This window comes from Pseudomonas argentinensis, from assembly GCF_001839655.2.
Taxonomy (GTDB): Bacteria; Pseudomonadota; Gammaproteobacteria; order Pseudomonadales; family Pseudomonadaceae; genus Aquipseudomonas; species Aquipseudomonas argentinensis_B.
Map to the genome: position 1 here is coordinate 57,672 of NZ_CP056087.1, position 112,027 is coordinate 169,698.

General features: G+C 65.1%; 104 protein-coding genes, 1 other RNA gene and 3 pseudogenes (2 of these 108 only partly in view). 55 read left to right on the forward strand and 53 right to left on the reverse strand.

The genetic code is table 11. The features are described 5' to 3' along the window. From SA190iCDA_RS00260 to SA190iCDA_RS00295, 8 genes and pseudogenes are all read right to left on the reverse strand, one after another. Window positions 1–1,552, reverse strand: partial view of an ABC transporter permease gene (locus SA190iCDA_RS00260; RefSeq protein ID WP_070886033.1) — the 5' portion only. 65 nt of this gene lie to the left of the window's left edge; 1,552 of the gene's 1,617 nt are visible here — the first part of the coding sequence; the start codon lies at window positions 1,550–1,552; its stop codon lies beyond the left edge, outside the window. A 64-nt stretch (window positions 1,553–1,616) separates the two neighbouring features. Continuing rightward, on the reverse strand, window positions 1,617–2,294 hold the full coding sequence (locus SA190iCDA_RS00265) for a hypothetical protein (RefSeq protein ID WP_139159487.1): 678 nt from the start codon (window positions 2,292–2,294) through the stop codon (window positions 1,617–1,619). Window positions 2,295–2,308: 14 nt separating this feature from the next. Then, window positions 2,309–3,310: an extracellular solute-binding protein gene (locus SA190iCDA_RS00270; protein ID WP_070886031.1), complete on the reverse strand. Its 1,002-nt coding sequence runs from the start codon at window positions 3,308–3,310 to the stop codon at window positions 2,309–2,311. 94 nt (window positions 3,311–3,404) lie between these two features. Continuing rightward, a pseudogene (locus SA190iCDA_RS00275) lies at window positions 3,405–4,621 on the reverse strand (2-octaprenyl-3-methyl-6-methoxy-1,4-benzoquinol hydroxylase). Between the two features lie 13 nt (window positions 4,622–4,634). Further along, window positions 4,635–5,117 carry a DUF4442 domain-containing protein gene (locus SA190iCDA_RS00280; protein ID WP_070886030.1) on the reverse strand — a complete coding sequence of 161 codons (483 nt, stop codon included), beginning with the start codon at window positions 5,115–5,117 and terminating at the stop codon, window positions 4,635–4,637. Then, window positions 5,114–6,304: a 2-octaprenyl-6-methoxyphenyl hydroxylase gene (gene ubiH, locus SA190iCDA_RS00285; RefSeq protein ID WP_070886029.1), complete on the reverse strand. Its 1,191-nt coding sequence runs from the start codon at window positions 6,302–6,304 to the stop codon at window positions 5,114–5,116. The genes SA190iCDA_RS00280 and ubiH overlap by 4 nt, the downstream gene beginning before the upstream one ends. Window positions 6,305–6,308: 4 nt before the next feature. Then, a complete protein-coding gene (pepP, locus tag SA190iCDA_RS00290) occupies window positions 6,309–7,643 on the reverse strand; it encodes a Xaa-Pro aminopeptidase (protein ID WP_070886028.1) in 1,335 nt (444 codons plus the stop codon). Between the two features lie 34 nt (window positions 7,644–7,677). Continuing rightward, complete coding sequence (locus SA190iCDA_RS00295) at window positions 7,678–8,232, reverse strand: YecA family protein (protein WP_070886027.1); 555 nt, start codon at window positions 8,230–8,232, stop codon at window positions 7,678–7,680. A gap of 144 nt (window positions 8,233–8,376) precedes the next feature. On the opposite strand from SA190iCDA_RS00295, the gene SA190iCDA_RS00300 reads away from it, so the two are divergent. From SA190iCDA_RS00300 to SA190iCDA_RS00320, 5 genes are all read left to right on the forward strand, one after another. Beyond that, complete coding sequence (locus SA190iCDA_RS00300) at window positions 8,377–8,586, forward strand: TIGR02449 family protein (protein WP_013789617.1); 210 nt, start codon at window positions 8,377–8,379, stop codon at window positions 8,584–8,586. After that, the gene (locus tag SA190iCDA_RS00305) at window positions 8,583–8,897 is read left to right on the forward strand and encodes a cell division protein ZapA (RefSeq protein WP_070886026.1); all 315 of its coding nucleotides are present in this window, start codon (window positions 8,583–8,585) and stop codon (window positions 8,895–8,897) included. Before SA190iCDA_RS00300 ends, SA190iCDA_RS00305 begins: the two co-directional genes overlap by 4 nt. Window positions 8,898–8,930: 33 nt before the next feature. Beyond that, window positions 8,931–9,110, forward strand: a non-coding RNA gene (gene ssrS, locus SA190iCDA_RS00310) — 6S RNA. Window positions 9,111–9,221: 111 nt separating this feature from the next. Continuing rightward, a complete protein-coding gene (locus tag SA190iCDA_RS00315) occupies window positions 9,222–9,818 on the forward strand; it encodes a 5-formyltetrahydrofolate cyclo-ligase (protein ID WP_070886025.1) in 597 nt (198 codons plus the stop codon). Window positions 9,819–10,028: 210 nt separating this feature from the next. Then, window positions 10,029–10,478 (forward strand): EVE domain-containing protein, encoded by a 450-nt coding sequence (locus tag SA190iCDA_RS00320; protein ID WP_070886024.1) that lies wholly within the window; start codon window positions 10,029–10,031, stop codon window positions 10,476–10,478. Here the strand turns inward: SA190iCDA_RS00320 and SA190iCDA_RS00325 are convergent, their stop codons facing one another. Next, window positions 10,479–10,898: a flagellar basal body-associated protein FliL gene (locus SA190iCDA_RS00325; protein WP_070886023.1), complete on the reverse strand. Its 420-nt coding sequence runs from the start codon at window positions 10,896–10,898 to the stop codon at window positions 10,479–10,481. A 150-nt stretch (window positions 10,899–11,048) separates the two neighbouring features. On the opposite strand from SA190iCDA_RS00325, the gene SA190iCDA_RS00330 reads away from it, so the two are divergent. Then, entirely contained in the window at window positions 11,049–12,029 is a 981-nt protein-coding gene (locus tag SA190iCDA_RS00330; protein ID WP_070886022.1) for an NADPH:quinone oxidoreductase family protein, read from the forward strand. Between the two features lie 53 nt (window positions 12,030–12,082). Here the strand turns inward: SA190iCDA_RS00330 and SA190iCDA_RS00335 are convergent, their stop codons facing one another. From SA190iCDA_RS00335 to trxA, 4 genes are all read right to left on the reverse strand, one after another. Continuing rightward, a complete protein-coding gene (locus SA190iCDA_RS00335; protein ID WP_070886021.1) occupies window positions 12,083–13,051 on the reverse strand; it encodes a CDP-6-deoxy-delta-3,4-glucoseen reductase in 969 nt (322 codons plus the stop codon). Beyond that, a complete protein-coding gene (gene ubiD, locus SA190iCDA_RS00340) occupies window positions 13,051–14,517 on the reverse strand; it encodes a 4-hydroxy-3-polyprenylbenzoate decarboxylase (protein ID WP_070886020.1) in 1,467 nt (488 codons plus the stop codon). Before ubiD ends, SA190iCDA_RS00335 begins: the two co-directional genes overlap by 1 nt. A gap of 193 nt (window positions 14,518–14,710) precedes the next feature. After that, the gene (rho, locus tag SA190iCDA_RS00345) at window positions 14,711–15,970 is read right to left on the reverse strand and encodes a transcription termination factor Rho (protein ID WP_013789609.1); all 1,260 of its coding nucleotides are present in this window, start codon (window positions 15,968–15,970) and stop codon (window positions 14,711–14,713) included. A gap of 240 nt (window positions 15,971–16,210) precedes the next feature. Beyond that, window positions 16,211–16,537, reverse strand: coding sequence for a thioredoxin TrxA (trxA, locus tag SA190iCDA_RS00350; RefSeq protein ID WP_013789608.1), 327 nt, complete (start codon window positions 16,535–16,537; stop codon window positions 16,211–16,213). 253 nt (window positions 16,538–16,790) lie between these two features. Here trxA and ppx point away from each other — a divergent pair, with 253 nt between their 5' ends. Then, window positions 16,791–18,296, forward strand: a complete 1,506-nt coding sequence (gene ppx / locus SA190iCDA_RS00355; RefSeq protein WP_070886019.1) for an exopolyphosphatase — start codon at window positions 16,791–16,793, stop codon at window positions 18,294–18,296. A gap of 14 nt (window positions 18,297–18,310) precedes the next feature. Here ppx and SA190iCDA_RS00360 read toward each other — a convergent pair whose 3' ends face one another. Next, the gene (locus SA190iCDA_RS00360; RefSeq protein ID WP_070886018.1) at window positions 18,311–18,601 is read right to left on the reverse strand and encodes a DUF2218 domain-containing protein; all 291 of its coding nucleotides are present in this window, start codon (window positions 18,599–18,601) and stop codon (window positions 18,311–18,313) included. Window positions 18,602–18,677: 76 nt separating this feature from the next. Then, window positions 18,678–20,900, reverse strand: coding sequence for a TonB-dependent siderophore receptor (locus SA190iCDA_RS00365; protein ID WP_070886017.1), 2,223 nt, complete (start codon window positions 20,898–20,900; stop codon window positions 18,678–18,680). A 346-nt stretch (window positions 20,901–21,246) separates the two neighbouring features. On the opposite strand from SA190iCDA_RS00365, the gene SA190iCDA_RS00370 reads away from it, so the two are divergent. The 5 genes from SA190iCDA_RS00370 (at window position 21,247) to SA190iCDA_RS00390 (ending at window position 29,477) form a co-directional block, all read left to right on the forward strand. Beyond that, window positions 21,247–22,218, forward strand: a complete 972-nt coding sequence (locus SA190iCDA_RS00370; RefSeq protein ID WP_070886016.1) for a helix-turn-helix transcriptional regulator — start codon at window positions 21,247–21,249, stop codon at window positions 22,216–22,218. Between the two features lie 96 nt (window positions 22,219–22,314). Then, window positions 22,315–24,066, forward strand: a complete 1,752-nt coding sequence (locus SA190iCDA_RS00375; protein WP_419203825.1) for a potassium/proton antiporter — start codon at window positions 22,315–22,317, stop codon at window positions 24,064–24,066. A gap of 136 nt (window positions 24,067–24,202) precedes the next feature. Continuing rightward, window positions 24,203–27,550, forward strand: coding sequence for a mechanosensitive channel MscK (gene mscK, locus SA190iCDA_RS00380; RefSeq protein WP_236100966.1), 3,348 nt, complete (start codon window positions 24,203–24,205; stop codon window positions 27,548–27,550). Further along, window positions 27,547–29,010, forward strand: coding sequence for a protein adenylyltransferase SelO (gene selO / locus SA190iCDA_RS00385; protein WP_070886013.1), 1,464 nt, complete (start codon window positions 27,547–27,549; stop codon window positions 29,008–29,010). The genes mscK and selO overlap by 4 nt, the downstream gene beginning before the upstream one ends. Window positions 29,011–29,057: 47 nt before the next feature. Next, complete coding sequence (locus tag SA190iCDA_RS00390; RefSeq protein ID WP_070886198.1) at window positions 29,058–29,477, forward strand: GFA family protein; 420 nt, start codon at window positions 29,058–29,060, stop codon at window positions 29,475–29,477. Window positions 29,478–29,594: 117 nt separating this feature from the next. Here the strand turns inward: SA190iCDA_RS00390 and SA190iCDA_RS00395 are convergent, their stop codons facing one another. Together SA190iCDA_RS00395 and SA190iCDA_RS00400 are read right to left on the reverse strand one after the other, a co-directional pair. Beyond that, on the reverse strand, window positions 29,595–29,912 hold the full coding sequence (locus SA190iCDA_RS00395) for a CcdB family protein (protein ID WP_070886012.1): 318 nt from the start codon (window positions 29,910–29,912) through the stop codon (window positions 29,595–29,597). Beyond that, window positions 29,912–30,153, reverse strand: a pseudogene (locus tag SA190iCDA_RS00400) (type II toxin-antitoxin system CcdA family antitoxin). Before SA190iCDA_RS00400 ends, SA190iCDA_RS00395 begins: the two are co-directional and overlap by 1 nt. Before the next feature lie 177 nt (window positions 30,154–30,330). Here SA190iCDA_RS00400 and SA190iCDA_RS00405 point away from each other — a divergent pair. Both SA190iCDA_RS00405 and SA190iCDA_RS00410 read left to right on the forward strand, forming a co-directional pair. Beyond that, window positions 30,331–32,532 carry an OsmC domain/YcaO domain-containing protein gene (locus tag SA190iCDA_RS00405; RefSeq protein WP_070886011.1) on the forward strand — a complete coding sequence of 734 codons (2,202 nt, stop codon included), beginning with the start codon at window positions 30,331–30,333 and terminating at the stop codon, window positions 32,530–32,532. 231 nt (window positions 32,533–32,763) lie between these two features. After that, window positions 32,764–34,503: a BCCT family transporter gene (locus SA190iCDA_RS00410; protein WP_070886010.1), complete on the forward strand. Its 1,740-nt coding sequence runs from the start codon at window positions 32,764–32,766 to the stop codon at window positions 34,501–34,503. 156 nt (window positions 34,504–34,659) lie between these two features. Here SA190iCDA_RS00410 and SA190iCDA_RS00415 read toward each other — a convergent pair whose 3' ends face one another. Beyond that, window positions 34,660–36,114: an alpha/beta hydrolase gene (locus tag SA190iCDA_RS00415; RefSeq protein ID WP_070886009.1), complete on the reverse strand. Its 1,455-nt coding sequence runs from the start codon at window positions 36,112–36,114 to the stop codon at window positions 34,660–34,662. Between the two features lie 165 nt (window positions 36,115–36,279). Here SA190iCDA_RS00415 and trxC point away from each other — a divergent pair, with 165 nt between their 5' ends. Then, window positions 36,280–36,714: a thioredoxin TrxC gene (trxC, locus tag SA190iCDA_RS00420; RefSeq protein WP_070886008.1), complete on the forward strand. Its 435-nt coding sequence runs from the start codon at window positions 36,280–36,282 to the stop codon at window positions 36,712–36,714. A gap of 229 nt (window positions 36,715–36,943) precedes the next feature. Here the strand turns inward: trxC and SA190iCDA_RS00425 are convergent, their stop codons facing one another. Next, window positions 36,944–37,714, reverse strand: a complete 771-nt coding sequence (locus SA190iCDA_RS00425; RefSeq protein ID WP_070886007.1) for a ParA family protein — start codon at window positions 37,712–37,714, stop codon at window positions 36,944–36,946. Between the two features lie 232 nt (window positions 37,715–37,946). Between SA190iCDA_RS00425 and SA190iCDA_RS00430 the strand changes: the two genes are divergently transcribed. From SA190iCDA_RS00430 to SA190iCDA_RS00535, 22 genes are all read left to right on the forward strand, one after another. Next, the gene (locus tag SA190iCDA_RS00430) at window positions 37,947–38,660 is read left to right on the forward strand and encodes a beta-ketoacyl synthase chain length factor (RefSeq protein ID WP_070886006.1); all 714 of its coding nucleotides are present in this window, start codon (window positions 37,947–37,949) and stop codon (window positions 38,658–38,660) included. Beyond that, a complete protein-coding gene (locus SA190iCDA_RS00435; protein WP_170833947.1) occupies window positions 38,633–39,442 on the forward strand; it encodes a lysophospholipid acyltransferase family protein in 810 nt (269 codons plus the stop codon). The genes SA190iCDA_RS00430 and SA190iCDA_RS00435 overlap by 28 nt, the downstream gene beginning before the upstream one ends. Next, entirely contained in the window at window positions 39,423–39,683 is a 261-nt protein-coding gene (locus SA190iCDA_RS00440) for a phosphopantetheine-binding protein (protein ID WP_070886005.1), read from the forward strand. The genes SA190iCDA_RS00435 and SA190iCDA_RS00440 overlap by 20 nt, the downstream gene beginning before the upstream one ends. A gap of 11 nt (window positions 39,684–39,694) precedes the next feature. Next, window positions 39,695–39,952: an acyl carrier protein gene (locus SA190iCDA_RS00445; protein ID WP_070886196.1), complete on the forward strand. Its 258-nt coding sequence runs from the start codon at window positions 39,695–39,697 to the stop codon at window positions 39,950–39,952. After that, window positions 39,949–40,494 carry a hypothetical protein gene (locus tag SA190iCDA_RS00450; protein WP_070886004.1) on the forward strand — a complete coding sequence of 182 codons (546 nt, stop codon included), beginning with the start codon at window positions 39,949–39,951 and terminating at the stop codon, window positions 40,492–40,494. The genes SA190iCDA_RS00445 and SA190iCDA_RS00450 overlap by 4 nt, the downstream gene beginning before the upstream one ends. Next, window positions 40,491–42,149, forward strand: a complete 1,659-nt coding sequence (locus tag SA190iCDA_RS00455) for an acyl-CoA synthetase family protein (RefSeq protein ID WP_070886003.1) — start codon at window positions 40,491–40,493, stop codon at window positions 42,147–42,149. Before SA190iCDA_RS00450 ends, SA190iCDA_RS00455 begins: the two co-directional genes overlap by 4 nt. Then, window positions 42,146–42,889 carry a glycosyltransferase family 2 protein gene (locus SA190iCDA_RS00460; RefSeq protein WP_070886002.1) on the forward strand — a complete coding sequence of 248 codons (744 nt, stop codon included), beginning with the start codon at window positions 42,146–42,148 and terminating at the stop codon, window positions 42,887–42,889. The genes SA190iCDA_RS00455 and SA190iCDA_RS00460 overlap by 4 nt, the downstream gene beginning before the upstream one ends. Next, window positions 42,889–43,824: a glycosyl transferase gene (locus SA190iCDA_RS00465; RefSeq protein ID WP_070886001.1), complete on the forward strand. Its 936-nt coding sequence runs from the start codon at window positions 42,889–42,891 to the stop codon at window positions 43,822–43,824. The genes SA190iCDA_RS00460 and SA190iCDA_RS00465 overlap by 1 nt, the downstream gene beginning before the upstream one ends. Continuing rightward, window positions 43,805–45,346, forward strand: coding sequence for an HAL/PAL/TAL family ammonia-lyase (locus tag SA190iCDA_RS00470; RefSeq protein WP_070886000.1), 1,542 nt, complete (start codon window positions 43,805–43,807; stop codon window positions 45,344–45,346). Before SA190iCDA_RS00465 ends, SA190iCDA_RS00470 begins: the two co-directional genes overlap by 20 nt. A gap of 101 nt (window positions 45,347–45,447) precedes the next feature. Beyond that, window positions 45,448–45,873 (forward strand): acyl-CoA thioesterase, encoded by a 426-nt coding sequence (locus tag SA190iCDA_RS00475; protein WP_027903862.1) that lies wholly within the window; start codon window positions 45,448–45,450, stop codon window positions 45,871–45,873. Further along, window positions 45,870–46,478: an outer membrane lipoprotein carrier protein LolA gene (locus SA190iCDA_RS00480; protein WP_070885999.1), complete on the forward strand. Its 609-nt coding sequence runs from the start codon at window positions 45,870–45,872 to the stop codon at window positions 46,476–46,478. The genes SA190iCDA_RS00475 and SA190iCDA_RS00480 overlap by 4 nt, the downstream gene beginning before the upstream one ends. After that, entirely contained in the window at window positions 46,468–48,807 is a 2,340-nt protein-coding gene (locus tag SA190iCDA_RS00485) for an MMPL family transporter (protein ID WP_070885998.1), read from the forward strand. The genes SA190iCDA_RS00480 and SA190iCDA_RS00485 overlap by 11 nt, the downstream gene beginning before the upstream one ends. Beyond that, window positions 48,804–49,952: a sodium:proton antiporter gene (locus SA190iCDA_RS00490; RefSeq protein WP_070885997.1), complete on the forward strand. Its 1,149-nt coding sequence runs from the start codon at window positions 48,804–48,806 to the stop codon at window positions 49,950–49,952. The genes SA190iCDA_RS00485 and SA190iCDA_RS00490 overlap by 4 nt, the downstream gene beginning before the upstream one ends. Next, window positions 49,939–51,183, forward strand: coding sequence for an NAD(P)/FAD-dependent oxidoreductase (locus SA190iCDA_RS00495; RefSeq protein WP_070885996.1), 1,245 nt, complete (start codon window positions 49,939–49,941; stop codon window positions 51,181–51,183). The genes SA190iCDA_RS00490 and SA190iCDA_RS00495 overlap by 14 nt, the downstream gene beginning before the upstream one ends. Before the next feature lie 10 nt (window positions 51,184–51,193). After that, window positions 51,194–51,916: a class I SAM-dependent methyltransferase gene (locus SA190iCDA_RS00500; protein WP_070885995.1), complete on the forward strand. Its 723-nt coding sequence runs from the start codon at window positions 51,194–51,196 to the stop codon at window positions 51,914–51,916. Further along, entirely contained in the window at window positions 51,913–52,392 is a 480-nt protein-coding gene (locus SA190iCDA_RS00505) for a DUF3261 domain-containing protein (RefSeq protein WP_070885994.1), read from the forward strand. The genes SA190iCDA_RS00500 and SA190iCDA_RS00505 overlap by 4 nt, the downstream gene beginning before the upstream one ends. Beyond that, on the forward strand, window positions 52,389–53,582 hold the full coding sequence (locus tag SA190iCDA_RS00510) for a beta-ketoacyl-[acyl-carrier-protein] synthase family protein (protein ID WP_070885993.1): 1,194 nt from the start codon (window positions 52,389–52,391) through the stop codon (window positions 53,580–53,582). Before SA190iCDA_RS00505 ends, SA190iCDA_RS00510 begins: the two co-directional genes overlap by 4 nt. A gap of 41 nt (window positions 53,583–53,623) precedes the next feature. Beyond that, window positions 53,624–54,043, forward strand: coding sequence for a hotdog family protein (locus tag SA190iCDA_RS00515; protein ID WP_070886195.1), 420 nt, complete (start codon window positions 53,624–53,626; stop codon window positions 54,041–54,043). Then, complete coding sequence (gene fabG / locus SA190iCDA_RS00520) at window positions 54,043–54,771, forward strand: 3-oxoacyl-ACP reductase FabG (protein WP_070885992.1); 729 nt, start codon at window positions 54,043–54,045, stop codon at window positions 54,769–54,771. Before SA190iCDA_RS00515 ends, fabG begins: the two co-directional genes overlap by 1 nt. A gap of 16 nt (window positions 54,772–54,787) precedes the next feature. Continuing rightward, a complete protein-coding gene (locus SA190iCDA_RS00525; RefSeq protein ID WP_070885991.1) occupies window positions 54,788–56,014 on the forward strand; it encodes a beta-ketoacyl-ACP synthase in 1,227 nt (408 codons plus the stop codon). A gap of 24 nt (window positions 56,015–56,038) precedes the next feature. After that, a complete protein-coding gene (locus SA190iCDA_RS00530; RefSeq protein ID WP_170833946.1) occupies window positions 56,039–56,440 on the forward strand; it encodes a hypothetical protein in 402 nt (133 codons plus the stop codon). 18 nt (window positions 56,441–56,458) lie between these two features. Next, complete coding sequence (locus tag SA190iCDA_RS00535) at window positions 56,459–56,899, forward strand: excinuclease (protein ID WP_070885989.1); 441 nt, start codon at window positions 56,459–56,461, stop codon at window positions 56,897–56,899. Between the two features lie 41 nt (window positions 56,900–56,940). Here the strand turns inward: SA190iCDA_RS00535 and SA190iCDA_RS00540 are convergent, their stop codons facing one another. Beyond that, complete coding sequence (locus SA190iCDA_RS00540) at window positions 56,941–57,495, reverse strand: methyltransferase family protein (RefSeq protein WP_070885988.1); 555 nt, start codon at window positions 57,493–57,495, stop codon at window positions 56,941–56,943. Window positions 57,496–57,553: 58 nt separating this feature from the next. Here SA190iCDA_RS00540 and SA190iCDA_RS00545 point away from each other — a divergent pair, with 58 nt between their 5' ends. From SA190iCDA_RS00545 to SA190iCDA_RS00570, 6 genes are read left to right on the forward strand one after another with little or no spacing between them, the layout of a single operon-like run. Continuing rightward, window positions 57,554–57,961 (forward strand): beta-hydroxyacyl-ACP dehydratase, encoded by a 408-nt coding sequence (locus SA190iCDA_RS00545; protein ID WP_070885987.1) that lies wholly within the window; start codon window positions 57,554–57,556, stop codon window positions 57,959–57,961. Next, window positions 57,954–58,838, forward strand: coding sequence for an ABC transporter ATP-binding protein (locus SA190iCDA_RS00550; protein WP_070885986.1), 885 nt, complete (start codon window positions 57,954–57,956; stop codon window positions 58,836–58,838). Before SA190iCDA_RS00545 ends, SA190iCDA_RS00550 begins: the two co-directional genes overlap by 8 nt. Beyond that, window positions 58,835–60,022 carry an ABC transporter permease gene (locus tag SA190iCDA_RS00555; protein WP_070885985.1) on the forward strand — a complete coding sequence of 396 codons (1,188 nt, stop codon included), beginning with the start codon at window positions 58,835–58,837 and terminating at the stop codon, window positions 60,020–60,022. The genes SA190iCDA_RS00550 and SA190iCDA_RS00555 overlap by 4 nt, the downstream gene beginning before the upstream one ends. Beyond that, the gene (locus tag SA190iCDA_RS00560) at window positions 60,004–60,270 is read left to right on the forward strand and encodes a hypothetical protein (protein WP_070885984.1); all 267 of its coding nucleotides are present in this window, start codon (window positions 60,004–60,006) and stop codon (window positions 60,268–60,270) included. Before SA190iCDA_RS00555 ends, SA190iCDA_RS00560 begins: the two co-directional genes overlap by 19 nt. Next, on the forward strand, window positions 60,267–61,373 hold the full coding sequence (locus SA190iCDA_RS00565; RefSeq protein WP_070885983.1) for a beta-ketoacyl synthase N-terminal-like domain-containing protein: 1,107 nt from the start codon (window positions 60,267–60,269) through the stop codon (window positions 61,371–61,373). Before SA190iCDA_RS00560 ends, SA190iCDA_RS00565 begins: the two co-directional genes overlap by 4 nt. After that, window positions 61,370–61,921 (forward strand): hypothetical protein, encoded by a 552-nt coding sequence (locus tag SA190iCDA_RS00570; protein ID WP_070885982.1) that lies wholly within the window; start codon window positions 61,370–61,372, stop codon window positions 61,919–61,921. The genes SA190iCDA_RS00565 and SA190iCDA_RS00570 overlap by 4 nt, the downstream gene beginning before the upstream one ends. A gap of 429 nt (window positions 61,922–62,350) precedes the next feature. On the opposite strand, the gene SA190iCDA_RS00575 is transcribed toward SA190iCDA_RS00570, so the two are convergent. The 5 genes from SA190iCDA_RS00575 to SA190iCDA_RS00590 are packed head-to-tail and all read right to left on the reverse strand — an operon-like array spanning window position 62,351 to window position 65,840. Continuing rightward, on the reverse strand, window positions 62,351–63,352 hold the full coding sequence (locus tag SA190iCDA_RS00575; protein WP_070885981.1) for a BtrH N-terminal domain-containing protein: 1,002 nt from the start codon (window positions 63,350–63,352) through the stop codon (window positions 62,351–62,353). Continuing rightward, window positions 63,349–63,756, reverse strand: a complete 408-nt coding sequence (locus tag SA190iCDA_RS00580) for a hypothetical protein (RefSeq protein ID WP_070885980.1) — start codon at window positions 63,754–63,756, stop codon at window positions 63,349–63,351. Before SA190iCDA_RS00580 ends, SA190iCDA_RS00575 begins: the two co-directional genes overlap by 4 nt. Continuing rightward, window positions 63,746–64,225, reverse strand: a complete 480-nt coding sequence (locus tag SA190iCDA_RS23200) for a 3-oxoacyl-[acyl-carrier-protein] synthase III C-terminal domain-containing protein (protein WP_329610174.1) — start codon at window positions 64,223–64,225, stop codon at window positions 63,746–63,748. The genes SA190iCDA_RS00580 and SA190iCDA_RS23200 overlap by 11 nt, the downstream gene beginning before the upstream one ends. 4 nt (window positions 64,226–64,229) lie before the next feature. Further along, window positions 64,230–64,904: a hypothetical protein gene (locus SA190iCDA_RS23205; protein ID WP_329610175.1), complete on the reverse strand. Its 675-nt coding sequence runs from the start codon at window positions 64,902–64,904 to the stop codon at window positions 64,230–64,232. 18 nt (window positions 64,905–64,922) lie between these two features. Further along, window positions 64,923–65,840 carry a hypothetical protein gene (locus SA190iCDA_RS00590; RefSeq protein ID WP_070885979.1) on the reverse strand — a complete coding sequence of 306 codons (918 nt, stop codon included), beginning with the start codon at window positions 65,838–65,840 and terminating at the stop codon, window positions 64,923–64,925. A gap of 84 nt (window positions 65,841–65,924) precedes the next feature. Between SA190iCDA_RS00590 and SA190iCDA_RS00595 the strand changes: the two genes are divergently transcribed. Then, window positions 65,925–66,326, forward strand: coding sequence for a DUF2141 domain-containing protein (locus tag SA190iCDA_RS00595; protein WP_070886194.1), 402 nt, complete (start codon window positions 65,925–65,927; stop codon window positions 66,324–66,326). Between the two features lie 6 nt (window positions 66,327–66,332). Here the strand turns inward: SA190iCDA_RS00595 and hemE are convergent, their stop codons facing one another. The 11 genes from hemE to SA190iCDA_RS00650 form a co-directional block, all read right to left on the reverse strand. Continuing rightward, a complete protein-coding gene (hemE, locus tag SA190iCDA_RS00600; protein ID WP_070885978.1) occupies window positions 66,333–67,400 on the reverse strand; it encodes a uroporphyrinogen decarboxylase in 1,068 nt (355 codons plus the stop codon). 132 nt (window positions 67,401–67,532) lie between these two features. After that, entirely contained in the window at window positions 67,533–68,951 is a 1,419-nt protein-coding gene (locus tag SA190iCDA_RS00605) for an FAD-dependent oxidoreductase (protein WP_070885977.1), read from the reverse strand. Between the two features lie 117 nt (window positions 68,952–69,068). Beyond that, window positions 69,069–73,517 (reverse strand): glutamate synthase large subunit, encoded by a 4,449-nt coding sequence (gltB, locus tag SA190iCDA_RS00610; RefSeq protein WP_070885976.1) that lies wholly within the window; start codon window positions 73,515–73,517, stop codon window positions 69,069–69,071. 204 nt (window positions 73,518–73,721) lie between these two features. Beyond that, window positions 73,722–75,344, reverse strand: a complete 1,623-nt coding sequence (locus tag SA190iCDA_RS00615) for an AAA family ATPase (RefSeq protein ID WP_070885975.1) — start codon at window positions 75,342–75,344, stop codon at window positions 73,722–73,724. Between the two features lie 7 nt (window positions 75,345–75,351). Then, window positions 75,352–76,458, reverse strand: coding sequence for a 3-dehydroquinate synthase (gene aroB, locus SA190iCDA_RS00620; RefSeq protein ID WP_070885974.1), 1,107 nt, complete (start codon window positions 76,456–76,458; stop codon window positions 75,352–75,354). A 51-nt stretch (window positions 76,459–76,509) separates the two neighbouring features. Next, window positions 76,510–77,028, reverse strand: coding sequence for a shikimate kinase AroK (gene aroK / locus SA190iCDA_RS00625; RefSeq protein ID WP_027903890.1), 519 nt, complete (start codon window positions 77,026–77,028; stop codon window positions 76,510–76,512). Window positions 77,029–77,031: 3 nt separating this feature from the next. Beyond that, window positions 77,032–79,203: a type IV pilus secretin PilQ gene (pilQ, locus tag SA190iCDA_RS00630; RefSeq protein ID WP_070885973.1), complete on the reverse strand. Its 2,172-nt coding sequence runs from the start codon at window positions 79,201–79,203 to the stop codon at window positions 77,032–77,034. 54 nt (window positions 79,204–79,257) lie between these two features. Continuing rightward, complete coding sequence (pilP, locus tag SA190iCDA_RS00635; RefSeq protein WP_070885972.1) at window positions 79,258–79,776, reverse strand: type 4a pilus biogenesis lipoprotein PilP; 519 nt, start codon at window positions 79,774–79,776, stop codon at window positions 79,258–79,260. Next, the gene (gene pilO / locus SA190iCDA_RS00640) at window positions 79,773–80,396 is read right to left on the reverse strand and encodes a type 4a pilus biogenesis protein PilO (protein WP_070885971.1); all 624 of its coding nucleotides are present in this window, start codon (window positions 80,394–80,396) and stop codon (window positions 79,773–79,775) included. Before pilO ends, pilP begins: the two co-directional genes overlap by 4 nt. Next, entirely contained in the window at window positions 80,393–80,965 is a 573-nt protein-coding gene (locus tag SA190iCDA_RS00645) for a PilN domain-containing protein (protein ID WP_070885970.1), read from the reverse strand. Before SA190iCDA_RS00645 ends, pilO begins: the two co-directional genes overlap by 4 nt. Beyond that, window positions 80,965–82,029 (reverse strand): pilus assembly protein PilM, encoded by a 1,065-nt coding sequence (locus SA190iCDA_RS00650; RefSeq protein WP_070885969.1) that lies wholly within the window; start codon window positions 82,027–82,029, stop codon window positions 80,965–80,967. The genes SA190iCDA_RS00645 and SA190iCDA_RS00650 overlap by 1 nt, the downstream gene beginning before the upstream one ends. 184 nt (window positions 82,030–82,213) lie before the next feature. Here SA190iCDA_RS00650 and SA190iCDA_RS00655 point away from each other — a divergent pair, with 184 nt between their 5' ends. Beyond that, window positions 82,214–84,649: a penicillin-binding protein 1A gene (locus tag SA190iCDA_RS00655; protein WP_419203826.1), complete on the forward strand. Its 2,436-nt coding sequence runs from the start codon at window positions 82,214–82,216 to the stop codon at window positions 84,647–84,649. A 126-nt stretch (window positions 84,650–84,775) separates the two neighbouring features. Here the strand turns inward: SA190iCDA_RS00655 and SA190iCDA_RS00660 are convergent, their stop codons facing one another. The 4 genes from SA190iCDA_RS00660 to rpmE form a co-directional block, all read right to left on the reverse strand. After that, on the reverse strand, window positions 84,776–86,044 hold the full coding sequence (locus tag SA190iCDA_RS00660; protein WP_070885967.1) for a malic enzyme-like NAD(P)-binding protein: 1,269 nt from the start codon (window positions 86,042–86,044) through the stop codon (window positions 84,776–84,778). 102 nt (window positions 86,045–86,146) lie between these two features. After that, a complete protein-coding gene (locus tag SA190iCDA_RS00665) occupies window positions 86,147–87,580 on the reverse strand; it encodes a M48 family metalloprotease (protein ID WP_070885966.1) in 1,434 nt (477 codons plus the stop codon). Beyond that, entirely contained in the window at window positions 87,577–88,374 is a 798-nt protein-coding gene (locus SA190iCDA_RS00670; protein WP_070885965.1) for a thermonuclease family protein, read from the reverse strand. Before SA190iCDA_RS00670 ends, SA190iCDA_RS00665 begins: the two co-directional genes overlap by 4 nt. Window positions 88,375–88,400: 26 nt before the next feature. Further along, window positions 88,401–88,613 carry a 50S ribosomal protein L31 gene (gene rpmE, locus SA190iCDA_RS00675; RefSeq protein WP_070885964.1) on the reverse strand — a complete coding sequence of 71 codons (213 nt, stop codon included), beginning with the start codon at window positions 88,611–88,613 and terminating at the stop codon, window positions 88,401–88,403. Between the two features lie 165 nt (window positions 88,614–88,778). Between rpmE and SA190iCDA_RS00680 the strand changes: the two are divergent. The 6 genes and pseudogenes from SA190iCDA_RS00680 to SA190iCDA_RS00705 all read left to right on the forward strand — a co-directional run bounded on the left by SA190iCDA_RS00680 (window position 88,779) and on the right by SA190iCDA_RS00705 (window position 96,166). Further along, window positions 88,779–90,997 (forward strand): annotated as a pseudogene (locus tag SA190iCDA_RS00680) (primosomal protein N'). Window positions 90,998–91,121: 124 nt separating this feature from the next. Continuing rightward, window positions 91,122–92,861: an arginine--tRNA ligase gene (gene argS / locus SA190iCDA_RS00685; RefSeq protein ID WP_070885962.1), complete on the forward strand. Its 1,740-nt coding sequence runs from the start codon at window positions 91,122–91,124 to the stop codon at window positions 92,859–92,861. Continuing rightward, complete coding sequence (locus SA190iCDA_RS00690; RefSeq protein ID WP_070885961.1) at window positions 92,862–93,563, forward strand: SPOR domain-containing protein; 702 nt, start codon at window positions 92,862–92,864, stop codon at window positions 93,561–93,563. Window positions 93,564–93,799: 236 nt separating this feature from the next. Beyond that, window positions 93,800–94,336, forward strand: a complete 537-nt coding sequence (hslV, locus tag SA190iCDA_RS00695; RefSeq protein WP_070885960.1) for an ATP-dependent protease subunit HslV — start codon at window positions 93,800–93,802, stop codon at window positions 94,334–94,336. Window positions 94,337–94,360: 24 nt separating this feature from the next. Next, a complete protein-coding gene (gene hslU / locus SA190iCDA_RS00700) occupies window positions 94,361–95,701 on the forward strand; it encodes an HslU--HslV peptidase ATPase subunit (protein ID WP_070885959.1) in 1,341 nt (446 codons plus the stop codon). 93 nt (window positions 95,702–95,794) lie between these two features. Then, window positions 95,795–96,166 carry a gamma-butyrobetaine hydroxylase-like domain-containing protein gene (locus SA190iCDA_RS00705; RefSeq protein WP_070885958.1) on the forward strand — a complete coding sequence of 124 codons (372 nt, stop codon included), beginning with the start codon at window positions 95,795–95,797 and terminating at the stop codon, window positions 96,164–96,166. A gap of 108 nt (window positions 96,167–96,274) precedes the next feature. Here SA190iCDA_RS00705 and SA190iCDA_RS00710 read toward each other — a convergent pair whose 3' ends face one another. The 9 genes from SA190iCDA_RS00710 to SA190iCDA_RS00750 all read right to left on the reverse strand — a co-directional run bounded on the left by SA190iCDA_RS00710 (window position 96,275) and on the right by SA190iCDA_RS00750 (window position 105,913). Next, complete coding sequence (locus SA190iCDA_RS00710) at window positions 96,275–97,060, reverse strand: phasin family protein (protein ID WP_070885957.1); 786 nt, start codon at window positions 97,058–97,060, stop codon at window positions 96,275–96,277. A 618-nt stretch (window positions 97,061–97,678) separates the two neighbouring features. After that, window positions 97,679–98,719 carry an AlgP family protein gene (locus SA190iCDA_RS00715; protein WP_070885956.1) on the reverse strand — a complete coding sequence of 347 codons (1,041 nt, stop codon included), beginning with the start codon at window positions 98,717–98,719 and terminating at the stop codon, window positions 97,679–97,681. A gap of 139 nt (window positions 98,720–98,858) precedes the next feature. Further along, window positions 98,859–99,320: an Rsd/AlgQ family anti-sigma factor gene (locus SA190iCDA_RS00720; RefSeq protein ID WP_070885955.1), complete on the reverse strand. Its 462-nt coding sequence runs from the start codon at window positions 99,318–99,320 to the stop codon at window positions 98,859–98,861. A 312-nt stretch (window positions 99,321–99,632) separates the two neighbouring features. Continuing rightward, window positions 99,633–100,910, reverse strand: a complete 1,278-nt coding sequence (locus SA190iCDA_RS00725) for a heme biosynthesis HemY N-terminal domain-containing protein (RefSeq protein WP_070885954.1) — start codon at window positions 100,908–100,910, stop codon at window positions 99,633–99,635. Next, window positions 100,907–102,046: a uroporphyrinogen-III C-methyltransferase gene (locus SA190iCDA_RS00730; RefSeq protein WP_419203870.1), complete on the reverse strand. Its 1,140-nt coding sequence runs from the start codon at window positions 102,044–102,046 to the stop codon at window positions 100,907–100,909. Before SA190iCDA_RS00730 ends, SA190iCDA_RS00725 begins: the two co-directional genes overlap by 4 nt. Before the next feature lie 12 nt (window positions 102,047–102,058). Continuing rightward, window positions 102,059–102,832: a uroporphyrinogen-III synthase gene (locus tag SA190iCDA_RS00735; protein ID WP_070885952.1), complete on the reverse strand. Its 774-nt coding sequence runs from the start codon at window positions 102,830–102,832 to the stop codon at window positions 102,059–102,061. Continuing rightward, window positions 102,829–103,767, reverse strand: coding sequence for a hydroxymethylbilane synthase (gene hemC, locus SA190iCDA_RS00740; RefSeq protein ID WP_070885951.1), 939 nt, complete (start codon window positions 103,765–103,767; stop codon window positions 102,829–102,831). The genes SA190iCDA_RS00735 and hemC overlap by 4 nt, the downstream gene beginning before the upstream one ends. 326 nt (window positions 103,768–104,093) lie before the next feature. Further along, complete coding sequence (locus tag SA190iCDA_RS00745) at window positions 104,094–104,840, reverse strand: LytR/AlgR family response regulator transcription factor (protein ID WP_070885950.1); 747 nt, start codon at window positions 104,838–104,840, stop codon at window positions 104,094–104,096. After that, window positions 104,837–105,913, reverse strand: a complete 1,077-nt coding sequence (locus tag SA190iCDA_RS00750; protein ID WP_070885949.1) for a sensor histidine kinase — start codon at window positions 105,911–105,913, stop codon at window positions 104,837–104,839. The genes SA190iCDA_RS00745 and SA190iCDA_RS00750 overlap by 4 nt, the downstream gene beginning before the upstream one ends. A 220-nt stretch (window positions 105,914–106,133) precedes the next feature. Here SA190iCDA_RS00750 and argH point away from each other — a divergent pair, with 220 nt between their 5' ends. The 3 genes from argH to SA190iCDA_RS00765 are packed head-to-tail and all read left to right on the forward strand — an operon-like array spanning window position 106,134 to window position 108,304. Continuing rightward, window positions 106,134–107,528: an argininosuccinate lyase gene (argH, locus tag SA190iCDA_RS00755; protein ID WP_070886193.1), complete on the forward strand. Its 1,395-nt coding sequence runs from the start codon at window positions 106,134–106,136 to the stop codon at window positions 107,526–107,528. A gap of 34 nt (window positions 107,529–107,562) precedes the next feature. Further along, the gene (locus SA190iCDA_RS00760) at window positions 107,563–107,805 is read left to right on the forward strand and encodes a hypothetical protein (RefSeq protein ID WP_070885948.1); all 243 of its coding nucleotides are present in this window, start codon (window positions 107,563–107,565) and stop codon (window positions 107,803–107,805) included. 19 nt (window positions 107,806–107,824) lie between these two features. After that, window positions 107,825–108,304 carry a GNAT family N-acetyltransferase gene (locus SA190iCDA_RS00765; RefSeq protein WP_070885947.1) on the forward strand — a complete coding sequence of 160 codons (480 nt, stop codon included), beginning with the start codon at window positions 107,825–107,827 and terminating at the stop codon, window positions 108,302–108,304. On the opposite strand, the gene SA190iCDA_RS00770 is transcribed toward SA190iCDA_RS00765, so the two are convergent. Next, window positions 108,305–108,970 (reverse strand): glutathione S-transferase family protein, encoded by a 666-nt coding sequence (locus tag SA190iCDA_RS00770; protein ID WP_070885946.1) that lies wholly within the window; start codon window positions 108,968–108,970, stop codon window positions 108,305–108,307. It lies immediately after the preceding gene. A gap of 201 nt (window positions 108,971–109,171) precedes the next feature. Between SA190iCDA_RS00770 and SA190iCDA_RS00775 the strand changes: the two genes are divergently transcribed. Beyond that, the gene (locus SA190iCDA_RS00775; protein ID WP_070885945.1) at window positions 109,172–109,414 is read left to right on the forward strand and encodes a DUF4282 domain-containing protein; all 243 of its coding nucleotides are present in this window, start codon (window positions 109,172–109,174) and stop codon (window positions 109,412–109,414) included. Between the two features lie 40 nt (window positions 109,415–109,454). Here the strand turns inward: SA190iCDA_RS00775 and SA190iCDA_RS00780 are convergent, their stop codons facing one another. The 3 genes in view from SA190iCDA_RS00780 to SA190iCDA_RS00790 are tightly spaced (each overlapping or abutting the next) and all read right to left on the reverse strand, a layout consistent with a single transcriptional unit that may run on beyond the window. Continuing rightward, window positions 109,455–109,895 carry a GlcG/HbpS family heme-binding protein gene (locus SA190iCDA_RS00780; RefSeq protein ID WP_070885944.1) on the reverse strand — a complete coding sequence of 147 codons (441 nt, stop codon included), beginning with the start codon at window positions 109,893–109,895 and terminating at the stop codon, window positions 109,455–109,457. Beyond that, window positions 109,892–110,671 (reverse strand): SDR family NAD(P)-dependent oxidoreductase, encoded by a 780-nt coding sequence (locus tag SA190iCDA_RS00785; protein WP_070885943.1) that lies wholly within the window; start codon window positions 110,669–110,671, stop codon window positions 109,892–109,894. The genes SA190iCDA_RS00780 and SA190iCDA_RS00785 overlap by 4 nt, the downstream gene beginning before the upstream one ends. After that, on the reverse strand, window positions 110,668–112,027 hold the 3' portion of the coding sequence (locus SA190iCDA_RS00790) for a tripartite tricarboxylate transporter permease (protein WP_070885942.1). It continues 152 nt past the right edge of the window; only the last 1,360 of its 1,512 coding nucleotides appear in the window; its start codon lies off the right edge, out of view — the gene reads right to left on this strand; the stop codon is at window positions 110,668–110,670. The genes SA190iCDA_RS00785 and SA190iCDA_RS00790 overlap by 4 nt, the downstream gene beginning before the upstream one ends.

Here is a 112,027-nt window from a genome sequence, read left to right on the forward strand (position 1 = left end):
GGGTCAGCGCCGGCAGCGCGGCGCGCGCCCACTCGCCTTCGCTGGTCATCTCGAAGATGCGCACCGCCAGGGTGTCCCAGCCGAAGGGGCGCATCAGCAGCGTGGCCGGCATTTCCTTGAGCACGTCGACGAAGACCAGCAGGGCCGCCGACAACACGCCGGGCATCAGCAGCGGCAGGTACAGACGCCCGAACAATGGCACGCCGCCGACCCCCAGGCTGCGCGACGCCTGGGCCAGCGACGGGCGAATGCGCGCCAGGCTGGTTTCCAGGGGCCCATGGGCCACCGCCAGAAAGCGGATCAGGTAGGCCAGCAGCAGCGCGCCCAGGCTGCCCAGCAACAGCGCCTTGCCGGCGCCACCGAGCCATGTCGACAGCGGGATGACCAGGCCGTTGTCCAGGGTGCTGAAGGCCAGCATGATGGCCACCGCCAGCATCGAGCCCGGCAGTGCGTAGCCGAGGTTGGCCAGGCCGACGGTGGCGCCCATCAGGCGGGTTGGTGCCTGGCGCCGGGCGAAGGCCAGCAGCAAGGCGACCGCCACGGTGATCAGCGCCGCCAGGGCGCCCAGGTACAGGGTATGGAGGATCAGCGCCAGGTAGCGCTCGTCGAGATCGAAGCGCCCGCGCTGCCAGAACCACACCAGCAATTGCAGCATCGGGATCACGAAAGCGCAGGCGAATACCAGCAGGCACCAGGCGCTGGCCGCCAGCGCGCGCAGGCCGCTCAGGCGATACAGCGCGCCGCTGCGCGGCCGCTCGACGGCGGGCCGTACGGCGCCACGGGCACGGCGCTCGCCATAGAGCACCAGCATCACCGCGAACAGCAGCAGGCAGGCCAGTTGCGCCGCACTGCCGAGGCTGTAGAAGCCGTACCAGGTCTTGTAGATGGCAGTGGCAAAGGTGTCGAAGTTGAATACCGAGACCGCGCCGAAATCGGCCAGGGTCTCCATCAGTGCCAGCGCCAGGCCGGCGCCGATCGCCGGCCAGGCCACCGGCAAGGCCACTCGCCAGAATGCCTGCCATGGCGTGTGGCCGAGCGTGCGCGCCGCCTCCAGCAGCCCCTTGCCCTGGGCCAGGAAGGCATTGCGCGCCAGCAGGTAGACGTAGGGGTAGAACACCAGCACCAGGACGATGATCACTCCGGCGGTGGAACGCACCCTGGGAAAACGCACCCCGCTGCCCAGCCATTCGCGCATTGCGCTTTGCACAGGCCCGGCGAAATCCAGCAGGCCGACGAACACGAAAGCCAGCACGTAGGCGGGAATGGCGAAGGGCAGCATCAGCGCCCAGTCCAGCCAGCGCCGGCCGGGGAACTCGCAGAGGCTGGTCAGCCAGGCCAGGCTCACGCCCAGCAGCGTCACTCCGATACCGACGCCGAGCACCAGCGTCACCGTGTTGCCGATCAGCCGCGGCAGCTGGGTCTGCCACAGGTGCGACCAGATCTGCCGGTCGACCTCGTGCCAGCTCGCCAGCAGTACCAGCAACGGCATAAGCACCAGCAGCGCGACAGCGAAGGCGATGGGGTACCAGCGACGCTGGGCGGGATGGGCCAAGCAAACTCCTCAAGAAACAACGCGCGACGCCCCGGCAGCGGCAAGGGCGTCGGCTTTACCGCGGTTAAATGCCATCCACGCTGCGCAGCGTTCGCTCAGCTTTGTCGGCAACGCTCTTGTTCTGCCATTTGGGCAGGTAATCGAGCTTGCGGGCGCGGATACTCTCGATGTTGTCCTGATACCAGCTGCGCGCCTTGGGACCGATAACCATCCACTTGGTGGATTCGTTCCAATCGCGGAACTGCTTGGACTGCAGGCCATCCTTGGCACTGGCATCATTACGGATCGGCAGCAGGGAAAAACGCGCTCTCCACACTCCCATCCGCGGGGCGACGAGCACGTAATAACGTTTGCCGGCTTCCAGATTGGCGGCGAGGAAATCGGCATTTTCGGACACCACCATGAAGAGGTGCTCACCGGGCTCGGCCAGGTAGGCGACCTTGCTTTTCGACGATACGACGCCGGCGAAGACGTCATTGCCCTCGGCGCGGGTGTCATAAACAGAGGATTGCACCGCACCACCGAGTGACGAGGGGCGCATGAAAACTACCAGCGCCTTGTCAGCCGTGGCTTGCGGTTCGGCATCGGCACTCGGCGCGACCATCAGGGCCGACTGGCAACCACCCAGCATCAGCAATACGAAGAGCATTCCCAGCAAGCGGGAAAATGTAGAGAGCAGCATGGCAACTTCCTTGTGACTGAAATGAAAAGCCGCGGCAACTGCGCCGCGGCTGGCATTCAAGCAAATTGCCGTGGTTAATTCCAGCCGGCGCGATCCATCAGACGGATGGCTTCGGCCTGGCGCTTGCCGGCCACTTCCACGGTAATGCTGTCGGCCTTGAACTCACCCCAGGAGGCGACTTCGGCCGAAGGCTTCACCTTCGGGTTGGCCGGGAATTCCTTGTTGGCGTCGGCGAAGATGTTCTGCGCCTCGGCGCTGGTCATCCATTCGACGAGCTTCTGGGCAGCCTCCGGGTTTGGCGCGTGCTTGGTCAGGCCAACGCCCGAGAGGTTGACGTGCACGCCGCGGTCCTGCTGGTTCGGCCAGAACAGCTTGGCCTTCAGGTCCGGATTCTGCTCGTGCAGGCGGCCGAAGTAGTAGGTGTTGACGAGACCGACATCGCACTGACCAGCGGCCACGGCGTTGATCACCGAGTTGTCGTCCGGGAACACGTCGGTGGCCAGGTTATTCACCCAGCCCTTGATGATCGCTTCGGTCTTGGCTTCGCCGTGGGTTTCGATCAGCGTCGCGGTGAGCGACTGGTTGTAGACCTTCTTGCTGGTGCGCAGGCACAGGCGGCCTTCCCAGTTCTTGTCGGCCAGGGCTTCATAGGTGGTCAGCTCGCCGTCCTTCACCCGCTCCGGCGAGTAGACGAGGGTGCGGGCGCGCAGCGACAGGCCGGTCCAGGCGCCACTGGCGGCGCGGTACTGGGCGGGAATGTTGGCCTCGACAACGCTGGATTTCAGCGGCTGCAGAATGCCCATCTGCTCGGCCTGCCAGAGGTTGCCGGCGTCGACGGTGATCAGCAGATCCGCCGGGGTGTTCTCGCCTTCGGCCTTGATGCGCGCCATCAACGGCGCTTCCTTGTCGGTGATGAACTTCACCGCCACACCACTCTTGGCGGTGTAGGCGTCGAACACCGGCTTGATCAGCTCGTCGATACGCGAGGAATAGACCACGACTTCGTCAGCAGCCTGTACCGCACCGGCCAGGGTACCGAGGGTGAAAACGGCGAGAAGCGTACGACGTACCGACATGTCAGGATCCTTGTGAGCGATAAGGGAGCCAGGATGATAGTGACTCGCATCTGCACCGCACACCGGGAGGTCATTGCCAGATATTACAGCGCCATCATGCCCTGGCCAGCCCTGGCAGGTCGCCGCTCAGACCCAGGGCCTGGCGCACGAACAATGCCTTGGCGTCTTCCAGGCCATTGACCAGATCCAGGCCGGCGTTGCGCGCCAGGCGCAGCGCCAGTGAATCGCTCTGGAAGAGCCGCTGGAAGCCTTCCATGGCCGCCATCATCGCCAGGTTGTGGGGCATGCGGCGGCGCTCGTAGCGGCTCAGCACGCGTTCATCGGCAAGCCGCTCCCCCGGGCAGCGGCTTGTGCCAGCACCTCGGCCAATACCGCGGCATCCAGGAAACCGAGGTTGACGCCCTGCCCGGCCAGCGGGTGGATGGTGTGGGCGGCATCGCCGATCAGCGCCAGTCCGGGCTCCACGTAACGCTTGGCATGGCGCTGGCGCAGCGGAATGCACAGCCGGCGATCCACCTGCAGCACCTGGCCCAGGCGGTATTCGAATGCCTGGCCAAGGGCCGTGGAAAAGCTTTGGTTATCCAGCGCCATCAGCCCGGAAGCCTGCTCCGGCGTGGTCGACCAGACGATCGAACACCAGTGTTCGCCATCGCGCTCGCCCAACGGCAGGAAGGCCAGCGGACCTTCGTCGGTGAAGCGTTGCCAGGCCGTCGCCTGGTGAGCCTCGGCGCAGCGCACGCTGGTGACGATGGCATGGTGCAGGTAATCCCATTCGCGGGTTTCACAGCCCGTCAGGCGGCGCACCGCCGAGTTGGCGCCGTCCGCGGCGATCACCAGCGGCGTGCGCAATTCGCGGCCGTCGGCCAGGCTCAGCAACCAGTCATCGCCGGAGTGGCGCATGCGCTCCAGGCGCGCATCGGCCAACAGGCCCACGTCGCTGGCATGCAGGCGCTCGACAAGGGCGTCCTGCACCACACGGTTCTCGACGATATGGCCCAGGGTCAGTGCATGCACGCTGGCGGCGCTGAAATGGATATGGCCGGTGCCGCTGCCGTCCCACACGTGCATTTCGCTGTAGGGGCAGCTGCGCCGCGCCAGCACGCCGGGCCAGGCGCCGAGGCGCTCGAGAATGCGCTGGCTGGCCATCGACAGGGCGCTGACCCGCGGCTCGTAAGGCGCAGTGGGGTCGAACGGCTCCACAGTCATCGGCCCGCCGTCGAGCACCAGGCACATCAGCCCTTGCTCGCGCAAAGCCAGTGCCAGGGCGCTGCCGACCATGCCGGCGCCCACGATGATCAGGTCTGCACGCATCTCGTTCATATCCTCAGGCTGCCTGTCCCAGGCGCGGCTTGAGCCGCACGTAAAGCGTCTTGTTGACCCGCGCCACCGGGGCGCCGCTGCCATCACGCACCTCGACCGGCAACTCGGGCAGGTACTTGTCGCCGCCAGCGGTGCGCTCGCGTACCTGATCGATGAAGGCCTGGTCGATGGCGAAGGAGGCGAATGCCGGGCCGTGGCCGGGCGCGATGAAATCGATGCTGGCGGTCTTGTCCCAGACCACGTAATCGCGGCCGAGGTTCTCCATCAGCATCAACAGGTAGAAGGGATCGTTCATCGAATACAGGCTGCCGCCGAACTGGGTACCCACGTAATTACGGTTGTAAGAGCGCAGCGCCATCCGTACCTCGACCTGGCGAAAGCCCGGGGCAATGCGGCATATCCACACACCAGCGCCCAGGTAGGGCCGGAAGCGGTTCATGATCCAGCGCAGCACACGGGCCTTGCGCGCCAGCTGGCGCGCAGTCATTGCGGGTTACCGCGGCTACCCATGCCCATGGCCTGCCGGGCGAACCAGCGCTTGGCCGGCGGCAGCAGTTCCAAGCCGAGCAGGCCCAGGTTGCGGCCGGCGGCGAGCAGCGGCTGATCGGTGCTGAACAGCCGGGTGACCTGGTCGGAAAACGCCACGGTACGCGCCTGATCACCGGCCTGGATGCCGGCGTAGCGCTTCAACGTGGCCAGATCGCCCAGCGGCGCGCTGCTGGTCAGCAGCGTATCGGCCAGGGCCCGCACGTCACGCAGCGACAGGTTGAAGCCCTGCCCGGCAATCGGGTGCAGGCTGTGGGCGGCATTGCCGAGCACCACCAGGTTGGCGCGCACCTGCTCGGCGGCCTCGATCAGCACCAGCGGGTAAGGCACCCGCGCACCGACCTGGCGCAGGGCCCCAAGGCGGTAGCCGAAGGCATGCTGCAGCTCGGCCAGGAAGGTACGCTCGTCGAGCTTGAGCAGCCGCTCGATCTGGCGGCTGGGGTGCGTCCACACCAGCGCGCAGCGGTTGTCGGAAAGCGGCAGCAGCGCCAGCGGGCCGGACTCGGTAAAGCGCTCGAACGCCTCGCCGCCATGGGCCCGTTCCGGGGTGATATTGGCGATCAGGGCGGTCTGGTCGTACGGCCGCTGGTTGACGGCGATGCCCAACTGCTCGCGCAGCGACGAACGCCCGCCATCGGCAAGAATGGCCAGCGAACAGTCGATCAGAGTTTCGTCGTCCAGGGTCAGGCGATAGCCCTCGGCGGTGGGCTCCATGCGTTCGACCTGGGCCGGGCAGCGCCATTGGATCACCTCGGCGTCCAGCGCCTGCCACAGGCAGTGACCGAGCCAGGCGTTTTCCACCACGTAGCCCAGCGCCGGCACGTTTTCCTGATCGGCACTTAGCCGGGCGGCCGCAAAGCGGCCTCGATCGGAAACGTGAATGCGTTCGATGGCGGTGGCCTGCTCGGCGATGGCGGGCCACAGGCCAAGGCCCTCGTAGATCAGCCGCGAGCCGTAGGACAGCGCCGTGGAGCGGGCGTCGTAACTGGGCTGGTAGCCGTCGCCGGGGGCGAACGGCTCGATCAGCGCGATGCGCCAGCCGCGCCTGCGCGCCTCGCCCTGCAGGGCCAGCGCCAGGCTGGCGCCGACCAGCCCGCCACCGATGATCGCCACATCCACGCGCAGCATGGCCTCAGGCTACCTGAGCGCGGGCGGCAGCCATCAGGGCCTCGATCTCGTCGACGGCCTTGGGCACGTCGTTGGTGAGAATCTCGCAGCCGCTCTTGGTCACCACCACGTCATCCTCGATGCGTACGCCGATGCCGCGCCATTTCTTGGCGACGTTCTGGTTATCCACCGCGATGTAGATGCCCGGCTCGACGGTCATCGCCATGCCCACTTCGAGTACGCGCCATTCGCCGCCGACCTTGTATTCGCCGACATCGTGCACGTCCATGCCCAGCCAGTGCCCGGCGCGGTGCATGTAGAAGGGCTTGTAGGCCTCGGCGGCGATCAGCTCGTCGACATCGCCCTGCAGCAGGCCCAGCTCCACCAGGCCCCTGGTAATGACCCGCACCGTGGCCTCGTGGGCCTCGTTCCAGTGGCGGCCCGGGGCGATGAACTTGAAGGCTTCCCTGTTCGCGGCCAGCACGATCTCGTAGATGGCCTTCTGCTCGGGCGAGAATTTGCCGCTGACCGGGAAGGTGCGGGTGATGTCGCTGGCGTAGCAGTCGATCTCGCAACCGGCGTCGATCAGCACCAGGTCGCCATCCTTGAGCAGCGCGTCGTTCTCGCGGTAATGCAGGATGCAGGCGTTCCTGCCGGCGGCGACGATGGAGCCGTAGGCCGGCATCTTCGCGCCGCCCTTGCGGAATTCGTAATCCAGTTCGGCTTCCAGGTGGTACTCGTAGAGCCCGGCACGGCTGGCCTGCATGGCCTTGATATGGGCACGGGCGGAAATCTGCGCCGCTTCGCGCATCACTTTCACCTCACCGGCCGACTTGTACAGGCGCAGGTCGTGCAGGAAATGGTTCAGCGCAACGAATTCCTTGGGCGGCGAGGCGCCCTGACGGGCCTTGGAGCGGATCACGTTGACCCACTCCATCAGGTGCCGGTCGAACTCGGGGTTGGTGCCCACGGCGTAGTAAACGCGCTCACGCCCCTCGATCAGGCCCGGCAGGATGTCGTCGATATCGCCGATGGGAAAGGCATCATCCGCGCCGTACTGGCTGATCGCCCCCTCCTGGCCGGCGCGCAGGCCGTCCCACAGTTCGCGCTCGGGATCACGCTCGCGACAGAAGAGCACATACTCGCCATGCTCGCGGCCGGGGATCAGGGCGATCACCGCCTCGGGCTCGGGAAAGCCGGATAGGTACTGGAAGTCGCTGTCCTGGCGGTAGATATGCTCGACGTCGCGGTTGCGAATGAACACCGGCGCCGCCGGCAGGATGGCGATGCTGTTGGGTTCCATCTGCGCCATCAGCGCCTTGCGACGGCGGGCGTATTCCGCTTTGGAGATGCTGGTCATGGGCAGGCTCGATTCCGGTCGGTGAAGGGCGCGATCAGTGCAGCGAAGGCTTGGGCGCCGGAGCAGCCGGCTTGGCGCACTCGCTGAACAGCAGCAGCGGCGCGACGCGCAGGTACTCCATGACCTCCATGTAATCGTTCTCGCCGTCCTCGGATTCGTCCAGCGCGTTCTGCACCTGGGCGATAGCGGACAAATCCTGCAGCACTTCCATGGCTTCGGCGCTCAGCGCGGCATCGCCGACGGTCAGCCCGAAACCGCCGAGAAAGCCCTGGCACCACTGGCCCAGCGCCGCGGCGCGCTCGGCCAGCGGCGCGTCGTCGGAGGGCAGCAGCAGGACCACGGTGACGTCGTCACCGGTCAGCTCGCCGCGCACCATTTCCTGCAGGCCGATCAGCGCCTGGCGCACGTTTTCAGGCGCCTCGACGCCGAGCAGCTCGGTGGCGTCGACCAGCCAGGGGTCGGCTTCGAAGCCCGCGCCGGCACAGCTACGGCCCAGCAACAGGCCATGCAGTTCGGCAGGCGAAACGGAGGAACCACCACTGGCGAGCAGGGCAGCGAATGCAGCGTAGGGAGAACTGGAAGTCGGCATCGATCACTAGGCGCCAGGGGGCGCAATCACTAGAATGGAGGCTTTCTATCCTAGCATCGGCAGGCGCGCCAAGACCATCGGCCGGTTTGCACTGGCGAGCCGCTGGATCTATACACTGCGCACATTCTGCCAAAGCGAGAGCCAATGGAAGACGCCGACCTACACGCCCTGACGGCGAAGCTGGAATTGCTGATCCAGCGCGTCGAGCGACTCAAGGCACAAAATCGCCTCTTGCTGGAAAGCGAGCAGGCGTGGCGCGAAGAACGCGCTCATCTGATCGAAAAGAACGAAATGGCTCGGCACAAGGTCGAATCGATGATTTCGCGCCTCAAAGCCCTGGAGCAGGACTCATGACCCAATCGAATACCGTTACCGTTCAGATTCTGGACAAAGAATACTGCATCGCCTGCCCCGCCGATGAGCGTAGCAACCTGCAGAACGCTGCCCGCTACCTGGACGGCAAGATGCGGGAGATCCGCAGCGGCGGCAAGGTCATCGGCGCCGACCGGGTCGCGGTGATGGCCGCCCTGAACATCACCCACGATCTGCTGCACAAGCAACAGCACCTCGACAAGCAGGCCACGGTCACCCGCGATCACGTGCGCGACCTGCTCGGCCGGGTCGACCATGCCCTGCAGGACGACAACGATGGCCGCGGCGCCTGACCAACGGTCGACCTTTTTTGTTATACTGGCCGCAGCTCCCTGGAGTGTGCGCCAGTTGGTTGATGTCCCTGAGCCGATACGCACAACCCCGGGGGTTGTCAGTTGAGGCCGGTGTGCATGTCCGCTTGACGGAAAGCCTTAAGGTTTCCTGCAACCTCCACCTTGAACTTTCGGGTTCAAGGGCTAAATCGACAGCGGCATGCTGGGGAGTCATAAAATTGCAGCCCGCTGCTGGCCCAGGCCAGCAGCGGGCTTTTTATTGGCTGCATGCCGGCCAGCGCTGCAGAATACAGGGCTCAGCAAGAAGAGACGAAGGATCGGCCGATGATCGAAGCCAGCAACCTGACCCGCGCCCAGCTGCGCCGCGCGCTGCGCAAAACCCGTCGTGAGCTGCCAAGGGCTGCGCAACGCCAGGCGGCCGTGGCGCTGTATCGCCAACTGGCCCAGCATCCCATCTTCCGCCGTGCGCGTAGCGTCGCCCTGTACCTGGCCAATGATGGTGAGATCGACCCGCACCTGCTGTTCAAAGCCGCCCATGCGCGCGGCAAGCAGGTGTACCTGCCGGTACTGAAATCCTGGCCGCGCACCAGCATGGTGTTCCAACGTCTCGATGTGCACGAAAAACTGGCGGCCAATCGCTTCGGTATTCCCGAACCGCGCCGCCACGCCAAGCGCCAGCGCAAGATCTGGACCCTGGACCTGATTCTCTTGCCCCTGGTGGGCTTCGATCAGCACGGCGGTCGGCTCGGTATGGGCGGCGGCTTCTACGATCGCAGCCTGGCCTATCGCGCACGGCGCAAAAATTGGCACAAACCGACACTGCTCGGACTGGCCCACCGCTGCCAGCAGGTGGGCAGACTGGCCATGGCCAGCTGGGACGTACCGCTGGATGCCACCGTGACCGATGGCGGCTGGTACTAGCGCCGCCGCGTCAACGCCCGGCTCGAATGTCCTCGGCAGGCGGTTTATTCTGCTGCCACAGGCTTTGCGTATAGCCCGTGGTCACCATGCCAAGGCTGAATATCAGCACTAGCATCCACAGCAAATCAGGCTTGCGCCGCATACCTCCACCTCCAACCGAATGACCCGTCACGCAGCCCCTGCAGCGCACCGACTCCGAGAGCAAAGTTCATGCCCTTTTGGCTGATGAAATCCGAACCCGACGAACTGTCCATCCATGACCTGCAGCGCCTGGGCAAGACCCGCTGGGATGGCGTGCGCAATTACCAGGCGCGCAACTTCATCCGCAGCATGCAGGCCGGCGATCAGTTCCTGTTCTATCACTCCAGCTGCCCGCAGCCTGGCGTGGCCGGCATCGCCCATATCGAAAGCGAGCCCTACCCGGATCCCGCCGCGCTGGACCCACAAAGTCATTACTTCGACGCCAAGGCCAGCGCCGACAAGAACCCGTGGACGGCCATCGACGTGAGCTTCGTGGAGGCGTTCAGGCAGGTCATCCCCCTAGCCGAACTGAAGGCGCAAACGGCGCTGGCAGACCTGGCACTGGTGCACAAAGGCAGTCGCCTGTCGGTGATGCCGGTTACCGAAGCGCAGTGGACGGCGATCCTGCTGCTGAAGTGATCAGCCCTGCAGGATCAGGTTGTTGAACAGCAGGTCCTCGACCAGCGGCTGGCCTTCCTCCTCGGTCAGCACCTGCTGCACCTGCTTGAGGGCTTCCTGGCGCAGTTTTTCCTTGGCATCCGGGGTGGCCAGATTCTCTTCGGTCTGCTGGGAAAACAGCATCACCAGCTGATTGCGGATCAGCGGCTCATGGTGAGTGACCTTGGCCTCGGCGTCGGCACCGGTGACGCGCAATGCCACGTCGGCCTTGTAGTACTTGAGCTTGGGCCCGGCACCAAAGTTGCCGACCAGCGCAGGCGTCAGGCTGTGGTAGATCACCTGGGGCACGGCGCCCTCACCTTCGCCTTCCTTCTTTTCTTCGTTGGCGAACGCCGGGATCGACAGTGCGCAGGCAAGCAGAAGCGTGATGAGGGTTTTCACGGGGGCAATCTCCATTGGGTCGCTGGCAAGCATAGCAACGCGCGGCGCAGACCCCAATGCTTATGGCGGGTTATCAGACGGGGCCATGCTCGTTGACCGGCCATCCGCCCCACCTAAACTGCAGGCCTACTCCGCTCGAGGTATACCGCGATGAAAGCACTGCTCTGCAAAGCCTTCGGCCCCGCCGCAACGCTGGTACTGGAGGATGTCGACAGCCCCCGCCTGAAAGGCAACGAGGTGCTGATCGAGGTGCAGGCCGCCGGGGTGAATTTCCCGGACACGCTGATCATCGAAGGCAAGTACCAGTTCAAACCGCCCTTCCCGTTCTCGCCCGGCGGCGAAGTCGCCGGCGTCGTCAGCGCCGTGGGCGACAAGGTCGTCCACCTGAAGACGGGCGACCGGGTGATGGCCCTGACGGGCTGGGGCGGCTTCGCCGAGCAGGTCGCCGCGCCGGCCTACAACGTGCTGCCGGTGCCCGAGAGCATGGAGCTGAACATCGCCGCCGCATTCGGCATGACCTACGGCACCTCGATGCATGCACTGCACCAGCGCGCCAACCTGCAGCCCGGCGAAACCTTGCTGGTGCTCGGCGCAGCGGGCGGCGTGGGCCTGGCGGCGGTAGAAATCGGCAAGGCCATGGGCGCCCGGGTGATCGCCGCCGCCAGCAGCGCCGAAAAGCTGGAAGTGGCGCGCACTGCCGGCGCCGACGCGCTGATCAACTACAGCGAGCAAAGCCTCAAGGACGAGGTGAAAAGACTCACCAATGGTCAGGGCGTCGACGTGATCTACGATCCAGTCGGTGGGCCGCTGTTCGAGGAGGCGTTTCGCTGCATGGCCTGGAACGGCCGTTTCCTGGTCGTCGGCTTCGCCGCTGGCGGCGGCATTCCGGCGCTGCCGGCCAACCTGCCGCTGCTCAAGGGCGCCGCCCTGGTCGGCGTGTTCTGGGGCTCGTTCGCCGGGCGCCAACCGGCAGACAATGCCGACAACTTCCGCCAGCTGTTCGCCTGGCATGCCGAGGGCAAGCTCAAGCCGCTGGTATCGCAGACCTTCCCGCTGGAGCGTGGTGGCGAGGCAATCGCTGCCCTCGGCCAGCGCAAGGCCGTCGGCAAGCTGGTGGTGACCGTTCGCTGACGAGGGCGCGCCAACGCCTGAAAACAGCAAGCCGCCCGAGGGCGGCTTTTCGTTCAACCCCGCGGCGCGTAGGCGAATACGTCGGCACGCATCTGGTGGGCGTCCATCCCCGCGCCCACCAGCGCATCCAGCGTTGCATAGACCATGCTCGGTGAACCGCTGGCGTAGACGTGCAGCGCACGCAGCTCCGCGAAGTCTTCACGAACGGCCTCGTGCAACAGGCCGCAGCGGCCCTGCCAACCGCACTGGTCGCTGACCACCCGATGCAGAGACAGGTTGGGAAGCGCCTGCCACTCGTCCCAATGGGGCAATTGGTAGAAGTCTTCAGGACGCCGCGCGCCCCAGTACAGATGCACCGGGTGCTGGAAACCCCGCGAGCGGCATTCCTCGATCAGGCTGTGCATCTGCGCCATGCCGGTACCCGCGGCGATCAGCACCAAGGGCCCGTCTGGCAGCTCGGCCAGGTGGGCATCGCCGAACGGCAGCTGCACACGCGCCGTGCCCTGCTCGCGCAGCTGCTGCAGCAGGTTTAGCGCACTCGCTTCGCGCCCCAGAATGTGCAGCTCTAGATCACGGCCCTGCTGCGGTGCCGAGGCCAGGGAAAAGGCCGACTTCTCGCCATCCTGACGCTCGATTAGCAGGTACTGGCCGGCGTGGTAGCGTGGCGGCTTGCCGGCCGGCGCACGCAGCAGCACACGCCACACGTCGCCACCGGCCTCGATGCAATCCAGCACTTGGCAACCCAGGCTGCGCACCGGCAGTTCGCCGGGCAGCAGCACGCCGTCCCAGTGCAGCACGCAGTCTTCCAGCGGCTCGGCGATGCAGGTGTACAGCTCGCCATGGTCCAGCTCGGCGCCGTTCTGGCGCACGCGGCCCTCCACCAGCAGCGCGGCGCAGACATGGCAATTGCCGTTGCGACAGCTTTGCGGACAGCTGTAGCCCAGGCGTCGGGCGGCATCCAGGATGGCCTCGCCGGCGTCGACATCGAGCACTGCGCCGGAGGGTTGCAGGGTGACCTTCATCAATCGATTCCCAACTCGCTCCAGATTTCATCGACCCGCCTGGTGACCGCTTCGTCCTTGACGATGGCGCGGCCCCACTCGCGACTGGTCTCCCCCGGCCACTTGTGTGTGGCATCCAGGCCCATCTTCGAGCCCAGGCCGGAGATCGGCGAGGCGAAATCCAGGTAGTCGATCGGCGTATTCTCGATCATCACCGTGTCGCGCTTGGGATCCATGCGCGTGGTGATGGCCCAGATCACGTCGTTCCAGTCGCGGGCATCGATGTCGTCATCGGTGACGATAACGAACTTGGTGTACATGAACTGTCGCAGGAACGACCACACACCGAGCATCACGCGCTTGGCGTGGCCCGGGTACTGCTTCTTCATGGTCACCACCGCCATGCGGTAGGAACAGCCTTCCGGCGGCAGGTAGAAGTCGGTGATCTCGGGGAACTGCTTCTGCAGAATCGGCACGAACACTTCGTTCAGCGCCACCCCGAGAATCGCCGGTTCATCTGGTGGCCGGCCGGTGTAGGTGCTGTGGTAGATCGGCTCGCGACGGCGGGTGATGCGCTCGACGGTGAACACCGGGAAGGTGTCGACCTCGTTGTAGTAACCGGTATGGTCGCCATAGGGGCCTTCCGGCGCAGTCTCGCCGGGGTGGATCACGCCCTCGAGGACGATCTCGGCACTGGCCGGCACCTGCAGGTCGCTGCCGATGGCCTTGACCAGCTCGGTGCGATGGCCGCGCAACAGACCGGCGAAGGCGTATTCGGAGAGGGTATCGGGTACCGGCGTGACGGCACCAAGGATGGTCGCCGGGTCCGCGCCCAGGGCCACGCACACCGGATAGGGTTTGCCCGGATGTTTCTGGCACCATTCGCGATAATCCAGCGCACCGCCGCGGTGGCTGAGCCAGCGCATGATCACCTTGTTGCGGCCGATCACCTGCTGACGGTAGATACCGAGGTTCTGGCGCTCCTTGTTGGGCCCCTTGGTGATGGTCAGGCCCCAGGTGATCAGCGGCGCCACGTCGCCCGGCCAGCAATGCTGGATCGGCAATTTGGCCAGATCGACATCGTCGCCCTCCTCGATTACTTCATGGCAGGGCGCATCCTTGAGCACCTTGGGCGCCATGCTGATGACCTTCTTGAAGATCGGCAGCTTGTTCCAGGCATCCTTGAGGCCCTTCGGCGGCTCGGGCTCCTTGAGAAAGGCCAGCAGCTTGCCGATTTCGCGCAGCTCGGAAACGTCCTCGGCGCCCATGCCCAGCGCCACGCGCTTGGGCGTGCCGAACAGATTGCCGAGTACCGGAACGCTGTGGCCGGTGGGGTTCTCGAACAGCAGTGCCGGGCCGCCCTTGCGCAGGGTACGGTCGCACACTTCGGTCATTTCCAGGATCGGCGATACCGGCGCCGTGATGCGCTTGAGCTCGCCGCGCGCTTCCAGGCCGCGGATAAAGTCGCGCAGATCGCGATACTGCATGCTGGAACCTCACTCGAATCGGGGCGCAAAGTTTAGCGCCGAAGTCGGACTTGCAGAACAATGTCGATACTACAGACAAACAAAAGCCGGGTTTCCCCGGCTTTTTGTGCCACCAGTAAGTGCTGGATCCTAGCGAACGAAGGTCAGGCGAGCCGGTTTTCAACGGCACTTGGCATTCGCGCGGCAGATCCGCTTACTTGCGCTTCATGGACATGAAGAACTCGTCGTTGGTCTTGGTAGCCTTGAGCTTGTCGATCAGGAACTCGATGGCGGCGATTTCGTCCATCGGGTGCAGCAACTTGCGCAGGATCCACATGCGCTGCAGTTCGTCTTCGGCGGTCAGCAACTCTTCGCGGCGGGTACCGGCGCGGTTGATGTTGATGGCCGGAAATACGCGTTTTTCGGCAATACGACGATCCAGGGGCAGCTCCATGTTGCCGGTACCCTTGAATTCTTCGTAGATCACTTCGTCCATCTTCGAGCCGGTTTCCACCAGCGCGGTGGCGATGATGGTCAGCGAGCCGCCTTCCTCGATGTTACGCGCGGCGCCGAAGAAGCGTTTCGGCTTCTCCAGGGCATGGGCGTCGACACCACCGGTCAGCACCTTGCCGGAGCTCGGGATCACGGTGTTGTAGGCGCGGGCCAGACGGGTGATGGAGTCGAGCAGGATGACCACGTCCTTCTTGTGCTCGACCAGGCGCTTGGCCTTCTCGATGACCATCTCGGCAACCTGCACGTGGCGGGTCGGCGGCTCGTCGAAGGTGGAGGCAACCACTTCGCCGCGCACGGTGCGCTGCATCTCGGTCACTTCTTCCGGGCGCTCGTCGATCAGCAGAACGATCAGGTGGCACTCGGGGTTGTTACGGGTGATGTTCGAGGCGATGTTCTGCAGCATGATGGTCTTGCCCGCTTTCGGCGGGGCGACGATCAGGCCGCGCTGGCCCTTGCCGATCGGCGCGCAGAGGTCGATCACGCGGCCGGTGATGTCCTCGGTGGAGCCATTGCCAGCTTCCATGGTCAGGCGCTGGTTCGGGAACAGGGGCGTCAGGTTCTCGAACAGGATCTTGTTTTTGGCGTTTTCCGGACGGTCGAAGTTGATGCTGTCGACCTTGAGCAGGGCGAAGTAACGCTCGCCTTCCTTCGGCGGGCGGATCTTGCCGACGATGGTGTCACCGGTACGCAGGTTGAAGCGGCGGATCTGGCTCGGCGAGACGTAGATGTCATCGGGGCCGGCGAGATAGGAAGCGTCTGCGCTGCGCAAGAAGCCGAAGCCGTCCTGGAGGATCTCCAGCACGCCGTCACCGGAAATTTCTTCACCGCCTTTGGCGTGTTTTTTCAACAGCGAGAAGATCACGTCCTGCTTGCGCGAGCGGGCCATGTTCTCGATGCCCATCTGCTCGGCCATTTCCAGCAGTTCGGTAATCGGCTTTTGCTTGAGTTCAGTCAGATTCATATAGGAATGACGTATTTATAAGAGGAGGGAATGGTAAGCATTGAGCTTGAGAGGCCGCACCGCGAGGAGGCGACAGGCGCCCGCTTTATTGTCGAATGTTCGATTAGGAATGCGTCGGCAGCGGCGTGCAGGGGGTCACTTAGGAAAAGCGACGGCCCCGAATGTAACATCGGCTTTGCGAAGGCGTCTAGCCTTCAGGCAGAAAAAAGCCCCGTTGTCTACGGGGCTTTTCGGCGACGCTTACAGGTTGGCGTCGATGAAGGCAGCCAGCTGCGACTTGGACAGGGCGCCGACCTTGGTGGCTTCGACGCTGCCGTTCTTGAACAGCATCAGGGTCGGGATGCCGCGCACGCCATACTTGGGCGGCGTGTCCTGGTTTTCGTCGATGTTCAGTTTGCAGACCTTCAGCTTGCCCTGGTACTCCTTGGAGATTTCATCCAGCACCGGGGCGATCATCTTGCACGGGCCGCACCACTCGGCCCAGTAGTCGACCAGTACCGGCCCGTCTGCCTGGATGACGTCCTGGTCGAAGCTGGCATCGCTTACATTGGTGATGAATTCACTCATGGGAAGTCTCCGTGTTGGCACGCATAACGATAAAAGTGGCGGCCATGATAGCCCGGCTCGCGTGACACAGGAAGGCGCCCGCCATTGAGCTTAGCCATAGAGGCTATCGATACGGCCAATGGGCGAGGCCGCGCAGATTGCGTAAGGGAGGCGGCCCGATGGCAGCTGGCGCAGTGCCTGCGCGCGCGTATCCGTTGGCGTGCGCGGCCTATCGTGGCACGATGGCGGGGTTCTGCATCGAGATTGACTGATCATGCCGCAAACCCATTCCGAGTCCTTTCCCCTGGTCGCCGCCATCGACCTGGGCTCCAACAGCTTTCACATGGTGTTGGCCAAGGCCGACCATGGCGAGATCCGTATCCTCGAACGGCTCGGTGACAAGGTACAGCTGGCGGCGGGCATCGACGAACAGCGCCAGCTCAGCGAAGAGGCCATGCAACGCGGCCTCGATTGCCTGAGCCGCTTCGCCCAACTGACCAACAGCCTGCCCCAGGGCGCGGTGCGCATCGTCGGCACCAACGCCCTGCGCGAGGCGCGCAACCGCGCCGAATTCATCCGCCGTGCCGAGGCGCTGTTGGGTCACCAGGTGGAAGTCATCTCCGGGCGCGAGGAAGCGCGCCTCATCTATCTGGGCGTCTCCCATTCGATCGCCGATACCCCGGGTAAGCGCCTGGTCGCCGATATCGGCGGCGGCAGTACCGAATTCATCATCGGCCAGCGCTTCGAGCCGTTGCTGCGCGAAAGCCTGCAGATGGGCTGCGTCAGCTACACGCAGCGTTATTTCAAGGATGGCAAGATCACCCCGGCTCGCTACGCCCAGGCCTATACGGCGGCGCGTCTGGAGATCATGGGCATCGAACACGGTCTGACCCGCCTCGGCTGGCAGGACGCGGTGGGCGCCTCGGGCACCATCAAGGCCATCGGCCTGGCGATCCAGTCCGCGGGGCTGAGCAACAACGGCGAAGTCACCGCCGAAGGCCTGGCCTGGCTCAAGCGCAAGGCGTTCAAGTGCGGCGATGTCGAGCGCCTTGACCTCGATGGTCTGAAACCCGACCGCCGGCCGATCTTCCCGGCCGGGCTGGCGATTCTGGAAGCCATCTTCGACGCCTGCGAACTGAACCGCATGAGCCACTCCGAAGGCGCATTGCGCGAAGGCGTGCTCTACGACCTGCTCGGCCGTCATCAACACGAAGACGTGCGCGAGCGCACCCTGTCGGCGTTCATGGAGCGCTACCATGTCGACCAGGAACAGGCGGCGCGGGTGGAAGCCAAGGCGCTGTCGGCCCTGGACAAGGTCGCCAAGGATTGGGAGCTGACCGACGACTGGCACCGCGAACTGCTCAGCTGGGCTGCCAAGGTGCACGAAGTCGGCCTGGACATCGCCCACTATCAGTACCACAAGCACGGCGCCTACCTGATCGAGCACTCCGACCTGGCCGGCTTCTCGCGCCAGGATCAGCAGATGCTCGCCCTGCTGGTGCGTGGCCACCGCCGCAACATCCCCCGGGAAAAGCTCACCGAGTTCGGCGCCGAGGGCGTCAAGCTGGTGCGCCTGTGCGTACTGCTGCGCTTCGCCATCCTGTTCCACCACATTCGTGGCAGCCAGAACATGCCCAGCGTGCGCCTGAAGGTCGGCCCGTCCAGCCTGGCCATCGAGTTTCCCCAGGGCTGGCTGGCGGCCAACCCGCTGACCCAGGCGGATTTCGAAAGCGAAGCCGAATGGCTCAAGCGCATCGACATGACCCTGACCGTCAGCTGACGGGGGCGCCTGGATCAGGCGCCTGAGGGCTCCCACTCGATAACCAGACCTTCCTGGCGGGCGAACCGTGGCAGGTGATCGTCGAGCACCGCGCGGATGCGCGCCGCGGCGCCTTCATCCGGCGCCTCGCAGGCGAAACGTAGCCCCTGCGCATCGGCGTACATCCGGCACAGCCCGAACGGAAAATCGGCTCTGGCCTGGTGCTCATCGAACTCGACAGCGATCTTGTGACGAAAATGCTTGCACAGCTTGGTCATGTACAGCGTGGCCGAAGCGGTGGCCACGGCGCCTTGAAATCGCATCATGCAGGGCTCTCACGGTCTGGTTTCTTATGGGGGGCGCAATGGGCGGCGCGGGCGACGTCCTCCTGCGCCGCCTGGCTCAGAAGGCGTAGCTCAGGCTGGTGTAGAAGGTCCGCCCCGGCTCGTTGTAGGTGTAGGCGCCCGCCTGTACGGCATTGCCTTCGCGGTACAGGCGCTTGTCGAAAAGGTTGTTGACGCCTGCGCCGACGCTCCAGCCGTCGCCCAGCCGATAACTGCCGCCGAGCCCGGCCAGGGCATAGGGTGATATCTCCCGGCGCGCGTCGCCGCTCAGCAGGTTGCCCTGGTAGTCGTACTTGCCGGGGGTCTGCCGGCCGTACCAGGTTACCGTCGCCTGCAGGACCAGGGGCTCGCTGACCTGCCAGTCGAGCGTCGAGTTGACGGTGAACTCGGGAATGATCGACAGCGGCTCGCCGGTTTGCTTGTTGGTCGACTGCAGCATGTAGGTGAAATTGGTGCTCCAGTCCAGCGCCGGGCCGAGCGGCACCTTGAGGGTGCCTTCCAGGCCCTCGACGACCGCCCGGGGCACGTTTTCCCAGCGGAAGATGTCGGCGTTGGCATAGCCGGCGTTGCTTCCGCCGGTGGCGCTGCCGACCGCCGTTCTGCCGGCCTCGATCTTGTTGCGGTAGTCGTTGCGGAACCAGGTGATACCGGCCACCCAGCCATCACGCTTGAACTCGATGCCCAGCTCCTTGTTGATGCTGGTTTCGGCGTCCAGGCTGTCGTTGCCCTGCAGGTAGCAGCTGCCGCCGGCGCCCCAGCAGCCCTGCCCGCGGCTGTAGAGCAGGTAATTGGGGTTGAGCTGGAACAGGTTGGGGGCCTTGTAGGCGCGGGCGATACCCGCCTTGACCACCAGTTCGTCCGTAAGCTCGTGGGACAGGTTGAGCGACGGGCTCCAGTTGCCGCCCACCACGCTGTGACGGTCGAAACGCAGGCCCGGCGTCAGGGTGGTGCCTGGCCGTAGTTCGATGTTGTCCTCGATGAACACCGAGGCGATGCGCGCCGACGAATCGGTGGGTCGCGAGCTGCCACTGATGCCCGGCACCGAGCCCGCTTCGCTGGTGGTCTGGGTGTTGGAGAACGGGTCATCCATGCGCTGCTCGCTCCACTCGGCGCCGAGCGTCAGCACCTGCTCCAGCGCACCGGAAAGCGGCAGGCTGACCTCGCTATGGGCGGTGGTGCTCTGCAGCTCGATGGTGCCGAACAGGCTGCCGTTGATATTACCTTCCGGCCCGCCGGCCAGGCCTTCCTGCAAGCGACGGTTGCGGGTCTTCTCGTACTGCAGGTAGTTCAGGGTGGTGCCGAATGCCCAGTCACCGTGGTGGGTGATGGCGTAGTTCTCGCGGTAGACCACGTTGGTTTCCCGGCCCAGCCAGGGCGAACGGAAGCCGGCCAGCGCCGCCGAGGCGCTGTTGTTCATGCTGTCGCCGGCGTAGATGTTGCCCTGGCGGCTGAAACCGGCCTCGAGATCGAGGCTCTGCTGGTCGTTCAGGCGCCAGGACAAGAGGCTGTTGATGTCCTTGTTGCGCACGCCTTCGCGGCCCGCTGTGGAACGCGCGGTCGGGTCGATGGTATGGCCGCTGTTGATGTCCTCGTCGTCGGCATCGGTCTTGTTCAGGTTGCCATAGACGCGGTACGACAGGTTCTCCGCCAGCGGCCCGCTGAGGCCGAAGTTGAAGCGCCGCGTGGTGCCCTCCTCGCTGTGTTGCGGCGCGTTGGCGTACAGGCTGAGGTTGCCGTGGTGCTCGAGGTCGGCCTGCCTGGTGATGATGTTGATCACCCCGCCTGCCGCGCCGTTGCCATAACGCGCCGCCGCCGGGCCGCGCAGCACCTCGATGCGCTCGACCTGCTCGGCCGGCACCCAGTTGGTGTCGCCGCGGCTGTCACGGTCACCGCGCCAGCCATAGCGCACCGCGTTGCGCGAACTGATCGGTTTGCCGTCGACCAGGATCAGGGTGTTTTCCGGGCCCATGCCGCGGATGTCGATCTGCCGGTTGTTGCCACGCGCACCGGAGCCGCTGTTGCCGGTCAGGTTGACGCCGGGCTGCTTGCGGATGATATCGGCCAGGTCATTGGCCGGCGGCGCCTTGCGGATGTCCTCGGCACTGATCAGCGAAACCCCTGGCGCCTGCTTGAGCTCCTCCTGGGCCGTGGCCATGACCCGGGTCTCCTCCAGCTCGACGGCCTGATCGACCGGCTCCTGAGCCAGCGCAACCGATCCGCCCGCCAGCAGCATCGCCAGTGCCAGACGATTGAGCGCCCAAACCCCGTGACCTGTGTTCATCAACTGCCTCCTCCCCAAGATAAATACGCAACCGATTCGTATTTGCATGGGGAGATTTTCCCATGGCAAAACAGCCAAAAGGTTTGCGCAAACAACGATGATGTTTGCGCCAGATCAACCCGTCAGGCATTTACGCTTAGGAATCATTTGCATTTAAGCTTCTGGCAGCGTTAGGCTTCCCGGGCGTTTCCGATCAGGGTGCAGGCGAATCCATCCATGGTTCGCGGCCGGCACCTGGCCCGCCACAAGCGGGTACTCGGACTCGCGCCAGCCCTCCTTCATCCGGCTGCTACCGCGCGCCGAATCAGCCCAGGTCAGCCGTCATGCCAGCCGCGAGGCCTCGATCATGAACACCGTCCTCCATCCGCAGGAACTGATCCGCCAGATCGGTCCTGAGCTGGGCCCGCAGTTGCGCCTGCTCGACAGCGAATCCTCACAGGCCAACCTGTTTCGCGGCAAGTTGCGCTGGCTGCACCTGCGCTCGGGCCTGTCGCTGCATTGCAGCGACTGCCATGAGCTGAGCACCTTCAGCACGCAGCTGCAGATCGAGCCGCGCCTGAACTTCGTGCTGTTTCTCGACGGCCACAGCGACGTGCGCTACGACGACCGCGCGGCACGCTTCGGCAGCGAGCGCGGGCGGGGTGAAGGCATCGCGGTGGCGCTGGCCGAACCGGTGCTGTTCTCCCGCCAGGCGCGGCGCGGTAGCCATATCCGCAAGCTGGTGATCAGCCTGTCGCCGCAGTGGTTGGACGCCGGCGGCCTGGACGGCCAGAACCAATGTGCGGCGATCGAACGCTTCAGCCGCCAGCACCTGGCCATGCTGCGCTGGCAACCCTCGGCGCGGCTGCGCACCCTGGCTGAGCAGATTCTCAACCCGCCGGGCTATAACCCGCTGCTGGAAAACCTCTACCTGGAAAGCCGCAGCCTGGAAATCACCGGCGAGGCCCTGGCGATGATCAGCCAGCAAGGCACGCAGCCGTTGCAGGGCCTGCGCCCCCACGAACACCAGCGCATCCGCCGCGTGCTGGAACTGCTCGACAGTGGCCAGGCCGACCAGTGGAACACCGACGCCATCGCCCGCGAAGCCGGCATCAACATCAACAGCCTGCAACGCCAGTTTCAGGCCAGCCAGGGCATGACGCTGTTCGAGTACCAGCGCGTGCGCAAGCTCAAACAGGCTCGCGAAGCCCTCGAACGCGACGGTATCAGCGTGACCGAAGCCGCCTGGCGGGCGGGCTATGGCAGTGCGGCCAACTTCGCAACGGCGTTCAAGCGCCAGTTCGGCCTGACGCCCAGGCAGGTGCGCTCGCTGCTGTAGTTCCCCCCTGGTAACGCCGCGCAACGAGCTATTTTTGACAGCTTCAATAACCATCAGGATAGAATCCGGGCTGGCCTTAAAACCTTACCAAGAGTGATGACGTTGGATAGCACCACAGTTAACAGCCTGTTTCTGATTGGCGCCTTAATGGTGGGTGCAAGCATCGCCGTCAGCTCTCTCTCCACACGCCTTGGTGTACCCATTCTGGTCATTTTCCTTGGCGTGGGCATGCTGGCAGGTGTGGATGGTATCGGCGGCATCGCTTTCAATGATTATTCGCTCGCCTACTTGATCAGCAACCTGGCCCTGGCCGTGATCCTGCTCGACGGCGGCATGCGCACCCGCAAGGCGACCTTCCGGGTGGCGCTGTGGCCGGCACTCTCGCTGGCCACCGTCGGCGTAGCCATCACCGCCGGGCTTACCGGCCTGGCGGCGGCCTGGCTGTTCAACCTGACGATTCTCGAGGGTTTGCTGATCGGCGCCATCGTCGGCTCAACCGACGCCGCCGTGGTGTTCAATCTGCTCAACGGTAAGGACCTCAACGAACGCGTCGGCTCTACCCTGGAAATCGAGTCAGGCAGCAACGACCCGATGGCGATGTTCCTGACCGTCTCGCTGATTGCCATGCTGGCCAGCGGGCAGACCAGCTTCAGCTGGTCGCTATTGACCGATCTGGCCTGGCAGTTCGGGGTCGGCATCGCCCTGGGCGCCGCCGGCGGCTGGCTGCTGCTGCAGTTGATCAATCGCCTGACCATCGCCGACGGTCTGTACCCACTGCTGGCGGTCAGCGGGGGTATCTTCATCTATGCGCTATCCGGCACCCTGGGCGGCAGCGGCATTCTCGCCGTCTATGTCTGTGGGCTGCTGATGGGCAACCAGCCCATCCAGAACCGCAACGGCATCCTGCACATGTTCGATGGCCTGGCCTGGCTGAGCCAGATCGGCATGTTCCTGGTGCTTGGCCTGCTGCTCACCCCCAGCGAGCTGCTGCCCATCGCCGTACCGGCGCTGGCATTGTCGCTGTGGATGATCCTCTTCGCACGACCGCTGTCAGTGTTCATCGGGCTGCTGCCGTTCAAGATGTTCCACCTGCGCGAGCGGCTCTTCATCTCGTGGATCGGCCTGCGCGGCGCCGTGCCGGTGATTCTCGCGGTATTCCCGCTGATGGCCGGCCTGGACAATGCCCAGCTGTTCTTCAATGTCGCCTTCTTCATCGTGCTGGTTTCCCTGCTCGTGCAGGGTACCTCGCTGGGCTGGGCGGCACGCAAGGCCAAGGTGGAGATCCCGCCATCGCCCTCACCGATTTCCCGTAGCGGCCTGATGATTCACCGCACCAGCCAGTGGGAAATGTTCATCTACCGCCTGGGGGCCGAAAAATGGTGCATCGGCGCGCCGCTGCGGGAACTGAACATGCCCAAGGATACCCGGGTCGCCGCGCTGTTTCGCAACAACGAGCTGCTGCACCCCTCCGGCAGCACCAAGCTGGAAGCTGGCGACCTGCTGTGCGTCATCGGCCATGAGCACGACCTGCCCGCGCTGGGCAAGCTGTTTATCCAGCCGCCGAAGAAATCCCAGGACCTGCGCTTCTTTGGCGACTTCGTGCTCGAAGGCGACGCCCAGCTCGACGCGGTGGCAGCACTTTACGGGCTGCACGTGGAGCCGGAAAACGTCGGGCAATCGCTGGGGCACTTCATCAGCCACCTGATCGACGGCGAAACCGTGGTGGGCGACCAGATCGAATGGCAGGGCATGACCTGGACGGTTGCCGAGATGGACGGGAACAAGATCCGCAAGGTCGGCGTCAGATTCCCCGAAGGCGTCCGCCCGGGCCCGGGTCTGTCGTTCTGACAACCGCCCACCAGCCCGCCTGTCAGCGCCCTGCCGAGCCGGCGGGGCTGGTGGGCGGCAGCGTATGACAGATCGCCGCGCGGGACTTCTCACCAGCCTGTAGACTCAGCAGGACTCCACCCCCGCGATCATGACCATGCACTTTTTCCGTCGTTTGCTTGCCGTTTTCCTGCTGGGCCTGTGCCTGGCCAATTCGCCCGCCTGGGCCGACGCCAACCCGACCGCTGCCGACGTGCAGCGCAGCCTGGACACCCTGGCCGACCGCAAGCTGGTCGAGCCCGAGCAGAGCCTGGTGCGCCAGACGCTGGAAAAGACCCTGGATGCGCTCAAGGCCCAGGCCGATAGCCAGCAGAAGCTGGCCGCGCTGGAGAAACAGCTGGCCCAGGCGCCCCGGCAGACCCAGGACGCCCACCGCGAACTGGAAAAGCTCAAGGCCACCAAGGTGGTGCCCGTGGCCCAGCGCTACGCCACCACCAGCGTCGCCCAGCTGGAGCAGATTCTCAGCGAGCGCAGCGCCCAGCTCAGCGACTGGCAGAAGCAGCTCAACGATGCCAACACCCTGATCATCACTGCACAGACACGCCCCGAGCGTGCCCAGGCCGAGATCAGCGGCAACCAGACCCGTGCCCAGCAGATCAACACCCTGCTCAAGAACGGCCGCGAGGACGGCAAGGCGCTGAGCGCCGAGCGCGTCGCCCAGCTCAAAGCCGAGCTGGCCCAACTGAGCGCCCTGACCCAGCTGCGCCGCCAAGAGATGGCCGGCAACAGTGTGCTGCAGGACCTGGGCAGCGCCCAACGCGACCTGCTCGACGAGCGCATCAAGCGCCTGGACGTGGAGCTGCAGGACCTGCAGAACCTGATCAATGAAAAGCGCCGCGACCAGTCCGAACGTACCGTCGCCGAGCAGTCCATGGAAGCGCAGAAGGTCGGCGGCTCCGATACCCTGCTGTCACGCGAGAGCGCGCTGAACCTCAAGCTGTCCGACTACCTGCTGCGCGGCACCGACCGTCTCAACGAGTTGACCCAGCTCAACCTGCGCACCCAGCAGCAGCTCGACACCCTGAACCAGACCGACCAGGCCCTCGACGAGCAGATCAGCGTGCTGCAGGGCAGCCTGCTGCTGTCCAAGATCCTCTACAAGCAGAAGCAGGCGCTGCCCAAGCTCAAGCTCGATACCGGGCTGGCCGACGAGATCGCCGATATCCGCCTCTACCAGTTCGAGCTCAACCAGCAGCGCGAGCAGATTTCCAACCCCGGCGCCTACGTCGACAAGCAGCTGGCCGCCCAGCCGCCGGAAAGCGTGACGCCGGAACTGCGCCAATCCCTGCTGGATCTGATCGACACCCGCCGCGTGCTGCATGACCAGCTCAATCGCGAGCTCAATGCGCTGCTCAACGAATCGATCACCCTGCAGCTCAACCAGAAACAGCTGCAGGACACCGCCACGGCCCTGCGCGCCACCCTCGACGAGCAGATGTTCTGGATCCCCAGTAACAACCCGCTCAACCTCGACTGGTTCAAAGGCGCCCCAGCCCAGCTGCAGCGGCAGATTTCCGACCTGCCCTGGCTCGACAACATCAGCCAGCTCGGCGCCGGCCTGATCGAGCGTCCGCTGCTGTTCCTGCCGCTGCTGCTGGTGATGGGCCTGCTGCTGTTCAAGCGTCGCTACCTGAGCCAGAAACTCACCGACCTGCACAAGGACATCGGCCACTTCAAGCGTGACAGCCAGCTGCACACCCCGGTGGCGATTCTCCTCAACGTGCTGCTGGCCCTGCCCGGCACGCTGTTCCTGGCGCTGTGCGGCTTCGCCCTGCAGATGGACGCCCGCGGCCTGAACGTCAACCTGGGTTCGGCCTTTCTCGGCATGGCCCAGGCCTGGCTGGTGTTCTACACCGTGTACCGCATTTTCACCCCGGGCGGCGTGGCCGAGCTGCACTTCCACTGGGCCCGCGCCCATGTGGCCTACCTGCACCGGCAGATCCGCTGGCTGGGCGTGGTGGTGATGGCGCTGGTGGCAGTGGTCACCGTCGCCGAGCACCAGCCGTCGAGCCTGTCCGACGACGTCATCGGCATCGCCGTGGTACTGACCTGCTACGGCCTGATGATCTGGCTGCTGCAGAAACTGCTGCTGCGTGGCCCGGCCCGGGAGAACGCCTCGACCTTCCGCATGTTCATCGGCGTGCTGTTCAGCATGCTGCCGCTGGGCCTGTTCCTGGCGGTGTGCTTCGGCTACTACTACACCGCCCTGAAGCTCAGCGACCGGTTGATCGACACCCTCTACCTGCTGTTGATCTGGCTGGTGGTCGAGGCGGTGTTCGTGCGCGGCCTGGCGGTGGCCGCACGGCGCCTGGCCTATCAGCGCGCCACCGCGAAACGTGAAGCGCAGACCACCGAGGACAGCGAGGGCACCGAGATCCAGCTGGAGACCCCGCGCCTGGACATCGAACAGGTCAACCAGCAGTCCCTGCGCCTGATCCGCCTGACCCTGCTGGGCAGCTTCATCGCCGCCATGTACTGGGTGTGGGCCGACCTGATCTCGGTATTCGCCTACCTCGACAACATCACCCTCTACGAATACAACAGCAGTACCGTGGCCGGCAGCGCCGCCTCGCTGGTTCCGATCAGCCTGCTCGATGCCCTGTACGCGCTGATCATCGCCGCCATCACCCTGGCCCTGGGCCGCAACCTGCCGGGGCTTTTGGAAGTGCTGGTGCTGTCGCGCCTACGCCTGGCCCAGGGCAGCGCCTACGCCACCACCACGCTGCTGTCGTACGTGATCTTCGGCACCGGTATCGTGGTCACCCTGTCGACTCTGGGGGTCAGCTGGAACAAGCTGCAGTGGCTGGTCGCCGCGCTGTCGGTGGGCATTGGCTTCGGCATGCAGGAGATCTTCGCCAACTTCATCTCCGGGCTGATCATCCTCTTCGAGCGGCCCATGCGCATCGGCGACCTGGTGACCATCGGCGGCGTGACAGGCACGGTGAAACGCATTCACATCCGCGCCACCCACATCATCGACAGCGATCGCAAGGAAGTGATAGTGCCGAACAAGACGTTCGTCACCAGCCAGTTGATCAACTGGACCCTGACCGATACCGTGACCCGCATCGTGCTGACCTTCAAGGTCAACCGCGGCGCCGACCTGGAGAAGGTGCGCACCCTGCTGCTGCAGGCCGCCCAGGAAAATTCCCGGGTCATGCGCGACCCGGCACCGACCGCCCAGCTCAGCCTGTATTCGCCCGACGGCCTGACCCACGAGCTGAAGTTCTACGTCAAGGAACTGGGCGATCGCGGTACCGCAACCGATGAACTCAACCGCCGTATCGACCAGCTGTTCGCCGACAACGACATCAACCTGTCCAGTACGCCGAAGATGGACATCGTGCTCAGCCGCTCGACAGCGCCCCACGACACGCTCAAGCTCGATGACGAGCAACTGGCGAGCGCCGAGAAAACCGAGAAAAAAGACGAGGCCAAACCATGAAAACCCTCGACACCCTGACCTTCGACAATCGCTTCGCCGGCCTGGGTGATGGGTTTTCAACACATATATTGCCCGAGCCCATCGCCGAGCCGCGCCTGGTGGTGGTCAGCGACAGTGCCCTGGCCCTGCTCGACCTCGACCCGCGCGAAGCGCAGCGCGAGGTGTTCGCCGAACTGTTCTCAGGCAACCAACTGTGGAGCGACGCCGAGCCGCGCGCCATGGTCTACTCCGGGCACCAGTTCGGCGGCTACTCGCCACGCCTGGGCGATGGCCGCGGCCTGCTGCTCGGCGAAGTGCTCAACGACGCCGGCGAACACTGGGACCTGCACCTCAAGGGTGCCGGCATGACGCCCTACTCGCGCATGGGCGACGGCCGCGCCGTGCTGCGCAGCTCGATCCGCGAATTTCTCGCCAGCGAAGCGCTGCACGCGATGGGCATTCCCAGTTCGCGGGCGTTGTGCGTGACCGGCTCGAGCACGCCGGTATGGCGCGAGAAACAGGAAACCGCCGCCATGCTGGTGCGCCTGGCCCCCAGCCACGTGCGCTTCGGCCACTTCGAGTACTTCTACTACACGCGCCAGCACGAGCAGCTCAAGCAACTGGCCGATTACGTCATTGAGCATCATTACCCGGCCTGCCTGGAGCAGCCGCAGCCCTATGCCGCGCTGCTCAAGGCGGTGCTGGAACGCACCGCGGAAATGATCGCCTGGTGGCAGGCCTATGGTTTCTGCCATGGGGTGATGAACACCGACAACATGTCGATCCTCGGCATCACCTTCGACTTCGGCCCCTACGCCTTTCTCGACGACTTCGACGCCAAGCATATCTGCAACCACTCCGACGACACCGGCCGCTACAGCTTCAGCAATCAGGTGCCCATCGCCCACTGGAACCTCTCGGCCCTGGCCCAGGCGCTGACGCCCTTGGTGGACGTCGACAGCCTGCGCGCAATCCTCGACCTGTTCCTGCCGATCTACCAGGCCCACTACCACGACCTGATGCGCAAACGCCTGGGCTTCACCAGCGCCGAAGAGGGCGATGAAGAACTGATCCAGCGCCTGCTGACCCTGATGCAGGCCGGCAAGGCCACGGACTACTCGCTGTTCTTCCGCCACCTCGGCGACCAGGCCCCGGCCGAGGCGCTGAAGGTGGTGCGCAACGACTTCGTCGACCTCAACGGCTTCGACGCCTGGGGCGCCGACTACCTGGTTCGCGTTGAACGCGAAGGCTATGAACAAAGCGAACGCCAGGCGCGTATGCACGCCGTCAACCCGCTCTACGTGCTACGCAACTACCTCGCCCAAGAAGCCATCGCCGCCGCCGAAGCAGGCGACTACGACCCGGTGCGCGAACTGCACGAAGTACTGACCCGACCCTTCGAGGAACAGCCGGGCAAGCAACATTACGCACAACGGCCGCCGGACTGGGGCAAGCATCTGTCGATCAGTTGCTCGTCCTGAACACGACTGAAGCGCCGGCGAAGGCCATCAGCCCACAGGTGAACACCATGAAAGTCCACGGTAGCTGCCACTGCGAGGCCATTGCCTTCGTCGCGGAAACGGACCCGCAACTCACCAGCGTGTGCCATTGCCACGACTGCCAGAAACTCACCGGCACGGCGTTTCGGGTGTCCACGCCGGCGCTTCCCGGCACGTTTTCGCTGCTGCGCGGCACGCCCAAGGTTTACGTCAAGGTGGCAGAGAGCGGTTCGCGGCGGGCCCAGGCTTTTTGCGGCGACTGTGGCTCCCAGCTGTTCACCTACGACGCCGACAATCCAACCGCCTATGGCCTGCGCGTCGGCGTGCTGGCCGAGTCGCAGCAGCTGCGGCCGACCTGGCAGAAGTGGTGCGAGGCCGCACTGCCCTGGGTGCAGGATCTGCCGGCGCTGGAGAAGGCACCGCGCAACGACCGTCAACGCGGCAGGTAAATGATCGAGCCGTGCGGTCAGGGTGACGAGCTAAGACGGAAGTAATCCGTGGCTGGACAAGCCGAAGGCGTAACTCGTCGTCTACCGTGAACCGCTTAGCCGATTCGATTCGTCTGCTCAAATATCGGTTATGAGCAGATCAAGCGCCGCGATGATTTCATCACGCTGCGCAGCTAAATCCGCAACCATGGCTCCCAGCTGTTTGTTGGCGATACCGGCCATCTGCGGCGTCATCATCACGTAGGTCTCACCCTCAATTTCAAATCGTGCCGTGAGGGTTTTCAGCATTTTCCCCTGCAGGGTGCTCGCCGCGTAGAGCGGCACGACAACCCGCGTAGCGAGTTCCGCGAGCAAGTCGCTCTGTACATTGAGTAGCAAGGGCACGGCGGCCCTGGTGGCAGGATTGATATTTCTGCAGACGCCAAACTGCGCCATCAGAAGCTCCGCAATTCGTCGCTGAACACGCCACTGGACTCTACATGCTCATTGTAAGCAGTGATGGCCTGACGGTTGTCTGCCAACCATTGCTCAGCTGCTTTTCCCTTAGCGCCTGAGCCAATGCTTTCTCCAGCGTGGCAGAGAGGTTGATGTCGAGAGACTTGGCCCTGTTGAGCAGATCCTCGTTGACGCGAAGGTTGGCAGCTCGTTTCGGGGCATTCAGACCGTACGAAGGCATGAGAATTTCCTTGCCGGATAATGCGCACAATTTATGCGCAAAAATCTCAGTAAAGCGGTTTTCCGACGCATCCGGTCCACTGGGCACCGCTCAGCCGACACCCCATCCCCCACACGAGACTTCCCCGCGAAAACCCGGATAATGCCGGCCATTCGTTTTGCTTGCCGGTGCCGCTCCATGGAAATCAAGGTCAACTTTCTCGACAACCTTCGCCTCGAAGCCAAGTTCGACGACTTCACGGTGATCGCCGATCAGCCGATCCGCTACAAGGGCGACGGCTCGGCGCCGGGGCCGTTCGACTACTTCCTGGCCTCTTCGGCCCTGTGCGCGGCCTACTTCGTCAAGCTGTACTGCCAGACCCGCGGCATTCCCACCGAGAACATCCGCCTGTCCCAGAACAACATCGTCGACCCGGAGAACCGCTACGCGCAGATCTTCAAGATTCAGGTCGAGCTGCCAGCGGATATCTCCGAGAAGGATCGCCTGGGGATTCTCCGTTCCATCGACCGCTGCACGGTGAAGAAGGTGGTGCAGCAGGGCCCCGAGTTCATCATCGAGGAAGTGGAAAACCTCGACGCCGATGCCCAGGCGCTGCTGATGCCGGTGTCCGATACCACCACCTACATCCCAGGCAAGGACCTGCCGCTGGAGCAGACCATCGCCAGCATGTCGGGCATCCTCGCGGATCTCGGGATGAAGATCGAGATCGCCTCCTGGCGCAATATCGTGCCCAACGTCTGGTCGCTGCACATCCGCGATGCGCAGTCGAACCTGTGCTTCACCAACGGCAAGGGTGCAACCAAGGAAAGTGCCCTGGCCTCGGCCCTGGGCGAGTTCATCGAACGGCTGAACTGCAACTTCTTCTACAACGACCAGTTCTGGGGCGAGGACGTCGCCGCTGCCGAGTTCGTCCACTACCCCAACGAGCGCTGGTTCAAGCCGGGCCCGAAGGATGCGCTGCCCGCAGAAATCCTCGACGCGCACTGCCTGGCCATCTACAACCCGGACGGCGAACTGCGCGGCTCGCACCTGTACGACACAAACTCGGGCAACACGCTGCGCGGCATCTGTTCGCTGCCCTTCGTGCGCCGCAGCGATGGCGAGACGGTGTATTTCCCCTCCAACCTGATCGAGAACCTGTACCTGTCCAACGGCATGAGCGCCGGCAATACCCTGGCCGAAGCCCAGGTGCAGTGCCTGTCGGAAATCTTCGAGCGGGCGGTGAAACGCGAAATCCTCGAAGGCGAGCTGTGCCTGCCGGACGTGCCGCAGGACGTGCTGGCCAAGTACCCGGGCATCGTCGCCGGCATCCAGGGCCTGGAGGAGCAAGGCTTTCCGGTGCTGGTCAAGGATGCCTCGCTCGGCGGTGAATTCCCGGTGATGTGCGTGACCCTGATGAACCCGCGCACCGGCGGCGTGTTCGCCTCGTTCGGCGCCCACCCGAGCCTGCAAGTGGCGCTGGAGCGCAGCCTTACCGAGCTGCTCCAGGGCCGTAGCTTCGAGGGCCTCAACGACCTGCCGCAGCCGACCTTCGACAGCCTGGCGCTGACCGAGCCGAACAACTTCGTCGAGCACTTCATCGACTCCAGCGGTGTGGTGTCGTGGCGCTTCTTCGGCGCCAAGGCCGACTTTGACTTCGTCGAGTGGGATTTCTCCGGCGAAGGCGCCGACTCCAACGAGCAGGAAGCCGCGACCCTGTTCGGCATCCTCGAAGACCTCGGCAAGGAAGTCTACGTGGCCACCTATGACGACCTCGGCGCCAACGCCTGCCGCATCCTGGTGCCGGGCTACTCGGAAATCTATCCGGTCGAGGACCTGGTCTGGGACAACACCAACAAGGCCCTGCTGTTTCGCAAGGACATCCTCAACCTGCACAGCTTGAGCGACCGGGAGCTCAAGTCGCTGCTGCGCAACCTCAACAACGCCGAAGTCGACGACTACACCGACATCAGCACGCTGATCGGCATCGAGTTCGACGACAACACGGTGTGGGGCCAGCTGACCATTCTCGAGCTGAAGCTCTTGATCAACCTGGCGCTGAACAAGCACGACGACGCCAAGGAGCTGGTCGAGGCCTTCCTGCAGTACAACGACAACACCGTCGAGCGCGGCCTGTTCTACCAGGCGGTCAACGCGGTGCTGGAAATCCAGCTGGACGACGAGCTGGAGCTGGCCAACTTCGAGCACAACCTGCGGCGCATGTTCGGCAGCGAACGCATCGCTGCCGCGATCGGCTCGGTGCACGGCAGCGTGCGCTTCGCTGGCCTGACGCCCACCAGCATGAAGCTGGAGGGCCTGGACAAGCATCTGCGCCTGATCGACAGCTACAGGAAACTGCACGCGGCGCGCGCCAGGGCGGCAGGCCTTGCCGGCCAATAGGCCAGCCAAATGCGCCAGCGAGAAAGCACCTTCGGGTGCTTTCTGCGTTTTTGCGACCCTCAAAGGTCGCTACGAGAACGGCGCGGGGCGTTAACAGACAGGGCCAGCGGATGGTGGGTACGCATCATCGTTCACGCGAACTCGCGCGCACCGTGCAAGCGCGACAGGCCAGGGCATGCCTCAACATGCGTGACGAGACCAACAAGAACCCATAGAGGGCACCCAGCAGCCATGGCAATGCAAGGCAATGTTGAAACACCGGAGCTTGGTATCACCGACCCGTCGCAGACGGAAGAGGCCAGGCGCGACCGTTATCTGGAAGGCAAGCTGGACTGGATCGTATTCGGCTTCACCAGCCTGCTGGCCCTGGCCTTCGTGGCCTGGGGCGTTCTCAACCAGGCCAGCCTGGCGAGCAGCGCCGCCACGGCGCAGTCCTGGGTGATCGTCAATTTTGGCTGGTTCTTCGTGCTCACCTCGACGATCTTCGTGGTCTTCGTGCTGTGGCTGGCGGCCAGTCGCTACGGCAAGATTCCCCTCGGCAAGGACGGCGAGGAGCCGGAATTTCGCACCACGTCATGGATCGCCATGATGTTCAGCGCCGGCATGGGCATCGGCTTGATGTTCTTTGGCGTGGCCGAGCCGCTGTCGCACTACGTGAGCCCGCCGCCGGGCACCGCCGAGGCGCAGACCAACCCGGCGATGCAGATCGCCATGGCCACCACGCTGTTTCACTGGAGCCTGCATCCCTGGGCGATGTACGCCATCGTCGGCCTGGCGATCGCCTATGGCACCTTTCGCCGCGGCCGCTCGCAGCTGATTTCCGCGGCCTTCCGGCCACTGATGGGCGAGCACGCCAACGGCCCCATCGGCCGCGCCATCGACATGATGGCGATCTTCGCCACGCTGTTCGGCTCGGCCGCCTCGCTGGGCCTCGGCGCGCTACAGATCGCCGGTGGGCTGGAGTACAACGGCTGGGTCGAGCAGCCCGGCAAGCTGTTCTATATCGGCTTGATCAGCGTGCTGACCGTTGCCTTCGTGGCCTCGGCGGTGTCCGGCATCGACAAGGGCATCCAGTGGCTGTCCAACATCAACATGGCGCTGGCCTTGCTGCTGGCCGCCTTCGTGTTCGTCGTCGGCCCGACCCTGTTAATGCTCAACCTGTTGCCGACCACCCTGGGCGACTACATCAACCTGCTGCCGGAAATGATGGCGCGCACCAATGCCAGCGGCGACGAAAACATGGACAACTGGCTGTCCAGCTGGACGGTGTTCTACTGGGCCTGGTGGATTTCCTGGACGCCCTTCGTGGGCATGTTCATCGCCCGCATCAGCCGTGGCCGCACCATTCGCCAGTTCGTCACCGGCGTACTGCTGGTGCCGAGCCTGGTCAGCCTGGCGTGGTTCGTGGTTTTCGGTGGCGCCGGCATCGACGCACTGCGCGACGGCGTCTTCACCCTGAACAACGGCGTGGTAGACAGCAACATCGCCCTCTACGAACTGCTGGAAAGTTACCCATTCACCTCCATCAGTTCGGTGCTGGTGATGGTGCTGGTGGGCATCTTCTTCGTTTCCGGCGCTGATGCGGCGTCCCTGGTGATGGGCACATTGTCCGAACACGGCACCACCGAGCCGTCGCGCGGCACCATGATCTTCTGGGGCTCGCTGACCGGCGCGGTGGCCGCGATCATGCTGGTCATCGGCGACCCACGCGATCCGGGGGCCGCATTGACCGGCCTGCAGAACCTGACCATCGTGGTGGCGCTGCCCTTCGTGGTGGTGATGGCCCTGCTGTGCATCGCCCTGTACCGCGACCTGCGCAAGGACCCGATGATGCTGCGCGACCTGCGCGGCAGCGAACTGATCGAGAAGGCGGTGCTCTACGGTGCGGTGAAGCACGGCGAAGAGTTCTACTTCGTGGTCAAGGAAAAGAAGGACAAGGGCGAAGCGGCTGGAGGCAAGCCAAGTGCCTGATGGAGCGGCTGCAAACATTGGATCAGCAGCCATTTGTGGGAGCGCGCCATGCGCGCGAATTCGCGGGCATGGACTGGGCGCCCCCGCCCGCTCCCACATTTAATCTGCTGCCTCAGTTTCCGTAACGTCGGCAGCCGCCCAGCCTTCAGGGCTTAGCTACTCACCTCGCAACCCGCCATGCTCCCGCAGCCGCTTGATCATGTAGGGGTAGAACGGGTTCGACGTCACCCGCTGCAGCGCGTCCATGCTCACCAGCAGCACGCCGCGCTCGCCACGCACCGACAGCGCACCAAGGTGCACCCCATAATCCTCCGGCTCATCGGGCTGTAGCCCATAAAGCGAATCATTCATTGGAAACGGCAAGGCGACGTGGGACAGCGAGAAGACCTCCCGGGGAAAGGCCAGCCCGATGGGCGTGAGCTGCTCCTCGGTGGCGCCGGCCGCAAGGGTGCGCGCGGCGGCGTCCAGGGTTGCGGGCGACAGGTTGCCGATCAGCGTGCTGCGGTAACGGCGTGGCGCGGCGGGTAGCAGGTCATCTGGCGACTTGGCGTGGGCGCCGAGCAGCGGCCCGTAGTCGACGAAACGGTTGAGGTCGAACAGCACCAGCTCGCTGCCGTTGTCTGGCAGGTGGCGGTACAGGGCATCGACCACGGCCGGGGTGCTCACGGTGTAATCGACCAACGACTGGAAGGTGAGCACCGGCGCCAGCCCTCCCAGGGCATTGCGCCCCGCCAGCACGGCGATCTGTTCCTGCAGGGCGCTGGTGAACAGGTAGGACTGGCGCGCCGCATTGAGGGCGAAGGAGTTGTACTTGAACGGGTTGTACTCGGGCAGCACATCCAGCCAGGCGGCCTTGGCGAACGCCGGGAACACCGCCGGCAACCCGGCCAGACCGGCGAAGCGGGCGTAGCCGGCCACGCCGATCATCGGCGAGATCAGGGTCAGGCGCGTCGGCCGGGCCAGGTGATCGTTGCCCAGTGCGTCCAGGGCATATTTGAGCGCCAGGCCGCCGCCAGCGGAATAGCCGACCAGTTGCAGCTCATCGCCCGGCTCGATCAGCCGCTGAGCCTCGCGCACCGCCATACGGGTGGCGGCCAGCCACTGCTGCCAGGTCACCCTGGTCAGCGCGCCAGGCGTGGTGCCATGCCCAGGCAGGCGCAGGCCGACCACCACGAAGCCGGCATCGCGATACAGCCTGGCGATATGCCGCAGGCTGTAGGGCGAGTCGGTCAGGCCATGCAGCATCACCGCGGCGCCTTTCGGCTTGCCCTCGGGCTCTAGCACGTAGGAGCGGTTCCAGTCCCACTCGAAGCGCGAGGCGTTCAGCGGGCTGTCGGCGAAATAGCGGTTGTCCGGGACGCGCTCGGCATCGCCCAGGCGCTGGTAGACCTTGCCGGGCAGCGCCGCGAACAGCGCCTGTTCGGCCAGCAGGTAGTCCTGCCAACTGGCGGCGTCAAGCTCATCGGCGCTCAGCTCCCGGGGCACGAAGGTGTGCCAGGGGCCAAGATCGGGCTTGTTATGGGCGTCGTAGAGGCGCAGGGCGAAAAAGGTCAGCGCGATCACCGCTATCACCAGGCCGCCCAGGCGAATCCCTTTTTTCAGCGCCTTCATGCTCGCCCCTCCGCGACCATCACAAACGACTCATCATAACGTTTCGCCCGACAAAAGCGCTGGTGCCGTCCCGGGTGCTGAACCTGGCGCTACTGCGCGCGCCTTGCGATGGCGCGCCACAGCCCATAGGCTCCGGGTCGATATCCTTCGGTTTGGAGCCCGACAATGTGTGACTCAGCGATCATCCCCTGCCCCCGTTGCAGCAGCCGCAATCGCATTCCCCGTGCACGCCTGGGCGAGGCGCCGCGCTGTGGCCATTGCAAGGCCGAGGTGCTGCCGGGCACGCCGTTCGACCTCGACCAGGGCAGCTTCGCCAGCCAGCTCAAGGGCGACCTGCCCTTGCTGGTGGATATCTGGGCCGCCTGGTGCGGCCCGTGCCGCAGCTTCGCGCCGACCTTCGCCCAGGCGGCAGGCGAACTGCGTACGCGCTGCCGCCTGGGCAAGCTGGACAGCGAGGCCAACCAGCAGCTGGCTGCGCAACTGGGCATCCGTTCGATCCCCAGCCTGATCCTGTTTCAGGACGGCCAGCAGGTCGCCCGGCAAAGCGGCGCCCTGCCCCTGCCGCAGCTGCTCGCCTGGCTGAACGCCCAGGGCGTCTGAAGGCGCGCGCCACGCCAGCGACACCTGACCTTGCCAGTGGCCCAAAAGCCAATTGAATTCATGGAAGGATCATTGCGGCGAAAGCCCGATGGCAGCACGGCGGGAGGCGCCATGTTCAAGCCTGATCGCCCACGACCTGCGTGGCACCGCCGAGCCGGCGCTACGCCGGGCCGAGTGCGCTAGGTTGCACCTGGGTATCGCTACGCTCAACCCAGGCCAGGGCGGGTGGTCAGCTGCGCTGCAGCAGGTCGTGCAGTTCGACGTACTGCTGGGTCAGCTTGTGCCGCGGGTCGAGGTAGATCAGCGGCATGCAGGCCTGGTGGGACTCGCGCATCTTCACCGAGCTCATCAGGTTGACCGGCAGTACCGGCAGGCCCTCGGCCACCAGCTCGTCGAGCAGTTGTTGCGGCAGCGAGGCGCGGGGCTGGAACTGATTGACCACTATACCCTCGACCTGCAGGTCCTCGTTGTGGTCTTCCTTCAGTTCCTCGATCTCGCCCAGCAGGCCGTACAGGGCATTGCGCGAAAAGGTGTCGCAGTCGAAGGGAATCAGTACGCGATCAGCGGCAATCAATGCGGAAACCGTGTAGAAATTCAGCGCCGGCGGGGTATCCAGGTAGATCTGCTCGTAATCCTCGGCCAATTCCTCGAGCAGTTTGCGCAGCTTGTTGATCTTGTGCTTCTGCTCCAGCTTGGGTTGCAGATCCGCCAGCTCGGCGGTGGCGGTGATCACGTGCAGGTTGTCAAAGGGCGTTTCGTAGATATCCACCTTGCCCTTCTTGGCAAACGGCCCGCTGGACAGCGTCTGCTTGAAGAAATCGGCGATACCCATGGGAATGTCGTCGCCGGTCAATCCGGTCAGGTAATGGGACGAATTGGCCTGGGCATCGAGATCGACCAGCAGCGTTCGGTATCCTTGCGACGCACTGACCGCGGCCAGATTGCAGGCAATGCTGGATTTGCCCACGCCGCCTTTCTGATTGAAAATCACCCGCCTCATCCAAACCTCCGTATTCAACTAGTACATTGATACTAGGCAAAACCTCATGACAGTCGCGAGTGGCAAGCGAAACGGGTCACCCATCAGAAAATCGCTACTTAATGTTTGCGGCCCCTTGCCATCACCCGGATAATGCCGGCGTAGCACCGCTCCCCATCGACAAGGCTCTTGTCGCACAGGACAGTCGTACAGACAAGGAAATGCCCGGCGGGCCAAGCAGAGTTTCATCTAGATGCATTTCAGGATCGATCAATGGCGTGCCTGGGCTCCCGGCCTGGACAGTACGGATGACTGGCTCGCCTGGAGCAAGGCACCCGACCGCCTGCTCGATGGCGGTGAGCAGCCCGATGTCGGTTTTCTCCCCGCCTTGCAGCGCCGCCGCCTGAGCCGCCTGGCGCGCATGGTGTTCCAGGTCTCCTGGCCATTGGCCGAAGGCCACCTGGCACTGCCCCTGGTGTTCGTTTCGCGGCATGGCGAGACCCCGCGCAACCTGGCCATCCTCAAGGATCTTGCAGTTAGAGAACCGCTGTCGCCGACACAGTTCAGCCTTTCTGTGCACAACGCGATCATCGGCCAATGGTCGATCATGCGTGGCGATACCAGCGAGATGACCGCCCTGGCCGGCGAAGCCGACGGTTTGGAAATGGCCATGCTCGAAGCCCTGACCTTTCTCGCCGAGGGCGCGCCAGCCGTGCTGCTGGTGATCGGTGAGGACGCCCAGCCGCAGCCTTATGCGCCGTTCATCGACGATGTGCCGTTCCCCTATGCGCTGGCCCTGCTGCTGACGCCCGGCGATGACTGGAACCTGGCCCTGCACCACGCGCCAGGCCCGCGAGCTGCCTGGCCGCACCCGCTGAGCCTGATCCAGAGCCTGTGCCTGCACAGCGCCGTCCTCCAACATACCTGGAAAGAGCGTCAATGGACCTGGTCACGCAAAAGCCTGTGAAACGCTACAGCCCGCCCTACTGGTGGCGGCTGATCGCCACGGCGGCCAGCTTCACGCTGTTCGGTATCGGCGGCGTGCTGCTGCGCATCCTGGTATTTCCGGTGCTGTCGCTGCTGCCTGGCGACGCCGCCGCCCATCAGCGCCGCGCTCGGCGCGTGGTCAGCCTGACCTTTCGCACCTTCGTCGAATTCATGTACCGCAGCGGGGTGCTCACCTACGAAGTGGAAGGCGCCGAGCGCCTCGGTCGCCCGGGGCAGATGATCATCGCCAACCACCCCTCGCTGATCGACGTGGTGGTGACCATCGCCTTCACCCGCGATACCAACTGCGTGGTCAAACAGAGCCTGTGGAACAACCCCTGCATGCGCGGGCCGATCCGTTCGGCGGGCTACATTAGCAACAGTGGCAGCATGGACATGCTCGACGAGGCCGCCGGCGCGCTGCAGCAGGGCCAGACCCTGGTGATATTCCCGGAAGGCACGCGCACCACGCCCGGCCAGCCGCCGGAGTTTCACCGCGGCGCGGCGGCCATTGCCCTGCGCGGCGCGCGGGTGATCACCCCCGTGGTGATCAGCGTGTCGCCCACCACCCTGACCAAGGCCGAGCCCTGGTACCGCATTCCCGCGCGGCGCTTCCATATCCGCCTGCGCGTCGGCGACGACATCGACCCGGCGCACTTCGCCGCCATGGGCGCGGCGCCGGTCGCGTCGCGCAAACTCAACGATCATCTGCATCAGCATTTCATACAGGAGCTCGCCAAAGATGAGCGCTCTACAGCTTGAGATCAAAAACCTGATCATCGACTCCCTGGGCCTCGAGGACGTCACCGCTCAGGACATCGACGACGACCTGACCCTGTTCGGCGAGGGCCTGGGCCTGGACTCGGTCGATGCCCTGGAGCTCGGCCTGGCGATCCAGAAACGTTTCGGCATCAAGATCGACGCCGAAGCCAAGGACACCCGCACCCATTTCGCCAACGTGGCCAGCCTCGCTGCCTTCGTTGCCAGCCGCCAGGCAGCCTGAGGACGATGACCATGCAAACCCGTGAGGAAATCTTCGCCACCTTGCGCGACGCCCTGGTTGAGCTGTTCGAGCTGAGCCCCGAGCGCATCAGCCTGGACGCCAACCTCTACGAAGACCTGGAAATCGACAGCATCGACGCCGTCGACCTGATCGACCATATCAAGCGCCAGACCGGCAAGAAGATTGCCGCCGAAGCGTTCAAAACGGTGCGTACCGTGGGCGACGTGGTCGAAGCGGTGTACCAGATGGTCAACGCGCAACCGCTATGAGCCGTCTGTTCGGCCTGCTGGTCGCGCTGGTCAGCGTAGCCTACCCGTTCGCCGTGTACTTCGGCGCCGGCCACCTGTCGCCAACGCTGTTCGCCGCCCTGCTCGGCGGCCTGTGGCTGGCGCGGTTGCTCAGCAACCCGGGTGATCGCAACAGCCGGCACATGACTGGCGCCGTGCTGGTGTTCTGCCTGCTGCTGGTACTGGCCGACGAGCCGGCGCTGCTGCGCTGGTACCCGGTGCTGGTCAGCCTGCTGCTGGGCCTGCTGTTCGCCAGCAGCCTGAAGATCGGCCTGCCGATGGCCGAACGCCTGGCCCGCCTGCGCGAGCCCGAGCTGCCCCCGGTGGCGGTGCGCTACACCCGCCGGGTCACCGAAGTGTGGGCCGTCTTCATGCTCACCAACGGCCTGCTGGTGGTGGCACTGAACCTGTGGGCGCCGCTGTCCTGGTGGGCGCTGTACACCGGGCTGATTTCCTACCTCCTGATGGGCCTGCTATTCGCCGGCGAATGGTTGGTGCGCCAACGTGTAAGGAGAACCGCATGAGCTGGCTGAACCTCGAAGACCTGCTGCTGGCCCCTGATGCCAGCCGCCAGGTGACGCCCGAGCTCGACCATGCCGAGTTCTGCCAACGAGCCCTGAGCCTGGCCGCCCACTGGCAGGCAGCCGGTGTGCAGCGCGTCGCCCTGCACCTGCAGGATGCCGCCGAGCTGGCCATCGCCCTGCTCGCCGCCTGGCAGGCGGACATTCAGGTGCTGCTGCCTGCCGATGCGCAGCCGCAGACCCGCCAGCGCCTGGGTGCCCAGGTCGACCTGTGGATCGAGCAGCTCGACGATTCGATCACCACCCCACCGCTGACCACCAAGCGGCTGGACCGCGAGCGCTGCCGCCTGACCCTGTGCACCTCCGGCTCCAGCGGCGAGCCCAAGCTGATCGACAAGCGCCTCGGCCAACTGGCCAATGAGGTGCAGGCGCTGGAAGCGCTGTGGGGCGAGCGCCTCGGCGATGCGCTGATCATCGGCAGCGTGGCCGCGCAACACATCTACGGCCTGCTGTTCCGCGTGCTGTGGCCACTGTGCGCCGGCCGCGTGTTCCTGCCCAAGGCCCAGCCGTTCCCCGAAGACCTGCAGCTGGCCAGCCTGCCACACCCGGGCTTTGCCTGGATCACCAGCCCGGCGCTGCTCAAGCGCATGGGCGACAACCTCGACTGGGCGGCCCTGAGCCGCGTGCGCCAGGTATTCTCCTCCGGCGGCGCGCTGCCGGCCGCCGCCGCCGCCTCGGTGCAACAGCGCCTGGGCCAGTGGCCGACGGAAATCTACGGCAGCTCGGAAACCGGTGGCATCGGCTGGCGCCAGGGCGGCCAGCACTGGCAGCCGTTCCAGGGTGTTCGGCTCGACGCCAACGAGGAAGGCGCCCTGCGCCTGAGCTCGCCCTACTTGCCAGCCGAGCACTGGGAGCAGATGGCCGACGCCGTGCAGATCGACGCCGATGGCCGCTTCACCCTCGGCGCGCGCCTGGATCGCATCGTCAAACTGGAAGAGAAACGTATTTCCCTGCCCCTGCTCGAACAGGCCCTGGCCCAGCACGCCTGGGTCAACGAGGCGCGCCTGGGCGTGCTGCAACAGGGCCGCGCCTTTCTTGGCGCGCTGGTCGCATTGTCCCCGGAAGGCCTGCACACGCTACGTAACCAGGGTCGTCGGCACCTGACCGAAGGCCTGCGCCAGCACCTGGCCGGCCACTGCGAAGCCATCGCCCTGCCGCGCCGCTGGCGTCTGCTGCCACACCTGCCGTACAGCAGCCAGGGCAAGCTGGGCCAGGCCCAGATCAACGACCTGCTGGCTGCCGCCCGCCCAACCCGCGTCGAGCCGGCCAGCATCAGGGAAGACAATGGCGAGTGGCACCTGGAACTGGACGTGCCCCTGGACCTGGCGCACTTCAGCGGCCATTTTCCCGGCACCCCGGTGCTGCCAGGCGTGGTGCAGATCGACTGGGCCCAGCAACTGGCCCGAGCCCTGATCAAGGGCCTGCCGCCGCTGTTCGGCGGCATGGAAGTGCTCAAGTTCCAGCAACTGGTGCGCCCCGGCGACCGCCTGCAGCTGGCCCTGCGTTTCGATGCCGAGCGCAACAAACTGTACTTCACCTTTCGCAGCGGCGAAGCCAATTGCTCGTCCGGGCGCATCCTGCTCAAGGCCGCGCCATGACTGCGGTGCAGCATCGCCTCTGTGCACTGATTCCGGTGTACGACCACGAAGGGCCACTGCCCGGCGTGGTCGCCAGCCTGCTGGCCGCCGGCCTGCCGTGCCTGCTGGTCGACGACGCCTCCGGCCCGGCCTGCGCCGCGGTGATCGACCGGCTCGCCGGCGAGGCCGACACCCACCTGCTGCGCCTGGCCGAGAATCAGGGCAAGGGCGGCGCGGTGATGGCCGGTCTACGCCAGGCAAAACGCCTTGGCTTCACCCATGCCCTGCAGGTGGACGCCGACGGCCAGCACGACCTGCAGGCGGTACGCGCCTTTCTCGATGAATCTCGCGCCCATCCCGAGGCCATCGTCTGCGGCTATCCGCAGTACGATGCCAGCGTCCCCAAGGGTCGCCTGTACGCGCGCTACCTGACCCATGTGTGGGTGTGGATCAACAGCCTGTCGCTCGAGATCCGCGACTCGATGTGCGGCTTCCGTGTTTACCCGCTGGCCGCCAGCGTGGCGCTGATCGACTCGGCGAGTCTCGGCAAACGCATGGACTTCGATTCGGAAATCCTCGTGCGCCTGTCCTGGCGTGGGCAGCCGATGCGTTGGCTGCCAACCCGCGTGCACTACCCCGAGGATGGCGTCTCGCACTTTCGCCTCTGGCAGGACAACCTGCTGATCTCGAAAATGCACGCCCGGCTGTTCTTCGGCATGCTCTGCCGCGCGCCGTGGCTCCTGTACCGGCGGTGGCGCTGATGGATCGCTCCCGCCACTGGGCCGGCCAGCGCGAGCGTGGCAGCTTCGCCCTGATGAAGCTCACCGCCCTGGCCGCCCGTCACCTGGGCCGCCGGGCGCTGAGCCCGCTGCTGTACCTGATCGTTGCCTACTTCTTCCTGTTCGGCGCCAAGGCGCGGCGCAGCATCCATCAGTACCAGCACAACCTGGCGAGCTGGAGCGCGCGCGCCGAGCTGCGCCCGACCCGTCGATCGGTGTTCGTCCAGTTCATGGCCTTCGCCGACAGCCTGCTCGACAAGCTCGACGTGTGGAGCGGACGCCTCAAGCTGAGCGATGTCGAACTGGTCGACCCCCATGGTCTGCATAACCAGATGAGCGGCAGCCGCGGGCAGCTGCTGGTCGGTGCCCACCTGGGCAACCTCGAGGTGTGCCGCGCCCTGGCCGAGCTGAGCGCCGAGGTGCGCATGAACGTGCTGGTGCACACCCGCCACGCCGAGCAGTTCAACCGCCTGCTCAAGGAAAGCGGCGCGAGCAACCTGCGGCTGATCCAGGTCAGCGAGCTGGACCCGGCGGTGATGATGCGCCTGGCCGAGCACCTGGAGCGTGGCGAGTGGCTGGCGATTGCCGGCGACCGCGTGCCGCTGCATGGCGAGCGTACCGTAGACGTGGATTTTCTCGGCCACTCGGCGCCGCTGCCGCAAGGCCCCTGGCTGCTCGCCGGGCTGCTGCAATGCCCGGTCAACCTGATCGACTGCCTGAAGGTCGACGGCCGCTATCAGGTCATGTTGCAACCCTTCAGCGCTGCCGTGCAGTGGAAGCGCAGCGAGCGCGACGCGGTGATTCAGGGCTGGGCACAACGCTACGCCGATCATCTGGCACAACGCTGCCTGCAAGCCCCGCAGCAGTGGTTCAACTTCTATCCGTTCTGGAACGACCATGACAACACAGCAGCCTGAAACCGTGACCTTCGGCGCGCAGCCGCTGCGTCTCGAGCAGATCGTCAGCCTGGCCCAGCGCAGCGTGCGCGGCGTGCTGGACGAGGGCCCCGCCTGGCGTGAGCGCATCGGCCGCGGCGCGCGCTTCGTCGACAGCCTGCTCGACCGCGAAGGCATGATCTATGGCATCACCACCGGCTACGGCGACTCCTGTGTGGTGGCCGTGCCGCTGCATCAGGTCGAGGCGCTGCCGCGTCACCTGTACACCTTCCACGGCTGCGGCCTGGGCAAGCTGCTCGACGAGCAGGCCACCCGCGCGGTGCTGGCCGCACGTTTGCAGTCGCTGTGCCAGGGCATGTCCGGGGTGCGCCTGGAGCTGCTGGAGCGCCTGCAGGCGTTTCTCGACCATGACGTGCTGCCGCTGATCCCGGAAGAAGGCTCGGTGGGCGCCAGCGGCGACCTGACGCCGCTGTCCTACATCGCCGCGACCCTGTGCGGGGAGCGCGAGGTGATATATCGCGGCGAGCGCCGCAGCGCCGCCGAGGTGCACACCGAACTGGGCTGGACGCCCCTGGTGCTGCGCCCCAAGGAAGCCCTGGCGCTGATGAACGGCACCGCGGTGATGACCGCTCTGGCCTGCCAGGCCTATTGCCGTGCCGATTACCTGCTCAAGCTGGCCACGCGCATCACCGCGCTCAACGTCATCGCCCTGCAGGGCAACCCGGAGCACTTCGACGAGCGCCTGTTCGCCGCCAAGCCGCATCCGGGCCAGAACCAGGTGGCCGCGTGGATCCGCCAGGACCTGGCCATCGACGCGCCGACCGCGCCGCTGCATCGTTTGCAGGACCGCTACTCCATCCGCTGCGCGCCCCACGTGCTGGGCGTACTGGCCGACAGCCTGGGCCTGCTGCGCCAGTTCATCGAAACCGAGCTGAACAGCGCCAACGACAACCCGCTGATCGACCCCGATAAAGAGCGCGTGTTGCACGGCGGGCATTTCTACGGCGGGCATATCGCCTTCGCCATGGACAGCCTGAAGAACCTGATCGGCAACCTCGCCGACCTGCTCGACCGCCAGCTCGCCCTGCTGGTCGACACGCGCTACAACCATGGCCTGCCGAGCAACCTGTCGGGCGCCCCGGTAGAGACCGCGATGATCAACCACGGCTTCAAGGCCGTGCAGATCGGCGCCAGCGCCTGGACCGCCGAGGCCCTGAAAAACACCCTGCCGGCCAGCGTGTTCTCGCGCTCCACCGAGTGCCACAACCAGGACAAGGTGAGCATGGGCACCATCGCCGCCCGTGACGCCCTGCGCAGCCTGGAGCTGGCCGAGCAGGTCGCGGCCGCCACGCTGCTGGCCGCCAACCAGGGCGTGTGGCTGCGCCGGCGCGCCGAAGCCACCGTGCTCCCGGCCGCCCTGGCCGAGATGCACGGACAGCTGGGCGAAGACTTCCCGCCGCTGATCGAGGATCGCGCCCTGGAAGGCGAGCTGCGCCTGTGCCTGCAACGCATCCGCGCTCAACACTGGAGCCTGTATGCGTAATTCTCCCCATGCCGACGAACCTGTGGGAGCGGGCCATGCCCGCGATTCGCGCGCGTGGCGCGCTCCCACCTCCAACGCCATGACAGGGGAGCTCATCGCCCATGCGCGCTAAAGGCGTTCTGCAGGCCGAGGTGGAAATACTCGTGCCGTTCTTCGACGTGGACATGATGGAGATCGTCTGGCACGGCCATTACGTCAAATACTTCGAGCAGGCGCGCTGCGCCCTGCTCGACAAGCTCGATCACGGCTACCCGCAGATGCGCGACAGCGGCTATGCCTGGCCGGTGATCGACCTGCAGCTGCGCTACATCCGCGGCGCCACCTTCGGCCAGCGCATCACGGTGTGCGCCGATCTGGTGGAATGGGAAAACCGCCTGAAGATCCACTACCTGATCAGCGACACCGCCACCGGCGAGCGCATGACCCGCGGCAGCAGCGTGCAGGTGGCGGTGGAAATCGCCAGCCGCGAGATGCAGTTGGCCTCGCCCAAGGTGTTTATCGATGCCGTGCAGCGGGTGATCGGATGAAAGCCCTGGCGCGTTTCTCCCTGCTGATCGGCCTGCTGCTCACCGCCTTGAGCAGCCAGGCCGAGCAACTGACCCTGGATCAACTGAGCCAGCAACTGTCGCAACACCCCGTGGTGCGTGGCCCGTTCGTGCAGGAAAAACACCTGCGTGCCCTGCCACAACCGCTGACCAGCAGCGGCACCCTCGTGCTGGCGGCTGACGCCGGCCTGTTGTGGAAGCTGGAAAAACCGCTCGAGCAGGATTACCGCATCGACGCCAACGGCATCGCCAAGCGCACCGCCGATGGCTGGCAGATGCAGCCCGGGCGCGACGTGGCAGCCCAGCAGAGCAAGCTGTTTCTCGACGTGCTCAAGGGCAACCACAGCGGCCTGGCGCGCAACTTCGAGCTACAGCTCGGTGGCGACGCCAAGGCCTGGACCCTAACCCTGACGCCGACCTCACTGCTGCTCAAGCAGGTGTTCAGCCGCATCGACATCGGCGGTGGCGAGCTGGTCGAGCGTATCGAATTGCACGAAACCCAGGGCGACCGCACATTGCTGCGCATGCCTGCCAGCATCGCCGGCGAGGCCCTGAGCGAGCAGGAGCGCAGCGATTTTGCGTCCTGAACAGACCGGCCTGATCGAACGCCGCCTGCCGCGGCTGTTCGCCGTGCTGCTGTTGGCGCTGCTGGCGCTGACCGCCTGGCAATGGCGCAACGGCCCGCCAGTGGCGGCGAGCATCCTCGCCCTGCTGCCCAGCGGCGCCGGTGATGCACGCCTGCAGCAGGCCGAGGCGCGCATGCAGGAGCCGATTCAGCACGACCTGCTGGTGCTGGTCGGCCATCCGCAGCGCGAGCGCGCGGTCGCCCTGGCGGGCGAGTTGGGCCGGCAATGGCAGGCCAGCGGGCATTTCGGCCAGGTGCGCTGGCAGCTAGACAGCGATCTCGACGCCCTGCGCCAGCACCTGCGCGAAAGCCGCCTGAACCTGTTGCCAGCCGCCGACCGCCAGTTGCTGATCGAGCAACCGGAGGCCTTTGTCGAGCAACGCGCCGCAGCGCTGTTCGACCCCTTCGCCTCGTTCAGCCTGCTGCCGCCGGAGCAGGACTGGTTCGGCCTCGGCGCCCGCGCCCAGCAGGCGCTGAATTTCGGCGGCCGGGTGCAGCCGGACCTGGCCAGTGGCACCCTGCTGGTGGGCGAGCCCGACATGAGCTGGGCCGTGCTGCACCTGCGTAGCCGTGGCGACGCCTTCGACATGCAGGCGCCACTGGTCATCGCCCAGGGCATCGGTGCGGCTCGCCAGCGCGTCGAGGCCGATGGCGGCCAGTTGCTCGCCACCGGTGGCGCGCTGTACGCCGCCGCCGGCCAGAACAAGGCGATCAGCGAGATGACCCTGATCGGCGGCGCGGCCAGCCTCGGCACCCTGCTGCTATTGCTGATCGGCTTCCGCCGCCCGCGGGTGCTGCTCAGCCTGCTGCCCATCGGCGTGGCGCTGGTGGCCGGCTGCGCCGCCTGCGTGCTGATCTTCGGGCAGATCAACGCCCTGACCCTGGTGCTCGGCGCCAGCCTGATCGGCGTGGCCGCCGACTACCCGCTGCATTACCTGAGCAAGAGCTGGGGGCATGCCGAGTGGCGCAGCTGGAGCGCCCTGCGCAGCACGCTGCCGGGCCTGAGCCTGAGCCTGGGCACCAACCTGATCGGCTACCTGGCGCTGGCCTTCACGCCGTTTCCGGCGCTGACCCAGATCGCCGCGTTCTCCGCCGCCGGGCTGATCGGCGCCTACCTGTGCTCGGTGTGCCTGCTGCCCGCCTGGCTGAACGGCATGCGCCTGCGCCCGGCACCACGCCTGCTGGCCATCGCGACCCGGACGATGAGCTGGCACGGTCGCCTGCGCCAGGGGACTGGCACCTACTGGCTGCTGGCGCTGTTCCTGGCGTTCTGCGCCGGCGGCATCTGGCAGCTGCACAGCCAGAACGACCTGCGCCAGTGGCTGGGCAAGGACCCGGCGCTGTTCGCCCAGTCCCAGCGCATCGTCGAACTCACCGGCCAGCAACCCACCAGCCAGTTCTTCCTGGTGCGCGCCCGCGACGAAGCGCAGTTGCTGCAGCGCCAGCAGGCGCTCGGCGCGCGCCTCGACGCCCTGGTCGGCAACGGCCAGCTGCGCAGCTACCTGTCGCTCAACGGGCTGCTCGCCCCAACCGAGCAAGTGCAGGCCACCCGCGCAGCGCTGCGCGTGCTGCCGGCGCACTGGCAACCGCTGCTGGATCTGGGCATTCCCGCCGATGCCTTGCAGGCCGAGCTGCAGCAACTGCTGGAGCAGCCGCAGGCCAACCTGGAGCAGGCCCTCGCCAGCCCACTGGCCGAACCCTGGCGGGCGCTGTGGCTGGGCCGCGACGAGCAGGGCGTGGCCGCCATCGTCAGCCTGCAGGGGCAGACCGCCAGCGCCGTGCTGCAAGGCGCCGCCGATGGCCTGGACGGCGTGCAGCTGGTCGACCGCCTCGGCGAGCTGAACCGTCTGTTCGCCGCCACCCAGGTCAGTGCCGCCGAGCTCAAGCTGGTTTCCTGCCTGGCCATCGTCGTGCTGCTGTGCATTCCATTCGGCCTTGGCGGCGCACTGCGGGTGGTCTGCCTGCCGCTGCTGGCGGCCCTCGCCGCCCTGGCCTGCCTGGGTTGGCTGGGCCAGCCGCTGACCCTGTTCAGCCTGTTCGGCCTGCTGTTGATTACCGCCATCGGCGTCGATTACGCCATCCTGATGCGCGAGAACATCGGCGGCTCGGCGGTCAGCCTGCTCGGCACGCTGCTGTCGGCGGTGTCCAGCTGGCTGTCGTTCGGCCTGTTGCTGATCAGCCAGACGCCGGCCATCGCCAATTTCGGCCTGGCCATCAGCCTGGGCCTGATGTTCTGCTTCCTGCTCTCGCCCTGGGCGGCGCCGCGCCAGAGCGCGGAGGCCCACCCATGAGCGTGATCGGTTTCTGGCTGCTGGCGCTGGCGCTCTTTGCCCTGGTCGGCATACTTGGCGGCCGTCTGCTGATTCCCATCGTCGGCCAGTTGCTAGTCGCCAGCCTGGCGATTCCCGCCCTGCTGCTCGGCTGGGCGGAGCCCTACCTGCAGCTCACGGCCGCTGACCTGCTGGCGCCGGCCTGGGTCGAGCCGGCCTATGGGCTGAGTTTCGCCCTGCTGCTGGGTTACATCCTCAGCGACGTGATCGATCTGGAGCTGAGCCCGGCGTGCCTGAAGATCGCCCTGCCGAGCTTCCTGATCCCGCTGCTGGCCGGCCTGGCCTGCGCCCTGTGGGTATTGCCAGGCGACTACGGCTGGCTGAGCGCCGTGGGCATCGGCCTGCTGTTCTCGATCACCGCGATTCCGGTGCTCTACCTGTTCCTGCAGAGCATCGACTACCCGCCAGTGGCAACCAAACGCCTGCTGCACGCGGCGATCCTCATGGACTTCATGTGCTGGAGCCTGTTCGGCCTGGCCCAGGGCAGCAGCCACCCGGCCAGCCTGCTGTGGCCGCTGCTGGCCGCCACCCTGCCGCTGATGTTCAGTCTGCTCAGGCTGCGCCACCCGCTGCTCTACAGCCTGCCGTTCTTCGCCCTGATGGTGCTGCTGCACAGCCTCGCACTCAACGCCCTGGTGTTCGGCATCGCCTACATGCTGTGCCTGGCGGCGATTCGCATGCCGTTCCAGCTGCCCTTGCCGCAGCGCCAGTGGAAGCTGTTGATGAATGGCCTGGCGGTGCCGCTGATCCTCACCTGCGGCGTGCTGCGCGTGGATTTCCATGGCATCGGCGCGGCCGACTCCTGGTTCGCCGTCGGCGTGCTGCTGGTGGTGCCGGTGCTCAGCAAGGTGCTCGGCAGCTGGCTGGGCCTGCACTGGGCCGAGCCGCAGGCGTCGGCGCGAATCAAGTGGCAGGAAAGCCTGCTGCTGAACATCCGCGGGCTGACCGAAATCGTTTTCCTCAATTTGCTCCTGCACCTGCAGCTGATCGACGCCATGCTGTACTTCGGTCTGCTGCTGATGAGCCTGTTCTCCACCCTGCTGCCCGCCGTGATGGGTCGGCGCGCTTACCCGAGCGAGGCGAAAAGCCGTTATGAAATCTCCTGAAGTCCAACAGCATCAGATCGTCGTAGCCGGTGCCGGCCCGGCCGGCGCCATTGCCGCCGCCATCCTCAAGCGCAAGGGCCACGAGGTGCTGATCCTCGAGCGCCAGCGCTTCCCGCGCTTCTCCATCGGCGAGAGCCTGCTGTCGCACTGCCTGGACTTCGTCGAGGAAGCCGGGATGATCGACGCGGTGCGCGCCGCGGGCTTCCAGACCAAGCACGGCGCTGCCTTCGCCTGGGGTGACCGTTACACCGACTTCGACTTTCGCGAGACGTTCACAGAGAGCTTTGGCTCGACCTATCAGGTGCAGCGCGCCGATTTCGACAAGGTGCTGGCCGACGACGCCGAGCGCCAGGGGGTGACCATCCGCTACGAAGAGGAAATCGTCGCCGTGGACTTCAGCGGCGAGCAGCCGCTGCTGTCGGTACGTCGCCTTAGCGACGGCCACGAGTACCAGGTGCGCTGCACCTTCGTCCTCGACGCCAGCGGCTACGGCCGCCTGCTACCGCGCCTGCTGGACCTGGAGCTGCCGTCCAACCTGCCGATGCGCAAGGCGCTGTTCACCCATATCGAAGACCGCATCGACCATCCGGGCTTCGATCGCGAGAAGATCCTCATCACCACCCACGCCAGCCTGCGTGACCTGTGGTTCTGGACCATTCCGTTCAGCAACGGCCGCTGCTCCCTGGGCGTGGTCGGCCTGGCCGAGCGCTTCGACGGTTACCCCGAGGACATGGACGCCGCCCTCAAGCAGTTCGTCGCCGAAACCCCGAGCCTGGCCAAGGTGCTTGGCAATGCCGTGTGGGACACCCCGGTGCGCGAGATCAAGGGTTACTCGGCCAGCGTCAAGGCGCTGCACGGCAAGGGCTTCGCCCTGCTGGGCAACGCTGCCGAGTTCCTCGACCCGGTGTTCAGCTCCGGCGTGACCATCGCCATGCGCTCGGCGAGCATGGCCGCCAACCTGCTGCACCGCCAGCTGAGCGGCGAGAGCGTGGACTGGGAGCAGGACTTCGCCATCCCGCTCAAGCGCGGCGTCGACACCTTCCGCGTGTACGTCGAAGGCTGGTACGGCGGCAGCTTCCAGGACGTCATCTACTACCCCAAGGCCTCCCCCGAGATCCGCGCCATGATCAGCTCGATTCTCGCCGGCTACGCCTGGGATCAGCGCAACCCCTATGTGGCCGAGCCCAAGCGTCGCCTGCGGGTGCTCGCCGAGTTGTGCGCCAGTGCCTGAGGAGATTGCGATGGATCGCGCCGCGACCACCTACGTCGAGGAAACCGGCTTCGGTTTCTGGTTCCTGCGTAGCCATGTGTGGCAGCACCATGTGCTGCGCGTGGCCATCGATGACCTGCGCGGGCTGATCGACGGCCCGCTACCGGCCGCGCCGGTGCTGCTGGATGCCGGCTGCGGCCAGGGCAAGTCGTTCGGCCTGCTGCAGCGCGCCTTCGCGCCGGCCCGCATCATCGGCCTGGACGCCGACCCGCACAGCCTCGAGTGCTCCGGCGCCGAAGCCCAGCGCCTGGGCCTCGACGTACAGCTGATCGCCAGCGACTGCGCGGCCATCGGGTTGCCCGATGCCAGCGTGGACATGCTGTTCTGCCACCAGACCTTCCACCACCTGGTCGAACAGGCGCAGGCACTGGCCGAGTTCTGGCGCGTGCTCAAGCCCGGCGGCCTGCTGTTGTTCGCCGAGTCGACCAAGTACTACATCGACACCTGGGTGATCCGCTGGCTGTTCCGCCACCCGATGGAGGTGCAGAAGACCGCCGGCGAATACCTGGCCATGCTGCGCCAGCAGGGTTTCGAATTCAGCGAGCGCAACGTCTCCTACCCCTACCTGTGGTGGAGCCGCTCGGAGGATTTCGGCCTGCTGGAACGCTGGGGCATCCGCAAGCCCAGGCCGTTCGGCCAGCGCAACGAAACCCTGGTCAACGCCGCGGTGCGCAAACCGCTGGAGCCTGCATGAAACGCCTGCTGCCCCTCGCCTGCTTCCTGTTGCTGAGCGCCTGTGCTGCGCGCACACCGCTGCCCGCTGCCGCGCCGCAACTGACGCAGCCGCTGCCGATGGCGCTGCAGGTCAGTACCGCCGACGGCCAGGACTGGCTGCTGGTGATCCAGGCCGAGGGCACCGCATTGCGCTGGTCGTTGTTCGACCCGCTCGGCGTACCGCTGGCCCGGCAATCGCTGGCCGATGGCGCCTGGCACAATGACGGCCTGCTGCCGCCCAATGCCCCCGCCCGCGAGCTGTTCGCCGCCCTGCTGTTCGCCCTCATCCCGGATGATCAGCTGGCCGCCAGCTACGCCGGCAAGCAGTGGCGCCTGGGCGCCGAGGGCCGCCAGCTGGCCCCGGACTGGCGCATCCGTTACGGTGCCGGGCGGGCCATCGAACTGAGTAACGCCACGCAGCAGTACCGCGTGCGCCCGCTGGAGACGCAACCATGATCGCTCGACTCGACGCCCTCGGCGTGGTCTGCGCCCTGGGTCAGGGCAAGCAGGCGGTGGCCGACGCGCTGTTCGCCGGCGACACCAGCGGCATGCGCCGCCAGGCGGGCTGGATCCCCGAGCGCAGCGTGACGGTCGGTGCGGTGGATGCGCCGCTGCCCGCGATGCCCGCCGGCTTCGAGCACCTCGCCAGTCGCAACAATCGCCTGCTGCTGGCCGCCGCCCTGGAGATCGAGGACCACATCCAGGCGGCCATCACCCAATACGGCCCCAGCCGCATCGCCGTGGTGCTCGGCACCAGCACCTCGGGCATCGCCGAAGCCGGCGAGCATATCGCCGAGTATGTGCACAGCGGCGAGCTGCCGGATGCTTACCGCTACAATCGCCAGGAAATCGCTGCACCCGCGAGCTTTCTCGCCGACTGGCTGGGCCTGAGCGGCCCGGCCTATTGCCAGTCCACGGCCTGCACCTCCAGCGGCCGCGCCCTGCTCGCCGCCCAGCGTCTGCTGCGCATGGGCCTGTGCGATGCGGTGCTGTGTGGCGGCGTGGACAGCCTGTGCAAGCTGACCCTGAACGGCTTCGCCAGCCTGGAGGCGGTGTCCGACGAGCGCTGCAACCCGTTCTCGGCCAACCGCCACGGCATCAATATCGGCGAGGCCGCCGCACTGTTTCTGATGACCCGCGCCGAACAGGGCCCCGGCATCGGCCTGCTCGGCGGTGGCGCCACCTCCGACGCCCACCATATTTCCGCGCCGCACCCCGAAGGCCTCGGCGCCCAGCAGGCGATGCGCAAGGCGCTGAGCGCGGCGGGCCTGACCGCCGAGCAGATCGGCTACCTCAACCTGCACGGCACTGCCACCACCCATAACGACGCCATGGAAAGCCTGGCCGTACAGGCGCTGTTCCCGGCCGGCGTAGCCTGTTCGTCGAGCAAGGCGTTGACCGGCCATACCCTGGGCGCCGCCGGGGCGCTGGAAGCCGCGTTCTGCTGGCTGACCCTGAGCCATTACAACACCGCCAACCGCCTGCCCCCTCACGTCTGGGACGGCGTGGCCGATACGCAACTGCCACGCCTGGCGCTCGTCGACGCGCCCGGTACGCTGCCAGCGGCTGGCCGCCGCTACCTGATGAGCAACTCGTTCGCCTTTGGCGGCAACAATATTTCCTTGATTCTAGGAGACCTGCCGTGAGTGTCTGGCCCGTCGCCGAGCTGGTGCCCCACGCTGGCGACATGATTTTGATCGACGAGGTGCTGGCTTTCGGCGCCGACCATATCGACACCCGCCTGGTGGTGCGCCCGGGTGGCCTGTTCAGCCAGACCGACGGCAGCCTGCCGGCCGCCGTGGGCATCGAGCTGATGGCCCAGAGCGTGGCCGCCTTCGCCGGTTGCCATGCCCGTGAACAAGGCCTGCCGGTGGAGCTGGGCTTCCTGCTCGGCACCCGCAACTTTACCTGCAACGTGGACCGCTTTCCGGCTGGCAGCACGCTGCTGATCCACGCCAATCGCTCGCTGCAGGACGACAACGGCATGTGCGTGTTCGAATGCCGCCTCGAAGGCCCGGGCATCCTGGTCGAGGCGCGGCTCAACGTGTTCCAGCCCCGCGACGTGTCCACCTATATCCAAGAACCCCCGTTTCAGGAGCCGTCTTAATGAGCGAGACCATTCTGGTCACCGGATCGAGCCGCGGTATCGGCCGCGCCATTGCCCTGCGCCTGGCACGCGCCGGTTTCGACCTGGTGCTGCACTGCCGCTCGCGCCGTGACGAGGCCGAGGCGGTACAGCGCGAGATCGAGGCCCTGGGCCAGCGCGCGCGCATCCTGCAGTTCGACGTGGCCGACCGGCAAACCTGCCGCAACGCCCTGGAAGCCGACGTGGAAAGCCACGGCGCCTACTACGGCGTGGTGTGCAACGCCGGGCTGACCCGCGACGGCGCCTTCCCGGCGCTCGGCGAGGAGGACTGGGATGTGGTGCTGCGCACAAATCTGGATGGTTTCTACAACGTGCTGCATCCGCTGACGATGCCGATGGTGCGTCGCCGCAAGCCAGGGCGTATCGTCTGCATCACCTCGGTTTCCGGGCTGATCGGCAACCGTGGGCAGGTCAACTACAGTGCCTCCAAGGCCGGCATCATCGGCGCCGCCAAGGCCCTGGCAATCGAGCTGGGCAAACGCAAGATCACCGTCAACTGCGTGGCTCCGGGGCTGATCGATACCGAGATTCTCGACGAGCACGTGCCGCTCGAGGATATCCTCAAGATGGTCCCGGCCGCGCGCATGGGCACCCCGGAAGAAGTGGCCGGCGCGGTGAATTTCCTGATGTCCGACGAGGCGGCCTACATCACCCGCCAGGTGATCGCCGTCAATGGCGGTCTGTGTTGAAAGAGAGCGAAGTGGCATGAAACGCGTAGTCGTAACCGGCATGGCCGGCATCACATCCCTGGGCGACAGCTGGGACAGCATCGCGGCGAATTTCCGCGCCAACCGCAGCGGCATTCGCGTGATGCACGAATGGGATCGCTTCACCGAGTTGAACACCCGCCTGGGTGGCCCGGTCGACGATTTCGTCGTGCCCGCCCGCTGGACCCGCAAGCAGCTGCGCAGCATGGGCCGCGTGTCGCGCCTGTCGGTGTATGCCGCCGAGCGCGCCCTGGCCGATGCCGGCCTGCTCGATGACGAAAGCATCAAGGACGGGCGCATGGGCGTGGCCTGCGGCTCGTCCACCGGCAGCACCGAGGAGATCAAGGCGTTCGGCAACATGCTGCTCAACTCGGTGGCCGACGGTCTCAACGCCAACTCCTACATCCGCATGATGCCGCACACCACGGCGGCCAATATCAGCATCTTCTTCGGCCTCACCGGCCGGCTGATCCCCACGTCCAGCGCCTGCACCAGCGGCAGCCAGGGCATCGGCTACGCCTACGAGGCGATCAAGTTCGGCCGCCTGCCGCTGATGCTTGCCGGCGGCGCCGAAGAGCTGTGCCCGACCGAAGCCATGGTCTTCGACGCCCTGTACGCCACCAGCCTGAAGAATGACGCGCCGCACACCAGCCCGCGCCCCTACGACAGCGGCCGCGACGGCCTGGTGATCGGCGAAGGTGCCGGCATGCTGGTGCTCGAAGAACTCGAACACGCCCTGGCCCGTGGTGCCAGCATCCACGCCGAGATCGTCGGCTTCGGCTGTAACGCCGACGGCCAGCACGCCACCAAGCCGGTGCAGGCCACCATGCGTCGCGCCATGCAGCTGGCCCTGGAAGATGCCGCGCTGGCCCCCGAGGCCATCGGCTACGTCAACGGCCACGGCACCGCCACCGAACAGGGCGACGTCGCCGAAACCCAGGCCACCAGCAGCCTGTTCGGCCCGCGCATGCCGATCAGCTCGCAGAAGAGCTACTTCGGCCACACCCTGGGCGCCTGCGGCGCCCTGGAATCCTGGTTCAGCATCGAGATGCTCAACCGCGACAGCTACGTGCACACCCTGAACCTGGATCACATCGACCCGGCTTGCGGCGAGCTGGACTACCTGCGCGGCGAATTCCGCGAAATGAGCAACGACTACGTGATGAACAACAATTTCGCCTTTGGCGGGGTCAACACCTCGCTGATCTTCCGCCGCTGGCGCTGACCCCCAGGACAAGGACCAAGGATGATGGCTCGCTTCAATTGCTTCGCCCTGCTTGCCGTACTGCTGCTGGGTATTACCGCCTGCGGCTCGAAACCCGTGATGAACATCAACAGCAGCGCACCGCCTGCCGTGGTGAAAGGAGAGGACGACATGCGCCGGGCGATCCTCACCGCACTCCAGCGTCGCCAGTGGACGGTGGAACGTGCCGATCGCGGGCAGATCATGGCGCAGTACACCCGCCGCGGGCACCAGGCTGACATCACCATTCCCTACACGGCGTCGACCTACGCGATCCAGTACCGCGACAGCCACAATCTCGACTATCACGACGGCACCATTCACCGCGCCTACAACAAGTGGGTGCGCAAGCTCGACCGCACCATCCAGCAGGAACTGCGCCGCCCTTCCCTTCCCACGCCCCAGTGACATCCCAGGAGAAACCCGATGAACGCGAAACGCTTGACCGCCGCTGCTCTGCTCACCGCTGCCCTGCTGCCCGCCGTCAGCCAGGCCCGTGACACCGCCCATTTCCTGGACTTCCAGTCGGTGGTCAACGAAGCCACCCAGGCCGGCCGCCTGGACGGCTCGGTGAAGTTCTACCTGAACAAGACCCCGGCCGGCGCCAAGATCATCAACGCCAACGTCACCACCAGCCAGAAGACCAACGCCTTCAACAAGAGCGACGAGGAAGCCTGCCGCTGGGTGCTGCAATCGGCGCTGATCAAGCTGCAGAACTCGGCCAAGGCCGCCGGCGCCAACGCCGTGGTCGATCTGGCCAGCAACTACAAGAACAAGGAATACCGCGACAACAGCAAGTTCGAATGCCACGCCGGCGCCATCATGGCCGGCGTCGCGCTGAAGGGTAAGTACGCGAGCGTCAAGTAAGCCCGTGATGCGCTGCAAGCACAGCCTTGCGGCGCGTCGGCTCAGAAGATGAAGGGCACGAACATGCGGCTGCGCGCCATGTAGTCGCGGTAGGCGTCGCCGAAATAGGCCAGCGACTCGCGCTCCTCGCAGCGCGCGGCGAGCCACAGCAGCACGCTGGCCGCCACGGCCAGCAGCATGAGCAGCGTGCCCGGTTGCTTCCAGGCGATGCCCCAGGCCAGCAGCAGCAGCGAGCAGTACATCGGGTGACGGATGTAGGCGAAGATGCCACTGGTGACCAACTGCGAAGTACGCTCGAAGGCGAACAGCTCGTCGTCCTGGCGGCGCTGGTCGGCCCGCCCGAAGCGGCGCATCTGGTAGACGCCGGCGAACAGCACCGCCAGCGAAGTGGTCAGCAACACCCAGGAAACCTGCTGATGCAGGGCGGCGCGGTCCTCGAACCAGAACGGCGCGTTGAGCACCAGCATCACCAGCATCACTTCCCAGGCGAAGTAGCGGTAGAAGCCGTGGCTGCGCGGGTTGCCCAGCGAGCGCCAGGAGACCAGGGTCAGGGCGATGCTCAGCCCCACGAAAACCACCAATTGCCAACCGCCCACTCGCTTGCTCCCTGAGACCCTCTGTTACACTGCTGCGCTCGCACGCCAGACGCCCGCCATGGATCGCACCCAACTGCACTCACTGCTGCCGCACCAGGGCCAGGCCCTCTGGCTGGATGCCCTGCTCGACCACGATGCCACCGGCATCCGCGGCCTGAGCGAATGGCGGCATCTGCAGAACCTGGGCGAGAACGCCTCGCCGTGCCTGTTGTTCGAGGCCGCTGCCCAATTGTGCGCTGCGCATGGTGCCTTATACGGCAACGACAGCGCCATCGAAATGGCCCTGGTCGGCAAACTCTCCCAGCTGCAGCTGCACTATCACCCCACGCAGCGCGAAGGCGTCCTGCTGGTCAGCGCGACCCAGGAAGCCCTGAGCCCGGCCGGCGCCCTTTACGGCTTCAACGTGCAGGAAGGCGAGCGCCTGCTGCTGGACGGCAAACTGCTGCTGGTGCTCGTCCGTGCTTGAACTCAGCCGCATCGCCTATCGCTACCCCGGTGCAGCGCAACCGGCGCTGCACGGCATCGACCTGCAGCTTCAGGCCGGCCAATGCCTGGGGCTCTTGGGCAGCAATGGCGCCGGCAAGACCACCCTGCTGTCGCTGCTCAGCGGCGTACTGCAGCCCCTGGATGGGCGGATTCTCTGGCGGGGCGAGCGACGCCTGGGCCTGGTGCCCCAGCAACTGGCCTTCTACGCCGGGCTGAAGGTGAGGGAAAATCTCGCGCTGTTCGCCGATCTCTACGGGCTGCGCGGTGCCGAGCGTCACCAGCGCCTGGAGCACTGCATCGCCGGCACGTCCCTGGCGGACAAGCTCGGACGCCGCGCAGAGCGCCTGTCTGGTGGCGAGCAGCGACGTCTGAACTTCGCCATCGGCCTGCTGCAACCGGCCGAGCTGTATCTGTTCGACGAGGCCACCGTGGGCGTCGATGCCGCCAGCCGGCAGTTGCTGCTCGACGCCGTGCAGCAGCTGACCGCCGACGGCAAGGCGGTGATCTACACCAGCCATTATCTGGATGAAGTGGAAAAGGTCGCCGACCGCATCCTGCTGCTGCACGAAGGCCGTGTGCAGCTGGACGTCGACAAGCATCAATTGCTCGGCGATCAGCCCGGCCTGTTTCTGGAGTGGCCCGAGCACGCCCCCGATGCGCTGCCATCATTGCTCACCGAGCTTGGCATCAACGCCGAACACACGCCCAACGGCGTGCGCATCGCCGCGCTGGACGTCGAACAGCTGCTGGCGATCACCCGTTTCATCGCCGCACAGCCCCAAGCCCCCAGCCTGCTGCGCTTCGGTCGGCCGTCCCTGGAGCAGCTGTACCTGCGCCTCAACGGAGGCCGGCTATGAGGCTGCGCGCCCTGGTTCGCAAGGAAATCCTCCTGCTGCTGCGCGACCCTCACGCCCTGGCCGTGCTGTTCCTCATGCCGACGCTGTTTCTGGTGATCATGGCCGGCGCCATGTCCAGCTACCTGCAGGATCGCCTGCCGCCGCTGCAGCTGGTGCTGCAAACCCCGCAGCCCAGCGAGTCGAGCCGTTTCTTTCACGATGCCCTGCAGGCGCAGTTGCCCGACAGCCAGCTGCTGGCCGATGGGCCGGCGCAGATGGCGCGCATCAGCCTGCCGGCGGACTTCGAAGAGAAGCTGCTGGATACGCCCCATCAGGGCCCGACCCTGAGTTTCCCCGCCCAGTTCGACCGCCTCTCGCGCCAGCGCCTGCACGCTGCGGTAACCATCGCCCTGGCGCAGACCCGGCTGCTCGCCTACCTGCAGGACAGCGGCGCGCTGGAAGAAGGACTCAGCCATGCTGAGCAGCTCGAGCTGATTCAGCAGCGCACCGAAAGCCGCATCGACGAGCAGGCGCGCCTGGCCAGCGGCGACCTCAGCGCCCAGGCCAACGCCACGCAGATGAGCGTGCCGGCCTGGCTGATCTTCGGCATGTTCTTCGTGATGCTGCCAATGGCCGGCAGCTTCCAGCGCGAGCAGCAGAGCGGCGCGCTGCTGCGCTTCCGCTGCCTGGGCCTGGGGCTCGGCACCCTGGCGGCGAGCAAGGTGCTGCCGTACCTGGCCATCAACCTGGTGCAGTTCGTGGTGCTGCTGACGATCGGCGTGCACGGCCTGCCGCTGGCGGGCCTGCCGGCGCTGGAGCTCAACGGCAGCCAGCTCGCCTACGCCGTGCTGGCCATCAGCATCGCCCTGACCACCACCAGCCTGGGCCTGTTGCTGGCCGCCATGGCGCGCAGTAGTGAACAAGCCCTATTGCTTGGCGGCGGGATCAATATCATCCTCGCAGCCATCGGCGGCATCATGGTGCCCAAGAGCGTGATGCCCGAGGCCATGCGTCAGCTCGCGGAGCTATCACCGATGAGCTGGGCACTGGACGCCTTCCTTACCCTGCTGGTGGGCCACGGCTCACTGAACGACGTAGCCCCCTGGTGCGCGCGCCTGCTGCTGTTCGCAGCGGTGGCCGGCGCCAGCGGCTTGTTCCTGTTCCACAAACGAGTACAGCAAACGCAATGGACCACACACTACTAGAAGAAAAGCTCAAGCAGTTGCTGATTCGCGAGTGCGACAAGGAAGACGACATCGACTGGCAAAGCATCGGAGACGACGAACCGCTGTTCGGCCAGCAGAGCCGTATCCAGATGGATAGCCTGGACGCCCTGCAAGTCTCCCTGGCGCTGCAGCAGCACTACGGCGTACGCATCGAAGGCGCCAAGGACGGCCGGCGTATTCTCAACAGCATCGCCAGTATCGCGGCCTTTATCAGGCAACAGCAGTGACGCCCGTCTACCTGCAGCGAGGCGCCCTGCACAGTGCCCTCGGCGCCGACCTGCGCGCCGCCAACGCCGCCCTGCGCAGCGGCCTGCGGCCAACCGCCAACACCGTGCTGCTGCACGAGCTGCAGGCGCCACGTCCGTACCTGGCCGTGGCCGGCGGCGAAACACCGGGCGAGCATTGCGACCGGCTGATTCGCGAAACCCTGGGCGACGAGCCCGGCGCGCTGGACGACTGCCTGCTGATCGTCGCCAGCACCAGCCTGGATATCGACGAGCTGGAGGCACGCGCGGCTCGCCACGGCGGCTTTCACCCGGATCACTCGACCTCCCTCGACCTGATCGCCGAGCGGCTGCGCGAGCGCTTCGGTTTCGTCGACGCCTTCACCCTCAACACCGCTTGCACGAGCGCCGCCAATGGCTTGCTATATGGTGCCCGCATGTTGGGCGCCCACCTGTATCGCCGTGTGCTGGTGCTGGCCTTCGAAACCCCCAGCGCCATCGCCCAGCAAGGCTTTGGCGCCTTGGGCCTGGTATCGCCCAGCGGCGATTATCGTCCCTTCCACCCGCAACGCGATGGCCTGGTGCTGGGCGAGGCCTACGCGGCCACCCTGCTGGCCCTGGAGCCGGGCCCGGCACCGCTGGCCCGCCTGCTGGGCGGCTTCAGCGCCTGCGACACCAGCAGCCTGACCAATACCCGCGAAGACGGCAGCCATATCGAGTGGGTGATGCGCGAAGCCCTGCGCGGTGCTGGCGTGACTGCCGAGCAGATTGGCCTGGTCAAACCCCATGGCACGGCCACTGGCGCCAATGACAGCGCCGAGAGCAACGGCGTGCGCCGGCTGTTCGGTGAGGCGCTGCCGCCGCTGTGCGTGCTCAAGCCCTGGCTCGGCCACACCCTGGGCGCCTGCGGCCTGACCGAGACCCTGCTGCTGGTGGAAAACCTCGCCCACCTGCCCGCCTGCGACTACGCCCGGGACGCCCTGCTGCCGCTGTCGGGCGAGCCCCTGGCGGTTACCGAGGGCAGCCTGCTGCTGGCCAACTACTTCGGCTTTGGCGGCAACAACGCCAGCCTGGTGCTGCAACGCGGCGCGGGAGACGCACCATGAGCCATGCCATCGCGGCCTGCAGCGTACGCGGGGATGTGGAAAACACCGACAAGGACCTCAAGACCGCGCTGATCAGCTGGCTACCGACCACGCCACGCCGCATCGATCGGCTGATTCTGCAGGCCCTGCTGTGCACCGCACCGCTCAAGGCCAAGATACGCCGCGACTGCGGCCTGTACCTGGCCTCGCGCCACCCGGCCCGGGCCACCATGGGCTCGCTGCTCGACAGCGTGTGCGTCCACCTGCTGCAGCCCAAGCCCTTCGAGTTCGTCAACAGCGTCAGCAACGCCGCCGGCTTTCATGTCGCCGCACAACTGGGGCTGGAAGGCCCGAACCTCTTCATCGGTGCAGGCCCGAACGTGTGGAAACACCTGCAGGCACTGGCCAGCCTGGACCTGGCCGACGGCCTGATCGGCCAGGCGCTGCTGGTGCTGATCGATGAAGACGGCGAGTTCGAGGCTCAGGGGGTGCTGATCGAAGGGCCAAGCCGGGCGGCGGATTTTGCCGAGCTGACGGCGGGAATCGATGTGCTGCAGTTGCAGCTGTAAAGCAGCGGGCGTTTGGCTGGCTTTAGCTTTTTGATGTTTTTCCTACACGGGAATAACAGGCGACACAACTCGCCCCTTCAGGAGGCCGAATGGAGTCGTTGTGCAGGGGGACGAGCCGCATGGATGCGGCGAGAGGCCTGATGGGCCATGGATGGCCCTTCCAGGCCGGCCCCCGGAACAACGATGGAGTGAGCGAACCCCGGCGAAGCCGGGGCCGAATGTCGGGGCTAGACCTTTTGGTTACTTTTGGGGCGATGCCAAAAGTAACCCGCTCGTCAGAGCGGAACCGAACGCAAGAGCAATGCGATAACTCTGGCAAATCACAGCTCAAGCATGTGAAGCGGGCTGTTCAGAAAACTCGAGGCTAAAGCGGATCGCCGCCCGGCCTATCCTACAAAAGCTCCGCACCGACCTTCCTACAGCCTTATCTCAGCCCTTGCGCTTGGCCCAAGCCCCCAACTCTTTCATCAACACCCGCTCCTGACCGGCAATCCCCCGCAGCATCTCGGCAATCGGCCGGAAATCCCGGGCCTCACCCTTGCTGCGGCTGGCGCGCACGCAGGCCGAGGCGAACTGGCGCCAGTCATCGCCCACCGCGGTCAGGCGCGTCGAGGCTTCGCGCAGGGTGGCATCGCCGATCTTCCCGCCGGCCTCCTGCAGGAAACTGGCGTACATGAAGCGAAAACCGGCGCCGCCGGTGCCGATCTCTTCCTGCATGCGCACGATATGGGTCAGATACAGGCGGTTGTACTTGGCCTGGGCCGGATCGAGCCTCTCCACGCAGCTGGCCAAGTGGCGAATGCCGCGAATGCCGATCCACGGCAGTGGCAGGCCATCGAGAATGCGCGTGGTGGACAGCACGCTCTGGCGAATCAGCTGCGCCCAGTCCTGCTCGGGCGACACGTCATCCAGGTAATACATCAAACCCTTGGCCGCCAGGGCGCCCTTGGCAAAGCGGGCCTTCTGCAGGTCCGCGGTGGCGCAGCGCACCGGCGCCTCGAATACCGGGTCGCTGAGCAGGTAGTCGTCGCCCTCACGCCCATAGGCCAGGAGGTTGTGGGCGTTGAAGTGAAAGCGCATCTCCGGCGGGAAGTACGGCAGCCAGAACACCGAGCTCTGCAGCCCGACCAGGCGGCCGCCGTCCAGCGCCTCGTCGAGGGCCTGGCGCCCCTGCTCGGGATTGCTGAAGGTGCGGCTGGTCAGCCTCACACCCAGGCGCTTGCTGAGGGTCTTGATCAGGTGGCGCGGCGGCATGCGGTAGGCAATCAGCGGCATACCGCCGAGCTTGACGATCGGCAGGTAGGCGAACGCCAGGCCCGAGGCCAGGCCGAAGGCCATCGGCTCGCTCATCGGCAGGCCGGCCTGGCTGAGCAGGCTGGCCATCACGCCGCTTTCGCAGTGGGCGCTCTGGCGGTGCTCGAAGGCGGTCATGGCAGTTCCTTCCGGTAGCGACGCAGCTCGTCGACGGTCAAACCGAAGGCCTCGGCGTAGCGGGCCAGCAGCGAATCGCTCAGGCGCCGGTAAATTTCAGGTCGAAAGTGCCGGCGTACGCGCCATTGCCAAATCCCGGCAATCTGCGCCAGGGCCGGCAGGTCCATGCGGTAGCGGTACATCAGGCACTCGAGCGGCGACGCCTCGCCGCGCTGCCAGGCGGCGTGGGCCTCGGCTTCCTGGGCCTGCAGCTCGGCGACCGCCAACTGGGTGGAATAGGACTCCGGCTCCCAACCGGCGCTCGACGCGCCCTGGTAGCGGCCCTGGTCATCGACGGCATAGAGCAGCTTGCTGTGCCCGCCGTAGGCGGAATCCGGATCCTGGGGAACCTCGTCAAGCTTCATTGCCGACCACCGTCAGGTGCATGAATGCACTGGAGAAACGCCCGCTTTCCGGCACGTAGCAGAGCAGCTTCTGGCCGCTGCGCAGGTGCCCGCCATTGAACAGCTCGTCGAGGATGACGAAGATCGACGCCGCGCCGGTGTTGCCCTTGCTCGTCAGGTTGGTGAACCAGCGCGCCATGGGGATCGCCAGGTCGACCTCGGCCAGGCCAGCGGCCAGGCGCTCGCGGAAGAATTCGGACGAGTAATGGGGCAGGAACCAGTCGATGTCCGCCACGCGCAGCTCGCGGCGCGCCATGATGCGGCGCAGCGCCTCGACCACGGTGAGGCGGACGATATTGTCGTTGAGCAGTTTGACGTCCTGCTTGACCGCCATCACCGAGCGCTGCGCGCGCTGCTCGGCGTCATAGCGGGCCCAGCCACGTAGCGCGCCGTCTTCCATCTCGGCACCGGCATACATGCAGGCCGACATCTGATCAGCGAAGGAGACGATGTCCAGCCAGTCGATGCGCAGGCTCAGGCCCCGGGGCGTTGGGGCGATCCTGCAACAGTACGGCACCAGCGCCGTCGGAGAGCATCCAGCGCAGGAAATCCTTCTCGAAGGCGATTTCCGGGTGTTTTTCCAGTTCGTCGACGCGGCTCTCGTATTCGGCGTTGAAGTTGCGCGCCTGCATCATCGCCGAGGCCACTTCAGAGCCACAGGCCACGGCGTTGCGGCTCTGCCCGCTGGCCACGTTCATCCACGCGTATTTCAGAGCGGTCATCCCGCATACGCAGATACCGGCGGTGGTCACCACTTCGCAGGGCGGGCTGCCCAGCTCGCCGTGCACCATCACCGCGTGGCCGGGCATCACCTGGTCGGGCGACGAGGTACCGGCCACCAGGCACTCCAGTTCGTCCAGGTTGAAGCCGTCACCGGCCAGGCCGCGAATCGCCTGCGCGCTGAGCTGGGCGTTGCTCAGGCTCGGCTCGCCGCTGAACGGGTCGATGACGTAGTGGCGCTGCTGGATGCCATTGCGGCGCAGGATCAGCTTGCGCGCCCGCGAGGGCTTTTCGCCGACCATGCCGAGCCGCGCCTCCATTTGCTCGTTATCGACCGGGTCATGGGGCAGTCTGGCACTGATACGGTTGATGAATACGGGTGCTACCACAGGATTACCTCGGTCACTTCACTCGCCGGACGGGCCGGCGAAGTAGGCCTTTTGACGCTGGATTCGCGCCTTGAACAACGGCGCCAACAACTTTTTCAACAGGGCGCTGATCGGCACCACGGTCAGAATCAGGCAGATCAGGAAAGCGATATAGACCACCAGCCCGACGCCGCGGCGCATGCTCTGCTGCGGGCCGAGCGCTGCCAACAGGCGGCTCCACAGGGTAAAGCTGCGGTTGCCGACCTTTTCGCTGGCGATCAGTTTTTCATCCACCTTCACCGCGCCCAGGCCGGTGAGCATCGGCTGCTCGATGGGCTGCTCGTCAGCCAGTAGGCGACGCGCCATGGCCTCGCCAAAGCGGCTGGCAGCAGCCAGTTCGCCCTCGTCGATACCGGCACGCGGCACCCAGCTGTAGGGCTTCTGCCGGCCGGTGAACATCCACAACGGCGTGGCCAGAAAGCTCGCTGCAGTGCCACAGGCATCGGTCAGCACCACGTTGTCGACCAGCCGCGCGCCCAGCGCCTGCAGACGCGCCTTGACCTTTTCCTGGGCCATCAGCCACATATTGCGGCAGCCGATCAGGGTCACCACTGGCGTGCCCTTGAGCAGCTGAGCAGCCTCGGGCGAGGCAAGAAAACTGCTGCAGGGCAGCGAGGGCGACAGGAACCACACCTGGTAGGCGAGAATGATCAGGTCGTAACGCTTGTCGGCGTCGACAGCCAGGGGCAGCAGCGGCTGCGGCTTCATCAGCACGGTTTCCGGGAAGATCCGGAAGAAGCCGAGAAAGGGCCAGGGAAAGGGAAACGGCTGGGCCGGCTGCAGGGCCAGGAAATCGACCTGCACGCCGTCACTCGCCTGCATGGGCGCACAGACCGATTGCACCAGGCGGTTCAATTGGCCAGTCTGTGAAAAGTGAACGACGAGAACCTGACGCATTTTTTAAGCGAATCCCTGCAAAATGGGCGGATTATGCCACAGAGACTTCTTCAAATCGTAACCAAACGCTGCGTGGCCTGCGCAGTGGTTCTCCTGTCTGGCACCTTGTCGGCCCAGGCGGGCGATCTTTTGGTACGCGTGCAGGGCAATCAAAGTACCGCCCCGCTCTACCTGGGGCTGGTCAGCGCAGACCAGAAGATCTGGGAGCCGCTGTTGCACGCGCAGCAGGGCAGCGGCGAGCAACTGATCGTCAAGGACGTGCCGCCGGGGCGCTTCGCCCTGCAGCTCTATCAGGACAGTAACGGCAACGGCCGCCTCGACCTCAGCCCCCGCGGCATTCCCCAGGAGCCCGTCGGCTTCTCCGCCAATCCGACCTTGCTCAAGGGCAAGCCGACACCCAGGGCGGCACAATTCGAGCATGGCGACCAGGACACGCTGATCGATATCCGCCTGCACCAGCCTCGCGGCAAAGCGCAGACGGACTAACCGCAATCAACGGTGGTAGGCAGCCGACAGCTCGTGGACGGCTTCGAGGAAGGCGCCGGCGTGGACCGGATCGACTTCCGGGGTGATGCCATGGCCCAGGTTGAAGACATGCCCAGTGCCATTGCCGTAGCTGTCGAGGATGCGCGCGACTTCGGCGCGGATCGCCGCTGGCTTGGCGTACAGCACGGTGGGATCCATGTTGCCCTGCAGGGCCACCTGATGACCGACGCGGCGGCGCGCTTCGCCAATGTCGCAGCTCCAGTCCAGGCCCAGGGCGTCGGCACCGGTGGCTGCTATCGACTCCAACCACAGGCCGCCATTCTTGGTGAACAGGATCACCGGGATCTTGCGACCGTCCTGCTCGCGGATCAGGCCGTCGACGATCTTCTGCATGTAGGCCAGGGAAAAGGTCTGATAGGCGGCCGACGACAGGTTGCCGCCCCAGGTATCGAAGATCTGCACGGCCTGGGCGCCGGCGCGAATCTGCCCGTTGAGGTAGGCGGTCACCGACTGCGCCAGCTTGTCGAGCAGCGCGTGCATGGCCTCGGGCTGGTCGTAGAGCATCGCCTTGATCTTGCGGAAGTCCTTCGACGAGCCGCCTTCGACCATATAGGTCGCCAGCGTCCATGGGCTGCCGGAAAAGCCGATCAGCGGAACACGGCCATTCAGCGCCGACTTGATGGTGCGCACCGCGTCCATCACGTAGCCCAGGTCCTGTTCCGGATCGGGAATCGGCAGTGCCTCGATATCCGCGGCGCTGCTGATCACCTTCCTGAAACGCGGGCCTTCGCCGGTTTCGAAGTACAGACCCTGGCCCATGGCATGGGGAATGGTGAGGATGTCCGAGAACAGGATCGCGGCGTCGAGCTGCGGGTAGCGATCCAGCGGCTGCAGGGTGACTTCGCAGGCGAACTCGGGGTTCATCATCAGGCTCATGAAGTCCCCGGCCCTGGCGCGGCTGGCGCGGTACTCGGGCAGGTAACGACCGGCCTGGCGCATCATCCACACCGGCGTGACGTCGACGGGCTGCTTGAGCAGGGCACGCAGGAAACGGTCGTTCTTCAGGGCGGTCATGGCAGAGTCCTAGAAAAAAGTGCGGGCATTTTCGCAGACCCCAAAACAAAAGGCACGGCGAGGGCCGTGCCTTTTCTCTATCGGGTCAATTTGTCGCGGGCAAATGCCTGACGGCTCGCCGAGCGCTGTCGCTTAGACGCCGAGGTAGTCGAGAATCCCTTCAGCGGCGTTGCGCCCTTCGTAGATGGCGGTAACCACCAGGTCGGAGCCGCGCACCATGTCACCGCCGGCAAACACCTTCGGGTTGCTGGTCTGGTGCTTGAAGGTGGCCTTTTCCGGCGCGACCACGCGGCCCTGGGTATCGATACGGATGTCGAACTCCTCGAACCAGGGCGCCGGGCTCGGGCGGAAGCCGAAGGCGATCAGCACGGCTTCGGCCGGGATGATTTCCTCGGAGCCCGGGATCGGCTCGGGACTGCGACGGCCACGGGCATCCGGCTCGCCGAGGCGGGTCTCGACCACCTTGACGCCTTCGACCCGGTCTTCGCCGACGATGGCGATGGGCTGGCGGTTGAACAGGAACTTCACGCCCTCTTCCTTGGCGTTCTTCACTTCCTTGCGCGAGCCCGGCATGTTCGCCTCGTCGCGGCGGTAGGCGCAGGTCACGGCCTTGGCACCCTGGCGGATCGAGGTGCGGTTGCAGTCCATGGCGGTGTCGCCACCGCCGAGCACCACGACGCGCTTGCCCTTCATGTCGACGAAGTCTTCCGGCGCCTTCTCGAAACCGAGGTTGCGGTTGACGTTGGCGATCAGGAAATCCAGCGCATCGTGCACGCCCGGCAGGTCCTCGCCGGGGAAGCCGCCCTTCATGTAGGTGTAGGTGCCCATGCCCATGAACACGGCATCGTATTCATCCAGCAGCTGCTGCAGGGTGACGTCCTTGCCCACTTCGGTGTTCAGGCGGAACTCGATGCCCATGCCGGTGAAGACTTCGCGGCGGTTGCTGAGCACGGTCTTTTCCAGCTTGAACTCGGGGATGCCGAAGGTCAGCAGGCCGCCGATCTCCGGGTTCTTGTCGAACACCACCGGGGTCACGCCGTTGCGCACCAGCACGTCGGCACAGCCCAGGCCGGCCGGCCCAGCGCCGATCACCGCGACCCGCTTGCCGGTCGGCTTGACCTTGGACATGTCCGGGCGCCAGCCCATGGCGAAGGCGGTGTCGGTGATGTACTTCTCCACCGAGCCGATGGTCACCGCGCCGAAGCCGTCGTTGAGGGTACAGGCGCCCTCGCAGAGACGGTCCTGCGGGCACACGCGGCCGCAGACTTCCGGCAGGGTGTTGGTCTGGTGGCTCAGCTCGGCGGCGGCCAGGATGTTGCCCTCGGAGACCAGCTTCAACCAGTTGGGGATGAAGTTGTGCACCGGGCACTTCCACTCGCAATACGGGTTGCCGCAACCCAGGCAGCGGTGCGCCTGGTCGCTGGCCTGGGCCGGCTTGAAGGTGTCGTAGATCTCGACGAATTCCTTCTTGCGCTGACGCAGCAGCTTCTTCTTCGGGTCTTTACGCCCGACTTCGATGAACTGGAAGTCGTTATTCAGACGTTCAGCCATGTCATAAACCTCTTAACAGCGGCGGCAAGCTTCAAGCTGCAAGCCGCAAGACAATCACGGTGGCCGGCACGCCCCTGCTCCCAACTTGCAGCTTGAGGCTTGCCACTTGCAGCTGTTTTATTGCGGGTTGGCGCGGATGCTGGAGAGCAGCGACTTGAGGTTCGCGGCCTTGGGCTTGACCAGCCAGAACTTGCGCAGGTAGTCGTCCAGGTTTTCCAGCAGGTTACGGCCCCACTCGCTCGACGTCTCTTCGACGTACTCGACCAGCACGCGCTCCAGGTGGCTACGGTAGGCCTCCATGGACTCGCTGTTGATGCGCTGGATTTCCACCAGTTCGTGGTTCACACGGTCATAGAAGCTGTTGTCCAGGTCGAGCACGTAGGCGAAGCCGCCGGTCATGCCGGAACCGAAGTTGTAGCCGGTCTTGCCCAGCACGCAGACGAAGCCGCCGGTCATGTATTCGCAGCAGTGGTCGCCCACACCCTCGACCACCGCATGGGCGCCGGAGTTGCGCACCGCGAAACGCTCGCCCGCGGTGCCGGCGGCGAACAGCTTGCCGCCAGTGGCACCGTACAGGCAGGTGTTGCCGATGATCGCGCTGTCTTGGGTGGCGAACGGGCTGCCCTTCGGCGGCACGATCACCAACTTGCCGGCAGTCATGCCCTTGCCGACGTAGTCGTTGGCGTCGCCTTCGAGGTACAGGTTCAGGCCGCCGGCGTTCCACACGCCGAAGCTCTGCCCGGCCGTGCCCTTGAAGCGGAAGGTGATTGGCGCCTTGACCATGCCCTGGTTGCCGTGCACCCGGGCGATCTCGCCGGAGACGCGGGCACCGATGGAACGGTCGCAGTTGCAGATGTCGAGTTCGAACTCGCCGCCGCTGGCGCCATCGATGGCCGACTTGGCCATGGACAGCATTTCCTCGGCCAGCAGGCCCTGGTCGAACGGCGGGTTGCGGTCGACCTCGCAGAACTGCGGCTTGTCCGCCGGGATATGGTCGCTGCCCAGCAGCGGGGTCAGATCCAGGTGGTTCTGCTTGGCGCTTTCGCCCGGCAGCACGTCGAGCAGGTCGGTACGACCGATCAGCTCGCCGAGGCTGCGCACGCCCAGCTTGGCCAGCCACTCGCGGGTTTCTTCGGCCACATAGGTGAAGAAATTCACCACCATGTCGACGGTGCCGATGAAGTGGTCCTTGCGCAGCTTGTCGTTCTGGGTGGCCACGCCGGTGGCGCAGTTGTTCAGGTGGCAGATACGCAGGTACTTGCAGCCCAGGGCGACCATCGGCGCGGTGCCGAAGCCGAAGCTCTCGGCGCCGAGGATGGCGGCCTTGATCACGTCCAGGCCGGTCTTCAGGCCGCCATCGGTCTGCACCCGCACCTTGCCGCGCAGGTCGTTGCCGCGCAGGGTCTGGTGGGTCTCGGCGAGGCCCAGTTCCCACGGCGCGCCGGCGTACTTGATGGAGGTCAGCGGCGAAGCGCCGGTACCGCCGTCGTAACCGGAAATGGTGATCAGGTCGGCGTAGGCCTTGGCGACGCCGGCAGCGATGGTGCCGACGCCGGCTTCGGAGACCAGCTTCACCGAGACCAGGGCGCTGGGGTTGACCTGCTTGAGGTCATAGATCAGCTGCGCCAGGTCTTCGATGGAGTAGATGTCGTGGTGCGGCGGCGGCGAGATCAGCGTCACGCCCGGCACCGCATAGCGCAGCTTGGCGATCAGGCCGTTGACCTTGCCGCCTGGCAGCTGGCCGCCCTCGCCCGGCTTGGCGCCCTGGGCCACCTTGATCTGCAGCACTTCGGCATTGACCAGGTATTCCGGGGTCACGCCGAAGCGGCCGGTGGCGATCTGCTTGATCTTCGAGCTCTTGATGGTGCCGTAACGCGCCGGGTCTTCACCGCCTTCGCCGGAGTTGGAGCGGGCGCCCAGGCGGTTCATCGCCTCGGCCAGGGCTTCGTGGGCCTCGGGCGACAGGGCGCCCAGGGAGATCCCGGCGGCATCGAAGCGCTTGAAGATCACCTCCAGCGGCTCGACTTCATCCAGGCTCAGCGGCTGGTCGGCCAGCTTGACCTGCAGCAGGTCGCGCAGCATCGACACCGGGCGGGTGTCGACCAGTGCGGTGTATTCCTTGAATTTCTCGTAGCTGCCCTGCTTTACCGCGGCCTGTAGGGTGTTGACCACGTCCGGGTTGTAGGCGTGGTACTCGCCGCCATAGACGAACTTGAGCAAACCGCCCTGCTGGATGGCCTTGCGGTTGTTCCAGGCTTCGGCGGCCAGGGCCTTCTGCTCGGCTTCCAGGTCGGCGAAACGCGCGCCCTTGAGGCGGCTCGGCACACCCCGGAAGCACAGGTCGGTGACCTCGTCGGCCAGGCCAACGGCTTCGAACAGCTGGGCGCCGCGGTAGGAACCGACGGTGGAGATGCCCATCTTCGAGAGGATCTTCAAGAGGCCCTTGGAGATGCCCTTGCGGTAGTACTTGAAGACTTCGTACAGGTCGCCCAGCACTTCGCCGGTGCGGATCAGGTCGCCCAGCACTTCGTAGGCCAGGAACGGATAGACCGCCGAGGCGCCGAAGCCGATCAGCACCGCGTAGTGGTGCGGGTCACGGGCAGTGGCGGTTTCCACCAGGATGTTGCAGTCGCAACGCAGGCCGGTCTCGGTCAGGCGGTGGTGCACCGCACCGGTGACCAGCGCGGCGTGGGCCGGCAGCTTGCCCGGGGCGATATGGCGGTCGCTGAGTACCAGCAATACCTTGCCGGCGCGCACGGCTTCTTCGGCCTGGTCGGCCATGTTGCGCACGGCCGCTTCCAGGCCGATCGACTCGTCGTAGTTGAGGTCGATGATCTGGCGCTCGAAGCCCGGGCGATCCAGGTTCATCAGGGTGCGCCACTTGGCCGGGGAGATCACCGGCGAGCTGAGGATCACGCGAATGGCGTGCTCGGGCGACTCCTCGAAGATATTGCGCTCGGCGCCGAGGCAGATCTCCAGCGACATGACGATGGCTTCGCGAAGCGGGTCGATCGGCGGGTTGGTGACCTGGGCGAACTGCTGGCGGAAATAATCGTACGGCGAGCGCACGCGCTGGCTCAGCACGGCCATCGGCGTGTCGTCACCCATGGAACCGACCGCTTCCTGGCCCTGCTCGGCGAGCGGGCGCAGCACCTGGTCACGCTCCTCGAAGGTGACTTGGAACATCTTCATGTACTGCTTGAGCTGATCGGCCTCGTAGAAGGCCGAGCCATGGTCGTTGTCTTCCATGGTCGCACGCACGCGCAGCGCGCTCTTGCGCAGCCACTGCTTGTAGGGGTGGCGCGACTTGAGGCGGTTGTCGATGTCGTCGGTGGTCAGTACCTGGCCGGTTTCGGTGTCGACAGCGAGGATCTGGCCCGGACCGACGCGGCCCTTGGCGACCACGTCTTCGGGCTGGTAATTCCACACGCCGATTTCCGAGGCCAGGGTGATGTAGCCGTTGCTGGTGGTCACCCAGCGCGCCGGGCGCAGGCCATTGCGGTCGAGCAGGCACACGGCGTGGCGGCCATCGGTCAGCACCACGCCGGCCGGGCCATCCCAGGGCTCCATATGCATGGAGTTGTATTCGTAGAACGCGCGCAGGTCGGCGTCCATGGTCTCGACGTTCTGCCAGGCCGGCGGAATGATCATGCGCACGCCGCGGAACAGGTCGATGCCGCCGGTGACCATCAGTTCGAGCATGTTGTCCATGCTCGAGGAGTCGGAGCCGACGCGGTTGACCAGCGGGCCGAGCTCGTCGAGGGCCGGGATCTGGCCGTTCTCGAACTTGGTGCGGCGCGCCTGGGCCCAGTTGCGGTTGCCGGTGATGGTGTTGATCTCGCCGTTGTGGGCGAGGAAACGGAACGGCTGGGCCAGCGGCCACTTCGGCAGGGTGTTGGTGGAGAAACGCTGGTGAAAGACGCAGATGGCGGTCTGCAGGCGCTCGTCACCCAGGTCCGGGTAGAACTGCTGCAGGTCGGCCGGCATCATCAGGCCTTTGTAGATGATGGTCTTGTGCGAGAAGCTGCAGATGTAGTGCTCGGTGTCCGCGGCGTTGGCCACCGAGGAGCGGCGGCGCGCGCAGAACAGCTTGATGGCGAACTCCTGGTCGCTCAGGCCTTCACCGCCGATGAACACCTGCTCGATCTGCGGCAGGCGTTCCAGCGCCAGCTGGCCAAGCACGCGGGTATCGATCGGCACCTTGCGCCAGCCGACCAGGCTCAGGCCAGCCGCCTGGATCTCGCGGTTCATGTTGTCGCGAGCAGCACTGGCCCTGGCGTCATCCTGATTGAGAAAGACCATGCCAACGGCATACTGCTTGGGCAGTTCGACGCCAAAGGTTGCCTGGGCCACGGCGCGCAGGAACAGATCGGGCTTTTGAATCAGCAAACCGCAGCCATCACCCGTCTTGCCGTCGGCGTTGATGCCGCCACGGTGGGTCATGCAGGTCAGGGCTTCGATCGCGGTCTGCAACAGGTGATGGCTGGCCTCACCCTGCATGTGGGCGATCAGGCCGAAGCCGCAGTTATCCTTGAACTCATCAGGACGGTACAAACCTGCTTTCATAGGGGACTCTCACCAGACAGCCTTTCTCAGGCGTTTTCTCTAATCCGCGCGCAGGTCTAGACGCCGCGTTGCGCAGGCAAACGGAGGGCATTGTACATAGCGAGATAGGCGTCACAAAGAACAATGTGACGAAAAACAGGAATAAAATGTCGCAAAAATGAAAGAGCCCGTTACGTCAGTGTGTGCGTAACGGGCTCGTTTCGGTCAGGGCGCCATTTCCTGGGTGACACTGGCGAAGGATTTCGGCCATGGCTTGCCGGCCTGAACCTTGGCGGGCAGGGTCTTCACGGCAGCCTGAGCGGCGTCGCGGGTGGCAAAGCTACCATAAGTGATGACGAAAAGTGGCTTACCCTGGTGCATCTTCTTGAAGTAGCGGTACTGCGCGCCGTTCTGACTGACAAAGGAGCGCGCCGCGGCCTCGGTACTGGTGCCCAGTACCTGCAGGGTGTAGTGGCTCTTGCTCTGCGCCGCATACCAGCTATTGGCTTGCGAGCCACCCGCCGTGGCCGGTGCTGGCGTCGCCGGTGCAGGCCGGGCTGCCGTGGCAGGCGGTGTAGCGGGCTTGGGCTGTTCGACCGGCCTGGGCTGCTGCACTGGCTTCGGCTGCTCAGCCGGTTTCGGCTGGGGTACAACGGGCGTGGCCACTTGCGGCGCCGGAGCAGGCGTTGGCGTGGGCACGTTCTGCGCGGCAGTCGGGGGAATGTTCACCGGCGCAGCCGGCGTGGACTCCGGCAATTCGACGTTCGCCTCGCCGTCGGTTTCACCCGCTGCCTGGGCCAGGGGCTGGCGGATCACCGGCTGCGACTGACCGACCAGCGGCAACGGCAGCGGCTGGTTGCTGCCCGCGAACTCGATCGGCGGCCGACCATCAGCGCCCTGCTCAGCGCCAGCCGGTGCACCAGGTGCAGTTTCAGGCTGCGGCGTTGCGCCCATGGGCAGCTGGGCCTGGGCCGGTGCCTGTGCATCGGTTGGCTCGGAGCGGCCTTGCATCAGCAGGGCAGCAGCCACACCGACAGCGACCACGCCCAGCGCGAGCAGGTGCTTCTTGGGCAGCTTGAGCGCGAAACCACCACCCTTTACCGCGCCACGGCGCGCGGCCATGGCATCGATCAGCACATCGCGCGCCACCCGGTTGATTTCACCCGGCCAGCCACCAGAGCGCTCGTGAATCAGCTCGATCTGCTCTTCGGACAGCAGGTCGATGCCCTGGGCCGCCCCCTCCAGGCGAACGGCCAGGTATTCACGGGTCTCGTCTTCGCTGTAGGGCTGCAGCTCGATCACATGGAAGGATTCTTCGCCATTGCTCAGGGCATCCAGGCGGGCGATCAGATCGCTATCGGCGAACAGGAAGACGTGGGGACGACCTTCGCTGTTGCCTTGCGCCAGGATCAGCAGTTCATCGATCGCCGCATCGCTGAGCTCCTCGGCATCGTCGATCAGCAGGTAGACCTCCTGCCCGGTCAAAGACAGCTGGCCAACCTGACCGAGCAGCGAGGCGCGATCGGTCTGCTGGGTATTCAAACCCTGGGCGACATGGCGCATCAGGGTCGCAGGATCCGCCGCGCCTTGGGCCGAGACCACCACGTTGTGCACCGCCTGCTTGTTGGTGCTGGCGACCAGCGCCTGGCGCAGCAGGGTCTTGCCGCTGCCCGCGGGGCCGGTGACCACCAGCAGCAACTGGCTGTAGCGCGCCAGGTGATGCAGCTGCCCGAGCACCGGCTTGCGCTGCGCCGGGAAAAACTTGAAGCCAGGCACCCGTGCCGCGAAGGGATCGTGGGTGAACTGGTAGTGGTCGAGAAATGCTTCGTCGGCGTGCAAACTGGTCATTGAATACTCACTGATTGTTAAGCCGGGCCACCAGCGCCGAGTAATCGGCGGCCAGGGTGGCACTCAATATGTCTGCCGGGTAATCGCTGGTCACCACCGCTTCGCCCAGCGAACGCAGCAGCACCAGGCGCAATTGACCATCCAGCACTTTCTTGTCCACGGCCATGTGCTCGAGGAACTGTCCGGGCGTCATCGCCTGCGGCGGCACCACAGGCAGGCCAGCAGCCTGGAACAGACGAATACCACGATCACGCTCCTCGGCATTGATCCAGCCCAGGCGATGAGACATCTCCAGGGCCATCACCGTTCCTGCCGCCACGGCTTCACCGTGCAGCCAGACGCCATAGCCCATCTGCGTCTCGATGGCATGCCCGAAGGTATGGCCCAGGTTCAGCGTGGCGCGCACACCGGTTTCCTTTTCGTCAGCACCGACGACCCGCGCCTTGGCCGCACAGGAGCGCTCGATGGCCTCGGTCAGCGCGGCCTGATCCAGGCGGCGCAAGGCAGCCATGTTCTCCTCGAGCCAGTCGAGAAACGGCGCGTCGCAGATCAGCCCGTACTTGATCACCTCAGCCAGGCCCGCCGACAGTTCACGCGGCGGCAGGGTATCCAGGCTGCGCGTATCGATCAGCACGGCCTGCGGCTGGTAGAACGCACCGACCATGTTCTTGCCCAGCGGGTGGTTGATGCCGGTCTTGCCCCCTACCGACGAGTCGACCTGGGACAGCAGGGTAGTCGGCAATTGGATGAAGTTCACGCCGCGCTGATAGCAGGCCGCGGCGAAGCCGGCCATATCGCCGATTACCCCACCACCAAGGGCGAGGACGGTGGTACGCCGATCATGGCGAGCGCCGAGCAGACCATCGAAGATGCTCTGCAAGGTTTCCCAGTTCTTGAACGCCTCGCCATCGGGCAGCACGATCGGGGTGACGCGGTAGTCGGCGAGGGTGTCCTGCAATGCCTTGAGATAAAGCGGCGCGATGGTCTGGTTGGTGACGATGGCCACCTGACGGCCGACGATATGCGGCGCCAACAGATCGGCGCGGCTCAGCAGGCCCGCCCCGATATGAATGGGGTAGCTGCGCTCAGCGAGATCAACATGAAGTGTTTGCATGGAGCCCCCGATTGAAAAAGGGCTCTAGGATAGCGCAGTTCTGCCCTGTCATTAACGGGGCGCCAGCGCTTCCAGCCGCTCGAGAATTTCCTGAACCACCATTCGCGGCGGACGCTCATCGGTCTCGATGATCACATCCGCGATTTCCCGATACAGCGGATCACGAATGGCCAGCAGGTCAGCAAGCACCTGCCCGGGATTGGGCGCACGCAACAAGGGGCGATTGCGATCACGGGCCGTGCGGTCGATCTGCTGTTCCACGGACGCATGCAGATACACAACCCGACCACTGTCGCGCAGCGCCTGGCGATTCTGCGGTCGCAATACCGCGCCACCGCCCGTAGCCAGCACCAGCCCATCGGTCTCGCACAGCGAGCAGATCACTGCCTGCTCGCGTTCGCGAAAACCCTGCTCGCCCTCGACATCGAAAATCCAGGGTATATCGGCACCGGTACGCTGTTCGATCTCCTTGTCGGAGTCCTTGAATGGCAACCGCAGCTCTTTGGCCAGCAAACGCCCGATGGTGCTTTTTCCAGCACCCATCGGGCCGACAAGGATCAGATTACGCACAAATCACTGGCTCACAGCCACCGCAGAAGTGTTCATGATGCGCGGAGTGATGAAAACCAGCAACTCGGTCTTGTTGTCATTGACGATGTCGCGTCGGAACAAGCGCCCCAAGTAAGGTACATCACCAAGGAAAGGCACCTTCTCGGTTGCTTTCGTCTGAGTATTCTCGAACACGCCACCAATCACGATCGTCTCACCATCAGATACCAGAACTTTAGCATTGACTTCGTTCTTGCTAATCGGTGGAACTCCGTTCAATTCGTTCTGATAGTCAGGCGCATCCTTATTGACTTTTACTTCCATGATGATGCGATTGTCCGGGGTAATTTGCGGAGTCACCTCAAGAGACAAAGCTGCCTCTTTGAACGATGTGCTTGTCGCACCGCTGGAACTAGCCTCCTGGTACGGAATTTCCTGGCCTTTCAGAATTTTTGCGGTTTCCTTATCCGAGGTAACCACCTTAGGCTGAGAAACGACTTCGCCGTTGCCCGAACTCTCCATGGCTGAAAGCTGCAGATCGATAATGGCGCTGTTGGTGATAAAGCCAATGCCAATGCCAGATGTGCTGCCCTGAACGCCCATGTCTACGAAAGGAACCGGTGAATTGCCGTCTTCGGTGGTTGGTCGAGAGCAGCTTCCTGCGAAGGGGCCGCAGTTACCTACACCATCCTCCTCGATCCCCAGATTTCCATCCTTACCATAAGCGCGCCATCTGGACCCCGCATTACCGAGGGTACCGCCCCAGCGCACACCAAGCGCCTTGCTGTAATTCACATTGGCCTCAACAATACGCGCCTCGATCATCACCTGACGCACCGCCACATCGAGCTGCGCCACGATACGGCGCAGCTCGTCCAGCCGCTCCTGAGTCTGATAAGCGATGATGCTATTGGTGCGCTCATCGACCGTGATGGACCCGCGATCGTCCGGTACGCCACCATCAGCACTGGTCACCGACTGGAACAACTTGGCCATATCCTCGGCCTTGGCGTAGTTGACCTGAATCAGCTCACGGCGCAGCGGGGCCAGTTCGGCGATCTGCTTCTGCGACTCCAGCTCCTGACGCTCACGGGCGGCAATCTCTTCCGCCGGCGCGACCAGCAGCACGTTGCCGACCTGACGCTTGTCGAGGCCTTTGGTCTTGAGCACCAGATCCAGCGCCTGGTCCCACGGCACGTTCTGCAGACGCAGGGTGATATTGCCCGCCACCGTGTCACTGGCGACCAGGTTCAAATCGGTGAAATCGGCGATCAGCTGCAGCACCGAACGCACGTCGATATCCTGGAAGTTCAGCGACAGCTTCTCGCCGGTATAGGCGAAACGCTCGGCCTGACGCTTGTCGGCATCTTCCTGGGTCAGCGGCTTGACGCTGAGGGTCAGCTTGTTCTCGGTCTGGTAGGCCAGGTAATCGAAGGCCCCTACCGGCTCGATCACAATACTGGCGTCGTCGCCAGTACCGCTGGCACTGACGAACTGCACCGGGGTGGCGAAGTCCTTGACGTCCAGGCGCACACGCAGGGCCTCGGGCAGCTGGGTGCGGTTGAAATTGAGGATGATCTTGCCGCCACGCTCCTGAATATCAGGGCTGACAGACGCATCGGACAGGTTGATGACGACATTGCCCTCGCCCTGCTCGCCGCGCTGGAAGTCGATATTGCTGATCGACTTGTTGACGGCGCCGAATACCTTGGGCGCTGCCGGCGCCGCAACTGGCGTTGCCGCCTGAGCAGGACGGGCCGCCGCTGGCGCAGGCGCGCTCACCGGCGCCGCTGCCGTGGCGGTTGCCGATGTGGCCACGCCGGTACCGACCTGCACGAACAGGTTGTTGCCTTCGGTGCGGGTGTTGTAGGGCGACAGGTTGGTCAGGTTGATGATCAGCCGCGTGCGATCCTTGGCCTCGACCACGGTGACACTGCGCGCGTTGCCCATGCCCAGCTCGCGGTTCTTCACACCCAGCTTGTTGGACACGCCGGGCAGATCCAGTGCGATACGCGCCGGCTGCTCGATGGTATAGCCGCGCGGCGCCGCCACCGGCTCATCGAAGGACAGTTTCAGCTCGACACGGTCGCCCGGCAGAGCCGCCACATCCAGCGCCTGCAGGTTGGCGGCCAGAGCGGCAGGAGAGAGCAGTGCCACCAGCAGCGAGAGGCTTAGGCGAGAGAGAGAGCTGTTCATGCTTGGATTCCGTTTGGCAGACCGGTTATTTCTGTTCATGCTTCACCTCGCTCCTCAGGAGCGTTCCTTCAGAGTGAGGGTACGAGGACGTTCGAGCCAGCCGCCGTCGCCATCCGGGACAATTTCGATAACGTCGATCTTGGCGCTGTCGATGGCGACGATGCGGCCTTCATTACGTCCCAGGTAATCCCCAACCTTGACGCGATGGACTCCGCCCGCACCGCTCACCAGAGCGAACGAACCATTGTCATTGGCCAGCGTGCCGACCATCTCGAACAGCTCGATATTGAACCCTTCGAGGAACTGCTTCACGCGCGTTTCGTCGGGTTTGATTTCCTTGCTGCCTTTCGCCCGAGCGACCATATCGATCTTCACCGGCGGCTGGAATGGGCTGCGCAAGGCAGCAGCGCTGTAGGTGAAGCTTTCGTAGGGTTCAGGTTGCGGCAAGGGCTCGATCTGGCCCTTGGGCCGCGCCCGTACCTCATCCATGTAGGCTTGAAGATCGCTGAAGTCACCACCGCCGCAGCCACTCAGGGTCAGCAGCAACAGGCCAGGCACAAGGACACGTTTCATTGGTGTGCCCCCTTGTCGTTATAGCGGTAGGTCTTGGCCAGCACACTCATGCGCAGCTTCGAGGTGCTGCCTTGCTCGGCCGGCACCAGTTCGAAATCATGCAGCGTCACGATGCGCGGCTGACTGGCGACGCCACTGACGAAGGTCGCCAGGTCATGGTAGCCACCGACCACCTGAATCTGGATAGGCAGTTCGATATAGAACGGCTGCGTGACTTCCGGTAGCAACTTGATCTCCTCGAACTCCAGGCCGCTGTCCAGGCCGATACGGGTGATGTCTTCGAGCAGACCCGGCACTTCGGTATCGCTGGGCAACTGCTTGAGCAGAGCACCGAACGACGTCTCAGCCTCCTTCATCTGCTCGCGGTAAGCCTCCAGGTTGGCCGCCTGAAACGCCTTGGTGGAAAACTGCTCCTTGAGGGTTTCCTCATCCAGACGCTGCTGATCCAATGTGGCCTGCAGATCCTTCAGGTGGAAGTTGTAGCCCAGCACCAGAACCAGCACGACGGCCAGAATGCCGGCGATCACCTTGACCGCGGCGGGCCAGGAGCCGATGTTGTTCAGATCGAGATCGTTGATATCGACCTTGCGCAGGCTGGCCAGAGAATCATTCAGGCTCATGGCTTGACCTCCGCTTCTTCCTTGGCAGGCTTGGATTGCTGCACGGTCAGCTGGAAGGTATTGGCCTGGTCCACTGCACCGGCGGTAACGGCCTTGACCTCGGTCAGGTTGGGCGCGGTCAGCCAGTCGGAGGCATCCATGTCACGCATCAGTTTGGACACTCGGCTGTTCGACTCGGCCGCGCCGACGATGGCGATGGTCTTGTCGGTCATTTTCACCCCGGTGAAATACACGCCATCGGGCAGCGTTCGTACCAACTGGTCGAACACATGGCCAATGATCGGACGGTTGCCCTGCAGGTCCTGAATGATCTTCATCCGCTCCAGCAATTGCTGGCGGCGGGTGCGCAGCTCGCTGATTTCCGCAATGCGGGTGTCGAGCACGGCAATTTCCTTGCGCACGAAGTCGTTACGGGCCTGCTGATTCTCGATCTCACCATTGAGGTACTGGTCGCCCAGGAAGATCAGCGCTGCGGCGGCGACCAGCAGGCCACCCAGCGACACCAGGAAGCGCTGCTTGCGCTCTTCGCGAAGCTGCTCGCGCCAGGGAAGGAGGTTAATCCGCGCCATCAGTCGAAACTCCTCATCGCCAGGCCGCAGGCAATCATCAGTGCCGGTGCATCACTGGCCAGCGCCCCCGCATTGACCTTGCCGCTCAGGGCCATGTCCGCGAACGGGTTGGCGACCAGGGTCTGGGTGCCTATCTTCTGCTGAATGAGGCGATCGAGATCCGGGATGGAGGCGGTTCCACCGGCCAGCAGGATGTAATCCACATCGTTGTACTGGCCGGCGGCAAAGAAGAACTGCAGAGAGCGCGACACCTGCTGTACCAATGCATCCTTGAAGGGCTGCAACACTTCGCTTTCGTAGTCGTCGGGCAGGCCGCCCTGCTTCTTGGCAAGCCCCGCTTCATCGACGGACAGGCCATAGCGACGCTGGATTTCCTCGGTCAGCTGGCGGCCACCGAACAGCTGCTCGCGGGTATAGATGGTGCGGCCATTGTGCAGCACGCTGAGCGTGGTCATGGTGGCGCCGATATCGACGACGGCCACGGTCAATTCGTCGTGTCCACCGCCGAGCTGTTCGGCCAGCAGGTCGTAGGCACGCTCGAGGGCATAGGCTTCGACATCGACGACCTTGGCGGTCAGCCCGGCAAGGGCCAGGGCGGCCTCGCGAACCTCGACGTTTTCCTTGCGGCAGGCTGCAAGCAGCACTTCGACCCGCTCGGGGTTGCGCGGCGAAATGCCCTGAACTTCGAAGTCGATCGCCACCTCTTCCAGGGGGTAGGGAATGTACTGGTCGGCTTCGAGCTTGAGCTGGTTCTCCAGCTCGTCGTCCGACAGGCCCGCTTCCATCTCGACGGTCTTGGTGATCACCGCGGAGCCGGCAACGGCCACGGAAACCGAGCGCACGCTGGTCTTGGCCTTGGCCAGGACACGCGACAACGCCTGGCCGACCCCTTCGAGTTCGGCGATGTTCTTTTCGACCACAGCATTGGCGGGGAGCGGCTCGACTGCGTAGGCCTCTACCTTGTAGCGGCTACCTGAGCGACTCAATTCGAGGAGCTTGACGGAGGTCGAACTTATATCGATCCCCAAAAGCGTATTCGCTTTTTTACTGAAGAGCCCTAGCACGACCGATTTCCTATTCACATCCATAACTTACGGATGATTTATGTTTTTCCACATTAAATAGCAGACTTGACAGAAGCGCAAATGGCTCCCCGGCAAAAAAAACGCTTATAATGTGATCAGCTTTTGCCTTTTCATTTTGCCTTCCGCTTAACTCATTCTTTTATCTGGAAATCCAAAAATCTTGATGCGTTTGCTGAAGTTTTTCTGCTGGTCCGTCATCGCCGTTTTTTGTGCGCTGGTACTCGCCGTCAGTGGTGCCTTTCTCTACCTGAGCCCGACCCTACCCTCTGTCGATGCCTTGCGCAGTATAGAGCTGCAGATACCCCTTCGCGTGTACAGCAGCGACGGAAAACTCATCGCCGAGTTCGGCGAGATGCGCCGCTCGCCCATCGCCTTCGCCGACATACCGCCCGATTTCACCAGCGCCCTGCTGGCGGCCGAAGACGATAATTTCGCAAACCATTATGGCGTTGATCTTACGAGCCTGATGCGCGCTGCCACGCAATTATTGAAAACAGGTCAGATTCAGTCCGGCGGCAGCACCATCACCATGCAGGTGGCGAAGAACTTCTTCCTCACCAGCGAACGCAGCTTTTCACGCAAGATCACCGAGATCCTGCTCGCCCTGCAGATCGAGCGCGAGCTGAGCAAGAACGAAATCCTCGAGCTGTACGTCAACAAGATCTACCTGGGACACCGCGCCTATGGCATCGAAGCCGCCGCCCAAGTCTATTACGGCAAATCCATCCGAGACTTGAGCCTTTCGCAGCTTGCGACGATAGCCGGTCTTCCCAAGGCACCTTCGGCGTTCAACCCGCTGACCAATCCGACCCGGGCCAAGGAGCGCCGCGACTGGATTCTCGGTCGTATGCATCGCCTGGGGCGCATCGACCAGGCGCGCTACGAAACCGCCCTCGCCGAGCCGGTGGACGCCAGCTACCACGTGCCCACACCGGAAGTGCCGGCGCCCTACGTGGCCGAGATGGCCCGTGCCGAAATGGTCGGCCGCTACGGCAGCGACGCCTACACCCAGGGCTTCAACGTCACCACCACGGTGCCCAGCGACCTGCAGGTCATGGCCAACAAGGCCCTGCGCGACGGCCTGATCGAATACGACCAGCGCCATGGCTATCGCGGCCCGGAAAGCCGCCTGCCCGGCATGACCCGGGAAACCTGGCAGACCGAGCTCAGCAAGCAGGGCCTGCGCGGCGGCCTGGAGCCGGCGATCGTCACCCAGGTGGAGAAGAGCGGCATCCTGGTGCTGACCCGTCGCGGCGATGAGGAAGCGGTGTCCTGGGACAGCATGAAATGGGCCCGCCCCTTCCTCAACACCAACAGCCTGGGGCCACGCCCGCAACAACCGGCGGATGTGGCGCAGATCGGCGACCTGATCCGCGTCCAGCGTCAGGACGACGGCAGCCTGCGCTTCGCGCAACTGCCCAGCGCGCAAAGTGCCCTGGTCTCGCTCGACCCGCAGAATGGCGCCATCCGCGCCCTGGTCGGCGGCTTCTCCTTCGAGCAGAGCAACTACAACCGCGCCGTGCAGGCCAAGCGCCAGCCCGGTTCGAGCTTCAAGCCCTTCATCTATAGCGCGGCGCTCGATAACGGCTACACCGCCGCGAGCCTAGTCAACGACGCACCGATCGTGTTCGTCGACGACTATATGGACCAGGTCTGGCGACCGAAGAACGACACCAACACCTTCCTCGGCCCCATCCGTCTGCGTGAAGCGTTGTACAAGTCGCGCAACCTGGTATCGATCCGCCTGCTGCAGGCCATGGGCATCGAGAACACCCTGCGCTACATCGAGCGCTTCGGCTTCAACCGACAGGATCTGCCACGCAACCTGTCCCTGGCACTCGGTACGGCCAACCTGACGCCCATGGAAATCGCCACGGGCTGGACGGCGTTCGCCAATGGTGGCCACAAGGTGCAGCCCTACCTGATCCAGCGCATCGACAACCGCCATGGTGACCCGCTGTTCATCGCCAACCCGCCGACCGTGCCCAACGCAGCCAAGCCCGAAGTGCCGCCGCCGGTCAACGAGGAAGGCGTGATGAGCACCGCCGAGGCGGCCCCCGAGCAACTGCCGGAGGCCCCGGAGCCGGCAACCGCCGAGCGTATCCTCGACGAGCGCACCGCCTACATCATGACCAGCATGCTGCAGGACGTGATCAAGCGCGGCACCGGGCGCCGGGCCATGGCCCTGGGCCGCACCGACCTGGCCGGCAAGACCGGGACCACCAACGAGTCCAAGGACAGCTGGTTCTCCGGTTACAACGCCGACTACGTGACCACCGTATGGGCCGGTTTCGACCAGCCGGAAAGCCTGGGCCGCCATGAATACGGCGGCACCGTGGCACTGCCGATCTGGATGAGCTACATGGGCGCCGCCCTCAAGGACAAGCCCAACCACGCCCCTGCCGAGCCCGAAGGCATACTCACCCTACGCGTCGATCCGCACAGCGGCCGCGCCGCAGCACCCGGCACGCCGGATGCCTACTTCGAGCTGTTCAAGAGCGAAGATTCGCCACCGCCGATGAACGAGCTCGACCCCGGCATGGGCGCGCCAAACAGCCCACTGCCGGCAGACGAGAGCGCACCGATCGATCTATTCTAGAAACAGCTAAAGGCTGCAAGCTGCAAGCTGCAAGCTGCAAGCGACAGGCAAGAGCCGGTAGCCTGTAGCCAATAGAAACCCCTAAAAAAACCCACCGAAGCGGGTTTTTTATATCAGCTGAACGACTCAGCCCTTGAACACGTCGTCGACCGACTGCAGCGGGTAGTGCTTCGGATACGGCAGGGTCGCCACGCCGCTCTCGATGGCGGCCTTGGCAACGGCATCGCAGACCACGTTGATCAGGCGAGCGTCCATCGGCTTCGGGATGATGTACTCGCGGCCGAATTCCAGCTTGATGCCGCCGTAGGCATCGCACACGTCCTGGGGCACCGGCAGCTTGGCCAGCTCGCGCAGGGCGTTGGCGGCGGCGATCTTCATCTCTTCGTTGATGCGGGTCGCACGAACGTCCAGCGCACCACGGAAGATGAACGGGAAGCCCAGCACGTTGTTGACCTGGTTCGGGTAGTCGGAACGACCGGTGGCCATGATCACGTCGTCGCGGGTGGCGTGGGCCAGCTCCGGCTTGATTTCCGGATCCGGATTCGAGCAGGCGAACACGATCGGGTTCGGCGCCATCAGCTTGAGGCCTTCGGCGCTCAGCAGATCCGGGCCGGAGAGGCCGACGAATACGTCAGCGCCGGTCAGGGCATCATCCAGGGTGCGCTTGTCGGTTTCGGTGGCGAATACCGCCTTGTACTGGTTCAGGTCGTCGCGGCCGGCGTGGATCACGCCTTTGCGGTCGATCATGTAGATGTTCTCGACCTTCGCACCCATGCTCACCAGCAATTTCATGCAGGAGATGGCGGCGGCGCCGGCGCCGAGGCAGACGATCTTGGCCTCCGGCAGGGTCTTGCCGGCGATTTCCAGGGCATTGAGCATGCCGGCTGCGGTGACGATCGCGGTGCCGTGCTGGTCATCGTGGAACACCGGGATGTCGCACTGCTCGATCAGCGCGCGCTCGATCTCGAAGCACTCGGGCGCCTTGATGTCTTCCAGGTTGATGCCACCGAAGGTGATGGAGATGCGCTTGACGGTGTCGATGAAGGCCTGCGGGCTTTCGGCATCGACCTCGATGTCGAACACGTCGACACCGGCGAAACGCTTGAACAGTACGCCCTTGCCTTCCATGACCGGCTTGGAAGCCAGCGGGCCGAGGTCGCCCAGGCCGAGGATTGCGGTGCCGTCGGAAATGACTGCCACCAGGTTGCCTTTACCGGTGTAACGGTAGGCGAGCTCCGGATCGCGAGCGATCTCGCGCACTGGCTCGGCGACACCCGGGCTGTAGGCCAGCGACAGGTCACGGGCAGTGGCGGTGGGTTTGGTGAGCTCGACGCTCAACTTACCCGGACGGGGCTTCTCATGGTATTCGAGAGCGGCAGTTTTCAGATCAGACATAGTGGCATTTCCGCTTTTTTGGGCTATGGACTGGCAGGCGGCCGAGGATACGCAAAGTTCAGGGGCCTGCACAAGACTATGCAGTCAGCCTGCAAACGTGCCTCAGCGAACCGTCTTGAACCATTCACCGGGGCGCGGCTCGCCCTGTGGATAAAGATTGTTGAGCAGCCGCAAGGTCGCCTCGCCGTCACCGGGCAGGCCGCTGCCTGCCGCCAGGGCCTTGACGGTTTGCCCTGGGCTGACGCGCAGCAATTGCAACCTCAGCGGCTCGGCCAGCTTGCGCTCGGCCGGCTGCAGCGGCTGAAAACTGCTGATCGCCGCCAGCATCTGGGCGTCTTCCGCCGCGCTCGCGGCCCGACCCTTGGCCGCACCGACGAACAGGTAGGCCTTGTCGTCCTTGACGATCACCGCCACCCGGCGCGGCGCAGTGCCCTCGACCAGACCGGTATAACCCTGCAAACCGGCCAATTGCAGCGGCTCGCCACCGCGCAGGCGTCTGCCGCCGATGCGCTGGCTCAGCAGGGTCGCGGCGTCCAGCCGGCGCGGATTGTCTTCCAGCATCATGGCGACGAGCACCTGCTGGTCTGGCGACTGGCCGACCAGTTGCTGCGGCTCGTTGATGAGGCTCCAGCCTTTGGCGAACGTCAGGGTGAAGTCGAGATCCCGGTGATAGAAGCGCTCGCCGCGACGAATGCCGCTCTCGGCCGAATCACCGAATGGCAAGCCCTGCAGCCGTTTCAGAAAGGCCTCGCGATTGACCTCCTGCTGCCCGGCGACCAGCGCACGGGCCGGGCCGATCACCTGCTGCAGACGGCGGTCGTTATCCGGATGGGTGTCGAACAGGCCATGGTAGCTGCCAACCGGCTGCTGCTCGCCGCGTGCCGCAGCCTGGTCACGGGCGAAGTCTTCCTGCAGCTTGAGCACCTTGACCACTTCGATCATCGCCTGCGGGTCATAACCACCGCGGGCCAGGTACTGGGCGCCGAGGCCGTCGGCCTCCAGCTCCATGTCGCGGCCGTAGCCACGCACCACGGCATTGCCCAGCACACCGGTGACGTCCGCGGCGGCGCCAACGCCGGTGCCCATGGCCACCGCCTGGCCGAGAAGCCCCCAGGCGGTCGACTGGCTTTGCTGGCGCACCCCGTGGCGGGCGGTCACATGGCCGACCTCGTGGCCGAGCACGGCCGCCAGCTCGGCCTCCGAGCCCAGGTAGGCCATCAGCCCGCGATGGATATAGATGTAGCCGCCCGGCAGGGCGAAGGCATTGATGTCCGGGCTGTCGATCACGGTGAAGTGATAGTCCAGCTGGCCACGGTGACTGTGTCGCGCCACGCGCTCACCAACCTGCTGGACATAGGCCTGCAGGGCTTCATCAGGGTAACGCGGGTACTGCTTGAGAATCTGCTGATGGGCATCGCGGCCGAGGGACAGCTCCTGGGCCTCGCTCATCATCACGAAGTCGGTACGTCCGGTGGCCGGATTCACCGCACAGCCGGCCAGGGTCGCCAGCATCAGGATCAGCAGGCACAGCCTCATTGCAACACCTCCAGCATGGCGCCGTGGGTCAGGGGCAACATCCAGCGCGCCTGGCCGGCCTTGAGGCCGCCACCGCGGGAGCGGTCGATCATCCAGCCGCGGGCCTCGACCCGCTTGCCCTGGAGATCCCGCAACAGCGATGCCTCGAAGCTATCCAGCACAGGCGGCGCAATACGCAGCACCACAGAATTGCCCAGTTCGATCCACACACCGCCACGATTGCGCTCGACGCGCTGTACCTGCCCCTCGAGCAATACGAAGCCACCCGTGCGCACCGCGCGAGCCGGCAGCGGCCGCAACTGCGCCCAGAGGCCGGCCCGGGCGTTGCGCGCCTGGCGCTCGGCTTCGCGATGGCAAGCGACCAGCGACACATTGGGCATGATCGCCACCATCTGACCCAACCCTTCGGCGAGCAGCTGCGCTTCCAGGTTGCGGCCCTGGCTGTCGTAAAGGTGGGCCAGGGTGCGCCCGTAGCGATCCTGTTTCTGCTCACCGGCCTGCACACCAACTCGACCGCCATTGGCGGCCACCAGCTCGGTGAGGTGTTCACGGGCAGCCTCGGCGAACGGCTCGGTCGGCCGCCCCTTGCGTGCCAACTCGGGGGCATTGAGGCCGATCAGGCGAACGTTGCGGCCATCGACCAGGCGCAGGGTGTCGCCATCCACCACACGCTGCACCTTGGCCTGCGGCAACTTCCCGGGCGCCGGGCAGAGTGCATGGGCCGGCAGGCAAAAGACAGAAACGAAAAAGGCGCCCACCAGGGACGCCTTTTTCAATGATGCGAAAACAGCCATGTGGGCCTCTTTCGCTGCTCGGTCGCTTACTTGGCGCCGAACACACCGAAGCGCTGCTTGAAGCGATCGATACGGCCGCCGGTGTCCAGCACCTTCTGCTTACCGGTGTAGAACGGGTGGCACTCGGAGCAGACGTCCAGGCTCAGGGGCTTGCCCAGGGTGGAGCGGGTCTTGATGACGTTGCCGCAGCTGCAGGTGGCGTCGATGGCGACGTATTCCGGATGGATATCGGCTTTCATGATTCTTCCTCAGGTTTTGTGCCGCCACCCGACACTATTGTCAGGTACCGCACTTAGGTTGGCCGCGGATCATACCAGAGCCGGCCGTTGATGCAACTAACCCGCTGTTACCGGCCGTCGCACATGGCCTGTTACTATTGCGCCTCGCCTGCCTGGAGCCTCTGCGTGCCCGACGTCATCCTGCGACTCGCCCTGCCCTCGCCACTGCGCCGGCTGTTCGACTACCTCGCCCCCCCGGCGTGTCGGCCCGCGACCTGCAGCCCGGTGCACGACTGCGCGTGCCCTTCGGCCGCCGGGAGATGATCGGCGTGCTGATCGAGGTCACAGGCCACAGCGAGGTGCCGGCGGACAAGCTCAAGCCCGCACTGCAACTGCTCGATCTGCAAGCCCCTGTGCCACCGGCGCTGATGCGCCTGTGCCAATGGACCGCCCAGTATTATCAGCACAGCCTGGGCGACACCCTGAGCTGGGCGCTGCCGGTGCTGCTGCGCCAGGGCGAGCCCGCCGAAGCCCGCCAGGAGCGCTTCTGGCTGATCGCCAAGGACGCCCGCCTGGATGACCCGCGCCTGGCCCGCGCGCCGCGCCAGCGCGAAGCCCTGAAGACCATCGCCCAGCACCCCCACGGCGTCGCCCACCAGTTGCTCAGCCAGTTGCAGATCAACCGAGACAGCCTGCAGCTGCTGCAGGAGAAGGGCCTGGTGCGCGTCGAAGTACGCCGCCTGAGCAGCCCGGAACGCCACGCCAACTGGCTGGCCCAGCCGGAATTGCCGCTCAACGCCGAGCAGCGCGCCGCGGCCGAGGCGGTACGCGCCGGCTTCGAGGGCTTCAACGCCTTCCTGCTGGCCGGGGTGACCGGCAGCGGCAAGACCGAGGTCTATCTGCAGCTGATCCGCGAAACGCTCGAGGCCGGCAAACAGGCCCTGGTGCTGATTCCCGAGATCAACCTGGGCCCGCAGACCCTGGCGCGCTTCGAACGCCGCTTCAACGCGCGCATCGCCCTGCTGCATTCGGCGGTCAACGACCGCGAGCGCCTGGATGCCTGGCTGGCGGCGCGCGACGGCGAGGCCGACATCATCATCGGCACCCGCTCGGCGCTGTTCACGCCCATGAAGCGCCCCGGGCTGATCATCATCGACGAGGAGCACGACGCCTCCTATAAACAGCAGGAAGGCCTGCGCTACCACGCCCGCGACCTGGCCGTGGTGCGCGCCCACCAGGAAAACGTGCCGATCGTGCTCGGCTCGGCCACGCCCTCCCTGGAGAGCCTGCACAACGCCCACAGCGGCCGCTACGCCCTGCTGCGCATGAACCAGCGCGCCGGCGGTGCCCAGCCACCGCGCTTCCTGCGCCTGGACATCAAGAGCCGCCCGCTGGATGCCGGCATGTCGCCGCCGCTGCAGCAGGCCATCACCCAGACCCTGGCGGCCGGCCAGCAGGTGCTGGTGTTCCTCAACCGCCGCGGCTTTGCGCCGACGTTGCTGTGCCACGAATGCGGCTGGCTGTCCGAATGCCCGCGCTGCGATGCGCGCATGACCGTGCACCAGCGCAGCCGCGAGCTGCGCTGCCACCATTGCGGCCACGCCGAGCGCCAGCCCAGCAACTGCCCGAGCTGCAACAACGTCGACCTGCGCCCGGTCGGCGCTGGCACCGAACGCGCCGAGGAGCGCCTAGAGATTCTGTTTCCGAACGTACCGGTGCTGCGCGTGGATCGCGACAGCACCTCACGCAAGGAGGCAATGAACAGCCTGTTCAACACCGTGCAGCGCGGTGAGCCGTGCATCCTGGTCGGCACCCAGATGCTCGCCAAGGGGCACCATTTTCCGCGCGTTACCCTGGTGGCGATCCTCGATGCCGACGGCGGGCTGTTCTCCGCCGACTTCCGCGCCAGCGAGCGCATGGCCCAGCTGATCGTCCAGGTCGCTGGCCGCGCGGGGCGCGCCGAGGAGCCGGGCAAGGTGATCATCCAGAGCCACCTGGCCGACCATCCGCTGCTGGTGCAGCTGACCGAACAGGGTTACTTCGCCTTTGCCGACCAGGCGCTGAGCGAACGCCGCGCCGCCGGCCTGCCGCCGTTCTGCCACCTGGCCTTGCTGCGCGCCGAGGCGCACAAGCCCGGTCAGGCCGAAGGCTTCCTCGACGAAGCCTGCAGCGAGGCCGAGCAGTTGCTGGGTGAACTGGCGCTGAGCGGCATCGAACTGCTGGGCCCTGTGCCTGCGCCCATGGAGCGGCGCGCCGGGCGCTACCGCGCGCAATTGCTGCTGCAGGGCAACGCCCGGGCGCCGTTGCACAAGCTGCTGGCGCACTGGCTGCTGGTACTGGAAAGCCTGCCCAGCGGGCGCGCGGTGCGCTGGTCGCTGGATGTCGACCCGATCGATCTTTTCTAGGCTGCAGGGCACGAGCTGCAAGCCATAGGCCGATACGCTTGCCTGAAGCCTGTGGCCTGCAGCCTGCCGCTACTTCTATAATGTGCAGTTTTCGATCAAAGCCCCAAGGCAACCCGAGCCGAATATGAAAGACAGCATTCGCCACCTGATCCAGCAAGCCCTGACCCGCCTGAGCGCCGAAGGCGTGCTGCCCGACGGCCTGAGCCCGACGATCCAGGTGGAGAACACCCGCGACAGGACCCACGGCGACTTCGCCAGCAACATCGCCATGATGCTGGCCAAGCCGGCCGGCATGAAGCCCCGCGACCTGGCCCAAAAGCTGATCGACGCGCTGCCTGCCGATGCGCAGATCAGCAAGGTCGAGATCGCCGGCCCCGGCTTTCTCAACTTCTTCCAGAACAGCGACGCCCTGGCCGAGCGCCTGGAAGCGGCCCTGGCCGACGAGCACCTCGGCGTGCGCAAGAGCGGCCCGACGCAGCGCGTGGTCGTCGACCTGTCGTCGCCGAACCTGGCCAAGGAAATGCACGTTGGCCACCTGCGCTCGACCATCATCGGCGACGCCGTGGCGCGGGTGCTGGAATTTCTCGGTGACGAGGTGATCCGCCAGAACCACGTGGGCGACTGGGGCACCCAGTTCGGCATGCTGCTGGCCTTCATGGAAGAGAACCCGGCCGCCGCGGAAAGCGAGCTGGCCGACCTGGAAGGCTTCTACCGCGCGGCCAAGAAACGCTTCGACGAATCCCCGCAATTCGCCGAGCGCGCCCGCGCCCTGGTCGTGGCGCTGCAGGCCGGCGAGCCGGAGTGCATGCGCCTGTGGAACCGCTTCAACACCATTTCCCTGAGCCACTGCCAGAAGGCCTACGACCGCCTGGGCGTCAAGCTGACCCCCGCCGACGTCAAGGGCGAAAGCGCCTACAACGCCGACCTGGCCAATGTGGTCGCCGACCTGCGCAGCAAGGGCCTGCTCACCGAGGACAACGGCGCCCAGTGCGTCTTTCTCGACGAGTACAAGAACGCCGAAGGCAACCCGCTGCCGGTGATCGTGCAGAAGGCCGGCGGCGGCTACCTGTACTCGACCACCGACCTGGCGGCCATGCGTTATCGCAGCCAGGTGCTCAAGGCCGACCGCGCCCTGTACTTCGTCGACCAGCGCCAGGCCCTGCATTTCCAGATGGCCTTCGAGGTCGCCCGTCGCGCCGGCTTCGTGCACGAGGGCATGGACCTGGAGCACATGGGTTTCGGCACCATGAACGGCGCCGATGGCCGCCCGTTCAAGACCCGCGACGGCGGCACCGTGAAGCTGATCGACCTGCTCGACGAAGCCGAGTCGCGCGCCTACGAGCTGGTCAAGGCCAAGAACCCGGAGCTGGATGATGCCGAACTGCGGCAGATCGCCCGTGCGGTGGGCATCGGTGCGGTGAAGTACGCCGACCTGTCCAAGCACCGCACCAGCGACTACAGCTTCAACTTCGAGCTGATGCTCAGCTTCGAGGGCAATACCGCGCCCTATCTGCTGTACGCCTACACCCGCACCGCGAGCATCTTCCGCAAGCTGGGCAAGGGCATCGAGGAGATCGGCGGCCATATCGAACTTCATGCTCCCCAGGAAATCGAACTGGCCGGCAAGCTGGCGCAGTTCGGCGAAGTGCTGAGCAGTGTCGCGGACAAGGGCACGCCGCACCTGCTGTGCGCCTACCTCTATGACGTGGCCGGGCTGTTCTCCAGCTTCTACGAACACTGCCCGGTGCTCAGCGCCGAAGACGAAGGCACCCGCCAGAGCCGCCTGCGTCTTGCCGCCCTGACCCGCCGTACCCTCAAGCAAGGCCTGCAACTGCTGGGCCTGGAAACCCTGGAGCGCATGTAAGTGGCCGCCCGCAAGAAGCCAGCACCCAAGCGCGGCGCCAGCCGCTACAAGGCCCCGAGCAAACGCCCGGTACCCGGCTGGATCTGGCTCGCCTGCGGCCTGGCCGTGGGCGTGTTCGTTACCCTGCTGCTCAACCTCAAGCCGGGCGACGAAGCGGTCAAGCGAGACAAGCCACAACCCGAGCGCGCCAGCACCACGCCCAAGCCGACGCCCTCTGCCACCAGCCAGGAGCCGGGCAAGCCCAAGTACGACTTCTACACCCTGCTGCCGGAGTCGGAGGTGATCGTGCCGCCGGATGCCGTGCCGCCGCCTACCACACCCACGCCTGAGCCGAAGCCGGTAACCCCTGAAGAGGCCGCCAAGATCGACGCAGCCCGCGCCCAGGCGGCGCTCAACGGCGAAACACCACCGCCGGCGCCGCCGGTGGCCAAACCAGCAGAAACCAGTCAGGCTCCGCTGACCACCCAATTCTTCCTGCAGGCCGGCTCGTTCCCGAGCAAGGACAAGGCCGAAAGCATGCGCGCGCAGATCATCCTGCTCGGCCAGAACGTGCGGGTGGAATCCGGCACCGTGGCGGACAAGACCTGGCACCGCGTACTAGTCGGCCCCTTCGCCAACCGCGAACAACTGGCCAGCGCCCAGAAGACCCTGGCGGCCGGCGGTTTCGGCAACCTGCTGTTGCAGCGGCGCCAGCTACGCTGATCCCCTTTAACAGGCGATTGAAAAGCTACCTGCGTTGCCGCTGCTTCGTTAAGACAGGCTAAAAATGCTCATTTACAACAGGTAAACTGCGCTTTTTAGCCTGTTTTGCCTCGCATCGGCGGCCTCGCCTACGCTTTTCAAGGGCCCGCTAACCCGCCGCCGGTTGAAAAACCGCGGCGGGCCCCCATTTGAGAGTCATCAGGGCCATTTCGCCCCGCAGCGTGGAGACTCTCCCCTTGACCACCATCGTTTCAGTCCGCCGCCATGGCAAAGTCGTCATGGGTGGCGACGGCCAGGTTTCGCTCGGCAACACCGTGATGAAAGGCAACGCCAAGAAGGTTCGTCGCCTCTACCACGGTCAGGTGATCGCCGGTTTCGCCGGTGCCACCGCCGACGCCTTCACCTTGTTCGAACGCTTCGAAGCGCAGCTCGAAAGGCACCAGGGCCACCTGGTACGCGCCGCCGTCGAACTGGCCAAGGACTGGCGTACCGATCGCTCCCTGAGCCGCCTGGAAGCCATGCTCGCCGTGGCCAACAAGGATGCCTCGCTGATCATCACCGGCAACGGCGACGTGGTCGAACCCGAGCATGGACTGATCGCCATGGGCTCTGGTGGCGGCTTTGCCCAGGCAGCAGCCCTGGCGCTGCTGCAGAAAGGTAGCGACGAACTGGGCGCCCGCGAGATCGCCGAAACCGCGTTGGGCATCGCTGGCTCGATCTGCGTGTTCACCAACCAGAATTTGACCATCGAGGAGCTGGACTCGGCTATCTAAGCCAGTCCGGATCGGAGCCCGCTCATGTCCATGACACCCCGCGAAATCGTTCACGAACTCAACCGCCACATCATTGGCCAGGATGATGCCAAGCGCGCCGTGGCCATTGCCCTGCGCAACCGCTGGCGGCGCATGCAGCTGCCCGCCGAACTGCGCGCCGAGGTCACGCCGAAGAACATCCTGATGATCGGCCCCACCGGTGTCGGCAAGACCGAGATCGCCCGTCGCCTGGCCAAGCTCGCCAACGCGCCGTTTCTCAAGGTCGAGGCCACCAAGTTCACCGAGGTCGGCTACGTCGGCCGTGACGTCGAATCGATCATCCGCGACCTCGCCGATGCGGCCCTGAAGATGCTGCGCGAGCAGGAAATCATCCGCGTGCGCCACCGCGCCGAAGACGCCGCCGAAGACCGCATCCTCGATGCCCTGCTGCCACCGGCACGCAGCGGGTTCGCCGAGGAAGCGGCGCCGAACGGCGATTCCAACACCCGTCAACTGTTCCGCAAACGCCTGCGCGAAGGGCAGCTGGACGACAAGGAAATCGATATCGAGGTGGCCGACAGCCCCGCCGGCATCGAGATCATGACCCCGCCCGGCATGGAAGAAATGACCAGCCAGTTGCAGAACCTGTTTTCCAACATGGGCAAGGGCAAGAAGAAGAGCCGCAAGCTCAAGGTCAAGGACGCCCTCAAGCTGGTGCGTGACGAGGAAGCCGGTCGCCTGGTCAACGAGGAAGAACTCAAGGCCAAGGCGCTGGAGGCGGTCGAGCAGCACGGCATCGTATTCATCGACGAGATCGACAAGGTGGCCAAGCGTGCCAACGCTGGCGGCGCCGACGTGTCCCGCGAAGGCGTGCAGCGCGACCTGCTGCCGCTGATCGAAGGCTGCACCGTGAACACCAAGCTGGGCATGGTCAAGACCGACCATATCCTGTTCATCGCCTCGGGTGCCTTCCACCTCAGCAAGCCAAGCGACCTGGTGCCGGAGCTGCAGGGCCGTCTGCCGATCCGCGTCGAGCTCAAGGCGCTGAGCCCGGAAGATTTCGAGCGCATCCTCAGCGAACCCCACGCCTCGCTCACCGAGCAGTACGTGGCGCTGCTGCAGACCGAGGGCCTGAGCGTGGAGTTCGTCGAGGACGGCATCAAGCGTATCGCCGAGATCGCCTGGCAGGTCAACGAGAAGACCGAGAACATCGGCGCCCGTCGCCTGCACACCCTGCTGGAGCGCCTGCTCGAAGAGGTGTCGTTCAGCGCCGGAGACCTGGCGGGCCAGCAGGGCGGCGAGACCATCCGCATCGACGCCGCCTACGTGAACAGCCACCTGGGCGAACTGGCGCAGGACGAAGACCTGTCGCGCTACATCCTCTAAGAGCAGCGGCAAGCTGCAAGCTGCAGGCCTCAAGTGATGGGCACTCTGCCTTGATCGTACTGCAGCTTGGGGCTTGCAGCCTGGAGCTATTCCATGCGCATCCCCACCTCGATCAAGCTGCACAAGGCCTCGCGCATTCTGGAGCTGCACTATGGCAGCGACAGCTACCGGCTGCCCGCCGAATTCCTGCGCGTGCACTCCCCGTCCGCCGAGGTGCAGGGCCATGGCAAGCCCATTCTGCAGACCGGCAAGATGAACGTTGCGCTGGTCGGCATCGAGCCCGCCGGCAACTACGCCCTCAAGCTGACCTTCGATGACGGCCACGACAGCGGGCTGTTCAGCTGGGACTACCTGCACCAACTGGCCCTGCGCCAGGACGAGCTGTGGCGTGACTACCTGGACGCCCTGGCCGCCGCCGGCCAATCCCGCGACCCCGACGAGTCGGCCGTGCGCCTGATGCTCTGACATCCCGCCGGTCGGTAGAACGGGCCTGACTCCCGCCTGGTCGAAAACGCCAGCCGAAAACAGAAACGCCCGATACGGGATCGGGCGTTTGGCAGACGAGCGACCGCCTCAGGACTGAGCGTCAGAAGCGTCAGTAGTCGCTGTCCCAGGCGTGGTGATCGGCGTCGCTGGTGCCGTGGCGGCCTTGTTCGCCGCCGGTTTCTTCGCTGCCGGCTTGCTGGCTGCCTTGCCGGCGGGTTTGGCCACCGATCTAGCCGCGGGCTTGGCAGTCGTTTTAGCTGCTGGTTTGATCGGGGTCTTGGTAGCGGCTGCCGGCTTGCTCACCGGCGCTTTCCTGGCAGTTGCAGATTTGGCAGCGGCGGGTGTGGCGGCTGGCTTCGCAGCGGCGGTGCTGGCCATCTTGCTGTTGGTAGTCGCCTTGGTCGCGGTCGCCGAATTCGTGGCCGGCTTGGCCGCTGCCTTCTTCGTCGCCGGTTTGGCCGACGCCTTGCTTGACGCGCCGGTCAGCGCCTCCAGCTGACGGGTGAGCAGGTCGACCTTGTCGTTGAGCGCCTTGACCTCATTGCGGCTCGGCACGCCGAGGCGAGAAATGGCACCGTTGAGACGCTTGTCGAATGCCTCCTCGAGCTCGCTCCACTTGCCCTTCACCTCATCGACACGCGAGCGGGTGCTGCCGGCGGACGAGGTCAGCGCATCGGGCTGCTTACCGGCGCTGCTCTTGACGGCTTTCTCGGCCTTTTCGCCATCCTTGACCAGGGTATCGAACAGCTTGGTGCCGTCCTTGCTGACCTTGGAGTAAGCGCCCAAGCCTGCCAACCAGATCTGCCGCGAGTACTTTTCAACCTCGCCGATCCACGAGCTGGTCTGTTTCTCGGTTTTCTTTTTGACGGCCATCCTGCTCTCCTTATTGGGTACGCGCGACACGCTCAGGTAACACGCTCAGCTCATCCAGCTTCGCAGACAGGCTTTGGATCTCCTGCCGGGCGGGGACGCAAGACGGTTCAATGCGCGCCAGCCACGCGTGAATCGAAGGCCTGCTCGATCTTTTCGATGCGGGCGGCGACCTGGTTCTTCACAACGGACATTCTGCTTCGGCTTCATCGATCTGGCCATTGGCCGCCTCGACCTGTTCATTGACCTGTTTCCTGCCGCGCTGTTCCGCTTGCTCCTCCAGGCGCATCAGGGTGTGGAAATAAGCCAGCCCTTCCTGGCCAGCCTAGGCACAGGCGCCCAGACCCGCGAGCCACCACTTGCTGGCTGGCGACCGCTGGTCGGCAGGGGCAGGGCGGCGGGCAGAGACAAGCGGCTTATTGCTGGCGGTAACGTTCGGCAAGGTGCGCCTTACAGAAGCTTGGGAGATGGCCTGCACGACACAGCTCACCAGGCACCCTAAAGGGCAAAATTAGAAAACGCGTATTCGGCGCGAGGAAGGGTCACCCGAGGGCGCCTTTGAAAGGAAGGCGAGTTGCTGAGCCTGCGAGCGCAGAAGGCTCGCAGGCTCGGGATGCCCAATCAGTTGCTGGCGGGTGGCGTTGCGCCGTTGGCAGCACTGGTGGCAGCAGCGGCAGGCTCGCTCGCCGGCGCGACGGCAGGCTTGCTGGCCTCAGGCTTGGCTACCGGCTTGGCAGCAGTGGCTTTGCCAGCAGGCTTGGCCGCGGGTTTGCTGGCTGCAGGCTTGGCGGCAGCCGGCTTCGCCGCCTGGATAGAGGGCTTCGCGGCGGCTTTGGCCAGTGGTTTGGCGGCCGGCTTAGCTGCAGCCTTGGCCGCAGGTTTGTCAGCTGCCTGAGCGGCCGGCTGAGCAGCGGGTTTCGCCGCAGCCTTGGCTGCTGGCTTGGCAGCGGTGGTTTTTGCAGTCGCTTTGGCAGTTGGCCTGGCCGTGGCTTTGGCGGCAGCAGGTTTAGCGGCAGACTTGGCCGCCGGTTGGTCGGTAGTCGATCTTGCGGCGGCTTGAGCAGCTGGTTTGGCAGCAGGTTTTGCAGCCGCTTTGGTGGCCGGCTTGGCCGCAGTTTGAGCAGCCGGCTTCGCCGCTGCCTTGACCACCGGTTTGGCAGCGGCAGGTTTTGCTGCAGCCTTGGCAACTGGTTTGGTAGCCGCAGGCTTGACTGCCGCCTTGGCGGCAACCGGCTTGGCCTGGGCCTTGTCACGGCTGGACAGCGCCTTGCCAGCCGCCTCACGCACCTTGCCAACACCCTGGGCCAGTTTCAGGCTTTCCTGGGCATCGCGCTTGAGCTGCACGATGTACTGACGGGTCTCGGTCTGGCGAGCCTGCAGCGCATCGAGCACGCCCTCCAGCTCGTCCACCGCAGCTTTGGCCTTGGCCTGCGCCCTGGCCTTGCCGTCGGCCACTGCCGACTGCAGCTTGCCGCGCGCCTTGTGCAGGTTTTCCTGCGCGCTACCGCGCTGCTTTTCCAGTTTGGCGAGAATCTTCTCGGCATCTACCAGCGCTTGCGAGCAGGCGTTCTCGAGGTGCTCGAGCAAGCTTGCGGAGAGTTGCTGCAGCAGATGCAAAGGGGTGGTGACCGATTTCTTCTTCACGTTCTTTGTGGCCGGCATGACGCGCCTCCAGGCGGATGGGATAAAGCCATACATGGGTGGGTGAAATTTGCGCCCGCCAGAGGCACTTTGCAAGCACCGGCGAATGCCTCGCGAGGGCCTGAAACGACGACGCCGCGAATGATCGCGGCGTCGTGGCTCATACGGCGGCGGCGGTGGCCTGCTGCTTGTGGGCGGTGTGCAGGACTTCGATCAGGCAGTCCTCGAGTTCGAAGCGCTCGTGGAGCATGTTGCCCAGGCGCTTGAGCTCACCGCTCACCGAGTCGACATCGCCACAATCGCCGTCATCGCAACGGTCATTGAAGGCCAGGGCCGCTTCGGTGATCACCTCGATACGCGGGTAGATCTGCTTGGCCAGTTCCAGGCCGCGCTGATCACCAAACGCCCGGGCTTCTTCGGTGAGCTGCTGGTAGATCTCGAAATGGCCGGCGGAAACGTAGTCGACGAGGTATTCGCAGAATCGCTGCATCACCGCCTTGTCGCTGACGTCATCGATGGCCACGTAGGCCTTGATCAGTTCGGCACGTTCCTGCAGCCAGCGATCGATCATCAGGTGTACGCCGCCCCACCGCTCCTGCGCATTCTGGCAACTTTCGAGCATGGTGATCCGCTCCCTTATGAGTAAGTCCTGTAGGCATCGCGGCTCAGACCGTCGTTCAACCTGTCTTCGCCACGAATCGGAAGTTGGCTGGCCACCTGGCACCATTCCACTGGCCGAAAATCACTGCGGGCCATGGCAGGCAGCGACGGCAACGCACCACGAGTCGATCCTTGAACGTGCAGCCGAGTCCGGACACTAGCATGATTCTGGGCGCAGTCCGACCTCTCATTTCGTCTCAGGTTATGCCCGCTTCGATTGCCCTTCAAGGGGGACCGAAGCGGCGCCGGCCTGGCCGACGCGCACGGCCCCAGGTCAGCCCTGAAGTGACGTACGCTGGGGCTCAGCGGCGGTGGATACGGGCGGCACGCTCACGCCCTGACCACTCAGGCGGCGGTCGAGCAGCCCCAGGCCTTCCTGAAACAAACGGTTACTGCGTTCCACTTCCCCCAGCTGCGCCAGCAGGCGCGCCAGCTCGGCACAGGTCTCGGGGTGGCGTTCGAGCGTCAGGCTGGCCTCGAAGTAATCACGGGCCTTGCCCCACAGCTGATTATGCAGGCTCAGCCGCCCCAGGGTGAGCAGCAAACCGGCATCATCGGGATGTTGCTTGAGCCAGCCTTCGGCAGCCTGCAGTTGCCTGGCCGAATCACGGCCACGCAGCAATCCGTATAGGCGTGCCAGGCGGCTGTCATACTCCCGGTTCAAGGCCTTGTAGAGCAGCTCCTCGGCACCCGGCTCGGCGCCGAGGGCACGCAGGCGATCGGCGTACACCGCCAGCAACTCGGGCTCGCCACGCAAGCTGGGCGACAGGCGTTCCCAGGCCTGGGCCAAGGACGGCAACGCGCCATCGCCCGCCTCGTTGAAATCCAGACCGAGCAGGTATTCACGCCAGGCGCGGCGCTCCAGCGCCATCAGCTCGGCAGGCGCCATGGCCTTTTCCTTGCGCAATACCGGCAGCAGCTTGAGTACTGCCTGCCAGTCGCCCCGGGTCGTGTAGAGCTGCTGCAGTTGGCGCAGCACCTGCGGGTTGTGCGGATGACGCTCGTGCATCACCTGCAGGGTTTCCTGGGCGTTGTCGACTTCACCACGCGCCAGTTGCAGCTCGGCGTGGGTCAGGGCGATCGCCAGTTCGGCATTGGGCTGGCGCTGCAGCGCCTCCTCGAGCAGGGCGTCGCTTTGTTCGTAATGCTCGAGGTTGTGGGCCGCTCGGGCAGCGCCCAGGTAGTGGATCAGGGGGCGCGGTTCGTTGCGCGCGATGCGGCTCAGGTGCGTCTGCGCCTTGCTCCAGCGGCCTTCGATCAGCTCCTGAAAGCCGTGCTCGGAGGCGCTGCGCACCCGGCGCTCGCGGTGCAGTCGCGACCAGGGGTTGATCAGCCCGACCGACACCAGCACAGCTCGAAGCAAAACCCGCAGCAGCCATAACGCCAGGACGATCGCGACGATCAGCAGCACGAAGGCCCACAAGGTCGACTCGTAGCGAAACCCCTTGTAGGCGAACAGCACGTAGCCCTGATGTTCGGAGATGGCCAGGCCCAGCAGCGCCAGCCCGCCGATCACCAGCACGGTGAGCGACAGCAGGTACACGCGCTTCATGGGCGCTCCTCCCCGCTATCCTCGCCGGGGGCATCCTTGAGGCGCTCACGCGCCGACTGCTTGTGCTCGATATAGGCCTGCACGGCGTTGAGCGATTCGCTGAGCTCGGGCGCCTTGATCTCGATGGGTTGCTCGACCAGCTCGCTAACGCGGGTGCGCAGGGCGCGGCTGTCCGGGTTGTCACGGTTGAAGTTGGCATCCAGTACCTCGGCGGCCTGTTGCAGTGCCTGCCGATAGACCTGGGTCTGGCCATGCAGCGCCGCCCATTGGGCCTGCTCGAGCGCCAGGCTCAGGGCCAGGCGCACCTGCGTCAGGCTCTGCCCGGCCAGTAGCGGGCGCACGTTCCGATCGGCATCGAAATCGAGGCGAAAATACAGCGAGAGCTTGTGCAGCGCCTTGCCCCACCAGGTGCCGGGTTCGCTTTCGGCCGCCAGCTCGCCGAGCACACCACCGTCGGCGACGAACTTGGGGTTCAGCGAATTGAGTTGCGAGGCCTGCTCGCGCAGCGCGCCGAGCTGCAGGAACAGCCCGGTGCGATCGGGGTTGTCGGTGGCGCGCAACGCCTCCAGGCTCTTGGCCAGTTGCTCGCGGGCAGCGAAGGCCGCCGGGTCATCCTGGTCACGCAGGATCTCGTCGGCCGCCTGGACCAACGCGGTGGCGCTGTTGATGTCCTGCAACGCCGACAGGCGCAGGCTGGCCAGGCGCAGCAGGTGCTCGGCCTCGGCCAGTCGCCAGTCCTGGCGGCTGGCACCCAGCACGGTTTCCAGGCGGCGATTGAGCAATTGCTGGTCACCCTGCAGTTGCGCCACCAGTTGGCGACGCTCCTCGAGTTCCTCCACGCTGGGCAATTGCTCGAAGCGACCATTGAGGCTCTCGGTGCGCTGCGCCAATGCCTGGGTCTGGCTGCGGGCCTGCTCGAGCTGGCCGGACTGTTGCTGTGCCTCGCCTTGCAGGGTGTGCAATTGCCAGGCACTCCAACCGCCGACGCCGACACCGACGGCGCCGACCAACAGGGCCACGGCGGCAATCGCCGAACCGCGTGCCGCCGGCTTGGCCTCGGCAACGGTTGGGGACGATTCGGGGGCGGTCTGCACAGGCCGATCCTGCTCGTTGGGGGAGTCGCTTCGCTCACGTATCCATCCTTTGCTTCAAGAGTCGGGCGAAGCCTGCGCACGCAAGGCCGCCAACAACGCCGCGGTGTCGGCACCACGGCAATCCACAACATCAACCGCGCCGCGCGCGCGAGCCATTTCGGCGACGCGCGGGCTGGGCACGAACAAGGGTAGCTGCGCCAGCGTGGGCCAGTCATCCGCCGCCAGTTGCTGCAGATGCGTCAGGCCCTGCCCACTGCTGACCACCAGCCCATTCAAGCGTTCCACCTGTATCAGCCGCTGCAGCGTACCGGCGGGGTAGGCTGGCAGCACACGGCGGTAGACCGGCAGATAGTCCACCTCGACGCCTTGCGCCTGCAAGCGCTCGGCCAGCAGGGTGCGGCCATCCTCGCCGCGAATGATCAGCACCCGGGGAAACATCGCGTCCTTGAGCGCCGCCTGCAACTCGGGCAGCGCCAGCAGGGCTTCGCTGTCGTCGCCGGCGCTCGGCCAGAACACCCTCAGGCCATAGTCGACGAGCATCTGCCCAGTGCCGGCACCGACACTGAACCAGGGCTGATCGGCAAGCGGCTGCGGCCAGTAGCGATCCAGCAACGCGAGCCCGAAGCGGGCGGCGGGCTTGCTCACCACGATCACAGCCGTGTAGCGGTGCAGCTCGCAGATGGTGGCGCTGTGCCGGGGCGTTTCCGGCAGTTGCTCGATACCCAGCAGGGGCAGGCAGGCGCCATGGATACCTTCGCCGGCGAGCGATTGGGCCAGCGCCTGGCACTCCTGCTCCGGGCGCGTCAGCAGCAAGCGCCAGGAGCTCACTCGCCAGCCGCCTCGCCGTAGATGGCGTTGAGAATGTCGCCGGCGCCCTGGGCCAGCAGCGCTTCGGCGACCTCCATGCCAAGGCGCTCGGCGTCCGCAGCCGAGCCGCGCTGTTCGGCGAGCAGCAGGCGGCTGCCATCGGGCTCACCGACCAGGCCACGCAGCCACAGCTGCTCGCCTTCGAGAATGGCGTAGCTGGCGATGGGCACCTGGCAGCCGCCGTTGAGGCGTTTGTTCATGGCGCGCTCGGCGGTCACGCGCAACGCCGTCTCGATGTGGTTGAGCGGCGCCAGCAGCTGCTGCAACTCGGTATCGGCAACCCGGCATTCGATGCCCACCGCGCCCTGCCCGCCCGCCGGCAGGCTGTGCTCGACGGTGATGGAGGCGCGGATGCGCGCTTCGAAGCCGAGGCGAATCAGCCCCGCGGCAGCCAGGATGATGGCGTCGTACTCACCGGCATCCAGCTTGGCCAGACGGGTGTTGACGTTGCCACGCAGGAAATGGATTTTCAGGTCGGGACGGCGGGCCAGCAGTTGAGCCTGGCGACGCAGGCTGGAGGTGCCGACCACGCTGCCGGCCGGCAACGCGTCGAGGCTGTCATAGGTATTGGCGACGAAGGCATCACGCGGGTCTTCACGCTCGCAGATGCAGAACAGGCCAAGACCTTCCGGGAAATCCATCGGCACGTCTTTCATCGAATGCACGGCGATGTCGGCCTGGTCTTCAAGCAGGGCGGTTTCCAGCTCCTTGACGAACAAGCCCTTGCCGCCGATCTTGGCCAAGGGTGCATCGAGCAGCTTGTCGCCCTTGCTGACCATAGGTACCAGGCTCACCTGCAGACCCGGGTGGGCTGTCTCGAGGCGAGCCTTGACGTGTTCGGCCTGCCACAGGGCCAGGGCACTCTTGCGGGTGGCGATGCGAATTTCGCGGGGCATTTGCACGTTCCAGAAAACCAGTTGCCGCGGATGATAACAGGCTCACGGGGCGCCGGCCCGAAGCCGGCTGCGACCCTTCGCCCTACTGCCCGCGACGCTGCAGCGGCTTGGCTAGGGTCTGTTGCCGCTGTTGCCGCTTCAACGCGAGCCGCGTTGTCGCGAGAAATCTCGCCAGGCCGGGCGGCGATCCGCTAGGCGGAGGGCGCAAGGAATGGACTAGCCGTCCGCGTGTTCCCTTGCCAAGTCCTCCAACGACGCATGGCGAGATTTCCCGCACAACCTAGGCGGCCCCACCCGTAGGGCCGTGCGTGAAACGGCAACAGACCCTAGATCTGGCTCATCAGTTTGCGTACACCCGCGACATGGCGGCGGCTGACCACCAGCGCATCACCATTGAGGCCCTTGAGGTAGAGCTGGAAATGGCCCAGCGAGGTGCGCTGCAGGCGCTCGATGCGCTCGCGCGCCACCAGGGCGTTGCGGTGGATACGCACGAAGCGATCACCGAATTCGTCTTCGAGGGCCTTGAGCGGCTCGTCGAGCAGCACCTCGCCTCCCTCATGGCGCAAGGTGACGTATTTATGATCGGCGATGAAATAGATCACGTCATCCAGGGGAATCAGCTCGATGCCCTTGCGAGTACGCGCACTGATATGACTGCGCGGGCCAACGCCACTTTCCGCTGCCGGGCGGGTGAGCGCCGCCAGCTGTACGCGATTGAGGCGCTCGGCTTTCTTCAGCGCGTCCTCGAGGTGCTCGGGGCGCACGGGCTTGACCAGATAGCCCACCGCGCTGACCTGGAATGCCTCCACCGCGAACTCGTCATGGGCGGTGCAGAAGATCACCGCCGGCGGCGCCTCGCGCTCGCACAGCTTGGCAGCGGCCTGCAGGCCATCGAGGCCGGGCATGCGGATGTCGAGTAGCACGACATCGGGCTTGAGGCTCTCGACGAGCGCCAACGCCTCTTCACCATTGCTCGCAGAGGGCTCGACCACACGATAGCCGTCCAGCGCGGCCACCATTCGGCTCAGGCGCTCACGGGCAAGGGGTTCGTCATCAACGATCAAGACATTCATAATGATCTGGCTTCCTGCATGGGTCTTGCACATGGGTAGCGTAGACGGGTGTAGTGAAGGCCATCGCGGCGCTCCACACTGAGATTGGCCTGCGAACCGAAAAGTGCCGCAAGCCGTGCATCGATGTTGGCCAATGCCTGGTGCGTGCCGCGCGAGGCCATGGGTGCGCCGCCCTCATCAAAGGGATTGGAGACGCTGAGATGGAAGATTCCATCGTTGTATGTGGCTGATATCTGCACCAGTCCCCCCTCGATACGTGGCTGGATACCGTAGATCAGAGCGTTCTCCAGCAAAGGCTGCAGGGTCAGCTGGGGTATCGGCAGGTCAGCGGGTACATCGTCGACGTCCCACTGCAATTGAAGCCGTTCGCCAAGCCGGTATTGCTCGATCGACAGGTACCGCCGTGCCAGTTCCAGTTCCTCGCTCCAACTGACGAGGCTACCGGGCTTGGCCAGGCTTGCCCGGAACAGGTCGGAGAGATCCAGCACCGCCTGTTCCGCCCTGGCAGAATCTGTGACAACCAGGCTCGCGATGCTGTTCAAACTGTTGAACAGGAAGTGCGGGCGGATACGCGCCTGCAGTGATTCGATGCGTGCGCGCAGCTCGGCCTGCTCCTGACGCCGCCACTGGCTCTGCAGATAGAAATAGCGCAGCAGCAGCGCCGACATGATCAGGCTGATCAGCGCATGGCGCAGGTACAGATTGACCTCACCCTCATGGGGCAGCGGGCCGCCAAGGTCGTAGTAGTCGGCCACTGCCGTACAGCCCAGTGTCAGCCCCACCACCAGGGCGCAGCAGGCCGCCCCCGCCCACATTGCCGGCAGCCGCGCGAGCAGCGGCCTGAGGCGGCACAGCAGCGCCGAGGACAACAACACGATCCACTGCACGAACAACGAGGTCAGCGCCAGACGCACCCAGTCGAAACCGGGCAGCATCGGCTCGGCGAGCACCAGCACCAGCACCAGCAACTCGGCGAGCAGCACGGTGCTGAGCAGCGCTTCGGGCTGGCACAGTTCGGGCACGAAGAAATCGTTCGGCGCCTGGGGGGTCGAGGTCATGCGTTTATCGTTCATCGCTGCAGTTTCGGCGGGCGCTGCACAACCGGCAAGAGAGGTCACGGCAGGCGAGCGAAATAAGCCGCGTAAACCCATGGCGAAGGGGTGAAACTGTGACCCAGGCGACACTCGCACCGGCCGCTGCGCCGGGTGCAGGGTCTGTTATCATCGGCACACTTTTTCCGCCATGACGGGCCGCCTCGATCCGTCCGAATACGCCTACAGCCGAGTCATATTCATGAGCCAAGAGAAAACCAACCAGTCCTGGGGCGGCCGCTTCAGCGAGCCCGTCGACGCCTTCGTCGCCCGCTTCACTGCCTCGGTGGAATTCGACAAGCGCCTGTACCGCCACGACATCATGGGCTCCATCGCCCATGCCAGCATGTTGGCCACGGTCGGTGTGCTCACCGATGCCGAGCGCGACGCGATCATCGATGGCCTCACGCAGATCCAGGGCGAGATCGAAGCCGGTACCTTCGACTGGCGCGTCGACCTCGAAGACGTGCACATGAACATCGAGGCGCGCCTGACCGACCGCATCGGCGTGACCGGCAAGAAGCTGCACACCGGCCGCTCGCGCAACGATCAGGTGGCCACCGACATCCGCCTGTGGCTGCGTGACGAGATCGACCTGATCCTCGCCGAGATCACCCGCCTGCAGCAGGGCCTGCTGGAACAGGCCGAGCGTGAAGCCGCGACCATCATGCCCGGCTTCACCCACCTGCAGACCGCCCAGCCGGTGACCTTCGGCCATCACCTGCTGGCTTGGTTCGAGATGCTCAGCCGCGACCACGAGCGCCTGGTCGACTGCCGCAAGCGCACCAACCGCATGCCCCTGGGCAGCGCCGCGCTGGCCGGCACCACCTACCCGATTCAGCGTGAAATCACTGCCGAGCTGCTGGGCTTCGATGCGGTGGGCGGCAACTCCCTGGACGGCGTGTCGGATCGCGACTTCGCCATCGAATTCTGCGCTGCCGCCTCCCTGGCGATGATGCACCTGTCGCGCTTCTCCGAAGAACTGGTGCTGTGGACCAGTGCCCAGTTCCAGTTCATCGACCTGCCCGATCGCTTCTGCACCGGCAGCTCGATCATGCCGCAGAAGAAGAACCCTGACGTGCCCGAGCTGGTGCGCGGCAAGACCGGCCGCGTGTTCGGCGCCCTGACCGGCCTGCTGACCCTGATGAAAGGCCAGCCGCTGGCCTACAACAAGGACAACCAGGAAGACAAGGAACCGCTGTTCGACGCCGCCGACACCCTGCGCGATTCGCTGCGTGCCTTCGCCGACATGATCCCGGCGATCAAGCCCAAGCACACCATCATGCGTGAAGCGGCGCTACGCGGCTTCTCCACCGCCACGGACCTGGCCGATTACCTGGTGCGCAAGGGCCTGCCGTTCCGCGACTGCCACGAGATCGTCGGCCACGCGGTGAAATACGGCGTCGACAGCGGCAAGGACCTGGCCGAGATGAGCCTGGACGAGCTGCGCCAGTTCAGCGACCAGATCGAGCAGGACGTATTCACTGTGCTGACCCTGGAAGGCTCGGTGAATGCCCGCGACCACATTGGCGGCACCGCACCGGCTCAGGTGCGTGCGGCGGTGGCACGCGGCCGGGAGCTGCTGGCGAGCCGCTAAGCATGCCTCGGCGAGAAACGGGAAAGGAGTTCCCATGCCTGAATTATTGCTGCGTGGCTTGGCGCTACTCGCCGAGTGGGTACTTGAGGGCATAGTCGGCTACATCCTGTACATCACCGGCTGGCTAGCCCTGCGCCTGTTGACACTGGGCCGCTACCCAGCCCTGCCACTGCGCGTGGACGATCCAATGGGCTCACGTACGTCCTGGGTCGCCGCGTTCGGCTTCTTTTGCCTCGTGGGCTTGCCATTGGCCTGGCTGAACATCACCTATAGCTGAAACCTCAATGAGAGATCCCATGCCCCTCACCATTCGCCCTGCCGTGCGCGAAGATGCCGCCCTGATCCTGCGCTTCATCACCGACCTGGCCATCTACGAGAAGGCCGAGCACGAGGTGAAGACCAATGTCGCCGGCATCGAAACCAGCCTTTTCGGCGAGGGCAGCACCGCCCACGGCCTGATCTGCGAACTGAACGGCAAGCCGATCGGCTACGCCGTGTATTTCTTCAACTACTCGACCTGGCTGGGCAAGCACGGCCTGTACCTGGAAGACCTCTACGTCACCCCTGAGCAGCGCGGTGTCGGTGCCGGCAAGGCGCTGCTGCGCCACCTGGCCAAGCTGGCGGTGGCGCGCGGTTGCGGTCGTTTCGAGTGGTCGGTGCTGGACTGGAACACGCCGGCCATCGAGTTCTACGATTCCATCGGTGCCAAGCCGCAGAACGAATGGATCGGCTATCGCCTGACCGGCGAAGCCCTGACGAGCTTCGCCGCCGGCTGATCAGCCGCCGAAACGGGCTTTCATGTGGGCCAGGAATGGCCCCATCAGCGCGTCCTTGTCCGCCGCGATGCGCTGCACGTTGGGGTTCTCGGCAAAGCGTTCGAGCAGTGCCCTGGCCTTGGGGAAATCGCCCAGCAGGTCGATGGCGAACAGCTTGTGGGCCACCGCGGCGGCAAGGTCGAGGCTGTACAGGAAATACAGGTCGGCCAGGCTCAGGCTGTCGCCCGCCACATAGGGCGAGAACCTGGCGAGGCGCTTGAGCGCGTCGATACCGGCCAACAGTTCTTCACGGCTCTTGGCCTGGATCACCGGGTCGACCTGCAGGCCGAAGAATGCCTGGGCGTAGCAGGCGCGGGCCGGCAGCTCGATGTACAGCTCGATGTGCTTGGCCAGTTCACGCACCCGCGCCTGCTCGTAGGCGCCCTTGGGTAGCAGCGCCGGGCCCTGGCCCAGCGCCTCGAGGTATTCGAGAATGGCCGAGGTCTCGCTGATGTAGCCGTGCGCGCATTGCAGCACCGGCACCTTGCCGCGCGGGCTGATCGCCAGGAAGGCCGCGTCGCGAGAGGCGAAGACCTGCACCTCCTCGAACGGCAGGCCCTTTTCCAGGAGAGCGAGCTTGACCATGTTGTAGTAGTTGCTGACAGCGAAACCATGGAGTCTGAGCATGGATACCTTTCCTCTGGTAGGCAGACCGGGCTCGGTCAGGACAACACGCTAGCGGCATTCGCCAGGCCCCGCCAGTGGCATTTCGGACAACTGGCCGCAGCCCCTGGGGACTGCTACCCTGCGCCCCGCCCGAGCTACGGGTTGCGCCCGGCGGGTGCAAGCGGCCGGGCATTCGCCAACCCATGGACTGGAGTTAACCCCATGAAGAACCTGTTCTTCTTCGACGCGATGCTCACCCCGAAAATCATCACCTTCGTCTACTGGCTGATGCTGCTCAGCGTGGCGGTGAGCAGCCTGACGATGATGTTCGGCGCCTACGGCAGTTTCCTCGGCGGCCTGGGCACCCTGGTCGGCGGCGTCATCGGCGCCCGTATCGGCTGCGAGCTGATGATCGTGCTGTTCAAGATTCACGAGAACCTGCAGAAGATCGCCAACCGCCCCTGAGACGCAAGTACCCGCGCACCTGGGTGCGCGGGCGCTGCAATCACGCCAGCGCAGCGGCTCCCGCCAACGCCACCTTTCCGTCCTGCGTCGGGTGCATGCCCGACACCCCGATAGCGCCGATGACCTTGCCGTCGTGCACCAGCGGCACGCCGCCTTCCAGCAAAATGGCATTGTGCATCGACAGCAGCCGCAGTGCTGCGCCGCCGGTGGCCAGGGTTTCTTCGAAACCCTTGGTGGAGCGCTTGAACTGCGCCGCGGTGGACGCTTTCCTGATCGCCACCTCGACACTGCCCAGCGCCGCCTCATCGAGCTTGTGCAGCAGCACCAGATTGCCGCCGCTGTCGGCCACGGCGATCACCATCGGCCAGCCATGGGTCAGCGCCTCACGCTCAGCGGCCGCCGCGATATGGCGCGCCAGCTGCAACCCGATAGGTGCACCGTAGCCCAGCACGCCAGGCGCGAACTCGGCAGGCGTACTCATGGCATTGCCTGCCCGCCGTTGACGTCGAGCACCTGGCCGGTGATGTAGCCACTGCAGGCGTGCGAGGCAAGAAACAGGTACGACGGCGCCATCTCTTCCGGCGTGCCGAAACGGCCCATGGGAATCGTGGTGCTGACCGCAGCACGGGCCGCGTCGTCCTTGTCGGCATGGAAGGCGGTGTCGACGGTGCCCGGGGAGACGATGTTGAAGCGGATATTGGCCGGGGTGAATTCACGCACCCAGTTACGCTGGATGTTGTGCAGCCAGGCCTTGGCCGCTGCATACAGGCTGGCGCCTGGACCTCCGCCACCATGCGCGGCGATCGAGCCGGTGGTGATCACCGCTGCACTCTGCCCGCTGGCCTTGGCCGAGGCGCGCAGATAAGGAATAGCCTCCCGGGTGACCATCAGCGCCGAGCGCAGGTTGACGTCGGTCATGGCGTCGAAGAAGTCATCGTCGATGCTCTCCAGGCCACGGCGCTCCAGGAGCGCACCTGCGTTGTTGATCAGCACGTCGATACCGCCGAAACGCTCGACGAACGCCGCGACGGTGGCCACACAGGCCTCGGTCTTGCCGAGATCGCCGGCGAAGAACGCCGCCTGGCCACCATCGCCCGACAGCTCTGCGAGCAGCGCATCGAGATGGGCCGGCGTGTTGCGCGCGGTGATGCCGACGTTGGCGCCAAGCTTGGCGAAGGCACGGGCAGTCGCCAGGCCGATACCCAGGGTGGAGCCGGTGATCAGCACGCGCTTGCCGCGCAGGTCATCGAAGGTCATTGGGAACATTCCTCTTTAGGGTGAGCAGGAGGTGGCGCAGTAATGCCGGCGCGGCGCTTGAGCACACGCAGTAGCAGCGGCAGCATCCACAGCGACAGTGTGATGATCGCCAGCGCCAGGGAAACCGGGCGTTCCAAGAACACCATCAGGTCACCCTGGGCGCGCATCATCGAAGTGATGAAGGTTTCCTCGAGCATCGGCCCGAGGACGATGCCGAGAATCATCGGCGCCAACGGAAAGCCGTTCTCTTCCATCAGGAAGCCGACGATGCCGAAGGCAAGGATGGTGACGATGGCGAACAGGGTGTTTTCCACCGCGAAGGCGCCGACGATGGAGAACGCCAGGATCACCGGCATGAGGATGCTCTGGGGCACCTGCAGCACGCGCTTGAACAGCTTGATGGCGAGAAAGCCGAAAGGGATCAGCAGGATGTTGGCGAGCAGGAAGGCCAGAAACACCGCGTTGATCATGTCGGCGTTCTCGGTGAAGATCGTCGGCCCCGGATTCAGCCCCTTCATGAACAGCACGCCGATGACGATGGCGGTCAGCGAATCACCGGGAATGCCGAACACCGTGGCCGGGATGAAGCTGCCACCCACTGCCGCATTGTTGGCGGCGGTGGCCGGAACGATCTTGGCCATGTTGACCTCATCCGGCGTGGTGCGCCTGGCGGCGGCGCGCTTGGACATGGCGTAGGATATGTACGCAGCCACATCGGCGCCCGCCCCCGGCAGGATGCCGACCAGCACACCGACGAACGAGCCCTGGCCCACACCCGCCTTGTACTTGAAGATGTCGCGCAGCGCTTGCAGCAGCATGGGCTTCTGCGCCACCAGCGCGGCCTGCCGGGAATTACCGGCACGGCTGTTGCGGGTGCAGAAACGCAAGATTTCCGCCACGGCAAACAGGCCGATGATCACCGGGATGAAGCCCAGGCCGCCGAGCAGGTCGGCATTGCCAAACGTGAAGCGCGCCTCGCCCGACACCGGATCCAGCCCGACGCTGGCCACCAGCAATCCCAGCAGCAGCGAAATCGCGCCTTTGACCGGCGAGCTGTCGGAGACCGCGATGGCGGCGGTCAGCCCCATGCAGGCCAGCCAGAAGTATTCGAACGAGCTGAAGTTGAGGGCGAACTCGGCCAGGAACGGCGCGAACAGAATCAGCGCCAATACGCCGATACTGCCGCCGATGGCCGAGCTGATCGCGCTCATACTCAGGGCATACTCACCCAGGCCACGTTGCGCCAGGCCATAGCATGGTTCGGTGTAGGCCGCCGAAGCGGGCGTACCGGGCATGCGCATATACACCGCGGGCAGGTCACCGGAAAAAATCGCCATCGCGGCCATGGTGACGATC

Excerpts from the sequence above, each read along its gene's own strand:
- SA190iCDA_RS00660 (WP_070885967.1), bottom strand. The coding sequence starts at position 86,044 with ATGTCTGATCTGAAAACTGCCGCTCTCGAATACCATGAGAAGCCCCGT.
- SA190iCDA_RS00435 (WP_170833947.1), top strand. The coding sequence starts at position 38,633 with ATGGACCTGGTCACGCAAAAGCCTGTGAAACGCTACAGCCCGCCCTAC.
- rpmE (WP_070885964.1), bottom strand. The coding sequence starts at position 88,613 with ATGAAAGCCGATATCCATCCGGAATACGTCGCCATCGACGCCACCTGC.
- SA190iCDA_RS00460 (WP_070886002.1), top strand. The coding sequence starts at position 42,146 with ATGACTGCGGTGCAGCATCGCCTCTGTGCACTGATTCCGGTGTACGAC.
- SA190iCDA_RS00785 (WP_070885943.1), bottom strand. The coding sequence starts at position 110,671 with ATGACCTTCGATGACCTGCGCGGCAAGCGCGTGCTGATCACCGGCTCC.
- pilP (WP_070885972.1), bottom strand. The coding sequence starts at position 79,776 with ATGAAACGTGTCCTTGTGCCTGGCCTGTTGCTGCTGACCCTGAGTGGC.
- SA190iCDA_RS00530 (WP_170833946.1), top strand. The coding sequence starts at position 56,039 with ATGGCTCGCTTCAATTGCTTCGCCCTGCTTGCCGTACTGCTGCTGGGT.
- SA190iCDA_RS00560 (WP_070885984.1), top strand. The coding sequence starts at position 60,004 with ATGGACCACACACTACTAGAAGAAAAGCTCAAGCAGTTGCTGATTCGC.
- SA190iCDA_RS00535 (WP_070885989.1), top strand. The coding sequence starts at position 56,459 with ATGAACGCGAAACGCTTGACCGCCGCTGCTCTGCTCACCGCTGCCCTG.
- SA190iCDA_RS00335 (WP_070886021.1), bottom strand. The coding sequence starts at position 13,051 with ATGAAGGTCACCCTGCAACCCTCCGGCGCAGTGCTCGATGTCGACGCC.
- SA190iCDA_RS00770 (WP_070885946.1), bottom strand. The coding sequence starts at position 108,970 with ATGCTCAGACTCCATGGTTTCGCTGTCAGCAACTACTACAACATGGTC.
- argS (WP_070885962.1), top strand. The coding sequence starts at position 91,122 with ATGAAAGACAGCATTCGCCACCTGATCCAGCAAGCCCTGACCCGCCTG.
- SA190iCDA_RS00465 (WP_070886001.1), top strand. The coding sequence starts at position 42,889 with ATGGATCGCTCCCGCCACTGGGCCGGCCAGCGCGAGCGTGGCAGCTTC.
- SA190iCDA_RS00725 (WP_070885954.1), bottom strand. The coding sequence starts at position 100,910 with ATGAAGCGCGTGTACCTGCTGTCGCTCACCGTGCTGGTGATCGGCGGG.
- SA190iCDA_RS00775 (WP_070885945.1), top strand. The coding sequence starts at position 109,172 with ATGAAGAACCTGTTCTTCTTCGACGCGATGCTCACCCCGAAAATCATC.
- pilO (WP_070885971.1), bottom strand. The coding sequence starts at position 80,396 with ATGAGCCTGAATGATTCTCTGGCCAGCCTGCGCAAGGTCGATATCAAC.
- SA190iCDA_RS00505 (WP_070885994.1), top strand. The coding sequence starts at position 51,913 with ATGAAACGCCTGCTGCCCCTCGCCTGCTTCCTGTTGCTGAGCGCCTGT.
- SA190iCDA_RS00415 (WP_070886009.1), bottom strand. The coding sequence starts at position 36,114 with ATGAAGGCGCTGAAAAAAGGGATTCGCCTGGGCGGCCTGGTGATAGCG.
- SA190iCDA_RS00765 (WP_070885947.1), top strand. The coding sequence starts at position 107,825 with ATGCCCCTCACCATTCGCCCTGCCGTGCGCGAAGATGCCGCCCTGATC.
- SA190iCDA_RS00780 (WP_070885944.1), bottom strand. The coding sequence starts at position 109,895 with ATGAGTACGCCTGCCGAGTTCGCGCCTGGCGTGCTGGGCTACGGTGCA.
- trxA (WP_013789608.1), bottom strand. The coding sequence starts at position 16,537 with ATGAGTGAATTCATCACCAATGTAAGCGATGCCAGCTTCGACCAGGAC.
- SA190iCDA_RS00580 (WP_070885980.1), bottom strand. The coding sequence starts at position 63,756 with ATGAAGCTTGACGAGGTTCCCCAGGATCCGGATTCCGCCTACGGCGGG.
- SA190iCDA_RS00450 (WP_070886004.1), top strand. The coding sequence starts at position 39,949 with ATGAGCCGTCTGTTCGGCCTGCTGGTCGCGCTGGTCAGCGTAGCCTAC.
- SA190iCDA_RS00545 (WP_070885987.1), top strand. The coding sequence starts at position 57,554 with ATGGATCGCACCCAACTGCACTCACTGCTGCCGCACCAGGGCCAGGCC.
- SA190iCDA_RS00590 (WP_070885979.1), bottom strand. The coding sequence starts at position 65,840 with ATGCGTCAGGTTCTCGTCGTTCACTTTTCACAGACTGGCCAATTGAAC.
- SA190iCDA_RS00490 (WP_070885997.1), top strand. The coding sequence starts at position 48,804 with ATGAGCGTGATCGGTTTCTGGCTGCTGGCGCTGGCGCTCTTTGCCCTG.
- SA190iCDA_RS00745 (WP_070885950.1), bottom strand. The coding sequence starts at position 104,840 with ATGAATGTCTTGATCGTTGATGACGAACCCCTTGCCCGTGAGCGCCTG.
- pilQ (WP_070885973.1), bottom strand. The coding sequence starts at position 79,203 with ATGAACAGCTCTCTCTCTCGCCTAAGCCTCTCGCTGCTGGTGGCACTG.
- SA190iCDA_RS00750 (WP_070885949.1), bottom strand. The coding sequence starts at position 105,913 with ATGAACGATAAACGCATGACCTCGACCCCCCAGGCGCCGAACGATTTC.
- mscK (WP_236100966.1), top strand. The coding sequence starts at position 24,203 with ATGCACTTTTTCCGTCGTTTGCTTGCCGTTTTCCTGCTGGGCCTGTGC.
- SA190iCDA_RS23200 (WP_329610174.1), bottom strand. The coding sequence starts at position 64,225 with ATGTCGGCCTGCATGTATGCCGGTGCCGAGATGGAAGACGGCGCGCTA.
- SA190iCDA_RS00705 (WP_070885958.1), top strand. The coding sequence starts at position 95,795 with ATGCGCATCCCCACCTCGATCAAGCTGCACAAGGCCTCGCGCATTCTG.
- SA190iCDA_RS00645 (WP_070885970.1), bottom strand. The coding sequence starts at position 80,965 with ATGGCGCGGATTAACCTCCTTCCCTGGCGCGAGCAGCTTCGCGAAGAG.
- SA190iCDA_RS00365 (WP_070886017.1), bottom strand. The coding sequence starts at position 20,900 with ATGAACACAGGTCACGGGGTTTGGGCGCTCAATCGTCTGGCACTGGCG.
- SA190iCDA_RS00510 (WP_070885993.1), top strand. The coding sequence starts at position 52,389 with ATGATCGCTCGACTCGACGCCCTCGGCGTGGTCTGCGCCCTGGGTCAG.
- ubiH (WP_070886029.1), bottom strand. The coding sequence starts at position 6,304 with ATGCTGCGCGTGGATGTGGCGATCATCGGTGGCGGGCTGGTCGGCGCC.
- SA190iCDA_RS00370 (WP_070886016.1), top strand. The coding sequence starts at position 21,247 with ATGAACACCGTCCTCCATCCGCAGGAACTGATCCGCCAGATCGGTCCT.
- SA190iCDA_RS00395 (WP_070886012.1), bottom strand. The coding sequence starts at position 29,912 with ATGGCGCAGTTTGGCGTCTGCAGAAATATCAATCCTGCCACCAGGGCC.
- SA190iCDA_RS00305 (WP_070886026.1), top strand. The coding sequence starts at position 8,583 with ATGACCCAATCGAATACCGTTACCGTTCAGATTCTGGACAAAGAATAC.
- SA190iCDA_RS00500 (WP_070885995.1), top strand. The coding sequence starts at position 51,194 with ATGGATCGCGCCGCGACCACCTACGTCGAGGAAACCGGCTTCGGTTTC.
- SA190iCDA_RS00410 (WP_070886010.1), top strand. The coding sequence starts at position 32,764 with ATGGCAATGCAAGGCAATGTTGAAACACCGGAGCTTGGTATCACCGAC.
- gltB (WP_070885976.1), bottom strand. The coding sequence starts at position 73,517 with ATGAAAGCAGGTTTGTACCGTCCTGATGAGTTCAAGGATAACTGCGGC.
- SA190iCDA_RS00710 (WP_070885957.1), bottom strand. The coding sequence starts at position 97,060 with ATGGCCGTCAAAAAGAAAACCGAGAAACAGACCAGCTCGTGGATCGGC.
- ubiD (WP_070886020.1), bottom strand. The coding sequence starts at position 14,517 with ATGCAGTATCGCGATCTGCGCGACTTTATCCGCGGCCTGGAAGCGCGC.
- SA190iCDA_RS00280 (WP_070886030.1), bottom strand. The coding sequence starts at position 5,117 with ATGACTGCGCGCCAGCTGGCGCGCAAGGCCCGTGTGCTGCGCTGGATC.
- hemC (WP_070885951.1), bottom strand. The coding sequence starts at position 103,767 with ATGCCCCGCGAAATTCGCATCGCCACCCGCAAGAGTGCCCTGGCCCTG.
- SA190iCDA_RS00320 (WP_070886024.1), top strand. The coding sequence starts at position 10,029 with ATGCCCTTTTGGCTGATGAAATCCGAACCCGACGAACTGTCCATCCAT.
- SA190iCDA_RS00405 (WP_070886011.1), top strand. The coding sequence starts at position 30,331 with ATGGAAATCAAGGTCAACTTTCTCGACAACCTTCGCCTCGAAGCCAAG.
- SA190iCDA_RS00570 (WP_070885982.1), top strand. The coding sequence starts at position 61,370 with ATGAGCCATGCCATCGCGGCCTGCAGCGTACGCGGGGATGTGGAAAAC.
- SA190iCDA_RS00300 (WP_013789617.1), top strand. The coding sequence starts at position 8,377 with ATGGAAGACGCCGACCTACACGCCCTGACGGCGAAGCTGGAATTGCTG.
- SA190iCDA_RS00295 (WP_070886027.1), bottom strand. The coding sequence starts at position 8,232 with ATGCCGACTTCCAGTTCTCCCTACGCTGCATTCGCTGCCCTGCTCGCC.
- SA190iCDA_RS00330 (WP_070886022.1), top strand. The coding sequence starts at position 11,049 with ATGAAAGCACTGCTCTGCAAAGCCTTCGGCCCCGCCGCAACGCTGGTA.
- aroB (WP_070885974.1), bottom strand. The coding sequence starts at position 76,458 with ATGCAAACACTTCATGTTGATCTCGCTGAGCGCAGCTACCCCATTCAT.
- SA190iCDA_RS00480 (WP_070885999.1), top strand. The coding sequence starts at position 45,870 with ATGAAAGCCCTGGCGCGTTTCTCCCTGCTGATCGGCCTGCTGCTCACC.
- argH (WP_070886193.1), top strand. The coding sequence starts at position 106,134 with ATGAGCCAAGAGAAAACCAACCAGTCCTGGGGCGGCCGCTTCAGCGAG.
- pepP (WP_070886028.1), bottom strand. The coding sequence starts at position 7,643 with ATGACCAGCATCTCCAAAGCGGAATACGCCCGCCGTCGCAAGGCGCTG.
- SA190iCDA_RS00375 (WP_419203825.1), top strand. The coding sequence starts at position 22,315 with ATGACGTTGGATAGCACCACAGTTAACAGCCTGTTTCTGATTGGCGCC.
- SA190iCDA_RS00445 (WP_070886196.1), top strand. The coding sequence starts at position 39,695 with ATGCAAACCCGTGAGGAAATCTTCGCCACCTTGCGCGACGCCCTGGTT.
- SA190iCDA_RS00715 (WP_070885956.1), bottom strand. The coding sequence starts at position 98,719 with ATGCCGGCCACAAAGAACGTGAAGAAGAAATCGGTCACCACCCCTTTG.
- SA190iCDA_RS00495 (WP_070885996.1), top strand. The coding sequence starts at position 49,939 with ATGAAATCTCCTGAAGTCCAACAGCATCAGATCGTCGTAGCCGGTGCC.
- SA190iCDA_RS00270 (WP_070886031.1), bottom strand. The coding sequence starts at position 3,310 with ATGTCGGTACGTCGTACGCTTCTCGCCGTTTTCACCCTCGGTACCCTG.
- SA190iCDA_RS00760 (WP_070885948.1), top strand. The coding sequence starts at position 107,563 with ATGCCTGAATTATTGCTGCGTGGCTTGGCGCTACTCGCCGAGTGGGTA.
- SA190iCDA_RS00475 (WP_027903862.1), top strand. The coding sequence starts at position 45,448 with ATGCGCGCTAAAGGCGTTCTGCAGGCCGAGGTGGAAATACTCGTGCCG.
- SA190iCDA_RS00455 (WP_070886003.1), top strand. The coding sequence starts at position 40,491 with ATGAGCTGGCTGAACCTCGAAGACCTGCTGCTGGCCCCTGATGCCAGC.
- rho (WP_013789609.1), bottom strand. The coding sequence starts at position 15,970 with ATGAATCTGACTGAACTCAAGCAAAAGCCGATTACCGAACTGCTGGAA.
- SA190iCDA_RS00390 (WP_070886198.1), top strand. The coding sequence starts at position 29,058 with ATGAAAGTCCACGGTAGCTGCCACTGCGAGGCCATTGCCTTCGTCGCG.
- SA190iCDA_RS00555 (WP_070885985.1), top strand. The coding sequence starts at position 58,835 with ATGAGGCTGCGCGCCCTGGTTCGCAAGGAAATCCTCCTGCTGCTGCGC.
- SA190iCDA_RS00315 (WP_070886025.1), top strand. The coding sequence starts at position 9,222 with ATGATCGAAGCCAGCAACCTGACCCGCGCCCAGCTGCGCCGCGCGCTG.
- SA190iCDA_RS00655 (WP_419203826.1), top strand. The coding sequence starts at position 82,214 with ATGCGTTTGCTGAAGTTTTTCTGCTGGTCCGTCATCGCCGTTTTTTGT.
- SA190iCDA_RS00605 (WP_070885977.1), bottom strand. The coding sequence starts at position 68,951 with ATGGCTGAACGTCTGAATAACGACTTCCAGTTCATCGAAGTCGGGCGT.
- SA190iCDA_RS00720 (WP_070885955.1), bottom strand. The coding sequence starts at position 99,320 with ATGCTCGAAAGTTGCCAGAATGCGCAGGAGCGGTGGGGCGGCGTACAC.
- SA190iCDA_RS00425 (WP_070886007.1), bottom strand. The coding sequence starts at position 37,714 with ATGAGGCGGGTGATTTTCAATCAGAAAGGCGGCGTGGGCAAATCCAGC.
- trxC (WP_070886008.1), top strand. The coding sequence starts at position 36,280 with ATGTGTGACTCAGCGATCATCCCCTGCCCCCGTTGCAGCAGCCGCAAT.
- SA190iCDA_RS00430 (WP_070886006.1), top strand. The coding sequence starts at position 37,947 with ATGCATTTCAGGATCGATCAATGGCGTGCCTGGGCTCCCGGCCTGGAC.
- SA190iCDA_RS00440 (WP_070886005.1), top strand. The coding sequence starts at position 39,423 with ATGAGCGCTCTACAGCTTGAGATCAAAAACCTGATCATCGACTCCCTG.
- hemE (WP_070885978.1), bottom strand. The coding sequence starts at position 67,400 with ATGACCGCCCTGAAGAACGACCGTTTCCTGCGTGCCCTGCTCAAGCAG.
- SA190iCDA_RS00615 (WP_070885975.1), bottom strand. The coding sequence starts at position 75,344 with ATGACCAGTTTGCACGCCGACGAAGCATTTCTCGACCACTACCAGTTC.
- SA190iCDA_RS00665 (WP_070885966.1), bottom strand. The coding sequence starts at position 87,580 with ATGAGGCTGTGCCTGCTGATCCTGATGCTGGCGACCCTGGCCGGCTGT.
- selO (WP_070886013.1), top strand. The coding sequence starts at position 27,547 with ATGAAAACCCTCGACACCCTGACCTTCGACAATCGCTTCGCCGGCCTG.
- hslU (WP_070885959.1), top strand. The coding sequence starts at position 94,361 with ATGTCCATGACACCCCGCGAAATCGTTCACGAACTCAACCGCCACATC.
- SA190iCDA_RS00360 (WP_070886018.1), bottom strand. The coding sequence starts at position 18,601 with ATGATGCGATTTCAAGGCGCCGTGGCCACCGCTTCGGCCACGCTGTAC.
- SA190iCDA_RS00670 (WP_070885965.1), bottom strand. The coding sequence starts at position 88,374 with ATGGCTGTTTTCGCATCATTGAAAAAGGCGTCCCTGGTGGGCGCCTTT.
- fabG (WP_070885992.1), top strand. The coding sequence starts at position 54,043 with ATGAGCGAGACCATTCTGGTCACCGGATCGAGCCGCGGTATCGGCCGC.
- ppx (WP_070886019.1), top strand. The coding sequence starts at position 16,791 with ATGCCGCAAACCCATTCCGAGTCCTTTCCCCTGGTCGCCGCCATCGAC.
- SA190iCDA_RS00525 (WP_070885991.1), top strand. The coding sequence starts at position 54,788 with ATGAAACGCGTAGTCGTAACCGGCATGGCCGGCATCACATCCCTGGGC.
- SA190iCDA_RS00575 (WP_070885981.1), bottom strand. The coding sequence starts at position 63,352 with ATGACCGCCTTCGAGCACCGCCAGAGCGCCCACTGCGAAAGCGGCGTG.
- SA190iCDA_RS00470 (WP_070886000.1), top strand. The coding sequence starts at position 43,805 with ATGACAACACAGCAGCCTGAAACCGTGACCTTCGGCGCGCAGCCGCTG.
- SA190iCDA_RS00515 (WP_070886195.1), top strand. The coding sequence starts at position 53,624 with ATGATTTTGATCGACGAGGTGCTGGCTTTCGGCGCCGACCATATCGAC.